The following is an 81,928-nucleotide window of genomic DNA, read 5'->3' on the forward strand; positions in this document are numbered from 1 at the left end:
GGCCGCACCCCGGCGCGCGGCCGCGGCGGCACGCGACGCACGGGCCTGCGCCAGCCGGCGCGCGGCCTCGGCGGAGATGCGCTCGGGTGTGGCGTGCGGTCGGTCCACGGTCCTGCCTCCTGTCGCCGTGCCGGCGGACGTCGCCGGCACCCCCGTCCCCGGGGTGAGCAGTGATCTGGTGCTCGGCCCCCACATGCCGGCTGCCGCGGCTCCACGCCCCAGACGGCGACGCGTGCTGCTCGCCACCGCCACGACGCGCAGCCCCGTGGAGAACCGGTCGTCGGCCCGGGCCTCCAGCAGTCGCTGCCGGTGCCGCAGGTGGTGCGGCACCAGGTACGCCGCCCACAGGCCCACGAGCGCGAGCGCTGCGGGGCCTGCGAGATCGTTCACGTCACGACGGTAGGGGGCACGGCGCCCGCGACGTCGCACCGGTGCGGCGTGTCGCGCCGACCCACCCGACCGGGGCGGTGCTAATGGGACGCGTCAGGCGTGCGCGCGCCGCCGGTGCCAGCGGGCCACGAGCCCCTCGGGCACGTCCTCCGTGGTCAGCGCGAACGTCCGGTGGTCGCGCCAGCGACCCTGGATGTGCAGGTAGCGCTCGCGGAGCCCCTCGTCGCGGAACCCGAGCTTCTCGACCACGCGCAGCGACGGCCCGTTCTCGGGCCGGATGTTGACCTCGACGCGGTGCAGGCCCAGGGCGCCGAAGCAGTGGTCGGTCGCGAGCGCGACCGCGGTGGGCGTGATGCCACGCCCGGCGACGTGCCGCGACACCCAGTAGCCGATCGCCGCGGACCGCAGCGACCCGTACTGGATCGCCGACACCGTGAGCTGCCCGACGAGCGCCCGCTCGTGCTCGACCGCGAACGGCAGCGCCTGCCCGTCGCGCGCCTGCGCGGCGAGCGCGCGCACGAACTGCCCGAACGTGGGCCGCGGGCCGCGCACCGGCTCGGGGCTCGTCGCGTCCCACGGCTCGAGCCAGCCGACGTTCTCGGCGCGCAGGCGCATCCAGGCGTCGCCGTCGCGGCGCCGCAGCGGCCGCAGCCGCACGTCACCGTCGACCAGCTCCACGGGCCACCCCACGGCCACGGCTCACGCTCCTTCCGCGCGACGACGGGCGCGGCTCACCCCTCGAGGACGAGGCAGTGCAGCACGCTCCCCGGGTGCACCGCCACGTCCCCCTCCCCCACGACGGCCAGCGCGTTGGCGTGCGCGAGCGCCGTGGTCGACGGGGCGGACGGGTCACCGATCGGGGTCGCACGGTACCCCTCGTCGGGGGATCCGAGCACGCTGGCGGGCACGAACTGCCGCAGCCCGGGCGGCGACACCCAGCCCTCGGTGGCGACGGCGGCCACCGAGGGGCGGAACAGCTCGGCGTGCCCGGCCATCGCGCGCAGCGCCGGCCGCACGAACACCTCGAACGACACCTGCGCCGCGACCGGGTGCCCCTGCAGCGCGAACAGCGGCACCGTCCGGCCGCCCGCGTCGACGACGTCGAGGCCGTGCGCACCGACCGTGCCGAATCCGTGCCGCAGGCCGGGCGTCATCGCGACCTGGTCGAGCCGGACCGTGCCGAGCGGCGCGAGGACGTCCTTCACGGTGTCGTGCGCGAGCTCGGACAGCCCACCCGTGAGGACCACGAGGTCGGCGCGCACGAGCTGGTCCTCGAGCGCCTCGCGCAGCGCTGCCAGCTCGTCGGGGACGGCGCCGACGCGCACGGGCGTCGCGCCCGCGTCCCGCACGGCCGCCTCCAGCGCGTGCCCGTCGGCCTCGAAGACCGTGCCCGGGCGGGCCGCGCTCGTCGGCTCGATCAGCTCGGACCCCACCGACAGCAGCACGACGCGCGGGCGCGGGTGCACGCGCAGCCGCCCACGCCCCAGGGCCGCCGCGAGCGCGATCTGGCGGGCCCCGAGCCGCGTGCCCGCCGTCAGCACGGTCTCGCCCGCGCGCACGTCCGCGCCGGCGACCCGCACGTGCTGCCCCGCCGTCGCGACGCGCTGGAACGCGACCCGCGCCTGCCCGCGGTCGGTCTCCTCGACGGGGACGACCGCGTCGGCGCCCAGCGGCAGCGGCGCCCCCGACGCGACGCGCACGGCCGTGCCGCCGACGTGCCGCAGGCCGGCGGGGCTGCCGGCGTGCAGGTCGTGCGCGACCGGCAGCGCGGGGCCCTGCGCCCCCGACGCGTACGTGTCGTGCGCGGCGACCGCGTAGCCGTCGCGCGCCGCGACCGCGACGGCCGGGACGTCGACCGACGCGACCACGTCGGCCGCGAGGATGCAGCCGGTCGCGTCGTGCAGCACGACGTCGAGCGGCGCCACCGGTGCGGCGGCGGCCAGCACGGCGGCGAGATGGTCCTGGACCGTCCTCATGCGCGCATTGTGCCTGCCGGGCGGCCGTGCGCCGCGACCGGCGCGCGCGACCGGGCCTCGCCGGGCACGTGCGCCGCACCACGGGCATGACCTCGGTCCGGGTCGGCGGGGCCGGACTTTGAGACACTGGTGCCATGAGCGCCGTCGCCCAGCCCCCCTCCCCTGCGGACGAGGTGGCGCGACGCGCACGACCCCGCGACCCGTCGGAGGAGAAGGACCGGCTGCGGCGCCGGATCCGCGAGCAGCGCGCGCACCGCTCGGCGCGGCAGCGCTCGGAGGTCGCGCAGCGGCTCGCGGACGTCGTGCTGACGATCCCCGAGGTGGCCGACGCGCGCTGCGTGAGCGTCTACGCGTCCCGCCCGACCGAGCCCGGCACGAGCCCCCTGGTCGAGGTGCTCGCGGCGCGCGGCGTGCGGCTCCTGCTGCCCGTGCTGGGCACGGGCCTGCAGCGCGACTGGGCCGAGTACGCGGGCCCCGACGACCTGCGCGAGCGCGCCCCCGGCCGCCCGCCCGAGCCGGGCGGCGACCCGCTGGGCGCCGCCGCGCTGGCCGACGCGGACGTGGTGCTCGTGCCCGCGCTGGCGGTCGACGCGGCGGGCGGCCGCCTGGGGCAGGGCGGCGGCTGGTACGACCGCGTGCTGGCGCACGTGCGCCCGGGCGTGCCCGTGGTCGCGCTGGTCCACGAGGACGAGGTGCTCGGGTCGGTGCCGCGCGCCCCCCACGACGTGGGTGTCACGGCCGTCGCGACGCCGACCGGCTGGCGGCGGCTCGGACCGGGCGCGGCCGACGCCTGACGGCGACGTCCCCTGACGTCAGGGCGCCGGGCGGGCGTGCCGTCCGGGGTCAGTCGCGCGCGGGCGTGAGCGTCAGGTGGGTGACCGCGTCGGCCTCGACCGCGGCCCCGGAGTAGGGCCACGCGAACTGCTCGCCCCGCGCCCACGCCTCGAGCTGGTCGGCGTAGTGCACGCTCGCGGGGTGGCCCGACGTGCCCGTGAGGTTCACCCACGTCGAGGAGTCGAGGTCGCCGAGGTCGACGACCATGCGCATCGACGGGGCCGCCGTCACGGCGTACGACCCGCTCGCGGCGTCCCAGGCCGTCGCGTCGACGATCGACGACCCGCCGCCGACGCGCTGCGCACGCGGGTTCACGAGCGCGTGCACGACGCCCGGCACGCCCTCGCCACCGAGCACCGGGTGCTCGGGCGCGGCGACGTGCAGCTTGCCCCAGGCCCAGTCGTCGGTGCGGCTGCCGAGGTGCGCGGTCAGCTCGTGGCGCGCGTTGACGAGCGCGCGCGCGAGCACGTCGTCGCGGCCCTCCACGACGCCCGACGTCGTCCGGTCGTCCCACCACGGCGACGTGGGGTCCTCGAGCATGCCGTGCACGACCTCGAGCCACCGCGAGCCGCCGTCGGGGCCGTGCCCGGCGGGCAGGTCGTCCGTGAACGTCAGCTCGAGGACCTGCGCCCACACGGCCGCGAAGTACATGGCCGCCGCCGAGTCCGGGTCCATCGACCGGTCCCACGTGCGCAGCAGCTCCTGGCCGCCCGCGTCGAACGCGTCGTCGAGCTCGACCTCGAGCAGCGCCGGCACCAGGACGTCGGCGTAGGGGCTGTGCCGGTCGGTCTGCAGCGCCGCGGTCGAGGCGACGTCGACCTTGTCGCCCGCGGCGATCTGCTGCGCGAGCAGGTCGCGGATGCGCTGGCTGCGGAAGCCGTAGTCGGTGTCCCGGGCGAGGAACGGCCCCTCGCCGGCGCGCGTGACGGCCTGGTTGGCGGCCACGACGAAGCCCTCGGCGGGGTCGAGCACGCGCGGCATGTCGGCGGGCTCGACCCACCCCTGCCAGTCGTAGCGCGAGTCCCAGCCGGGACGGGGCCAGGTGCCGTCGGACGGCACGGGTCCGTCGACGACGGCCCGCACGGGCACGCGCCCGGGCGCCTGGTAGCCGATGTGCCCGTCGGTCGTCGCGAAGACGATGTTCTGCGCGGGCACCTCGAACAGGACGGCCGCCGCGGCGACGTCGGCCGCGTCGGACGCCGTCATCATCGCGAAGACGGCGTCGCCCGTGCGGCCGGGCGTCAGGGCGGTCCACGCGAGCGCGACCTCGAAGCGTGAGCCGGGCGCGTCGTCGGGCACGGGTCCGCGCGCGACGCCGTCGAGGTCGAGCACGTCGGACACGATCGGGCCGTGCGCCGTGGCCCTGACCTCGAGCTCGACGTCGTCGCCGCCCGCGACGGAGATCGTCTCGGTGCGCACCTGCAGCGGGCGCCGCTCGCCGTCGACGAGCACGCGGTCCCCGTCGACGCGCTCGAGGAAGAAGTCGGTGACGTCGGCGCCCATGTTCGTCAGGCCCCACGCGAGGTCGCCGTTGTGGCCGATGATCACGCCGGGCAGGCCCGCGAGCGCGAACCCCGTGACGTCGAACGGGCAGTCCGCCGCGACGTCGGCGCAGCGCAGCCCGACCTGCGACCAGATGCCGGGGGCCGAGATGCCCAGGTGGGGGTCGTTGGCGAGCAGCGGCTTGCCGGACGCGGTGTGCTCGCCCGCGACGACCCACGAGTTCGAGCCGACGCCCTCGCCCCGGCCGACGAGCTGCGGCACCGCGGCGAGCGCGCGGTCCGCCGCCGCGAGCGCGTCCTGCAGCGCGTCGTCGGCGAGCGCGAGGCCGGCGCCGTCGGCGACGGTGGCCGCGCCGTCCGCGACGTCGGTCGCGGTGACGATCGGCAGGTGCTGGTCCTGCGGGTAGGCGGGGAAGAGCTCCTCGACGCGCGCGACGTCGGGCACCGCGCGGTACGTCATGGCGCGCTCGAGCTCGGCGTCGTAGTTGGAGCGCAGGTCCCACGCCATGGCCTTGAGCCACGCGAGCGAGTCGACCGGGTCCCACGGCGCGGGCGCGGTCTGCGGCACGCGCAGGCCCAGCACGGTGTACTCGACGGCGATCGCGCCCGGGTCGCGGTCGGCCAGGTAGGCGTTGACGCCGTCGGCGTACGCCTGCAGGTAGCCGCGCGTGTCGTCGGTGAGCAGGTCCCACTCCTGCTCGGCGACGCGCCGCCAGCCGAGCGTGCGGATCACCTTGTCCGCCTCGAGGGCCTGCTCGTTCGCGCCGACGAGCTCGGACAGCCGCCCGGCGGTGACGTGCCGGCGGTAGTCCATCTCGAAGAAGCGGTCCTGCGCGGTGACGTACCCCTGCGCGCGGAACAGGTCGTCGGTCGAGCCCGCGACGATGGTCGGCACGCCGCGTGCGTCGCGCGTGACCTGCACGTCGGCCGCGAGGCCGGGGACCTCGAGGGTGCCCGAGACCTCGGGCAGGGGGCGGCGCACGAGGAGGGTCGTCACGAGCGCGGTGGCCAGCAGCGCGAGCACGACGACGACGGCGACGACGACGGACGCGGTCCGCAGACGATGGCGACGGGGCACCTTCGCAGGGTACCCGCGAGGCCGCTTGACGGGAGGCGTACAGTTGGCACTCGGACCCCGAGAGTGCCAAGCCGCAGGACCCGCGAGGAGTGCTCCGGCAGCACGCCGCAGCGCACTGCGCAGCCCCGGGGATCGGATCGAGGACCGTCGGGGACGCCCGGCGACGACGAGGGAGAACCAGTGCCCACCTACGCCTACCGCTGCACGGCCTGCGAGCACGCCTTCGAGGTCCAGCAGTCCTTCACCGACGACTCGCTCACGGTCTGCCCCGAGTGCGCCGGACGCCTGCGCAAGGTGTTCTCGTCCGTCGGCGTCGTGTTCAAGGGCTCGGGCTTCTACCGCAACGACGCCCGCGCGGGCGGGTCGACGAGCGCCTCGAGCACCACGTCGTCGAGCACGTCGTCCAGCGGCGGCACGTCGTCGGGCGGCAGCACGTCGTCCGGCACGACGTCGGGCTCGTCGACGTCGACGACGGCCGGCACGACCTCCGCGGCGCCGGCGACCTCCGCGGCACCGGCCGCGTCCGCCTGACCCCCGGACGCCGCGAGCCGCCCACAGGCCTCGCTGCGTCGCCCCGGTCCCCGGTGGCGCGTCCTGCGCCACGCGGCGCACCCGACGGGTCCTAGCGTCCCGCAGGTGAGCCTCCTGCCGACGCCACCCGGCCCGGACCCCGCCGCCCGGTCCGCGTCGGGCGCGCCCCCGCCCCTGCCGGTCGCGCGCCCGACGCCGGCACGACGGTGGCGCCTGCTGCTGTGGCGGTCGCGCGCGCTCGTCGCCGCGCTGTGCCTCGGCGCGACCGCCGCGGCGGTCGTGCACGCGGTGCGCCCACCCCCGCCGGCCACGGTCCCCGTGGTCGTGCTGACCCGCGACGTGCCCGCCGGCACGACACTGACGCCGGACGACGTCACCGTGGCCCGGGTCGCGCCCGGCGCCGCACCGCAGCGCGTGGTCACCACCGTGCCGGACGCGGTCGGCGGGGTCACGGCCGTCGCGCTGCCGGCGAGCATGCCGCTCGCGCCGGCACTCCTGGTGGACGCCGCGCTGACCGGGCCGCCCGGCACCGTGGTGACGGCGGTGCGCCTCGACGACCCCGCGGTGGCCGCGCTGCTCACCCCGGGCCTGCGGGTGGACCTCGTCGCGGCGCGACCCGAGGGCGGCCACGGCCGTACCGTCGCGCGGCGCGCGCTCGTGCTCCCCGCCCCCGCCGACGGCCCGGCCGGCGCGGGCGGCGGCCTGCTCGGGGGCGTCGCCGCACCCGACGAGGCGCCGCCCGTCGTCGTCGCGCTGACGCCGGACGAGGCCCTCGCCGTGGCCGAGTCGTCCGCCTCGTCCCGACTGGTGGCGGTCGTCGTGCCATGATCGGCAGGAACCAGTCGGTGAGGGCGACCAGCGGGAGGACCCGGTGTCGGACAGCATGCGCGAAGGGCTGCGGGGGGCGGGCGACCGGCTCCGCGCCGTGGGCGGCAGCTCCCAGGTCAAGGGCATGGCCAAGGTCTTCCAGGGCTTCAAGGACTTCATCTCGCGCGGCAACGCGATCGAGCTCGCGGTCGGCGTGGTCGTCGGCGCCGCGTTCACCGCGGTGGTCGGTGCGCTGCAGGACGGGTTCATCAGCCCGCTCATCGGCTGGGTGTTCGGCAAGCCGAACCTCGCGGGCCTGTGGGACATCGGCCCCTACACGTGGCGCACCCCCGGCCCGGGCGAGGACCCGATCGCTCCCATCCAGGTGGGCGTGATCCTCAACGCGCTGCTCCAGTTCCTCATCACGGCCGCGGCGATCTACTTCCTCATCGTCGTGCCGCTCAACGCGCTCGCCGCGCGCCGCAAGAAGGGCGTCGAGGACGAGCCCGCGGCGCCGGCCGAGGACATCCTGCTGCTGCAGGAGATCCGCGACCTGCTGTCGCAGCGTCTGACGCCCGCGATCGTCAACGACACGACCACGACGCCGGGCGACCCCGCGGCCGGCACGCCACCGGTCGCACCGCCGCCCGCACCGGGCACTCCCCCGGCGCCCGGCGCACCGCCGAGCATCCCGCCGGGCACGCACCCCTGACCCGGGCGCGCCGGCCCGTCGCAGCACCAGGACGGGCGGTGCCACCTGGACGACACCGGAGCCGTCGGAGCCCCGGCGGTGGGCGACACCGGAGCCGCCGGAGCCCCGGCGCCCTGACGGGCTCACCAGTGGGGCGGCTTCTCCCGACGCAGCCGGTCGTCGTTCGACGACGGCTCCTCGCGCCCCCAGCCCCGGTCCGAGTCGTCCGCCGAGCGGGTCGCCCGCCACGGGTCGTCCACCGGGTCGGCGGGGGCGGACCCGCCCCCGCCCGGGCGGCCGGTCGCCACGTCGGCGGCGGACCCGGTGGACGGCGTCCCAGCCGACGGCGCTGCGCGGACGCCCGACGGCTCCGACACGCGACCGGACGGACCTGGCACGGACGGCGCCGACACCGCGGGAGCGGACGGCGCGGGCACCGACGCCGCGGGAGCGGGCGGCGCTGCGTGCACTGAGCGGAGGACGGACTCGTCCGTGCCGACCGTCCCCGACGGTCGCACGGCCCGGCGGGGGCGACGCGGTGCAGCACTCACCCCCCGATCCTCCCACCGCACGAGCGCACCCGGCCGGCCGCCACCCCTCCCCGGGAGCCACGCCCCGTCCCGCACGCGCGAACGCGGGGTTCGGCCGCTTCTCGGACACCACGAGCGGCCGAACCCCGCGTTCGTCGCGGGTTCGATGCCGTGGGGACCGGGCGGACCTCGATGACGGTCGGGGATGACGGGCAGCGCCCGTCGAGCGGGCTGGCGACGGCAGCCGTCGGACTGGCCGGTGACGGCAGCCGTCGGACGGGTCCGTGACCGCGGCCGTCGGACGGGCCGGTGACCGCGGCTGTCAGGTGAAGGCGCGGGTGACCGCCGCGCGGACCGCCGTGTCGACGCGGTGGCTGCGGCGCGTGATGCCGAGCTCGGCCCGCAGCGCGTCCGCCAGCTGGTCGCGCGTGCGCTCCACGCCGTCGGACCGCAGCCAGCGGGCCAGGTCGTCGAGCTGGTCGTCGCTGTAGGCGTTGATCGGCAGCCCGGCACGGACGTCGGGGCGCGGGGTCGTGCGCAGCGGCAGCACGAGCTGCTCGCCCGCGGGCGGCGTGTGCACGAACGCCTCCGTCTGCACCGGACCCGCGGGGCCCAGGTCGGTCGCGCGGCGCACGGCTGACCCGCCCGCGGCGTCGACCGCGGGGTCCGCGCCCGTGACCGACCGCGGACCGACCGTCGGCGTCACGCCGGTGGGCGTCCGCACCACGGGGACCGCACCGGTCGGGTTCGTGCCGGTCGGGTTCGCACCGGTCGGGTTCGCGCCGGTCGGCTCGCCGGTCGTGGCGGCGGCCCGGGACGCGGGCGTCGCACCGTCACGCGGCGGGGCGGGCACCGTGGGCGTCGCACCCGTCGCGGGCGCGACCACGGGGACCGCACCCGTCGCGGCGGGCGCGACCACGGGGACCGCACCCGTCGCGGCGGGCGCGACCACGGGCACAGCACCCGTCGCGGCGGGCGCGACCACGGGCTGGGCACCGGTCGCGGTGCGCACCACCGGCACGGCACCGGTCGCCGGGGCGACCACCGGCTGGGCACCCGTGGCCGATCGTCCGTCGACGTACGGCCGCACGGGCGCGTGGTCCTCGTCCTCGACCGGCACCGGCACCGCCCGCACGGGCGCGGACACCGGGGCCGCGAGCTCGGGCCGGCGCGCGACCAGCGCGGTGTGGACGGCACGCCGGATGCGGTCGACCTCGGCCTGCGGGTCGAGGAACGCGGCGGCGGACCACACGCGCACGACCGACCACCCGAGGCGCTCGAGCCGGTCCGGCACGAGGCGGTCGCGCACGCGCACGCTCGGCTCGCTCACGTACTCGTCGTCGTCGGTCAGGACCGCGACGAGCATCTCGTCGGGCAGGTCCGGGTGACCCACCACCAGCGGGATCCGCACCCCGCCGGGCACGCCGTGGTCGACGTCGACGACGAGGCCGTGCTGCCACAGCCGCTCGGCCAGGTCGAGCACGAGCCGGTCGGGGTCGGGCCCGCCCGTGGGCCGCTCCGACGCGTCCGCGCCGGGCGCCTGCGCGCCGCGCTCGACGGCGAACCGCAGCACGTCGGCGAGGAGCTGCGGGCCGGGGCCGCGCAGCCGCTCGGGGTCCAGGTCGTCACCCGTGAAGCACGCGACCACGGTCAGCCGGTGCCGCGTCGAGCCCAGCGCGTCGAGCAGCAGCGCGTCGCCGCCCGGGCGGCTCACGGGGCCGAACGTGTGCAGCACGCGGCGGTGCGGGGTGCGGCCGAGGCCGAGCGACAGGATCACGGCGTCGCGCTGCAGGCCCGCGACGTTCGCGACGTCGACGACGAGGAACGGGTCGACGCGCCCGGCGTCGAAGAACGCGCCGAGCGCGGGGTTGCCGCGGACCTCGGCCATGACGACCTCGCGCACCGCGTCGGCGTGCCGGGGCGTGAGCGTCACGACCGCGAGCGACTCGTCGGGGTGCTGGAGCACGTGCTCGACGACGAACTCGAGGACACGCTCGACCTCGGCGCGCGTCGAGTCGACCATGCTCGTGGCGGGGTCCGGCATGCCGGTGCCGTCGACGGGCTCGAACGTCACGAGCGGCGCCGAGCAGGGCAGCGGCGTCGGGACCAGGACGCCCTCGTACCCGTGCTCGGCGAGGAACCGCGTGAGGTGCGGGTCGCGGCGCGACGCGTCGGCGTGCAGCGCGACGGTCGGCAGCACGGCGGCGAGCTCGCGCACCGCGGAGCCCGACGCGCACCGGGCGTCGCCCACGACGACGACCTGCCGGCCGCGCGCGATCGCGGGCAGCGCCGCCTCGACGGGCAGGTGCGCCGCGGCGTCCACGACGACCAGGTCGACCGTGCGCGACGCGGGCAGGACCTGCGCGACGAGCATGGGCCCGGCGACGAGCACGGGTCGCAGACGACGCGCGAGGTCGGGGTACCGCGCGACGGTGTCGCGCAGCGACGTCATGCGCTCGTCGACCAGCTCCGCGAACAGCCCCTCCGCCTGGTCGCGGTGGGTGCGGACGGCCGAGGCCACGCGACCCAGCGCCGCCGCGAGGACGGGCGCGGCGCGGCTGACGACGTGCCGCCGGTCGAGCTCGGCGTACCGCGCGGACAGCGCGCCGAGCGCCGCGCCGTCGTAGCCCGCGAGGGCCGGGTCGGCGCCGAGGACCTGCTCGAACACCGTGCTCCACCACGCGAGGTCGAGCTCGGCCGCCGCGAGCGCGGGTGCCACGCGGCGGTGGGCGAGGTCGTCGACGAGGTCGCCGAGCCCCGCCGCGCGCAGCCCGTGCAGCAGCTGCGTGCGCTCGGGCAGCGTGTCGAGCGCGGACGCGCCGTCGCGCAGCCGCACGAGCCGGTCGCGCAGCTCGTCGAACGGCGTGGTGGTCAGCAGCCCGCCGCCGGGCGTCGTCGTGAGCACCAGGGCGAGCGCCTCGACGTCCTGCCGGACCGCGAGGTGCTCGGCCTCGATGACCTCGAGGCCCTCGGGCAGCCGCGGCCAGCCGCCCGCCGGGCAGTGCGCCTGCCACAGCTCGCGGCGGGCCTGCACCTCGATGAGCGCACCGTGCAGGTCGGCGACGGGGCGCCCGGGGCGCAGCATGTCCTTGGCCTGCTTGCGCAGGCGGCGACGCACCCAGAACCCCATCGGGACGCCGTGCTCCTCGCGCCACTCCTTGGTCGCGGTCGCGGCGACCAGGTCGGCGGCGGTGCGCTCGAACACGAGCGGCTGGAACACGTCGAGCGAGTCCCGCACGCCGTCGAGCATGCGCAGCTGCTCGGCCCACTGGTCGAGGGTCGTCGCGCGCGTGAGCCCCGTCTCGGCGGCCACCTGCGCCGCGCGCTCGACGAGCTGCGGGAGCGTGACGTCGAGGAGCCGGTCGAGGCGGTGCCGCACGACCTGCGCGTCGGCCGCGGTGCGCAGGTCGGCGCCGTACCAGGGGGTGTCCTGCGGGCGCAGGCGGAACGCGCCGAGCTCGCCGGCGCGCACGAGGTCGCGCGCCACGTGCGCGCGCCGCTCGGCGTCGAGAGGCCGCGCGACGTCCGTCGACAGCCGCACGGTCGTCGCGGGCGTCGGGCGTGCGGCCGTGAGCCGCGCGAGCTCCTGCAGCGCGTCGTACGCGGAGACGCCCCACGGCTCGCGCGTCGCGTGCAGCGCGTCCACGTAGGCGCGCAGCCGCTCGCGCTGCTCGACGAGCGGCACGCGGACGGCCTGCACGGCGTCGGTGTCGACGACGGGCGGCTCGAGGGTCATCGCGCCGAGCAGCCGGCGCGCGGCGGCGGTGCGCCACCCGGCGTGCGGCTCGACGTCGAGCACGATCTCGCCGACGCCGAGGCGCTGGAGCCGCTCGACGAGCGACACCGCGGCCCGCCGGTGGCCCGGGACGTACAGGACGGTGCGCCCCTCGGCGGCCGCGTCGGCGACGATCGCGGCGAGCGTGCCGGTGACGTCGGAGCCGGTGGGCGCGTCGACGAAGACGTGGGAGCCCGTCGCGACGACGTCGAGCACGTGCTGCTGCGCGGGGTCGAGGTCGCCGATGCCGCGCTCGAGCGCGGGGTCGCGGTCCCCGGGGACGGGCGCGGGCAGCGGCACGTCGAGCGCCGCGCGCGCCTCGTCGAGCCCCGCGAGCGCACGCACGACGTCGTGCCGGTCGAGCGTGCCCGCGAGCTGGTCCAGGTCGTCGACGATGATCTGCCCCGGGTGCACGAACGTGCCCACGACGACGCGCTCGACGAGCCGGAAGTCCTCGAGCACGGCCTCGCCGAGGGACGACAGCCGCTGCAGCGCGCCCCGCGGGTCGAACCCGGCACCGGTAAACGTGCCGCGCGCGACCGCACCGGGGTCGAGCAGCGCGCCGTGGCTGCGCAGCGCGCGCGCCAGGACGGGGTTGACCTCGATGGAGGGCTCGAGCTCGATCTCGTGGTCGCCCTCGCCCGTGCCGCGGGCGCGCAGCGCGACGGGGCGCAGCAGCACCGGGGCGCGCACGGTGCGCACGGGCACGTCGGGGCCGTCGTCGCCGGCTCCCCGTCCGCTGGGCGTGCGCGGGTGCCGCGTGACGTGCGCGAGCGCACCGACGTCGTCCGACGCGAGGTCGGCGGTCGACCGGTCCGTCCACGTCGCGACGCCGATCGCGAGCGACGTCGACGCGATGCCGTAGCGCTGCGTGTAGGCCGCCGCGCGCGCCGCGACGGCGCGCGCGCGGCGGCGCGCGGCGGACTGCGCCCCGGGCTCGCGCACGAGGTTGGACAGCCGCGTGGGCCGCCCGGCGAAGAGCTGCGCCATGCCGGAGGGGTGCGCGCTCGACAGGTCGAGCGCGGCCTCGCCGAGCTGGTCGACGTCGGCGAGCGTCGACGCGCCCGCCGCCTCGACGAGCGCCGCGCGCCACGTCGCGACGGCACCCTCGAGGACCTCGGCGGGTGACGGCGGCTCGACGAGCGCGACCGGCGGGCCGTCCGCGGCCTCGGGCGCCGCGGACGCGGCGACGTCGGCGTCGGGCCGGTCGCCCGGGCCGGGTGTGCGTGCGGGAGCGGTCACCCTGGCACGGTAACCGCGCGGCACGCGGATCCCGGGGCGGCCACGCCGTGCCCGCCCGGGTTGCGCGGATCCCGGGGTGCGGGCGGTGGACGGCGGGTCCGCGACCCGCGGGCGGCGGGTCGTTGCCCGGGGCGCCGCCGGCACACCCCCGGAAACGACCAACGGGACGAGCCGTGTGGCTCGTCCCGTCGGTGCGAAGCTGAAACGGTGCGCACCGCGCAGGGGGCAGGCGATGCGCACCGTCGGGATCAATGGTGCCCCTCGCGAGCCTCTCGGTCAAACGTCCAGACCCGCCCGACCCGGTGAAAAATCAATGACTCTGGAGTCATCCATGACACCGCCTCGGCGTGTCGCGGCGACGCACCACGTCAGGGGACCGGCGGGGGGCTCCACGGCCGGCCGGGCCCACGGCGGCGACGCGCCGGAGGCCTACGCTGGGCCGGGACGAGAGAGACGGAGGACGTGGGTGCGCACGCGTCGCAGCCCCACCGTGGTGTGGGCGGTCGCGGCAGCCGCGTACCTGGTGGCCGTCGTCCACCGCACGGCGCTCGGCGTCGCGGGCGTGGACGCCGTCCAGCGGTTCGGGCTCAGCGCGACCGGGCTCGCGATGTTCTCGGTGCTCCAGCTCGGCGTGTACGCCGCGCTGCAGATCCCCGCGGGCCGGGCGCTCGACCGGTTCGGCGCCCGCGTGCTGATCACGACCGGCTCGGCGGTCATGGCCGTGGGGCAGGGCCTGCTCGCCCTGGCCGACGACGTGCCGCTGGCCCTGGCGGCGCGCGTGCTCATCGGCGCGGGCGACGCCGCGATCTTCATCAGCGCGTGCCGGCTCATCGCCGAGTGGTTCCCGGCCCGTCGCGTGCCGGTCATGGTGCAGGTCACCGGGCTGGTCGGGCAGTCGGGTCAGATCGTCTCGGCCGTGGTCGTGGCGTGGGTGCTGCACGCCCGCGGCTGGGGCGTGACGTTCGGGGCCCTCGCGGCCGTCGGCGCGGCCGTCACCGTCGTCGCGGCGACCGGGCTCGCGCGCCGGCCCGACCCCGCGCCGTCGGCCGTCGAGACCGCCGCCCGCGAGCGCTTCGTGCACGCCGTGCGTGCCGCCGTGCTGCCCGCCGGCACGCGGCTGGGGTTCTGGTCCCACTTCCTCACGCCGTTCTCGTTCAACGTCGTCGCGATGCTGTGGGGCGTGCCGTTCTTCGTCACCGCGCAGGGCCGCACGCCCGCCGAGGCGAGCGTGCTGCTCACGACCATGACCGCGTCGGCCATGACCGCGGGCCCGCTGGTCGGCCGGTGGACGTCGCGGCACCCGCTGCGACGGTCGTGGGTCGTGCTCGCGTCCGCGGGCGCGACGTTCGCCGTGTGGGCGTGGCTGCTGCTGCCCGCCACGCCGCGCCCGTTCGCCCAGCTCGTGGTGTTCGCCGTGGTCATCGGCGCGGGCGGGCCCGTGTCGCTCGTGGGCATCGACTTCGCGCGGACCTTCACGACCGGCGACCGGCTCGGCACCGCGACCGGGTTCGTCAACACCGGCGGGTTCGTCTCGACGATCACGGGCGTCCTCGCGGTCGGGGTCGTGCTGCAGCTCGTCTCCCCCGCGGGCGCGACGACGTACCCCCTGGACGCGTGGCGGCTCGCGTTCGCGGTGCTGCTCGTGCCGTGGGTCGTCGGCGTGGTCGGCGTGCTGCACCACCGGCGCCGTGCGCGCGCCGACCTCAGCGCGGCCGGCACCCCCGTGCCGCCGCTGCGCGAGGCGCTGCGCCGGCGGCGCGCGTCATGACGCACCACGGAGCGCGGGGGTGCACGCTGTGCACGTGACCGTGAACGCCGCACCGGGGACGCCCCGCGCCCCGCGCCGCTCCCCGTCGTTCGCGCACGTGGCGGGGGCCGCCCGGTGAGGACCCTCGTCATCGGCACCGTGCTGCTCGGCGCCGGCCTCGTCGCGCTGGCCACGGGCGTGCTGCCCGGCGAGGCGGCGCTCGCGCTGGTCGACCGGGTCTGGCCCGTGCTGACGTTCGTCGTGGCGGTCACGGTCGTGACCGAGCTGGCCGCCGGGGCCGGCCTGTTCCGCGCGGTGGGGGCGGGCGTCGCGCGCCGCGCGCGCGGTCGCACGCTCCTGCTGTGGGGCGGGGTCGTGGCCCTCGCGGTCGTGTGCACGGTGTTCCTGTCGCTCGACACGACGGCCGTGCTGCTGACGCCGGTCGTGCTGGCCGTCGCGCTGCACGCCGGGCTCGACGCGCGGCCGTTCGCGCTGGTCACGGTGTGGCTCGCGAACGCCGCGTCGATGCTCCTGCCCGTCTCCAACCTCACCAACCTGCTGGCCGAGCACCACGTCGGCGGCATCCGCGAGTTCGTCGCGCTCACGTGGGCGCCCGCGCTCGCGTGCGTCGTCGTGCCGGTCGCGGCCGTGGCGCTGCTGCACCGCCGCGAGCTGCGGGGCCGCTACACGGTCGCGGACGACGAGCCGCCCGCCGAGGACCCGGTGCTGCTGCGCTGGAGCGCGGGCGTGGTCGTCGCGCTGCTGGTCGGGCTCGTGAGCGGCGCACCCGTGTGGATCCCGGCGACGGTCGCGGCCGTCGTCCTGCTGGTCGTCACCGCGTGGCGCCGGCCCCGCGCGCTCACGCCCGGCCTGGTGCCCTGGCCGCTCGTCGTGTTCGCCTCGGGTCTCTTCCTGGCGGCCGAGGCGCTGCAGGAGGCGGGCCTGCGGGCCCTGCTGCAGCAGGACCTCGCCGGCGGCGGCCCCTGGACCGTCGCGGCGGCGGGGGCCCTCGGCGCGAACCTCGTGAACAACCTGCCCGCATACCTCGTGCTCGAGCCGACCGCGGCGCACGACCCGCTGCTGCTGGTCGCGCTGCTGGTCGGCGTCAACGCGGGCCCGCTGGTCACGCCGTGGGCGTCGCTCGCGACGCTGCTGTGGCACCGCGCGCTCGTGCGCGCGGGCGTCGACGTGTCGTGGCGCCGGTACGTGCTGCTGGGGCTGGTCGTCGCGCCGCTGACCGTCGCCGCCGGCGTCGGAGCGCTGGTCCTGACGTCCTGACCTGCAGGACCGCGCGGCGGACGCGGGGGTCGCGCGCGCGTGAGGGCGCGGCCCTGCGTCGCCGCCCCGGGGCCGGCGTGGTCGCCCCGGAGCGGCGTCGCAGGTGTCGTCACCGTGGGAGCGCGTCCGTCACATCACCTTGCAGCACGGCGAGAGGATCGTGACGGTCGTGCCGGGCGCACCCGGCGTGACCGGCGTGCCCGACGCGACGGTGGCACCGGCCACGCCGGAGAACGCGGCGAGGGCGACGACGAGAGCGAGCGAGAGCTTCTTCATGAGGGGACCCCTTCGAACGACGCACCGGACGATCCGGTACCTCGGCATGGTCCCCACGGCGGTGTCTAGACCGCAATGACCCGCGGCCGACCGGGGTAGACGCTCCCGGCTCGGCCGTCACCCGGGCGTGTCGCGGCCGCCGCGCCGAGGCGGGGCCTCGCCCGTCGGGACGGCGTGCCCGTCACGGGCCGCCTCACCCGTCGGGGTGACGTGCTCGTCAGGCGCGGACGACGCCGACCCCCGCGGCGTCGATGGCCCGCCGGTACGCCTCGGCGACGTGCGCGCGGTCGTCGCCCGCGACGCGCAGCCGGTCGCCGATCCGGCGCCACGCGCGTGCGGTCGGCCGCCCGGCGGGTGCCAGGTCGAGCCGGTCGGCCGCCTGCCGGTAGGCCTTGATCGCGGCGGGCCGCTCGCCCGAGGCGAGCAGCGCGTCGCCGAGCGCCTCGTGCGCGGCGGCGGCGTCGCGCCGCTCACCCGTCGCGAGCATCTCGACCGCGCGCGCGGCGTGCGCGAGGGCGGCGCGGTGCTGACCGAGCAGCAGCGTGGCGCGTGACCGCGTGGTCGCCGCGCGCGCGAGCTCGACCTGCGACTCGCCGACCTCCAGCGCGGTCGCGGCCGCGTCGAGCTCCGCGAGCGCCTCGCGGGGCCGCGGCGGGTCCACCGTGAGCAGCAGCTGCGCGAGGTCGAGCCGCAGGCGGGGCACGTCACGCTCGACCTCGTCGCCCCCGGCGATCGCGAGGGCCGAGCGCAGGTGCGACAGCGCGTCGTCGTGGTCGCCGAGCGCGTCGTCGACGAACGCGAGGTTCCAGTGGACGGACCAGACGGCGCGCGCCGAACCGTGCACCAGGGCCCGCCCCAGCAGGTCCTGGCCGCGCACGCGCGCGTAGGTCACGTCCCCGCGCGCGACGTACGCCCACACGAGCGTCGACTCGAGGCGGAAGATCTCGTCGGTGCCGGCGGCGGGCTCGCGCAGCGTCGCGAGGTGCTCCTCGCCCGCGCGCACGGCGCCGTGCAGGTCGCCGGCCTCGGTGAGCGCCATGACGAGGCGGGTCGCGGCGTACGTCGCGCGTTCGGGACGGTGGCCGACGACGAGCCGGTGCGTCACGTCCGCGAGCAGCTGCGAGGAGGTCTCCAGGTCACCCGCGAGGTCGAGCGCCTCGGCGCGCGCCAGCAGCACCTTCGCCGCCTGGTCGACGTCGAGCGCCGCGAGCTCGACCTGCTCGAGCTCACGCGCCGCGTCCGGGGCCCGCCCCGCGCGCATGAGCTGCCGCGCACGGACGAGCGCGGCCTCCGACTCGAGGTACTCGGGCGAGCGGTCACCCTGTTCGAGGTACTGCGCCGTGACTCCGAGGGCACGCGCGAGCCGCTCGAGGGCCGCGTCGCCGGGACCGCGCACGCCGCGCTCGAGGTGGGACACGTAGCTGGGGTGCATCATCGCCGCACGCGCGAGGTCGGCCTGCGACAGGCCGCTGCGCTCGCGGGCGTCACGGATGCGTTCACTCACGGGGTGCACGGATCTCACGATAGGGACCGACCCCGCCGCACGGAAGAGGGGCCGGGGCGACTCGTGTCACGGCACGACTGACCGATACGGACGCAACGTACGCGGATACGACGAATCGCCACGGGACGTGTCAGATCTCACCCTCGGCAGGCGCGGCCACGACGCGCTCCCGGGCGACGCCCGCGCGCCGCGCGAGCACCTCGACGAGTCCGACGAAGACGAGGGTCTGGACCGTGGACACCGTGAGCGCGACCGGCCCGACGTCCACGAGGTCGAGGTCGGCCAGGCCCACCGCGCCGAGCGTGAACACCGCGACGTTGTTGACGACGTGCGCGGCCGCGGCGGCCTCGAGGCCGCCGGTGCGCCACGTGACCCAGCCCATCGCGAGCGCCCACAGCGCGATGTCGAGCATCGCGAGGTTCACGTACTCGTGGCCGAGCACGAACAGCGGCACGGGCAGGGCGATCGCGAACGCCGGGTGCCGCAGCCACGTGCCGACGGTCTGCAGGAGGTACCCGCGGAACACGACCTCCTCGGCGACGCACTGCGCGGGCACCAGCAGCAGGGCCAGGCCGATCAGCAGCCACGCACCCGCGTCCACGTCGGGCTGCCAGGGCCGTCCGGACGCGGCCGCCACGACCGCGTCACCCGTGTGGACCACGAGCGCGAGACCCGCCGCGAGCGCGAGGCAGCGCAGCGCCCACCCCCACCGCACGCGCCCCGTGACGGACGCGAGCAGGCCGACGGGCCGCGCGCCGAGCAGCCGGGTCGCGACGAGCACGGCGGGCAGCATCGCGATGATCGAGAGCATCGCGAGCGTGAACGCGAGGGGGTCGAGGAGGTCGGTGACGTCCAGGCCGGTGAGCGCGTCCCACGACGCCGGGCCGCCCGCGAACGCGGCGACGAGGAGCGCGCCGCCGCCGAGCGCGAGCAGCGCGACGTACAGCGCGAGCGCGACGAGCCCGACGAGCAGCGGCCGCCACCACCGGGCTCCGGGACGGGTCCGCTGGAGCCGGTGGTACGCGTAGGTCCCGGGCACCTCGCGCGCGCGCACCGCCCGGGGGGCGGACACGGTCGGGGGCGCGGCGACGGTCGGGGGCGGGGGCACGACGTGCGGGCTGCTCACCCGACCATCGTCACGGCGGTCCCGGCACGACGCATCGGCCGCGCGACCGACCACGCGGGCGTGGGCGTCGTCCGCGCGGAAGGGACGCTCGTCCCGGACCCCGGGCCGGCGGCGGGTGTCTGATGCTCGGCATGCGCCCGCACGGCCCCGTCGTCCGCACCGTCCGCCACGACCCGGCCGACCGGCCGCTGCTCGTCATCTGGGAGGCGACGCGCGCGTGCGCGCTGTCGTGCGTGCACTGCCGCGCCGAGGCGCAGCCGCGCCGGCACCCGCGCGAGCTCGACACCGACGCCGCAACCGAGCTCATGCGCCAGGTCGCGGCGTTCGGCCGGCCCTCCCCCATCTTCGTCATCACCGGCGGGGACTGCTTCGAGCGCGAGGACCTCACCGAGCTCGTGCGGCGCGGGCGCGCGCTGGGGCTCGCGGTGGCGGTCTCGCCGTCGGGTACCGAGAAGCTCGACCGGAAGGCGCTGCGCGCGCTGCAGGACGCGGGCGTGACGGCGCTGTCGTTGTCGCTGGACGGCGCGACGGCCGCCGTGCACGACGGGTTCCGGCGCGTGCCGGGCACGTTCGACCGCACCGTCGAGGCGTGGGCGACAGCCCGCGACCTCGGCATGAAGGTGCAGGTGAACTCCACGATGTCGAGCCGCACGGTGCACGAGCTGCCGGACCTCGCGGCCCTCGTGCGGGCGCAGGGCGCGATGACGTGGAGCGCGTTCATGCTGGTGCCGATCGGCCGCGGCGTCGACCTGGGGGCGCTCACGCCGCAGCAGGCCGAGGACGTCATGAACTACCTGTACGACCTGGGCCCGCACGTGCCGGTGAAGACGACCGAGGGCCACCACTTCCGGCGCGTGTCGCTGCAGCGCGCGGTGCTCGCCGCGCGCGGCGAGGACCACGTGGCCGCGCTGGGCCTGGGCGAGCTGTACGCCGAGCTGACCGAGCGCACGGCCGCGTTCGGCTGGGGCGACGGCGCGCGCGTGCGACGCCCGCCGGTCAACGTCAACGCCGGGTACGGGTTCGTGTTCGTGTCGCACGTCGGCACGGTGCACCCGTCCGGGTTCCTGCCGGTGTCGGCGGGCGACGTGCGCGAGCAGCCGCTGACCGAGATCTACCGGACGTCGGAGCTGTTCACGGGGCTGCGGGACCCCGCCCGGCTGACCGGGCGGTGCGGCGCGTGCGAGTTCGGCCGGGTGTGCGGCGGGTCGCGCTCGCGCGCGTACGCCGCGACGGGCGACCCGTTCGCGTCGGACCCGCTGTGCGGGTACGTCCCCGGGTCGTTCCCGCACCCCGAGGACGTCGCGGCGCTGCTCGCGTCCTGACACGGGCCCGCGCGGTCGCACGCAGGTCCGCGCGGGACGGCGTCGTCGTCCGGGCGGCCGACCCGGTCGTCCGCGCGACCGATCCGGGCGGGCCCGCGGGGCGCCTAGCATCACGGCGTGTCCCTGACGCCCGCCCCGCCGAGCCGCGCCCGCCGCGCGTGGTCCCACACGTGGCGGCTCATGCTCGCGCTGCCGCTGGGGTTCTTCTCGGGCACGGCGGTGTACGGCGCGGGCATCGCGCGCGCCGAGATGACGGGCAGGACGAACCTCCTCGCCGAGGTGTGGATCGCGGTCGACCTGGGCGTGCTCGTGGTGGCCGCGGTCCTGTACGTGCTGCGGCACCGTGCGCCGCTGCCGATCACGGGCGTGCTCGTCGTGCTCGGGTCGTTCTCGGTGTTCTCGGCGGGCATCGCGTCGCTCGCGGTCGTGTCGCTGGCGACGCGGCGCCGCTGGGCGGAGATCCTGTCGGTCTGCGCGCTGTGGTTCGGCGCCGGCCTGGTGGCCGACCGCGCGCTGCAGAACGTCTTCCTGCCGGACGACCTGCCCTACCCGCCGCGGTGGGTGCTGCTGCTGTCGGTGCTGGTCGGCATGGCCCTGCCCGTGGTGACGGGGCTGTTCATCGGGGGTCGGCGCGCGCTCGTCGCGTCGCTGCGCGAGCAGGCCGCGATCGCGCGCCGCGAGGCCGACGCGCGCGGCGACACGGCCCGCGCCGCCGAGCGCAACCGCATCGCGCGCGAGATGCACGACGTGCTGGCGCACCGGCTGTCGCTGGTCGCGCTGCACGCCGGCGCGCTGGAGTACCGCGCCGGGCTGGACCCCGAGCAGGTGCGCGACACCGCGGCGATCGTCCGCGAGAACGCGCACGAGGCCCTCGGCGAGCTGCGCGAGGTGCTCGGGCTGCTGCGCGACCCCGCGGCGGCCGACGAGCAGTCGCGCCCGCAGCCGACGCTCGCGCAGGTCGACGAGCTCGTCGACGGCACGCGCGCCGCCGGGTCGCCCGTGTCGTACGTGCTCGACCACGTGGCCGAGGACGACCTGGCGCGGCTGCCGCTGTCGACGAGCCGGCACCTGTACCGCGTCGTGCAGGAGACCCTGACGAACGCGCGCAAGCACGCGCCGGGCGCGCCCGTGAAGGTCCGGCTGCACGGCACGCCGGGCGACCGCGTGGGCGTCGAGGTGACCAACCGGATGCCCGACCACCCGCCGGCGACGCCGCTGCCGTCGTCCGGGTGGGGGCTCACGGGGCTCGCCGAGCGGCTGCGGCTCACGGGTGGCGAGCTCGACGTGCAACGACGCCCGGACGGCACGTTCGCGGTGCAGGCGTGGCTGCCGTGGGCGGCCGGGACGGAGGGACAGGCATGACGGGCACCACCACGGCCGACGGCCGGCCGGCGACGCGGGTCGTGCTGGTCGACGACGAGACGCTCGTGCGGGTCGGGCTGCGGCTCATCCTCGGCGCGGACCCGACCATCGAGGTCGTCGGCGAGGCGGGCGACGGGCTCGAGGCGCTCGACGTGGTGCGCGCGACGTCGCCCGACGTCGTGCTCATGGACATCCGCATGCCGCGGCTGGACGGCCTGCAGGCCACGCGGCGGCTGCTGGCCGAGCAGGCCGACGCGCGCGTCGTGATCCTCACGACGTTCGACACCGACGAGATGGTGCTGGGCGCGCTGCGCCTGGGCGCCGCGGGGTTCCTGCTGAAGGACACGCCGCCGGCCGAGATCGTGCGGCACGTGCACGACGCGGGCGCGGGCCGCACGACCCTGTCCCCGTCGGTCACCGACCGGCTCATCGCGTCGGTCACCGACCAGCCGCGCGACGAACGACGCGCGGCCGCGCGCCAGAAGCTCGACGCGCTCACCGAGCGCGAGCGCGACGTGGCCCGTGCGATCGGGCGCGGGCTGTCGAACACCGAGATCGCGTCCGAGCTGTTCATCACGGTCGCGACGGTGAAGACGCACATCAGCCGGATCCTGGAGAAGCTGCCGGCGGACAACCGCACGCACATCGCGATCTGCGTGCACGAGGCGGGCGACGTCTGACGCACCGCGTCACCGGCCGGAGCCGGCGCCGTCCGTCCGCTCGCGGCGCGCGGCGGTCGCCCTCTGCACCACGTCCCGCGCGACCTCGCGCAGCTTGACGTTGCGGTGCTGGCTCATGGCCGACAGGTGGTCGAACGCGTCGTCGGGCGTGCCGCCGCGGTGCGCCATGATCACGCCCTTGGCCTGGTCGATCGTCGCGCGCGACTCGAGGGCCTCACCGAGCTGCGCGACGAGCGCCCGCAGCTCGTCGCGCTGCCGCGACCCGGTGAGCACGGCGGCGACCGTCCCGGCCACGAGCTCGACGGCCTCGACCTGGTCGGCGGTGTGGACCTGGTCGCCGTAGCACGTCAGCACGCCCCACCGCCGGTCGCCGTACTGCACGGGGACGGCGGTGGCGGGTCCGCCCGTGGCGGTCTCGGAGTGCCGGGCCACGCGCGGCCAGCGCGGGTCGGCCGTCCACCGCGCGCTCGTGACCGTGGCCCCGTCGCGGTACGCGTCGAACGACGGCCCCTCGCCCGCCATGACCTGCCAGCCGTCGGCCCGTGCGGCGCCCGGGCTCGTGGTCGTGACGTGCGTCGGGGCGTCCGGCTCGCCCAGCGTGAGCGAGACGTCCTCGACGCCGGGCAGCGTGCGCCGCACCACGAGCAGGAGCTCGTGCAGCGACGCGAGCGAGCCGGAGTCGACGGGCTGCATGCGGGCCAGCTCGGCGAACGCCTCGGTCCGCGCCGCCTCCGCGTCGTCCTGCCCTGGCCGCACCGGGTGCCCCTTCCGCCGCGTCGCGCCGCCCCTGCGAGGCGCGCGTGGGGATGCCCCTGGGTCGACGGGGGCGGGTGCGCGCCTGCGACGTCCTCACCTTGGCACGCGTCTCGGGGCCGCTCAAGGGGACCGGCCCGGGCGGGCGCCGCACCCCCTCACCGCAGCGGCGGCAGCACCTGGTGCGCGTCGAGCACGCCGCGGAACGGGTCGCCGACGTCGGCGAGCCGGTCGAGGACCGTGCGCACCGTGAACGCGTCGGGGCGCAGCCAGTCGGCGTCGAGCTCGTCCCACGTGATCGGTGCCGACACGGGCGCGCCCGGGGCGGCGCGCGGGCTGTACGGCGCGACGAGGGTCTTGTTGACGGCGTTCTGCGTGTAGTCGAGCCGCGCGTGGCCGCCGCGCTCGCGCACCTCCCACCGCCAGCTCACGAGGTCGGGCACGACCTGGCCGACCGTCCGCGAGAGCCGCTCGACCCACGCGCGCGTGTCGTCGAACGACGGCCCCGGGGCCACCGGGACCCAGATCTGGATGCCGCGCTTCCCGGTGAGCTTGGGGTACGCGCGGACGCCCAGGTGCTCGAACGCGTCGCGGTGCAGGCGGGCCAGCAGCACGAGGTCGTCCCACGTGGTCGACGTCCCGGGGTCGAGGTCCACCAGGGCGTAGGTCGGCAGGTCGGGCGCGTCGGTGCGCGACGTCCACGCGTGCCACTCGAGCGCGCCGAAGTTCGCGGCCCACACGAGCGCCGCGGGCTCGTCGACCACGAGGTAGGTGGTGGTGTCGCCCGGGTCGACGTCGGGGCGGTCCCACCGCGGCACCCAGTCGGGTGCGTGGTCGGGGAGCTGCTTGTGCCAGAACCCCGCGGTGCCGGCGCCCTGCGGGAACCGGTGCATGTTGAGCGCGCGCCCCGCGAGGTACGGGAGCACGACGGGCCCGACGCGCGCCGCGTACCGCAGCAGGTCGCGCTTGGTGACGGGCGGCTCGCCGTCGCGGCCGCCGAACAGCTCCTTGTCGAGGTTGGTGACGCGCAGGCGTCGGCCGTGGACCTCCCACGTGCCCGACGCCCCCAGGTCGTCGAGGGCCGCGAGCGCGTCGTCGTCGGCGGGCAGGGGTGCGGGTGGTGGCGGCGACGCGTCCCGCAGGTCCACCTCGGCCTCGGCCGCGGGCACGCCCGAGCGCCACAACCGGTCCGGGTCGGCCGCGACCTCGTCGTTGGTGCGCCCCGACACGACCGACGTCGGGTGGTCCTCGGCGTCCCAGCCGTCGACCGCGTGCTCGTCGTGCTTGTGGATCAGCAGCCACTGCTCCTTGCCGTCGCCGCCGTCCCGCCCGCGCCGGTCGCTGCGCACCAGCAGGAACTTGCCGCGCAGCCGCTCGCCGTGCAGCTCGGCGTGCAGCTGGCCGTCGCGCAGCTCCGCGGCCGGGTCGTCGCTCTTGTACGGCACCCACGTGCCGCGGTCCCACACGATCACGTCGCCACCGCCGTACTCGCCGCGCGGGATCACGCCCTCGAAGCCCGCGTACTCCAGCGGGTGGTCCTCGACGTGCACGGCCATGCGCCGCACGCCCGGGTCGAGCGTCGGGCCCTTGGGCACGGCCCAGCTCAGCAGCACGCCGTCGAGCTCGAGGCGGACGTCGTAGTGCAGCCGGCGCGCGCGGTGCCGCTGCACCACGAACCGGCGCTCGACCGCGCCGTCCGTGGCGGGCGGCGCCCCGGACGGCTCGGGCGTGCGCGTGAAGTCGCGCATCGCGCGGTACGTGCCGAGCGCGTCCGATCCGCTCACGCCACCTCCCGGCCCGTCGTACCGACAGCGTGCGTCGCGTCGGGAGGGCCCGCAACCGTGCACGTCCGTCCACCAGGGTGCGGATCGTCCGGGGCGACGCGACGATCGGGGGACGGCGAGCGAAGGAGCACCCGATGAGCGAGAACCCCGGCCCCGCGGACCCCGGCGGGCACACCCACGACCACACGCACGAGCACGACCACCCGCACGACCACGACCACGCGCACGACGCCGACCAGACGCAGCCGCCGGTCGACACGGGCCCCGGCCCGGACGAGGCGGACGTCAACCACGGGCGGCGCGAGAGCGGCCGGCACGTCGCCGACTGACCCGACCGCCGAGTCCGCGCGGTGCGAGTCGGCCGCCCGGACCCGGGCGAAACCGGACGCCCGTCCTGCGGGGCGGGCGTCCGCACCGTAGAAAGGACGAGGTGAGCACGCACCTCGAGGACTACGCCCTCCTGTCCGACCTGCGCACCGGCCCGCTCGTGTCCCGCGACGGCAGCATCGACTGGCTGTGCCTGCCGCGCTTCGACTCCCCCGCGGCGTTCTCCGCGATCCTCGGCGGACCCGACGACGGGCGCTGGAAGCTGTCGGCGGTCGACGGCGAGGTCATCGAGCGGCGGTACCTGCCGCAGACGTTCGTGCTCGAGACGACGTGGCGCACGCCCACGGGCACGGCGCGCGTGACGGACTTCCTGCCCCTGACGTCGGGGCGCGACGACCTCGTGCGGCAGGTCGAGTGCCTCGAGGGCACGGTCGAGGTCGAGCACGACCTGCGCCTGCGGTTCGACTACGCGCGCGCCACGCCGTGGGTGCGGGTGGTCGACCACCACGGGCGCGAGGCGCTGCAGTCGCTCGCGGGCCCCGAGGGGATCCTCGTCACGGGTCCGCTGCTGACGCGCGTCGACGGCGACGACGGCGTCGCGCAGGACGGGACGTCCGCCGAGCCGGGCGCGTTCTCCGCGGCGGGCGGCGCGCGCACGCCGCGGCTCGGCGGCCGGTTCCGGCTCGAGGAGGGCGACGTGCTCGACTGGGACCTCGTGTGGTTCCCGTCGTACGCGGACCCGCCCGAGCCGATCGACGCCGACCAGGCGCTCGCGGCGGCCGTGAGCTTCTGGACGGACTGGTCGTCGAAGCTCGAGGTCCGCACGACGCACGACCCGCTCGTGCTGCGCTCGCTGCTGGTCCTGCGCGCGCTCACGCACGGAGAGACGGGCGGGATCGTCGCGGCGCCGACCGCGTCGCTGCCCGAGGAGCTGGGCGGCGTGCGCAACTGGGACTACCGGTTCGTGTGGCTGCGGGACGCGGCGCTGACCATCGAGGTCGCGGTCGCGCACGGCCTCACCGAGGGGGCGTGCCTGTGGCGCGACTGGCTGCTGCGCGCGGTCGCGGGCGACGCCGACGACGTCAAGATCATGTACGGCGTGGGCGGCGAGCGGGAGCTCGACGAGAAGGAGCTCGACCACCTCGACGGCTACGAGGGCTCGCGGCCCGTGCGGATCGGCAACGGCGCGGCCGACCAGTACCAGGCCGACGTCGTGGGCGAGGTGATGATCGCGCTGGGCATGCTGCGCGACGCGGGCGTCGGCGAGGACGAGTACACCTGGGGCCTGCAGAAGAGCCTGCTGCGGTACACCGAGACGCACTACGACCGGCCCGACCACGGCATCTGGGAGATGCGCGGCGACCTGCACCACTTCACGCACGGGCGCGCCATGATGTGGGCCGCGTTCGACCAGGGCGTGCGCGCGGTCGAGGAGCACGGGCTCGACGGGCCGGTCGAGCGGTGGCGCGAGCTGCGCGACCGGTTGCGCGCCGAGATCGACGAGCGCGGCTACGACCCCGAGATCGAGAGCTTCACGCAGACGTACGACAACGCCGAGGTCGACGCGTCGCTGCTGCAGCTGCCGCACACGGGGTTCCTCGCGTACGACGACCCGCGCATGCTCGGCACGGTCGCGCGCATCGAGCAGGAGCTGACCGACGAGCACGGCCTGGTGCACCGGTACCGCACCGACACGGGCATGGACGGGCTCGAGGGCGACGAGCACCCGTTCCTCATCTGCTGCTTCTGGCTGGTCGAGCAGCACGCGAACAGCGGCCGGCTGGAGGACGCCGAGAAGCTCATGGCGCAGCTCGTGGGCTACGCGAACGACCTCGGGCTGCTGAGTGAGGAGTACGACCCGGACGCCGGGCGGCTGATCGGCAACTTCCCGCAGGCGTTCAGCCACATCGGGCTGATCCGCGCGGCGGACGCGATCGCCGCGGTGCGGGCGCGCGAGGGCGGCGCGGGGTGAGGGCGGACTGAGGGCGGGGTGAGAGCGGACTGAGGCCGGACCGAGGTCGGGCCGGCCGGCCCGGCTCAGGAGACCGTCAGCACCGTGCCGGGCGGCACCTTGCCCCACAGCAGGTCGAGCACGTCGGCGGTGACGCGCACGCACCCGTTGGAGATCGCACCCGTCGCGGTGAACGGCGACGTATGGATCGCGGTCGCGGACGTGCCGGTGCGTCGGTCGTAGGCGTCCATGGTCTCGCTCTGGCTCGACAGCAGCAGGCTGCGCGGCGTGTACGTGCCGGGCTGGTCCCACTGCGACCCGGTGAGGAACTGCGCGGCCGCGGGCGTCGGGGTGCCGGGCGCACCGACCGCGAGCACGGGCACCGTGCGGGGCGTCGTGCCGTCGTCGATCGTGAGCGTGAGCGCCGCGCGGTCCAGGTGCAGGCGCCAGCTCGTGCCGCTCGCCACGGTGTCCTCCTCGCGGATCCACGCGGTGCGGCCGTTGACCTGCGCCGGGTCCTGGCTGGGCAGCGCGCTGCGGGTCGCGACCATGACACGCAGCCACCCGGCGCGGCGCTCCACCACGGGCAGCACGGTCGGCACGTCGAGCGTCGCCGTCGGCACGGTGCCGCGCGGCGTGCCGGACGGCGCGTCGTACGCGGCGGTGTCCCGCACGACCGTCGCGGTGCGCCACGTGCCGAGCGCCGGGTCGTCGGAGCGCAGCTGCTCGAGCCCGTCGTCGCCGGGCAGGCCCGGCACGACCACGCGCGGCTCGACGACCGGCAGGGCCGTGAGGTCCACGGGCGCGAGCACGGGCGGCGGCGGCACGGCCGCCTTGGCCGCGACGACGGGCGCGCGCACGACCACCGTCTCGGGCGTCGCGGCGGGTGACGACGGTGCGCACGCGGTCGCGAGCGTCACGACGGCCGCCACGAGGGCGGCGGCCGGACCGGGGCGCGGCGGGGTGCTCACACGTCCATGGTGCGCCCGGCCGGGCGAGGGCACCAGGGCGCCGGCGCCCTGGCCTTCCCGGCTCGCGGCGAGGCCGTCCCGGCGCGGGGCGGAGGCCGTCCCTGCGCGGGGCGGGCGCCGACCCGACGCGGTCCACGGCCGACGGGCGCCGCGCCCGGCAGCGGTCAGCGGGTGTCCGCGGGCACGACGAGCGGCGCACCCGTCACCGGGTCGGGCACGACCGTGGCGTCGAGCCCGAACACGTCGTGCACCCGGTCGGCCGTCACGACCTCGGCGGGGTCGCCCTGCGCGACGACGCGCCCGTCCTTCATCGCGACGAGGTGGGTCGCGTAGCGAGCCGCGTGGTGCAGGTCGTGCAGCACGGCGACGACGGTGCGGCCCTGCACGTGCAGGTGGTGCAGCAGCGTGAGCACCTCGAGCTGGTGCGTGACGTCGAGGTAGGTGGTCGGCTCGTCGAGCAGCACGAGCGGCGTGTCCTGCGCGAGGACCATCGCGATCCAGGCGCGCTGCCGCTGCCCGCCGGACAGCTCGTCGAGGCGGCGGTCGGCGATGTCGGTCGTACCGGTCGCGGCGAGCGCGCGCTCGACCGCGTCGACGTCGGCCGCCGAGTAGCGGCGCAGCACGCGCTGGTGCGCGAACCGGCCGCGCGCGGCGAGCTCGGCGACCGTGATGCCCTCGGGCGCGGTCATGGTCTGCGGCAGGAACGCCAGGCGCCGGGCCCGCTCGCGCGCCGCGTAGGAGGTCAGCGGTGCGTCGTCGAGCAGCACGCGCCCCGCGGCGGGCGTGAGCAGCCCCGACAGCGCGCGCAGCAGCGTGGACTTGCCGCACGCGTTGGGGCCGATGATCACGGTGAACGAGCCGTCGGGCACCGCGAACGTGAGGTCCTCGCTGACCGTGCGGGCGTCGTAGCGCAGCGTGACGCCCTCGGCGCGCAGCCGCGACGCGGTGCCGAGGTGGTCCGGCGACGTGGTGGCGGTCTCGGCGGTCATCGGGTCCTCGCCTCTCGGAGCAGCAGCCACAGCAGGTAGGCGCCGCCGATCACGACGGTGACGACGCCGACGGGCACGGTCAGGGGCAGCACGTGCTGCGCGACGAGGTCGGCGCCGAGCAGCACGACCGCGCCGACGCCCGCGCTCGCGGCGAGCGGGATGCCGGGCGACCCGGCGGCGCGGCGCGCGATCTGCGGGGCCGCGAGCGCGACGAACGCGACGGGCCCGGCGACGGCGGTGACGGCGCTGACGAGCCCGACCGCGGCGACCAGCAGCACGGTGCGGTCGCGGCCCGCGGCGACGCCGGTGGTCGCGGCGACGTCCTCGCCCAGCTCGAGCTGCGCGAGCGCACCGGCGCGGGTCGCGACGACCGCGAGCAGCACGACGACGCACACCGCGACGGGCCGCACGAGCTCGGCGGTCGCGGTCGTGAGCGTGCCCGCGCCCCAGGCCGACGCGAGCAGCGCGGTCTCGAGGTCGGCGCGCAGCAGCACCCACGTGTTGAACGCGCCGAGCATCGACGACACCCCGATGCCGACGACGATGAGCCGGAACCCCTGCAGGCCGCCGCGGTGCGCGAGCAGGTGCACGACCACGGCCGTGAGGACCCCGCCCACCAGGGCGCCGACCGTGCGGGACGCCCAGCCGCCGCCCAGCGACACGAGCGCGATCAGCATGCCCGTGAACGCGCCGTTCGACAGGCCGACGACGTCGGGGCTCGCGAGCGGGTTGCGCGTCACGGCCTGGAACACGCCGCCCGCGACGGCGAGCGCGGCCCCGAACAGCACGGCCGCCGCGACGCGCGGCAGCCGCCACTCGAGCACGACGGTCGCCGCGAGGCCCTGCGTGCGGCCCGTGAACGCGCCCACGACGTCGGGCCACGGCACGGGGAAGTCGCCGACCGCGAGCCCGACGACCGCGAGGACGAGCAGCACGGCGGCCAGCACGACGCACAGCACGCCCTCGCGCACGCCGACGCCCACGTGCAGCCGGTCGGTGCCGACGAGCACGCGCGGGCGCGGTCCGCGCAGCAGCCGCACGGGTGCGGCACGGCGCGCGGGTGCGGCCGCGGGGGCGGCGGTGCCGGCGGCGTCGCGCACGTCCGGGCGCGTGGCGGTCACAGCGCCGTGGCCCGTCGGCGGCGCGCGAGCGCGATCATCACGGGCGCACCGACGAACGCGGTGACGACGCCCACGGGCATCTCGCCGGGCGGCACGGCGACGCGCCCCACGACGTCGGACGCGACGACCAGCACGCACCCGCCCAGCAGCGACCCCGCGAGCACGCGGCGCTGGTCGGTGCCCAGCGTCCACCGCACGACGTGCGGGACCATCAGCCCGACGAACGCGACGGGCCCGGCGATCGCCGTCGCCCCGCCCGTGAGGACCGTGACCGCGGCGAGCACGAGCACGCGCGTGCGACGCACGTCGACGCCCTGCGCCTGCGCGACGTCGGGCCCGAGCGCGACCGCGTTGAGGCTGCGCGCCGTGAGGGCCGCGACCAGCAGGCCCAGCACGACGAGCGGCAGCACCGGAAGCACGACCTGGGGGCCGCGCTCGAGCAGGCTGCCGGCGGCCCAGCCGCGCATGCGGTCGAACGTGTCGGGGTGCGTGAGCGTGAGCCCGCTCGTGAGGCCCGCGAGCACGGCGCCGACCGCGACGCCCGTGACGACGAGCCGCGCGGGGCTCGCGCGCAGGTCAGCCGCACCGCCCAGCACGTGCACGCCGACGGCCACGACCAGCGCGCCGAGGCACGCGAGCCACATGTACCCCGCGGGCGTGGTGACGCGCAGGAACGTGATGCCCAGGGCCACCGCGAACGCCGCGCCCGCGTTGACGCCGAGCAGGCCCGGGTCGGCGAGCGGGTTGCGTGTGAAGGCCTGCATGAGCGCGCCAGCGACGCCGAGCGCGCCGCCGACCACGAGGCCCGCGAGCGTGCGCGGCAGCCGCTGGTCCCACACGACGAACCGCGCGGTGTCGGTGCCGCGGCCCAGCAGCGCGTCCAGCACGTCGCCCGGCGGCACGGGGTTGGCCCCGACCAGCACCGACAGCGCGACGGCCCCGAGCAGCACCGCGAGCGCGCCGACCACCCAGCCGGCGGCGTGCCGGCGCGGCGGGCGCGCCCGGCCCGGCGACCGGAGGGTCGCCGGGCGGGCGGTCGGTGCTGCGGTGCTCACGGGTGCGCGGGTCGGCGGGTGGGGGTCAGGACGCCGCGGAGAGGATCTTCTCGATGTCGTCGAGCACGGCCTGCCCGCCGAGCGGGCCGACGCCCGTGATCCACCACGCCTGGTCGACCAGGTGCAGCTGCGGGAACGCCGCGGCGTTGGCGCGCACGGCCTCGGGGACGCTGGACTCGTCGGTCACGTCGGTCGTCGTGACGAACACGTGGTCGGCCTTCGCGTCGAGCACGTTCTCGGGCGAGACGTCGACGGAGATCGAGTTCTCCCAGTCGCGCTCGGGGGTCGTGAAGCCGACGCACTCGAGCGTGCTGCCCGCGAACGACGTGGGCCCGTAGAGCGTGAGGATGCCGTCGCGCGGGCGGATGAGCTGCGCGGTCTGCCCGGCGGTGCCGAACTCGTCGGCGATCTCCTGGCAGCGCGCGTCGTACGCGTCGAGGAGCTTCTGCGCGTCGGCCTCGTCGCCCAGGGCGGTCGCGGTGAAGCGCACGTTGTCCTGCCACGGGTCGGTCTGCGTGGCCATGAAGACGGTGGGCGCGACGTCCGAGAGCTGGTCGTACAGCGCGGAGTGGCGCGACTCGGTGCCGATGATGAGGTCGGGCTGCAGGGCCGCGATCTTCTGCACGTTCGGCTCCTGCACGGTGCCGACGGTCTGCACGTCGGCGGCGGCGTCGCCGAGGTAGGCGGGCACGCCGAGGGCCTCGTTGAGCACGGCGGCGCCGACGGGCTCGACGCCCAGCGCGACGGCGGTGTCGAGCTGCACGGGCTCGAGGACGACGACGCGCTGCGGGTGCGCGGGGACCTCGGTCTCGCCGCGTGCGTGCTCGACGACGCGGGGCGCGTCGGACGCGTCGGCGGAGGCGGACGGCGTGGGGTCGGCGGTGCCGGCGTCCGCGTCGGCGGCGCACGCCGAGAGGCCGAGACCGAGGGCCGTGACGGCCGCGAGCACCGCGACCCGCGACCGCACCGTGGAGACTGCTGAACGCACGCCAACTCCTTCGTCCGTGACGGTCCGCCCGTCGCGAACCGGGGGTGACGTTAGCAAAGCCTTACCTCACCGCGTACGTGCGGTCCGTCACACGGCGACCGCGTAGCCAGCGGGTTCGGGTGCGGGGACGCCGCGCGGGCGGTCGTGCCAGTACCCCTGCGCGTGCACGCGGTCGGGCGCGAGGCCCGCACCGGCGAGCGCGGCGCGCGCCCCGGCCAGGCGCGTGCTCTCGGTCGCGACCCACGCGTAGAACGCGTCGCCCGCGGCCGCGGCGGCGGGCCCGTGCGCGGCGGCCCACGCCTCGACGGCAGCGACGAGCGCCTGCCCCCCGCGCCGTCCGTCGCGCAGCAGCACGTGCACGTCGTGCCCGGCCGTGACGTCGTCGAGCGTCGCGGCGTCGGCCGCGTGGCCCGCCTCCAGCAGGACCGTCGCGCGCACGCCCGCGGGCAGCGCCGCGAGGATCCCTCGCACGGCGGGGTACGCGGTCTCGTCGGCCGCGAGCAGCACCCGCTCGGTCGCGCCGCCGGGACACCACTGCACGCCGTGGTCGGGCGCGCCCGCGCGCACGTCGGGGCCCGAGACCAGCAGCGGGTCGCCGGGGCGCGCGGCGAGGGCCCACTCGCTCGCGGGGCCCGCGGGGTCGTGCACGTAGAAGTCGAGGTCGAGCTCGCGCGCGTCGGGCCGCACCTCGTAGGCGGTGTAGCTGCGCAGCACGGGCCGCCGGTGCTCGGGGACCGCGCGCCACACGCGCCGCCACTCGCGCTCGGGCAGCCCGGGCAGCAGGCCGTCGCACGGCTCGCCCAGCAGGATCTTGATGCGCTGGTCGAGCCCGTAGGGCGCGAACACGCCCAGGTCGGGCCCGGTGAGCGTCGCGCGCACGAACCCGGGCGAGAGCCGCACGACGCGCGTCACGACCGTCGCGAACAGCACGTTCGGCGACGTGCGGAAGCGGGGCTCGACGGCGGGAGGCACGGGATAAGGGTTGCCATACCTCAGCCCTCACGTCCAGTCCGCGCGGGCGCGCCCAGGAGGGAGACCGACCGCGACGACGCTTCCGGCCGGCACAGGCGGAGTGAAGGGTATGGCCGTAGGCTTCAACTCGTGACGAACCGGGGAGAAGGATGACCACCGACCACCCGTGGCCGGCGGTCGACCACGAGACGCTGCCCTGGGCGGCGACCAGCCCCTACCTCGACGCGTTCCAGCGACGGCGCGTCGCGCGGCCCTACGAGGCCGCCGTGCCACCGTCGATCGCGGCGGCGCACCCTCGCGTCAGCGCCCGGGTGGCGGCGCTCACCGAGGAGGCGACGCTCGACGTCGCACGCTTCGACAGCGCGATGGCGTCGCTCCCCGTCCCCATGCCGACGGTGCTCCTGCGGACCGAGTCGGCGTCGAGCTCGCAGATCGAGCACCTCACCACGAACGCGCGCAACCTCGCGCTCGCGTCGCTCGGCGTGCCGTCCCGGCAGAACGCCGACCTCGTCGCAGCCAACGTCCGAGCCATGACGGGCGCCCTCGCCGCGGGCGACGACGTCACCGCGGCGGGCATCCTCGCCGTCCACCGCGCGCTCCTGGCGGAGTCGGAGCCCGAGACCGCGGGACGCTGGCGCTCCGAGCAGGTGTGGGTGGGCGCTTCGCCGATCAGTCCGCACGGCGCCGACTTCGTCCCGCCGCACCACGACCGCGTTCCCCTGCTCGTCGACGACCTCGTCGCGTTCGCCGCACGGGACGACGTGCCGGCGCTCGTCCTGGCGGCCGTCGTCCACGCCCAGTTCGAGACCGTCCATCCGTTCACCGACGGCAACGGGCGCACCGGGCGCGTCCTGGTCCACACGGTCCTGCGTCGACGCGGTCTCGCGCTGCACACGACGGTCCCGGTGTCCGCCGGGCTGCTGCGCGACCCGGAGTCGTACTTCCGCGCGCTCGGCGCCTACCGGGACGGCGACCTCGACCCGATCGTCGAGCAGATCGCGTCGGCCGCGGTCGCCGCGACCGCGAACGGCCGCCAGCTCGCCGCCGAGGTCGTCGCCGCCCGCGCGCGCTGGCGCGACACGATCACGGCACGGTCGGACTCGGCAGCGTGGCCGTTGTCGGACCTGCTGTTCTCCCAACCCGTCGTGACGGCCGAGTACGCGGCCCGCGCGCTCGGGGTGTCCGACCGGGCGGCACGGAACGCGATCGAGGTGCTCCAGGAGGCCGGGGTGCTCCACTCGCCGTCGACGGGCCACCGTGCGCGGGTGTGGCAGGCCGCCGAGGTGCTCGCCGCGATGGACGCCTTCTCGGCACGGGCGGGGCGGCGACGCGCGGGACGGTGAGCCGGGCGCCGCACACTCGGGCCCGGCCCGCGCCGATTCGCCGACTCTCAGCGCCGCGGGACGAGGACCACCCGGACCTCGGGGAGGTCGCCGAACCGCGCGCGGGCGTCGCACGACGCGACCGTGCGACCGTGCTCGGCGGCGTGCGCCGCGATGATCAGGTCGTGCGCCCCCCGCGGCTGGCCCGCGCGGCGGACGTGCGCGATCAGACGCGCGTGCTCGGCGGCGGTGCGCTCGGTGTAGTCGAGCACGGTGATCGCCGACGTGATCGCGGCGAGCACCCGCGCGCGGTCGGCCGCCCGTCGCGCGGTGTCGGCGAGCTCGATGCCCGTGCGGAACTCCGCGACCGTCACCGCGGCGATCGCGAGGTCGTCGTCGTCGAACAGGTCGCGGTCGACGGTGCCGCGCTCGTAGGCGATGAGCGTCGTGGTGTCGAGGATCAGCCGGCGTGCCACGGGTCGCTCTCGTCGGTCGTGAGCAGCGCGGTCGCGCCGGCGACGTCGCCCTCGAGGTCGTCGTCGAGCGTGGGGACCCCCGCCAGCGCCGCGCGGAGCGCGCTGCCGGTCGTGGAGACCGCGGGCGCGATCTGGGCGACGACGCGCCCGCCACGCGTGATCGCGATCGTGTCGCCGTGCTCGACGGCGTCCAGCAGGTCGGAGAACCCGCGCGAGGCGCGCGTGGCGGTGACGGTGCGCATGACAGGATCGTACGCGCACATCTGAGAATCTGATAGGAGTGACCCCGTAGTTGCCGCGGGTGCGCGCCGTCGGCCCGCGGGCGACAGTGGGGCAATGACGTCGGACACCTGGCACCCGCGTACTCCCCCGCCCGGCGGTCGCGCCGCCGCCCCGCCCGGGCCCGGGCAGGAGTCGGTGTGGGACTACCCGCGCCCGCCCGCGGTCGTGCCGAGCGACGAGCACGTCGTCGTGCGGCTCGGGGACACGGTCGTCGTCGACACGCGCCGCGCGCTGCGCGTGCTGGAGACGTCGCACCCGCCGACGTACTACCTGCCGCTGGCCGACGTCGCACCGGGCGCACTCGTGCCGGTCGCAGGCGCCTCGACCGTGTGCGAGTTCAAGGGCCGTGCGACGTACTTCGACGTCGTCGGCACCGACGCGGGTACGCGCGTCGTCCGTCCGCGCGCCGCGTGGGGCTACCCCGACCCGCGGCCCGGGTACGAGGCCCTGCTCGACCACGTCGCGCTCTACCCGGCCGGGCTGGTCTGCACGGTCGACGGCGAGGTCGTCGAGGCGCAGGAGGGCGACTTCTACGGCGGGTGGCGCACGCGCCGCGTCGTCGGCCCGTTCAAGGGCGGCGCGGGCACCTGGGGCTGGTGACGCTCAGGCGGCGACGCCCTCGGCGCGCAGCGCGTCGGTGAGCAAACCGACCAGGGCGTCGAGCTGCACGTCCGTCGACGCGGCGTCCTCGTCGAGCGCGACGCCGTCGAGCGCCGCAGCCGCGAGCCCCGACTTGGCGTCGATGAGCTCGGCGATGCGTGCGTCGATGGTCTGCGCCGCGATCACGCGCCACGCCGTGACGGGCTGGTCCTGGCCGATGCGGTGCACGCGGTCGATGGCCTGCGTCTGCTCGGCGTCGGTCCACGGCAGCTCGGCGAGCACGAGGTTCGACGCGACCTGCAGGTTCAGCCCGACGCCCGCCGCCATGAGCGAGCACACGACGACCTGCACCTCGGGGTCCTCGACGAACGCCGTGACGTTCTTCTCGCGCTGGCGCGGGGTCTGGTCGCCGCGGATCGACGCGTGCTTGAGGCCGCGCTCGGTGAACAGCTGCTCGGCGGCGTCCATGACGTCGACGTGCTTGGCGAAGAACACGACCTTGCCGACGTTCCGCGCGAGCTGCGCCGCGTAGTCCGCCGCGAGCCCGGCCTTCGCCTGGCCGATGCGGCGGACCATCGTGAAGACGTTCTCGCCCTTCTTCTTCGACGACGCGTCCTTGAGCTCGGCGGCCGCGACGCGGCGCGCGAGGTCGAGGTCCACGCGGTCGACGATCTCGCCGCGGGCCGCGACGGCCGAGCGGTAGTGCTCGACCAGGCGCTGCGCGAGCGCGGCCTCGGCCGCGCGGATCGAGCGGCCGACCGCGCCGTCGAGCTCGACGGGCAGGTCCGCGACGCGGCGCGCCGGGATGTCCGCGGCCACGTCGACCTTGCGGCGCCGCACGATGCCCATGTCGATGACCGCGGACCGCGCGGCGGCGGAGAACCCGGGGTCGGCGGGCGTCAGGCCCGTCTCCTCGAGCGCCGACATGAGCGGTGCGAGCGGCTTGTCGTCGTCGATCCAGCCGAGGAACTGCCAGATCGCGCGGAAGTCCTCGATGTCGTTGATGAGGGGCGTGCCCGTCAGCGCCATGAGCAGCGGACGGGTCGCGCGCAGCCGGATCCTGTCGGCGATGCCCAGCACGTGCTGCGAGCGCAGCGACGACTTGTTCTTGATGAAGTGCGCCTCGTCGACGACCATGCCGCGGAACCCGTGCGTGCCGAGCCACCCGGCGTGCCGGTCAAGGATGTCGTAGTTGACGACCACGACGTCGGCGAACCCGTCGACGTCCTCGCCGTCGCCGTGCACCACGGTGACGTTGCGCAGCGGCAGCCACATGCCGACCTCGTGCGCCCAGTTGGTCTTGACGACGTTGGGGACGACGACGAGCAGCGGGAACGCGTCGGCGGCCTGCGCGGCGAGCAGCGCCTGCGCGGTCTTGCCGAGGCCCGGCTCGTCGGCCAGCAGGAACGTGCGGTGCCCACGCGCGGCGGCGGCCACGAGCCGCGCCTGGTGCGGCATGAGCTCGCGCCCGTGCAGGCCCGGCAGGGTGCGGACGTCGGGCAGCTCCATGCACGCGGGCGAGCCGTTGGCGGCACGCTCGAACGACCGGAACAGCGGCTCGAGCAGCTCCCACCCGTCCAGGCGGTGCGTGCGGGGCGCGGCGCGCAGGGCCGCGGCGGCCTCGAAGTCGGGTGCGAGGAACGGGTTGGCCAGGCGCGCGGCGATGACCGACTGCGGCACGACCCGCTTGTCGGCGCCCGCGGTCGGCGCGGGGGCCGGCGTGGGCTCGGGCTCGTCGGGGACGTCGAGCCCCCCGGCACGCATCACGGTCTCCTTGTAGGAGCGCGCGGCGTCGGACAGCTTCGCGTCGTCGGTGAGCAGCGTCAGCAGGGTCGTGTCGCGCGCGGCGATGCGCGCGAGCTGCGTCGCGACGCCGTCGAGCCGCTTGAGCTGCTGCGCCTTCTTCGCCTCCGACAGGTCGGCGTCGCCCATGACGCGGGCGCGCTCCTCGCGCACGAGCAGCGCGACGACCTGGAACTTGGTCCGCACGCCGGAGCGCGTGGGCGTGCGCTGCACGGCGTCGTCGACCTCACGGGCGATCCCGGCGAGGACGGGGATGATCCCCTCCTGGTCGGGGTGCGCGGCGCGACGGCGCTGGCCGCCCGCGTCGGGGCGGGCACGCCCGGGGCGTCGCTGGCCGGCTCGGGCCACAGGTCCTCCTCCAACTGCGATGCCTGCACCGCGAGCACGGTGCAGCACGACGGGCCGCGGCCCACGGCGGGGCCGCTCACGCCCGGCGGCGCACCCGAGCGGTGCGTGCGCCGACGGCGGCACGGGCCGTCCGCCCGTCGGGGGCGGGCCACGGACCTCGAGGTCCGCTCCCAGCTCTCCCGGCGCGTCGACGACGCGAGGACCCCATCTGATCACACGTGGGGCCCGATCCACGAGCGCCGGGCCGCGCGCGAGGCCGACGTCACGCGGGTGGCGGCACGTCGGGCGCAGCGCGGGGCCGCGCGGCGCGCCCGTCGACGGCCGGGGGCGGACACGGCAGACGGCAGCAGGGCGAGGCGTCGCGCCCCGCCCTGCTGCCGTCTGGACCCGCCGGCGCCGCCGCTACCGCCGCTCGAGCGCGGCGACCGCCTCGTGCAGCGCGGCCGTGGCGGCGTTGACCTTGCCCTGCGCGCCGGGCGTCGCGAGCACCGCGATCACGCGGCCCAGCACGGCCTTGACGCGCGCGATGCTCAGGCCCGTGAAGTCCTTGGCGCTGAGCTTGAGCGCCTTGACCTCGGCGATCGCGGCCTCGAGCTTCGAGGTGTCGACGACCGGGTGCCGCTGCCCGAGCCAGCGCTCGGGGTTCGCGGACGCGGCGGCGCCGAGCTTCTCGGAGAAGTCGCTGTTGAAGATCAGCGGGTTGTGCGTGAACCGCCACGACGCCTGGTCGGTCATGCCCCAGAACGTCACGCGGTTGATGTCGGTCGAGTACTTCTTGTAGACCGCGAAGTACTCGGCGAACCGCTGCGCCTGGATCTTCTCGAGCTCGGCGCGGTTGCTGATCTTGCCGACCCAGTAGTCGAACTCGCCGCGCGAGATGCGGTCGGCGACGGTCGGGTCGGTGAGGTCGCGGTACGCGGCGCGGTCCTCGCCCTCGGGCTGCCCGTTCCACGCCTCCCACACCTGCAGGTCGAGCTCGCTGATGCTGGCGGTGAAGCCGGCCTCGGTGATGAGCTGCAGCGACCGCTCGACCGACGCCTCGTTCGAGCAGGCGCCGGGCTGCCACTCGGCCGCCGCGTCCTTGACGAGCGAGCGCAGGCGCGTGCGGTCCGAGCACGCGAACGCGGGGGTCTGGTTGATGTAGTTGTGCGACTGCAGGCCGATCGACTCGACCAGCCGGCGCGGGTCCTCGGGGTGCTCGGCGGCGTACCGGGCGTTGAGGTCGGTGGCCATCGCGAGGATCGCCTGCGCCTTGCCCTCGGACTGGAAGACGTTGAAGTCGTTGTACTCCAGGCGCGCCTCGGGCCCGTACTGGCGGGCGTAGACGAACGCGTCGTACAGGAAGTCGGCGGGGTGCTCGCCGGCGGCCGTGTCGGCGCCGTTCGCGTACGCGCTGTACCAGCGGGACTGCCCGCCGTTGGGGCCGCCGCGCAGGTAGTCGCGCCAGTCCTGCGTCGCGGGGTCGAACTCCGCGAGCCCGTCGACGAACGCCTCGTTGACGACGTCCCACGACTCGGCCTTGCCGCGGTAGTGCGTGAGCACCTCGCGGATGTACTCCTCCATGTTGGCCTTGGCCTGCGCGCGCGTGCCGCCGGTGGCGCCGCTGTTGATGCGCGCGGGCGACTGCCCGTGCCACACCAGCACGTGGCCGTGGACCTTCATGCCGCGCGCGAGCGTCTGGTCGACGAACGCGTCGGCCGGCCCGAAGGTGAACGTGAACTCGCCCGTCACCGGGTCGATGTTGTTGTTGGGCAGCAGCTGGTCGGGCTTCATGTTGTTCTCGGCGGTCATCACCGAGTAGTGCCGCGCGATCGTCGACGACGCCTGCGAGCCGTCCGCGTAGGTGCCGGCGTTGGAGTAGATGTTCCCGACGTCGAAGTAGTCGCGGTACACCTCCTTGAGCGGTGCGATCTGCGGCCGGAACGACGTCTCGAGCGTGACGTCGCCCTCGGGCATCGTGAACGACAGGGCGCGCGCGCCGATCCACGCGAGGTCGGCGGACGTCCAGCCGGCCCACACCTGCCCCGCCCCGGGTGTCGCGGTGAGCTCGACGGTGTCGCCGGGCGCGTACGTGCCGCCGCCGGTGACCGTGCCAGCGCCGGTCGCGCGGATCGTGACGTCGTACGTGGCGGCGTCGACCGCGGCGTGCGCGGGTGCCACGAAGCCGACGGTCGCGAGCGCGACCGCGAGGCCCGCTCCGGCCCAACGCGCCGGGCGCTTGGCAGCGCGCCGCCGAGCGTCGTGCCGTGCCGTCTCCTCGGTCCCGCCACCTCTGGTCCGTCGGATCATCGACTGCTCCTCCCCAAGGGCTGACCCCGGGCAGGCGGGCGCCGCGGGACCACGCCGTCCCGCACGTCCGCGCTGCTCAGGGGTTCGACGCGCGGGCGACGACCGCCCGCGGCGACGCGGGTGGACCCGGCGTCGGGTCCCGGGCGGCGCCACCGTCGTCGTCGACGGCAAACGCTCGCCACACCGCGTGGGGTCAACGTAGGCGGCGGCGGAAACGGACGTCAAGACCCGACCAACCGGACGTGGCGGACTCTTGACAACCCCGGAGCGTCGCGGGCTAGGTTCGACGGCATCACGGGTGGAGAACGTTTGCCATCGTTCGCCACCATCGCCGAGCCCCGCGCAGCGTCGCGCCGGGGAGCGCCCCTGGAGGCACCCATGCCGGGTCCGGACGTCACCGCACCCCTGCGCACGCTCGTCCCCCGTCGTCGTCGTGCGGGCCGCACCGCCGCGCGCGTCGGCGCACCGCTGCTGGCCGCGGTGCTCGCGGTCGGTGCGCTCGGGCCCGCCGGCCCCGCGGCGGCCGCGCCCGAGCCGGCCGCGCTGCCGGAGCCCGGGCAGACGTTCGAGCACTACCCGCCCATGAAGGACCAGCACGCCGACCGGTTCTCGATGGGGATCTTCGGGGCGGGCGAGATCGAGGGACTGCTGTACAACTACGCGTCGTACACGCCGGGCAACGAGATGAAGCCCGAGAGCACGCAGCGCGACAAGGGCGTGTTCACGTACGACGCGGCCGAGGCGGCGTTCGCGCGGTACACGTCGCGCAACCCCGACCTGGCGCTGTACGGGCACACGCTCGCGTGGCACTCGCAGTCCCCGACGTGGATGTGGGACGCGCCGCCCGCGCGGTTCGACCAGCCGGGCACGTTCGACCGCGACACCGCGCTGGCGAACCTCAACACGCACGTCGAGAACGTGCTCGGGCACTTCGGGGACCGGCTCGTGGCCGTCGACGTGGTCAACGAGGCCGTCGGCACCGCGAACCCCGCGGACTGGCGCGGCTCGCTCGCCAAGGGCGAGGGCTGGTACCAGGCGCTGGGCGCCGACTGGGTGGAGCTCGCGTTCGTCAAGGCCGCCGAGGTGGTCGACGCGCACGGCTGGGACGTCAAGCTCACGTACAACGACTTCGGCCTGGACTCCCCCGCCAAGGCGCGCGTGGTCTACGAGATGGTCAAGGACATCAACGCGCGGCACGCGGGCGAGCGGCCGGGCGGTCGCCCGCTCATCGAGGTCATCGGCATGCAGGGCCACTACAACCTGGCCACCGACGTCACGGCCGTCGAGCAGAACATCCGGCTGTTCGCGTCGCTGGGGGACGTCGAGGTGCACGTCACCGAGATGGACGTCGCGCTGCCGCCGGGTGAGCTGACGCCCGAGGCCGAGAACAACCAGGGCATGAAGTACGCCGAGCTGTTCAAGATCTACCGGGACTACGGCGCGGGGCCCGGCAACACGACCGGCAACCCGAAGGTCGTGCACGCCGTGAAGCTCGCGGGCGTGCGTGACGTGCGGCAGGGCTGGAAGGGCGGCGAGTTCGCCATGCCGTACGACTACGACGGCAACGCCAAGCTCGCGCTGCTGGGCATCCTGTACCCCGAGGAGTTCCTGGCGACGCACGAGTACGTGGACCTGCCGGGTGGTGGCGACCGCGAGCCGGTGCCGGGCGTGCACGTGTACGACACGTCGCTGGGCGACGCGTGGAGCGGCGCGAACGTCGTGCTGGGCGACGACGCGGCGGTGTGGCCGTGGTCGACGACCGACGACGGCGAGGTCGCGTTCCGCCCCGAGGCCGGCACGACGTACCGGCTGACGGTGAACTACACCGCGAAGGGCACGACGGCGATCCGGGTGCGCTGGCTGCGGGACAACACCAACGGCGGGTACACCACGGGCGACGGCGCGGTCATCAACGACCACCAGTACGCCGCCGGGCAGGTGGCCACCCACATCCCCGCGTACTTCAACAGCGGCATGGTCAACATGGGCAGCTACGACCTGGTCACCGAGATCACGCTCGACGGCGACCAGCCCGCGGACGGCCTGATCGGCAACATCGGCATCCGCGGCGGCGGGGGCGGCAACGCGTTCTCGATCAACGCGCTGCGCGTCGAGAAGCTCGGCGCCGGTGGCGCCGCGCAGACCGTCGCGCAGTGGCCGGGTGAGGTCGCGCAGCCGCCGGCCACCGCGCCAGCCGCGCCGACGGCCGTCACCGCGACCGCGGGCAACGGCACCGCGGACGTGTCGTGGACCGCGCCGGCCGACGACGGCGGGAGCGCCGTGACGTCCTCGACCGTGACCGCGCAGCCGGGTGGGGCCACGTGCACGACGGACGCCACCGGGTGCACGGTCACGGGGCTGTCGAACGGCACGGCGTACACGTTCACGGTGACCGCGACGAACGCGGCCGGGGCCTCGGAGGCGTCGGCTCCATCGGCTCCCGTGACGCCGTTCGGGGCACCCGGGACGCGCGGGTCCGTCGCGCTGGCCGTGTCCGCCGAGGCGGTGTGCGTCGACGGCACGCCGCGCGTGACCGTGCACGTGCGGAACGCCGAGCGGGTGCCCGTGCTGGTCGCCGCGACGTCCCCGTGGCGCGGGGTCGGTGGGTGGCTGGTGTGGCCGGGGTCGACCGTGCAGAAGACGTGGACCGTGCCCGGTGCGAGCGTCGACGCCGGGGCCGTGCGGGTCACCGGGACGGGGATCGTCGCGTGGGGCGCCGGGCTCAGCGGGTACGACGCCGGGTACGCGGGGGTGAGCTGCGGGTGACGCTGTCGGCGGCGCCGCCCGCCGCCGACAGCCCTGCCGTCCGCCTCTCGGGTGGTGAGGGAAGACCAGACCCAGCGCCTGGTGATCGCCGGTCGCGCGTTGGCCGCAGACGCCTCATCTTCTGCGCGTGTCGACGTCCCCGGCGGCCGGCGGGCGGAGCACCGACAGCTCGACGTAGTCGCGGCACCGGATGGGCCAGCGCAGCAGCGCACGCTGGGGTTGCGGGATGCGGGTCATCGCCTCGGCGGGGTCCAGAACGCGCGGCGCTCCGAGCCTGAGAATCTCCCGACCCATCCGCATACGGCACCCGCCCGCGTGTCGGACGTTCGCCAACCACTGGACGTCCGAGCCGTAGGTCAGCGCGATCGTCACCACGTCGCCGCGGCGGAACGCCATGAGCGGGGTGTGCCGCACGGTCCCGGTCTTCCGGCCGACGTGCTCGAGGTCGACGACCGACCCAATCCCCGCGAGCCGCAGCATGACCGGGTTGGTGAACCGCTTGTTGAGGCGGATGATCCCGCGGGCCAACGGCATGACGTCCTCCCGGGTGCAGTGCTTCCAGTCTGCACGCCTGCGACACGCCGGGAGGGTCCGCGACAGGCGGTCCACGTCAAGTAGCCGGTCGCTCGCCCAGGACCAGCCGACTCGACGCGGGCGCGACCTCGACGACCACCCATCTCTGACCAGCGAAGACAACTCTGTGCGCCTGGGCAGATCCGAACTGCCGACACCCGCCTTAGGATCCGATCTTGGACTGTGGACAACGCGCTGACCAGCGGAACGACGCCCACGTAGTTGGGATCGTGACCGCGTTACGGGTTCCTGCTGACCACGCGCTGACCCCGGGGCGCCCGCTTCCCCTCTACCAGGCGGGCCGCGAGACGCGATGCAGCCACGGCCGGAGGGCAATGACGGGTGGGCGAGCGGCGGCGCTGCGCCACCCGGCTACCGGTTGACGACTTGAGCGCGACTAGGCGATCTTGGAGCGGTCAGCCGTGCCCCGGCACACTCAGTCCGCGCATAGCCGGGCGCGCGCACGCGAGTTGGTTCCAGACGAGCGGAAACCCATGTGGATCACCAGTGAGGTGGAACTGCCGCAGGCGGTCATCGACGCGCATTCCGCGGGGCACCTGGTCTTTTTCGTTGGTGCCGGTGCATCAATGGGTCCCCCATCCAGCCTTCCATCGTTCACCGGCCTGGCTCGCGAGTTGGCGAGCATGGCGCGGATTTCTTTCGCGGACACCACAAACCTCGACACTTTCCTTGGAGAACTACCGGCCGGATTCGCCACCCACGCACATACGCGCGCTCTGATCGGCCGAGCGGGTTCGTTGCCCAACGCGACGCACACGGCGCTCGTGCGACTGGCATCTTCCACCGGGGATTTGCGCATCGTTACCACGAATTTCGACGATCACTTACTTTCCGCGGCGACCGGTGCGGGGGTGGAGGTGCGCGACACGTGGTTCGGACCCTCACTTCCCCTCGGTGACGAATTCATCGGCCTCGTCCACCTACACGGCTCGGTGCGCCGAGATCCGCGCGAGCTTGTGCTCACCGATACCGATTTTGGACGAGCGTACTTGACTCGCGGCTGGGCCACACGGTTCTTGTTGCCAATGTTCCAGGAGTACACCGTAGTATTTGTAGGATACAGCCACGACGACCCGATCATGCGCTACCTTGCGCTCGGACTTCCGCCGCGGACGCTGCGCTTCGCCTTCACACCGCTACACCATGCGGCAGACCCAAAATGGGAGCGACTGGGCGTCGGCACGATTGGTTATCCAGTAGTTGGCGACGATCATGCCGCGCTCGTCGCGGCACTTCAGGCGTGGGACGTACGCGCCCGGATGGGTCAGACGGACCACAGATCGCGCATGAACGAAATAATCGACGCTGGCCCGGAGATGACTCCAGTCGATCGTGATTATCTTGCTGACCGGATCGCGACTACAGATGGCGCTCGCCACTTCGCCGCGGCGGTCGAAAACGCCATCCTCGCCCACAAGTTGGCCTGGCTTCGATGGGCAGAGGACCTCTCTGGGTTTAGGTCGATCTTCACCGGTGGGCGCGGTGGCGAAGCGGAGCCAACACTTGTCAACTGGTTCTGCAGCGTCTTCATCACATCGCCCGAACTACATGGTGCGGCCTTACAGACCGTGCAGCGCCTAGGACAAGCGTTCTCGGACGCACTCTTCCGGGATGCCTGCTGGGCAGCGGACCAGCTAGGCAAGAAGGACACCGACGCCGGGCGACGCTGGAAGATGCTTCTTGCGAGCTCCATCCACGGTCACTCGGCTCCAGTGGAAACGGACTGGTTGCTGGCATATTTCTCCGGAGATCACACGGAGCACGTCTCCGTGTTGAGATCTGCGCTGCGGCCACGCTTAGCGTTGAAGCGCCGGTGGTTCCTCAGCGATGCGGAATCAGCGACCGCACTTCCGGATGCCGAAGCCCGATGGAGCACCGCGGCGGAAATCCTAGCCAGCCATGTTTTGAAATTTATCGAGGCTACTGAGCCTGGCGATCCCGCGCTCGAGAGCCTTCTTGAAGACGCCCTTAGCGCCGCATACGACTTGCTTGACGCATACTTTGGACCGAGGGAGTGGGACAGCCTGAGCTTCGGGCGTTCAGCAATTGAACCGCACCCACAGGACGAGTTCCGCGACCCTGTCGACGCCGTGATTGACGGACTGCGAGCATACGGCGAGAAGGCACTGCCCGTCCTCGCCGACTTGCCCGAGCGGTGGTGGTCACTCGGTCGGGAGCTCTTCCAGCGTCTCGCACTCCACCTCCTGGCCCGAGACCAGTCTCGCGCCCCCGATGAGAAGATTTCCTGGTTGCTGGACAGGTCGCTGATCTACAAGATCGGCTTGAAGCATGAGGTATACCAAGTAATGCAGGCCGCCATCCCGTCGGCCTCTGCCTCAGCCCGCGATCGACTCCTGGCAGCCGTCCTTGCGGGCCCGTCGGCGTCCGAGGACATACCCGATCTCGACCGCTACGTCGCGTACGCGAAGTATAACGCCCTAGTCTGGCTCACCGGCGTCGCGCCGGAATGGCGGGATGCGGCCAGCGAGCTTGAGGCCACGCAAGAGGCAAACCCTGATTTTGCGCCTCGAGAGCATCCGGACTTCGACCGCTGGATGTCAAGCGGAACCTGGGGTGGGAAGTTCCCCATGGAGCCGGACGACTTTGTGCAGTCGTTCGAGAATGACCCGGCACATGCACTCGAAGACCTCGTTGGCCGCGAATACTCGGAGAGAGCCTTTGATCAGCCGAGATGGGAGGACGCTCTTTCTCTCATCAGCCGGGTAGCAGAGGCCCGTCCCGATGTGGGCGAACAGATGTGGCGTCTGATCGCTGAGCGGGCCGATAAGCAAGCGCCTGACATTCGGCGAGCCCTGGCCGGGGGCTGGGCAAAAGCGGACTTGGCTACCTACGCCGAACCGGCGGTGGCGCGAGTATCGCAGCTTGTAGGAGATGTAGATTCCGCACGCACGATCAGCCGGTTCCTCCTCGAGCAGGTGCGATCGCAGGCCGATGCCGATGAGACACCCGCGCTCGCCGCGATGCGCGACATCGCGCTCGCGCTGTGGCATGAGCACAGCACGTCCTTCACCCACGCGCAGGATCTTGATCCCGTCTCTTTTGCGCCCCTATACCTTAACTCGTGGCCGGGGGAACTCGCGCAGTATTGGATAGGCGAGATCGACCGCCGTTGGCGGCACAACCGAGACGATTGGTCGGGCCTCAACGAACAGGAACGCGCCGCTCTTGGGCTTTTGCTTGAAGGGACCGACGATGCACTCGACGCCACGCAACCGGCCGTTGCGAGCGGGCTCTTTTTCCTGTTCGCCGCCGACCCTGATTTCGCAATCGAACGCGTCATCCCCTTGTTCTTGGAAGACGCAACGGCGAGGCGCGCTTGGTCTCCGTATCTACACCACCCTCGATACAACGATAAGTTGCTGGGCGCCGGGCTGCTCGAGGGCGTGATTGCGGAATGGGATCGCCTTGGGGATCTTGACGACCGATTGCGAGATCAGTTCCTCGAGCTTGTCGCATCGATAGTCGCCGTCGCCGGGATCAGCGTCGAAGAGCGACAGGCCCTCCTAGACGGCAGCGTCCTGGCCAACGACGGCGCACACGCCGCAGACTTCGCGGAAGCAGCTGTTCGCCTGCTGCAGTCCGACCGCTTCGACGGAGCAGCAGTATGGGAACGTTGGCTCGGTGATCACGTGAGGGCCCGCCTCGCCGGGATTCCGCGAACAGCAGAACTGGAGGAACTCGCTCGTTGGGCTGACGCATTGCCGCATCTAGGGTCGGCAATACCGGAAGCGTCAGGCATGCTGGGTGGACGGGGAATTGGCTTGGGCGACCGGTTCTTCGATCCCGACTTTCCCGATGGGGTGCTGCTCGAGCACGGACCGACCCTCGTCGAGCACTACGTTGAACGAATCCGGAACTCTTCACCCACCGGCCATCTCGTTCCCCATCAGGTGCGGGATCTGATCGGCAATATGCGAGAAGTGCTCGGAAACGCCGCGGTCCAGCCCCTCGTCGCCGCGGCGACCGAGAGCGGGTTCGACAAGGACTACTGACCAAGGGGCACGTTCGTCGTCCTCTGGCACGGTGCGGACGTACGAGGTGGGCAACCGATTGAAACGAGCGGGGTACCCATGCAACCGGTGTCGCTTGCCCAGCTTCTGAGGAGTCGTGGTCATCCGGGGCATCTTCTACTCAGGGGATCGAGGTTGCGCCGCAGACCCTCGGAGCGCCCCGGCACCACCAACAGCGCATCGATGCAAGAAGAGTCAGGGTCCGTTATCGGCTCTGGAGGTGCCGAGGAGGGCGTCGCACGGTCAACAAGGTGGCACCGCGGCATCAGGCCGTCCGCCGCGGGCCGATCTTGAGACTCAGTGCCTTGCCGCCGATAGATAGGCATGACGACCACGTCCGGCAGGGACGCCGTCAACGCGGCCAAGGTGATGCGTCTGCGCTACGCGGGCACCTGCGCAGGGTGCGGCGCAGAACTCGAGTCCGGAACCCGCGCGGCGTACTGCAAGGCCACGAAGACCGTCCGCTGTCTCGCATGCACTGAGCCGGACGAACCAGTGCCTTCGGTGGCGCAGCCTGTGGACTCGACGCCGGCACCCACCCTGGCTGACATCGAGACGGGGACAGCGGGCTCCTCCGCCCGACGCGAGTACGAACGTCGGTCCGCCAAGCGCGAGGCTCGCATCCGCGAGGCGCACCCTCGGCTTGGTGGCCTCATCCTCGCGCTCTCCGAGGAGCCTCAGAGCACGACAGCCTGGGCCCGCGGCGCCCGCGGCGAGGAGCTGCTGGGCGCGCGGCTGGCCGATCTGACGGGGAACGGCGTCCGTCTTCTCCACGACCGACGCATCCCGGGGACGAGGGCAAACATCGACCACATCGCCGTGGGCCCCACAGGCGCTCACGTCATTGACGCCAAGCGCTACAAGGGCCGGCCGTCACTTCGCGTCGAGGGTGGGCTGCTCCGGCCGCGCGTGGAGAAGCTCCTCGTCGGCTCCCGCGACTGCACCCGCTTGGTCGAAGGCGTCCAGGAGCAGGTCGGTCTCGTCCGGTCCGCGCTCGACGCAGCGTCGCTCACGGACGTGCCCGCACACGGTGCGCTGTGCTTCATCGAGGCCGACTGGCCCCTCATCGGTGGATCGTTCGTCATCGCCGACGTCGCCGTCGTGTGGCCCAACAAGCTCGCCGAGCGACTCGTTGCACCGGGCCCGATGAGCGAGGCGGAGGTCGAGAGAACCCACCGTGCGCTGGGAAGGGCATTTCCGGCCGCATGAGCCGAGCGAGGCTCGTGCTACGACCGCTTCTCTAGCAGCCGCGGCGAACGAGTTCCGTCCACCGCGCGTGTAGAACGTCGAAGTAGGGACCGGCATCGAGCCCGTGATGGCCGAGAGAGAACCCGTCGTTCGCTTCGATCAGGACCACTCGGTCGGGTGCGACGACGCCGACGTCGAGCGCACAGCCGGCCGGAAGGTGCCCGCGCACCTCGTCGACGACTACCTGCACCCCACTGAGGCCGGGAGCTTTACTCGGGTCGCCGTCGTAGTGCCGGACCCCGAGGATCTCTCCGTGCCGAAGGAAGACCCTGTGCTCGCTGACGATCTCGATCACGTCGGAGCACCAGACTGGGGTGGCTGAGCTGCTGACAGGCAGCGCCCGAAGGTCCAGCGGTTGTGCAACCACGCGCCCGGCGAACCGCTTGGCGACGCCTCGGGGCTTGATGAAGACGGGCTCGCCCCGGTGCTCGAGCCCGGCGGCGACCGCGCCGAGTGTGCTCGGCCAGATCGCTCTACCGAGGGCCGTGACGGGAGCGTCGAGGTAGTCAAGCGGCTCGGGCATCGCCAGGCCGTTTCGATGCAACGCCGCCCTGATGAACGGCAACCCCCCAACGACCAGTCCCGAGCCTTCGACGGGCGCACGCCCACGCACGACCTGCCGAAGAAGCGTCTGGCGAGGCTCGAGGCCTCGCGCCATCAGGGCGTCCTCCAGACCGACGAGGTCCTCCTCAAGCCGATTCGGGGCCGTGAGCTCGAGGACTGCGTGCGCCGCAGCATCCAGCGACGTCGAACGCTCTGCCGTGGCCTCCAGCACGCCCGGAACTTAGCGTCCCGCCGGCCTCCAAGTGAGTCCGGGTGCCCGTGCGCGCTGAAGCTGTTGTCCGCCGCCGACTGTCACCCGCCCCGCGACCAGCGAGATCGCACGTTGGTAGGCCGGCTGGCACACCTCTCCCGGAAAACTGTCGCGGCGGCAGGCATCTTCTCCTCCCTGCCGCACACCTGCACGTAGCGACGGGTTCGCGAAGGGAGGTGATGCGCGTGATGTCGATGGCAACGGCGACCAGGCACCGGGCCCTCCTTGTCATGCACGCGCTCGCGGATTGGGGCGCCCCGGAGATTGCGGACTACGACGTGTTCCTCGAGAACTTGTCTCGGGATCTGCATCACGAGAGAGAACTCCGCCTGTGGGAAGCCCTCGCGTGCAGCTACTCAGTGGTATGCACCTCACACGAGTTGAGTACCGAACAGAAGCGCAGTCTCCTGCGACTACTACTCGCCGCGACCTTCGGACGAGCAGAGCACACAGCCGCGGAAGCACTCGGGGCAGAGGTGGCCGCGCGGGCGATTGATCACTTCGGCGACTGTCTGAGGCTCGCCCGCGGTGAAGTGGTGATCGGCGAGGGAGTGCTTCGGGGGCTCGTGTCGCGAGACAGCGAGGCGCCCGACCAAGCGGACGGCCAGCTCGGCGACTAGCACCTCGCTTCCCCCTGCCTCATTCCTCACTCACGGGGCAGGGACAAGCGGGCTCGAAGCGCAGAAAGGAAGTCGTCGTATGCGGCCTGCCAACGAGCCTCTGCGGCCTCCTGCCGCCCTGGGTCACTGACTGGGGCGGGTGGCGACAAGAGAGCACCGGCGAGTCGGGCAAGATCGGGGGCAAGGAGCTCTATCCGCACGCGCTCAACGAGGGCGCGTGCCCGCTCCTCCTCTCGCCGGGCGATGGACTCAACCCTTCTATCCCACGAAATCGCGGCCGCCTCCGTGTGACCCGCCTCGCGAGACGCCCTCCAGTTCTCGATCCAGTCCAGGGTGTCGGCAGCGTGACGGCGATACTCGGCAACCGCCCCGAGGTACGCGTTCGCGGTGTCAAGGAGGCGATGCTGGAGGGCCTCTCCTCGGCGTCGCGCGGCGTCCACGCGCGCGAGCTGCATACCGACGAGGTACGTGACGCCGCCGCCGACGACCACACCAAGCAGCGACGCCAGCAGCGTTCCCCAATCCATGTCAACACCGTAGGGCCTCAGCACTTGGGAGCCTCGGTCGCTCGGCTCCGCCGTCCGCCAGGGTTCGTCCACGTCGTTGACAGGTCGTCCACTCCCTGAGACCAGTCGCTGACCACACGCTGACCAATGGCGGACAAATCGAACCCGTCCACCGCAGTCGGGGCGCCGACACCGCCTCTGGCCTGCGTAACACCTCGGTGCGCCTGGGCAGATTCGAACTGCCGACACCCGCTTTAGGAGAGCGGTGCTCTATCCCCTGAGCTACAGGCGCGCGGGGCCTGCGAGAAACGTGGTCGGAAACCCGGCGAGGATCGCGACCGGCACGTCTGGGAGTGTTCTCGATGGACCCGTGCTGCGCCGGTCGGGCCGTGCGGTCCGATCGGCGCGGGTTCAGCCTACCGGTGCACGGCTCCGGGATGCGCCGATAGCCCCTCGAGGGGGCTGGTGTCGGACGGTGTGGTTCGGGGGTGTCAGGCGGCGGGCGTTAGCGCCTGGTCGCGTTGACGCCGGCGGTGATGCCAGTCAGCGACGGCGTTGTGCGTGACCGCGAAGGACAGCATGACGAGCGCTTGGCGTTCGGCTGTGAGGGCGACCATGCGTCCTCGGTAGAGCCAGTCGTCGAGCTGGGAGTGGGATGACTCGGCGTCGTTGCGCCACCCGGGGACTGCCCCCGGTTCGGTTGACTCCTGGCCTGCGAGGGACGTGTTCCTCGCTGGAAGGATCAGCATCGTGCCTGTCGCATACCCGCCGGAGTTCCGGCGAGACGTGATCGCTGTCGCCCGGCGCGGCGAGCAGTCCCGGGCGCAGGTCGCCCGCAGCTTCGGGATCTCCGAGTCCTGCCTGGCGCGCTGGTTGGCGATCGCCGACCGGGAAGACGCCCGTGCCTCAGGCCGCCGCGAGCCCGACCCGGTGCCCGGCGGCGAGGACGAGGTCCGCGAGTTGCGTCGCCGGCTCAAGCAGGTCGAGCAGGAGAACGAGATCCTACGCCGTGCAACGGCCTACTTCGCCCGCGACATCATCCCAAAATGATGTACCCGCTGGTCGGTGACCTGGCCGCGGACGGCATCCCCGTCGCGGTGACCTGCCGGGTGCTCGGGTTCTCCAAGCAGGCGTACTACGCCTGGCGTTCGCGGCCTGTGACCGACCGGGACTGGGACGACGCGCACCTGATCAACGCCGCGATCGACATCCATCACGACGACCCGGAGTTCGGGTACCGGTTCATCGCCGACGAGCTGCCCGCTCACGGCATCCGCGCCGGGCGCAACCGGGTGCACCGCCTATGCAGCACGGCATGGCTGTTGTCAGCCCACGCCAAGAAGCGCGGGAACGCCCGGCGGCCCGGCCCGCCGGTCCACGACGACCTCGTCGAGCGGGACTTCACCGCCGAGCGGCCCAACCAGCTGTGGCTCACGGACATCACCGAGCACCCCACCGCCGAGGGCAAGCTCTACCTCTGCGCGATCAAGGACGCGTGCACCAACCGGATCGTCTGATACTCGATCGACTCCCGGATGACCTCGCAGCTGGCTGTCAACGCGCTGGCCAACGCCGTCGCGCTGCGCCGACCGGCCGGCACCGTGGTCCACCCAGTTCCGCTCCCATGCCTACGTCCACGCCCTGCGCGCCGCCGGGCTGACCGGGTCCATGGGCCGGGTTGGAGCCTGCGCCGACAACGCCGCGATGGAGTCGTTCTTCGCGCTGCTGCAGAAGACCGTCCTGAACCGCCGCCGCTCGTGGGCCACCCGCCAGGACCTGCGCCTGGCGATCGTCACCTGAATCGAGAAGACTTACCACCGCCGACGCCGCCAAGACCGCCTCGGACGCCTGACGCCCATCGAGTACGAGACACTGCTCCAAGCCGCTTACGCGGCATGAACGCCCCTACCGAAACGGGTCAACCGGAGTCGGGGCAGTCCCCAGCGCCCCTTGAAGGTGAGCCCTCCCGACGGCGCTGTCGAACGGGCTTCGCTGTCGCATCTCAGGTCGATGTTGGGGCAGCGGGCTGGGGTCTCGAACCCAACCCTTGTAGAGCTCGCCCCCTCACCGACGACTTCGCGTGTGTTGAGCCAGCACCGGCGCTCCAGGGCGGGGCGTCGCGACAGCGCACCGTGTCCATAGCGCAGTGACCACCGGAGCCACGAGCGGGTCGGGGGTCCTCCCTTCCCGCGTTCGCGGAACGCCTGCGAACGGGACCGCCGCCCTGGCACCATGGCGGTCATGACGACGCCAGTCCCGACGCCAGTCCCGACGTCGCCGTGGCCCTCGCACGTGGTCTTCGAGTCGGACTCCAGTTCCATCTGCCGGACGAGCACCAACCCCGGGCCGAAGCGTCTGCAGCAAGCAGCGCTCGAGATCGTCAACGCGATCAGCAGCATCTCGATCTCCGGGCCTAGCGACGGGATCGTCTGGCGAGGTCAGGCCGACGAGGCATGGAGAGTCGAGTCGAAGGCGACGCGCCAGAAGAAGAGCTCGGCTCAGATCCGCGATCACGAGACGAACATGCTCCAGACGATCCGGACTATCGGCGCAGACCGCGCCCAGTACACCGGCGATTGGGAGCTGCTCGCCCGCCTGCGCCACCACGCCGCGGCCACGCGCCTCATCGACGTCACGACCGACCCGTTCGTCGCGCTGTGGTTCCTCTGCGACGACGACTCGACCGCGGGCGGGGTCAACGTTCGGACGCGGCCTGGACTCCTCCTCGCGTTTCAGCGGAGGGCATTTACGACGATCCGCAACCCTCACGCGGTCGACTCGTACGACCAGCTCCACTCGAGGAAGCCCGCCCGACTGATCTACTCGACGCCCACGATCGACCCCCGCATCGCAGCGCAGCGAGGACTCTTCGTGCTGCACAGCGACCCGGATACCACTGCCGGCTCGACGGTCTCCGAGCTCGGCGACTTCACGGCACCCGCCTCGTGGAACTCAACACAGATGAAGGACCTCGGGATGGCGCACGGCACGGTGGGTCGTGGGCGCAGACGGACCAACTTCCCTGAGGCGCTTGGGATCGTCGTGCCGGCCGCGGTCAAGCCCGTGCTACTGGACCGTCTTGAGACGAACTTCGGCTTCACGAGAGCGACCATCTACCCGGACTTCAGCGGGGTCGGGCAGATGTTCGCATCCTGAGCCGCGAGGAACGGGAGCCGAATGGGTGACCTGCCGCCGATCTGAGCGTCACTGCGCACGCGAAGGTGACACAGTGCAGTCATCGAGACCTTCGCGCTTGGAAAGTGGTGCCGCACGTGCGTTCGATCCCTGAGAAGACCCTTGAGCACTGGACTTCGCTCTACGCGACGTACCGGTACCGGTCGCACGCGGCGTTGTGGTGGCCAACTCGCGGCGAGGATGTTCGAGTCGGTGATATCGCCCCGGGCTTGTTCGGGAAGATGTTCAACCTCGAGATCAAGACCACGGAGGCGTCGGGAACAGACCACCACGCGTACGTCGATGTCGCACAGCTACGCAGGTATCTCGCGAGTCCGGTGCCGACCTACTACGTGTTCCCGCTACCCGGATGGGTGGGACCGATTCATCTGGCCGCGGCCGGACCGTGGCGAGGCGGTGTGCCCAAGACGGAGTTCGGGTTCATGAGGTCGCACGGCCGTTGGTTTGGGAACTGGACGATTGTGATTCCGGACTACGCGCTGTACGCGCCGATCGCTTACGCAGACGCGCACGGCGACCCCGTCAAAGACCACGAGCGGGTCTTCACGGTAGACACGACCAGCGCGGGCGCCCCGCGGCGGCAGCGAGGTCTGTACGCCGCACCGTCCTCGAGCAAGCTGACCTCGTGGAGTTGGCGCGAGTTCTGGGAACTGATGGAGGTGTGCGGCGGTTCGAGTGCGATGCCGGCGATGTTCGCCGTGTCTGGAGGGGGCGGCGACGGCCCGGTTCACCGTTCGGCGCTGGTCGCGAAGATTGCGGCGGTGGCTCGGCTCGAAGAAGCCACATCCCCGGTGTTCTACGCGCCCGCTGATCGACAAGCAGTGCCGACCCTCGACCAGGAGTACGCGCCGATCGCTGCGACAAGCGTCGCGGTGTCCGGGGAGCGGGTGAGGGACGGGGCCGACGACCGCCACGACTCGCACCTGACGTCGGTGTACTTGTCCGCAGCACAGATCGCCTCAGCCCGAGCGAGCTGACAGCGACCAACACATCGGCCTCGAGAACAGCACGAGCGCTCCAAACTCGCCACAGATGGATCAAGGAGAGCAGATGACACCCCTCGAAGCGCTGTGGGACGCCGACGTGAACACCGCGGGCTACATCGTCGAAGCCGCCGCCGGCGATGGCTGGACCGTCTCCGCCCGTGAACACGTCGAGATGCTTGCCCGGGCGAGCTTCACACCGGCACCGAAGACGCAAGAGATCCTCGACGTCCTGCGGAACGCTCAGTTCACCTTCCGCCCTGTGTGGTTCCCCACGGCCGGCGAAGTCATGCAAGGGAAGGCGCTTCAGGCAGTCGAAGTGTCGGGGTGAAGGCGGGTGATGGGTCTGCCGCGCGGACAGGTGAAAGCTGTCACCCACTCCTGCAGCAGACCCTGCGGCCGAAACGTCCGGCGGCGTGCGCTGTGGCGGGCGGTCCGAGTGCGGTGTGTGCGCGTGCGGTCGCGGCGGCGATGGCGCTGCGGGCGGGGGCGTGGCTGATCATGACGAGCTGCTGGTCGGCGAGCTTGCCGACGATCATGCGGTTGCGGTAAACGCCGGTGTGGAGGACGTCGCTGATAACGAGGACGCCTCGGCCAGTCAGGACGACTATGTCGTTTTCTGCTTCACCAAGGTTGACCAGCACTGCCAGGAGAGGGCTATGAGCAAAGAATCCGGTGAGGAAACCCGAAAGCCGATGATCAAGGTCGTGTACTTTGACGAGCAGAGCGCGTCGGACTATCTCGACATCACCGCGGGCGGAAAAGCCGAGACCACCAGCGGGGAGGTGCGCGAACGCACGCGTGACATGCACTCGAAGGTGGAGACGCAGCTCGCCGCGAAGTTTAGCTGGCTGCCGTTCGTGGGCGCGTCAGCCCAGGTGGGCGCCGGCATCGACGTGGCGAGCGTCGGGCAGAGCATCCTGAGCAAGACGCTGTCGAACACGATCTTGACCGACTACCTCGCGGAGGTGTCCAGCGACAGCCGCGTCCGCGTCCTGGAGGGCTTGAGCGTGACCGCACCGAAGGACTCGGCGGCCTACGTGAAGATGTACACGCCCTACATGATCATCGCTCGCACCGAAGACTCCGGTCTCGACATCGCACGGATGGACGAAGCGTTCGAACGAGCTAAGGGCTACTACGATCTTCTCGGCACGGACAACGAAGGTCACAAGTGTGTGCTGCGTTTCAACATCCGCGCGTTCCGCAACAACTACGGTCTGGCGGACCTCCGGCGGATGCGCCTGGTCTACCACGGTGTGCGCGTCGGCGAGACGACCGAGGCAGATCTCGCCATGAGGGCCGAGATGTCCGGGGACCACGACCCCGAGCCGACATCCGCGGTGGATATCCTGGACGGCGATTCGCCTGCGGCTCCGCCTCTGGACGTGTTTGACGTCATCCTGGCGGGTGTCTCCGGTGAGTGACCCGACCGTAACCATCTATTACGGGCCGCTCACCTGGTTCACGGACGAGATCGGTGCGACTCCTCACGAACGCCTAATGGATTTGGTGTTCGCACGCGAGGAAGATCGCCGCACAGTTCTTCACCGGCTCGAGGGCGCCCCCGATCCGGGGGAGGACCCCGAGGATGCTGAGGCTGCGCGACCGCACCGGGTGGTGGCGGAGTCCGGTGACTACGCGAGCCTGCAAGAGCACGTGATCACGAACTTTGCCGGTCTCGTCCGGCAGCTGCGCCCGCACGAGCTCCACCTTCAGAACCCGCCGGCGGCGGTCCGTGCGCAGTTGGAGCGGGTCGCGGACGTAGAGATCAAGACGTACCCATATCCGCGGGTGACGAAAGAGGTCGTGAGGGCGGTCCGTGACGGGTTCGCCGATCACCTCGTGGGCCAGGCGCACGTGAAGGAGTCCCTGCTGGCAGCACTGTACCCATTGACCCGCGAGAACCGCTCCGCACCGATCGTCCTGATGTTCTTCGGCCCATCCGGTGTGGGCAAGACCGAGACCGCCCAGTTCGTCAACGGCCTGCTGGGTGGCAGGCTGCTGCGCAAGCAGTTCTCGATGTTTCACAGTGACAAGTTCGCTTCCTATCTTTTCGGCGGTACGCACTCGGAGGCATCGCTAGCGCGGGACCTGCTCGACCGGGAGTCCGGGGTGATCCTGATCGACGAGTTCGACAAGGCCAACCCGGTCTTCCACAGCGCGTTCTACCAGTTGTTCGACGGTGGCGAGTTCGAGGACAAGAACTACAGCGTGACTGTGGGTCCGTCGTTGATCATCTGCACGTCGAACTACGAGTCGGTCACCCAAGTCCGAGATGCCCTTGGCGACGCCTTGTACTCCCGGTTCGACGCGATGATCGAATTCAAGAGCCTGTCGGCCGAGCAAATCGACGTGGTGATCGACCGGCTCGTCGCGGACCGCTTCACCAAACTCGATGCGGACGAATCGGCGCGAATCGATCCGGCGGAGGTCACGGCGCTCCTCAAGGCAGGCGCGAGCCGCACCGGCAACGTCCGGAGGCTTGGGAAGTTTGTCGACGAACTCATCTCGCTGATGCTCGTTCGCTCGTGGACGCACGAGGAGGGGTCACCCATCTAGCCATCTCGCGCCGGCCTGAGGGTCAGCCGTCGAAGCTGCGGTCGCAGATCGTCCAACCGTGCGTCAGTTCCACCGAGCACTCGGTGGCATGACGGTACCTGACTGGGAGCCGGGATCCTGCAGGCCAGCAAGAGGACCCGTTTCCGATCTGGGAATGTCCACCTTCGGCTTAGCGACTCTATGCCAGTTGACCAGCGACGACGGGTTATTTGACAAGTGCCATATCCGAGGTGGCTGGGCTCGTCGAAACCCAGCCACCGGGTTCAAGGTCGAGCCGACAAGCACCGAGTTGCAGCTTGCCTCGAGCACGAACTACGCGGCAGGGGCCCGGACCGTTCGCGCCAATGCCTTGGACGCACCGACCTCGGCGCGCCTGGGTTCCCCTACCCCAGGTTATCGAGATGAGTCTCGATAACCTCCGAAACGTCTGGTGCCTCGTCGATCGCCAGGGTCATCTCACCCTCGTATACTCTGTGGTGCCCCCTTGACGTTAGGGTCCACGTCCCGCGAACGGTCGCCATACCGGGGTCGCGGACAACGACGACGAATGTCTCATCCGGGAACGCCTCGACCTCTTCTCGGGGCCGCAGGTCTCCGATCGACCACGTGCCGTTGATGGATCCGCCGTTACTCCAGGAGAAATCGGGGGGCGTGTACGCAGAGGGCAGCGACGGTACGTACATGGACGGCCCGGGCATCGTTGCCCAAGGGCTTGGTTCGGGTCGAGGTCCCCACGCACGCGGAGGTCGAGGTGGCCAGTCGCTCCGAGAGATTGCCGCCTCGCGCGGTTCCAGACCTTCGACGTCACCTTCGAGGTGGATAGAGAGCTCCACGTCCTCGAGAAAGGTGTCCGCACGGTTCGCAACTCGAACGATCACGGGCTCAGCCGCGCGCGCGAGAAGCGCATCAAGGAAGTTCGAGATAGCGTCCTGTGCTTTCACCTCCCAGGCGCGCACGGATGCCACGTAATCCTCACGGGCGCGGTCCTCAGGGATTGCCCTGCCTACGAGAGGGTTCATCAACGGCACGTTTGAGCGGAGAGCCTCCCGCAGCGAGGAAACGGCAGCAAGCTCCGTCAGCGAGTGAACTGGTCGCTCGACGGGCGGTTCCTCGTCAGGCAGCTTGCGTAGGAGTGCCGCAGCCACCTTGGTTACATGCGCGCCCAAGAAGCCCGGGTCGACGGCTGGCCGCACTGCCGTTCCAACGAGGGTGACCTCGATGTCGACGCTTGGATGGCTGGTCTTGCCGCGCTGGATCAGAGCGGCAATCTCCTCAGCGGTCGCCGGACGTGTCGACCCTTCGGCGCGAATGTACAGCCCACCGTTACGCAACGAGTACTTCTGCTCGCTTTTCTCACTCGGCGAGAAGTCGCGCCAGCAGAGAAACGGGTCTTGTCCTGCGACGGGCGGGTCAACGAGAACCAGCAGCACGTCGCGATCCGAGGAGACAGGGACTCGGACAACATCCCACCCGGGACCGGAAGCGGTGACGAACGGGCGAACCCGTTCTTCGATCTCACCGATCTCGATGGCAGGGATTCCCGGTGCGACACCCGGAGCGACGCCGATAACCATGACGCCATAGCCGCCGAACGCCCGGTTCGCAAGTTCTACGGAACGGTTCGCAGCCCCGAGAATGAACTTTGCGACCTTGGCCGCGCCTAGCGTCCGCGTGAGGTCGATGTCCGACTTCACCTCGAGGTAGTGCCGCTCCGCCCGGTCGTCCGTGCGAACGAGCGCCTCCACCAGCCGACGGGCGGCGAGCTCGCCTGTCGGAGGGCGGGTCGTATCGATGGGCGGCGCGTCCTTATCGGCCATGTCCGGGACAGTACAGGCTCCCCACGCCGCGCGGACGACTCGAATTCCTGGGTCTCCTCATCGCCGGCGAGCCTGAAGAACGCGCGCTGTGCTGACCGTGCTGCCAGCCCCCGCTCGAGCCGCCCGGCCGGTCGCACCAGCAGCACCAGCGCACGAGTTCACTTGGGCAGAGCCACCCGTGGACACCCAGGTCAGACGCTCGCAGCGTTCCGACTTCCGTCGATGTCCGTTCTGTCCCTCAAGGTATGCCACACACCTGACGAGGCACTACGGAGTTTCCTACTGGTCCCCAGGCGCGCGGGACAGGCGAGAAACGTGGTCAAGAACCCGTCGGCGGTCTCGACCGGCACTGCTGAGCGTGGTCTCGCTGGTCCCGTGCTGCGCCGGCCGGGGCCGTGCGGTCCGATCGGCGCGGGTTCAGCCTACCGGTGCCGCGACTCGGGGTGCGCCGATCACCTCAAGGGCTGGTGTCGTCGTAGTTCAGTTGGGGGGTGGCTTCAGGCAGCGGGAGCGAGTGCCTGCGTGCGCTGCCGTTGGCGGTGATGCTAGTCGGCCACGGCGTCGTGCGTCACCGCGAAGGAGAGCATGACCAACGCTTGCCGTTCGCCTGTGAGCGCGACCATGCGACCGCGGTCGAGCCAGGCGTCGGGCTGGGAGTGGGACGACTCGGCGTCGTTGCGCCACCCGTGCGTCGACGTGTCGACGGGCGCGCACCGGTGGGTGCATGCGGAGGCGCTCAGGGCGGCTCCAGGGTCGGATTGACCGACTACAGCACGTCACCCCGGGCCGCGAGCAGATCTCGTGCCGTCGTCCCGGGGCGCAGCTCGACGAGCGTGTCCGCCCAGTCGGTCAGGACGACCGAGGAGTCACCGGCGAAGCCCGGGAGGCTGGTGATGACCGAGACGACCTGCGCGAGCGTCTCTGGCGTCCGCCAGTCGACGTCGAGCGCCTCCCCCGCCACGTCCACCTCGACGAGCGCGACCAGCTCCTCACCGTCCAGCACGGTGATCTGTCCCGCGGACACCTCCGACAGGCGACCACTCACCCCGGCGAACGTGCTGCGCGGCCAGGCCGCGCGCACGACGTCGAAGACGGCCGACGGGTCGAACCGGAAGTCACCGTCCGCGACGGCGACGACGGAGTTGGGCATCTCTCCAACCTCTCACGGGACTAGTCGGACGTAGCCGCGGAGTCCCAGAGCGATCATCCGATCCTCGAAGAACTTCGCCGCGGCTGGGCTGTTGGTGACGTACTCAATCACTCCTGTGTCTCCTAGTCGGCTCGCTGCCTCTGCCAGGCGAAGGAGCCGCTTGTCCATGACGCGTGTCGCGACCTCTTCGAGCTTGCTTCCCACGGCCGGTTCGTAGAACGAGCTCCCCGATCCCGGTGCGACGTACTTGGCATCTCCCACGGCGCCGTAGGTCGAAGTGAAACCGTCGGGAAGTGTGCGGCCCTCAGCAAGCTCGACGACACGCTCGTTGTCGCCGTAAACCCTCAACTGGTACTGCAGCTCGTCACCCTTCGCTGAGAGAGGAACGTGCGGGAGCGCCTCGTACCGTGCCACCGCCGCAGCTTCCTCAGCGGCCGACAGGGCCGGTTGCACGGTCCCGTCAGCCAGCGGCACCGGCCTCCTTCCGAAGAACCAGTCGAGGTCGATCACCCCAGCGTCGGACCCATCCGTGAGTAGCGCGCGACGCGTCGCGAGCCAGGCGGCGGGGTCCGCGGCGACGTCTTTCGCGGTGGTCCGCACGCTGCGGCCGATCGTGGCGCCGGCGAAGTTCGCTGGTGCGAAGGTGAGCGCGACACCGAGGGTGTCGGCGGCGACCTGGGCGGGGGTGGCGGTCAGGACGTAGTCGCGCGTGGCCCGCTGCGGGTCGCGCATGAACGTCGCGATGCCGCCGGACTTGTCCAGGCCCCAGGTCAGGACCCCGGAGATTCCGAACGCGAAAGCGAGGGAGCCCCCGGACAGCGTCACGAGCGCGGCGATGCCGAGTCCGATGAGCAGCTGCGTGCTCATCGGTTGGTCGTGCCACCAACGACCGAGGTCCTCGATCAGCCCGGCCAGCCAGCTCGCACCGTAGGTCTCGTGGTACCGCTGCAGGTCCCACGGGTAAGGGCCGAACCGTGCAGCGGCCGCCGGGGCCACCCCGAGCGCGAGGACGAGCAGCAACCCGAGGGCGGTCCCGGCGAGTGCCTGTGCGCGGAGGACTGCGCTTCGAGTCGGGGTGCCCGCCAGGGTGTCGTAGGCGAGCTCGCGGGCCGCACGCTGGGCCGCCGCGGCGTCCTGCCCGCGCAGCACGGCGACCCGTCGCGGCTCGTCCGGCTGCCGGGCGAACGCCGCCACCGTCTGCGTGACGTCGCGGACCACGACCCAGACCCACCACGTCACCACGGCGGCGATGCCCTCGAAAAGACGCGCTGCCCGCCCTCGGCCGCCTGCCTTCCAGCCCCGCCCCGCCCATGAAGGCGCCACGTCGTGGACCAAGCCGGGTGCACGCAGCGACCGCAACCGATGCGCGTCGAGGAGCGTGCACATGACGGCAACGAGCACGACGAGCGCCACCCGGCCGTGGCCGTGGCCGAGCACCGACCAGGGCACCCGGACCCACCACGGCACCGACGTCACCGCCGGGTCCAGCCACCGCGGTGTGCCGTCCGGTGACAACGCGCCCGCGTCGACCTGGACGTTCAGACCTCCGTGGTCCGCGATCGCCACCCACAACGCCAGCAACGGCGCGAGCAGTGCCACCGCACGAGCGATCGCGCCACCTGCGTCCCCTTGCCGACGGCTCCACCGCCATACCCCGACGCCGACTCCGACCGCGCCCGTGACCGTCGCAGTGAGCACACCGTGACCGCCGTACGCGGCGATCTCTCCATGCAGGGCGTTCGGCACCGGGACCCACCCCAGCTGCACCCAGTCCGGGGGCACCCCCTCACCGCCGGACCAGAAGCGAGTCATCATCCCCGACGTCGTGACCATCAACGCCGTGCGACGCGCGGCCTCCTCGACGGCCACGAACGCCGTGCCTGCGGCCCACCCCAGCAGCAGCCAGTCCACCGCAGCGAACCGTCGCGCACGCCGCGGCGCGAGCAAGGCGACCACGGCTACCGGGACCAGCTTCAGAGCCTCCTCGCTCAGCGAGGCGATCATCACCGTCGGTCCAGAACCGCCCGCCGTCGACGCGACACGGAGCGCCAAGACGGTGCACACAGCCGCGACCACGAACGACCACGTCACGCACCCAGCGAAGTAGCGCATGCACCCGGCCCACGTGAGGGTCCTGGTCCGTGCCAGGACCCACCAGGCGACAACCAACCACACGGCACCCACGTACCCGCGCACCGCCAACCGCAGATCTGGCACCACCACCAGCAGCGCCAGCACCCACGCCAACGTGACCCACAATCCGATCGCACGCACCCGCGCCCACCGCGCCGCCAGCACCGGACGAGCCACCCACCACTGCGCGCGACGCTGCGCCCAGACCTGCCACCACTCCCGCGGCAGCGCAGCACCCACCGGACTCTCCACGGCGGTCGCCGACACCCTGCCCCCCTGCAAATCGGACCTCACGGCCGCGCAGCACCGTAGCGGGTCACGAGTCGCCCACCGGCCGATCCTGCGCCGAGCCACCCATACGGATCAGCGACGTCCCAGCACGATCACCCCGTGAGCAAACGTCCGATCACCGGCGAGCCGCGCAACGAGCCGGCGCTGCGCCCCCGACGACGCGACCGTTGAGGTGATCGCGCCAGACGGCCCGGACTCGATAGTGGCGCTCCACGCATCCGGCGCTGCGCTGCGTCAGGCAGGTCGCTACGCGTCTTCGCTTCCTTGCCATGGTGGAGGGAAGCGTGGAGCCCCCCACCTCACCCCACCGGCGGCTCGACCACCACGGGCACGCCCCAGTCGGTGAACTGCTGCACGGTCGTCGTCTGCACGCCCCCGAACGTGCCGGTCCCCTGCGTCCCGACGACCACGTGCCCGTCGGCGAGCCACACGATGAGCTCCTGCATGTCGACGCCGGCCATGCTGAACGGTGCGTCGGACTGCAGGCGCCACGCGTGCACCTCGCCGCCGTTGACGAGGTCGATGACGTCCTGGTCGGGCTGCACCGTGTACGTGGGTGACATGGCGATCATGCCGGCGCTGACGGCCGGGTCGGCGAGCGTGCGGTACGCGGTGCCGACCGTGCCGGCGAGCACCTTCTCGGAGTCGCTGCTGGTGACGTCGCCCTCGACCCAGCGGCCGTCGATCGTGATCCACGACCGGTCCTGCGTGAGCACGAACGACGTGGTGCCGTCGGCGTCGACCATCGTGCCGGTCATGGCGGGCGCGTCGGAGAACACGAAGTCGACCTCGGCGGTGGAGTCGCCGGACTGCACGTGCTCGTGGCCGCTTCCCGCGGCCAGCGAGAACCCGATGACGCACGCGGACAGGTCCGCACCCGTCACCGTCGCACCCGGCGCGAGCGAGACCGCGTCGCACTCGGCGGGCGCCACGACCACCGGCACGTCGGGCGTCGCGGACGCGGTGGGCGACGGCGACGCGACGACCGTCGGCGCCGACGTGCTGGGCGACGCACCCGGCGCGGGCGACGTGCCGGACGAGCACGCGGCGAGGGCCGCGACCGCGGCGACGGCGAGCAGGGCGGGACGGGCCGACGGCCGGTTCAGACGCACGGTCGCGAACGTACCGACACGCGAACCCGCAGGCCAGCCCCCGCGGGCGTGACGTCCGACCCACGCCGCACCGCCCGCTGTGACACCCGCGCGCCCGTCGATCACCGCGCCCTGCGGCGCCCCGCACCTCCCGCGCGCACCGCACCCCGCGCGCCCCGCACCTCCCGCGCGCACCGCACCACGCGCGCCCCGCACCTCCCGCCCGCCCGCCCCAGGACAGCGTGAGGGGTTGCCGTCGCGTGGCGACGACAACCCCTCACCCCCGGAAGCCAGGACTCGACGTCAGCTCGTCTGCCCCAGCCCCGCGAACCCCTCGGACGGCTGCACGACCACGAAGCCCGGGCCGTGGAACTTGTACTGGAACGCCTCCCCCGTGCCGCCGCGCAGCAGCGAGCTCATGTTCATGCTCGACACGACCTCGGGCACGAGGTTCGCCGACCAGCACACAGCGGCGTTGGGGTCGACGAACGTGGGCTGCTGCGAGCAGTCGAGGATGACGGGCTGGCCGTCGGACGTCAGCGCGACGGACCCGTGGCCTTGGATGAGGGTGTTGAACAGGCCGCCGGTCATCATGCCGGCGCCGCGCGTGCGGTGCAGGTCCCACTGCAGGGTCGCGTCGAACGCGAGCAGCGACGCGCCGCCGACGCTGATCGCGTCGCCCTCGAGGTGGATGATGAACACCGTCTCGGCGAACCGTGCGAAGAACACGTCGCCCTGCCCCGAGACGGTCATGAGCGCCTGGTCGTCGGAGCTGATCGCGCGCTTGACGAACTTCGCCAGCGTGTCCGAGCCCTTGTGGTGGAACTGCACGGCCCCCTGGTGGGCGACCATCGAGCCCTTCGCGGCGAGCACGGGCTCGCCGAGGGTCACCTTGAGCATCTTGGAGTTCTGCAAGAAGAACCGCTGTCCGTTCTCGACCTCGAGGTTCGTCCGGTCGAAGATGTCGCTACGCATGGGCGTCATCCTGCACCCCCGCCGGGGCACGACGACGACGCCGCCCGGGTGAGTTCACCCGGACGGCGTCGTGCAGCGGTGGCGGCCGGCGTCGGGGGGGATGCCGGCCGCCACCGGTCCTCAGGCCCGTCGCCTCCGCAGGGCGACGAGCAGGCCACCGGCTGCCAGCAGCAGCAGGGCCCCCAGGCCGGCGCGCAGCACGTCCGCACCGGTCAGCGCGAGCGGGTCACGGTCCGCGGCGGTCGTGCCGCCGTCCGCCGGCGGCGCGTCGAACGTGTTGACCAGCTCGACCACGGCCTGCCCCGGCTCCGTGGTCCCGGCCAGCCCGACGACGGGCACGCGGGCACCCGTCGACGTCACGGGCTCGCGGCCCTCGACGCGCACGGTCGCGGCCACCTGCGCGGCCCCGCCCGTCTCCGTCTCGGTGACCGTGCAGTCCACGCCGACGGGCAGGCCCGTCCACGACGCGGTCAGCGCGGTCGGCGCCCGCAGCGTGCGCTGCGCACCGCCGGGCACGTCGAGCGGCACGTCCTGCCCGTCGACCGGCCACGCGCACACCAGCTCGACCGTGAACGGCCCGGCCGCGCCCGGCGCCGTCGTGGCGCCCGCGACCTGCTTGACGACCTCGACCGACGTGACGTCGAACGTGTTGGTCGCCGTCACCACGGCCGCCGGGACCTCGCCCTCGTCGGACGCGGGCTCGACCGTCACGACGCCGTCGGCCGGTGCGAGCACCGAGCTCGTGGCACCGCCCGCGGCCGTCTCCAGCACGCGGCACGACGTGCCCACCGGGAACGGACCGAACGTCCGCAGCCCGCCCGCGAGCAGGTCGAACGACTCGTCGAGCACCGTGCGCGCGTCGTACGTGCAGACAGCGGAGAACCCGAAGGAAGCACCCGCGCCCCACGTGGCCGCACCGGCGCCGTCGACGACCTTGCGGACCTCGAGCACACCCGCGTCGAACCCGTTGACGACCTCGACGCTTGCGCCGTCGGCGCCCACGGTCACGTCGGCCGCACCCGGACCGGTCGGCACGACGCCGTCCCCGACCAGCAGGACGCGGTCGGCGCCGCGGCTGTCGGTCTCGGTCAGCGCGCACGTCGCACCGGCGGGGATGACCTCGTCCGGGGCCGTGAACGTCTCGCCGTCGGCGAGCGTGAACGTCAGCGCGTCGGCGCCGTCGAACGTCACGGGCGCACCCGTGCCCGCCGCGGTGCAGGTCAGCGCGAACGTGAACGGCCCCTCGAGGCCCGCGGTCGCGGTCGAGTCCACGCGCTTGGTGACGCTCAGGCCGCCGAACGCGTACGTGTTGGTCAGCGTCGCGACCTGCGCGGTCGGCACGGCGCCGTCCGCACCCGCGGGCGCGTCGACCTCGAGCCGGACCGTGCCGGACCGCGTCGTCTCGCCGTGGCTGCCGGGCTCACCGGTCTCGGTGACGTCGCACCGCGCACCCACCGGCACGCCGTCGACGCGGGCCGTCCAGCCGTTGCCCTCGTCGAGCGTGAGCGTCGCGGCGGCCCCCAGGTCGAGGGTGACGCCGTCGAGCGTGCAGACCACGTCGGCGCCGAACGACGCCGGCGCGTAGCCGCCCGCCGGGCCCTCGACGACCTTGCGGACCTCGATCGGGCCGGTCAGCACCTCGACGCCCATCTTGGGCGGCGCGATCTTCGACCACGTCGGCGCACCCACGTCGTGGTACTTGACGCCGAACTGGTTCCACGCGACCACCGCGTCGGCCGCCGAGCCCGCGGGCACGCCGTCGACGACGTCGTCGCCCGCCAGCACGTTCACGGTCGAGAACGTCACGTCGACGAACTGCCCGCTCAGCAGCGCCCCCGCGGCCGACGGCCGCAGGTCCACGTGCACGCGCAGGCCCGTGACGGCCGACCAGTCGGTCGCGTCGTCGGCCACCGACCACGCCTCGCCCGACTGCTCGCAGACGGCCTGGTCCTGCAGACCCGCCCACGTGCCGGCGCACACGTCCGCCGTCGTCGTCACCTCGGTCACCACCACGGCACCCGCGGGCGCGGTGACCTGCAGCGAACCGGGCACGACCTGCGGCCGGTACACCGAGCCGCGCTCGCCGCCCGTGATGATCATGCGGTCACCGGTCGCCGCGAGCGGGTCGAAAATCGTCAGCTCGTCGACGCTCGTCGTGCCCGCGTTCTGCGCGCGCAGCACCCAGTCGTCCTGCGCACCGGCCAGCGAGCGCGCGATGCACGGCGTGCGGTGGTAGTCGCCGCCCGTCGCGGTCAGGCGCGTCGTGCACTCCTGGCCGTCGGCCGTCGCCGCACCGGGCTGCGAGCCCCGCACGCCCTTGACGGCGAACAGGTTGGACCCCGCGCGCGGCGACACGTGGTCGGCCGAGCCGCACGTGGTCGCGTCGTCCGCCCACGCACCCGTCACGGGGCGCGAGCCGTCGAGCGGCGTGCACGCCTCGAGCGTCTGCGCGGTGCGCACGGCCATAGTGTTGACCGCGCGCTGCCCCGCCGACAGACCGGGCTGCAGCTCGAGCACCAGACGCACGGCCACGCGCTCGCCCGGCGCCAGGCGGCGCGCGTCCTGCGGCCACGCGAGCACCAGGTCGTCGCCGTCCACCGACACGGTCACCTGGTCGCCCATGGCGCTGCCCGCGGGCACCGTCACGACCGGCGCGGTCTCACCCGTCCACACGAGGTGCTCGGGGAGCGTGTCGCGCAGCTCGGCGACGTCGAGGTAGCCGCTGCCCGCGTTGCGGAACGACAGGTCCCACGGCACGGCCGTGCCGACCTGCACGGTCCGGTTACCGTCGTTCGCGAGCTTGTCGACCGCGAGCCGGTGCGTGCCCTCGAAGAGGTCGACCGCGGCGGCGCTCGCGCGCTCCTGCGACGCCTCGCCGTTGAGCCGGTCGGCCTGGCCCACCACGGTGTTGGTCACCTCGTGGTGGTCGGCGTCCAGCACGATCGGGTCGCCGCCCGTGCGCGTGACGTCCCGCAGCCGCACCTGCAGCTGCGCGGTCGTCGACCAGCCCGGTGCGGGCACCGCGTCCGAGAAGAACGCGCCGTCGGCGCGCGACAGCACGAACCGGACGCCGTCGACGTCACCGGCGCGCTCCGCCGCGACCGGCAGCGTCGGGGTCGCCCCCGGCGTGCCCGTCACCCACGCGTCCGCGCCGCCGGGCCCGAACGGCCCGTGCACGTCGACCTGCACCTGGTCGGCGCCCGCGGGCAGCGTCACCGCACCCAGGCCCACCAGGTCGAACCGGTCCCAGAACTCCGGCGACGTCGTCGCGTCGTCCTGCAGGCGCACCTGCGCCGGCGCCAGCGTGCCCGCCGGGGCCGTGCCGTTGGTCGCCGTCAGGCGCACCGTCAGCGGCTCGTCGCGCGTCGGCTCGGTGACCACCGCGGGCGAGATCGTCTTGGCGACGCCCACGTTGATCTCGCCGCCCGTGAGGCGCACGTCGACGCCGTCGGTGCCGGCGGCGATCGTCGCGCCCGCCGGGTCCAGCACCGGGTCGTACGACTGGGCGTACATGTGGTTCTCGACCGTCACGGACTCGCCGGCGCGCAGCGTCTGCGCCTGGCCCGTCGACCGGACCTCGGTGCGCAGGCGCGTGTCGAGGTCGAGCCGCAGGCGGTTGCCCTGCGTGATCGTGCCGCCCGTCACCGCCGGGTCGGTGCCCTGGAACGTCGCGCTCAGCGCCACGACGTCCGCGAGCTGCGCGGGCGTCATCGCGAGCAGCGCCGCGACGGTCGTGCGCTCGCTGGTGTAGTCGCCGTCGGCGTACCGCAGCAGCCACGCGGTCGACGCCGCGAGGTCCACCTCGGCCGGACGCGTCGCGGAGAACCGCACCTTCGTCAGGTCGAACCGGTCGAACGGGCTCTCGCCGCTGCCGGGTGCGAGCCAGTCCACGGACGCCGCGAACGGGTCGGCGGTCGGGTCCGCGAGCGCGCACGCGGTGCCCTGCACGTCGACGTCGGAGCACGCCGGGTCGGTGATGCGCAGGTACGAGGCGCGGGCCACGGCGTCGTTCCACGCCGTGAGGCCGAACGTGCGCGTGGGCCACTGGTCCGCCGGGACCACGCCGGGCCGCGGCACGTACGCGACGTCACCCGTCGACACGGTCTTGTCGACGCGCACGAGCGGCGTCGAGCCCGTGATCGTGATGTCCGCGCGCTCCTGCGCGGTCACGACGCCGTCGGTGCGCTGCGCCGCGATGCCCACGGTGTTGCGCACGACGCCCGCGGCGCCCGCGTTGTAGGTCTCCTTGTCGGTGACCCAGCCACCCGTGCGGCGCACCTCACGGATCTGCCACTGCAGGTCCAGCGTGCGGTCGGTCGACGACGCCGCGACGCCCGTGCCCACGGCCGGCGCGAACGGGTCGAGGGCCGCGCCCGGCTGGCGGGCCGCGGCGCGCGCGGGGCCGTTCTCCTCCAGGACGAGCTGCACGCCCCACGCGTCGGCGCGCTGCTGCGTCGTCAGCGTGTACCCGACGAACCCGCCGCCGTTGGTCCAGCCGCCCGCGGGCGCCGTGACCGACTGCCAGGACCGGCCGCCCGCGCCGTCGGGCAGCAGCAGCCGCACGTCGGTCACGCGGTCGTACTTGAGGTACCAGCCGTTCGTGAACGGCGTCGCCGAGTAGGCGATCGGCTGCACGCGCACCAGGTCGAACGCGTCGAGCAGCGTGCCCGCCGGGTCGGCCGCGGCCGGGTCCGTCGCGGCGGCCGGGTCGGTGAGCGTCACCGACGACGCCCCCGCGGCGGTCCGCCACGCGACGCGCGTCGTGCGCTGCTGGCCCGACTGCGCGGCCACGGTCGGCTGCGTCCACGTCTTGCGGACCTCCACGGGGCCCGTGCCGGGCGGCGGCGGGGTGACCGCCGCGTCGTCGTCCGCGTCGTCGCCGTCGGACACCGGGGTGCCGCCGCCGGTCGTGCCGCTGCCGTTGACGGTCGCCGCGTTGCGCAGCGTCGTCGTGCCCTCGGGCAGGGTGCCGCCGCTGCGCAGCGTGCCGCGCGCGGTCGTCACGAGGTACGGCGTGACGGTCGTGTTCTCCTCGAAGCCGTCGGCGTCGTGCAGGCGCAGCTCGACGCCCGTGACGTCGGACAGGGCGGTGCCGCCGGGCAGCCCGGCCGCGAGCTCCGCGGCGTCGAGCTGCAGCAGCCACGCCGCGCCCTGCGCGGGCTCCGTGCGGACCGTGACCCACGTGCCGACGGACGTCTGCAGGCGCACCTCGACCGACGTCTCCGACGGCACCTGCGTCGGCGCGATCGCCGTCAGGTCGAAGCCGTCCCAGAAGCCGCGCGCGGCGCCGTCCCACGCGTCGGTGACGACGAGGTCGCGCGCCGTGACGTACGACGACGACACCGCGAGCGTCGTGCGCAGCTCGGTGACCGCGGTGTCGCCCGGGCGCAGCTGGGCGTTCGGGCGGACCGTCTTGGCCAGGCCGACCTCGATGGACGCGGGCACGACCGCGAGGCGCGCGTCGTCCGTGCCCTGCGCGGTGTTGCCGTTGGGCGCCTCGACGCGCACCGTCGCGGTGTTGTCGAGCTGCCGCACCGGGCCGGTCGCGGTCTCGGCGGTGAGCACCGTGACGCGGGCGCGCGCGGGCTCGGCAGCCGGCGCGATCGAGCCCGTGAACACGAGCTCGAACCCGGTGACGTGCACGCCGGAGCCCAGCGTGGGACCGGCCGGCACGTCGCCCGCGGCGAACGTGACGGACGGCGTCGAGCCGTCGGACAGGTGGTAGACGACCGACGCGCCCGTCGCGCCGGTCGGCCACGACGGCGCGCCGTCGAACCCGCCGAACGCGGGGTCGGCGCCGAAGAAGTCGAGGTCGCTCACGCGCAGCTCGCGGACCGGCACGTCGGACGTCTGCGACGCCACGAGGCTCAGCACGCTCGGCTCGCCGGCCGAGACGCGCGCCGGCGCGAAGTCCTTGACGACCTCGGTGCCCAGGCGCGCGGGGTCGACGCGGTACGGCGCGGTCGCCGTCGCGGACACCGGGTCCTGCCCGTCGACCTCGACGGTCGCCGCGACGGTGTTGGTGAGCGTGCTCGTGGTGACCGACAGGTCGGCGTCGGTCGTGCGGTGGGTCGCGCGCTGCGCGACGCCCAGGTCGAGGGACAGCGTGTCGCCGACGGCCACGGGGCCGTCGCACGTCACGCGCAGGCCCCCGACGGCGTCCGCGTCGACGCCGCCGGGGAGCACGAGGCCGCCGTCGCCCGCGACCCACGTCCACGTGCCCGCACGCTGCACGTACGCGTCGACGCGCACCGCGGTGCATCCGGTCGGCACCTGCACGCCGCTGAGCGACACGAGGTCGACGAGCGTGAACGGGTTCGCTGCGTCGAGGGTCGCGGCACCCTCGGGCGCGACCGCGGGCTCCTGCAGCACCAGCGCGTCGGCCGGGACGTTGGCGGCGTTGGTCGCGCCGATCGTGATGGTCGACGGCGCACCCGCGGCGAAGGCCTGCTGGGCCGGCGTCCACGACTTGGCGGGGGTGACGGCCACGGTCACCGGCACCGTGACCTCGACCTGCGCCGACGCGGTCGCGGGTGCCGAGTTCGTCGCCGTGACCGTCGCGGTGTTGACGTGCGTGGTCGTGGTGCCCGGCGGCAGGTCGGTCGGCACGCGCAGCGTCAGCTGCACCGAGAACGTCTGACCCGCCTGGATGCCCTCACCCGTCGGGCTGACGGTCGGCTGCGTGAACGCGACGTCGAGGCGCGTGTCGGCCGCGACGACCGCGGGCGCCGTCGCCGACGTCGTGCCGCCCGACGTCCACGTCGGGACGAACGTCAGACCCGGCGTCGACGGCAGCAGCTCGACGTCCAGAAGCTCGTGCCCCGCGTGCTCGCCCAGCGGGTCCGTCAGCACCGCGTCGAGGCACGACGCCTCCGAGCACGCCACCTGCACGCTGTACGTGTACGTGTCGCCCGGCGCGAGCTCGCCGCGGTCCACCGACTTGGTGATGCCGAGGTACTGGGGGTCTGCCGCAGCCGCCGGTGCCGTGAGCACGGGCAGCGCGAGCAACGCGGCGAGCGCCGCTGCGACGAACGACATGAGGCGGCGCACGGGAGCGCGACCTCGGGACTGCGTGGGCATGCGGGAGCCTCCGACGAGGGGTGGGGGTCGCCCACACCATGGAGGCCCTAGGTCCCCTCACCGGGGTGAGACTGCGCGGTACGTCACGCACGCGCGCACGAATCGTCAACGCGGTCCGGTTCGCCGCATTCGGCTCGGTCGCGGAGGTGGTCGCGGAGGTGAGGCGGCGCACACGGCCGACGGCCCCGCCGGGGCCCTGACCTGCCGCTCCGTCAGCGCGACGTCGGCAGCGGCTGGCCGCGCAGCGCCGCGGCGCGGAACTGCGTGGGCGTCAGCCCGAAACGGTCACGGAACGCCCGGCCCAGCTGGGCGGTCCCGGCGAACCCCGTCTCGCGCGCGACGCGCCGCACCGTCACGCCGTCGTCGGCACCCGCGAGCATCTCCGCGGCGTGCTCGAGCCGGATGTCCCGCAGCGTCGTCGCGAACGAGTCCCGGCTGTCCTCGAACTGCGCGAACAGGTGCCGCTTGCTGATGCGCAGCTCGCGCGCGACCACGTCCGCGTCGAGGTCCGGGTCCGCGTACCGCTCGACGAGCAGCGCCCGGACCCGGTCGCGCATCCCCGGCTCGGGCGGCGCCTGCCCGCGGTCGATGGCCGACGCGACCGTGGCCGCCACGAGCCCCTGCAGCGCCTGCGTCGCGGTGAGACGCACCACGGCATCGACGTCGTCGTCGAAGAGCACCTCCAGCAGGTGCTGCGCGGCCGGCGCCAGAGGCGCGTCGCGCAGCACGAGGTCCTCGTCGCGCAGGATCGCGTCGGGGCGCCGGCCGTAGAGGGACGTCGTCAGCAGCACGACGGTCCGCCGGCAGGGGCCCGTCTCCCACGCGACGCCGTACCGGCCGCGCGGCGGGTGCAGCAGGACGTCCCCCGGGCCGATCGGCAGCTCGTGGTCGCCGCGCAGCACGCGCCCGTGCCCCTGCTCGACGAGCTCCACCACCGCGAGGCGCGGCCCCGCGGGCACGGCGAGCGGGGCGCGGTCGGACACCGCCGTGTACCGCGAGCCGGCGTAGCGGAACAGCACCATGCGGTCGGCGACCACCGGGTGCAGAGTCGCGGACGTCGCGGCGCCGTCGGGGAACGTCAGGTCCCAGCCCATCGGCGCCATGAGCGCGCTGATCTCGCCGCGCCCCACGGCCTGCGGGCCCTGGCCGACCAGCCGCTCGACCCACTCGAGCACGGACTCGGTCGAGCGGTCCTGGCGAAGCACGACCGCCGGACGGGCCTCGTCGGCGGGGCGGGCGTCGCCCGCAGGGGCGGTGGTCGGCGGGGAGGTCGGGTCCGCCGGCGGGGGCTGCGCGTGGGACATGGCCCCGACGCTAACGGGCCGCACGGTGCCCCTCCGGGTGAAGTCGCTGCTCACGACCGCGCTGCACGACCCGCGCGGGCACGCTCACGCCGCCCGGGGCGGCCCGGGCGGCGTGCCGGCTCTCAGGCGTGCGTCAGGCGGCGAGCACGTGCGGCGGGAAGCCGGTGCGCTCGACGTGCGCGCCGTCGGCGATCCGCGCCTCGGGCTCGACGACGAGCGCCGGGTCCAGGTGCGCACCCGCACCGACCTCGACGCGCGCACCCAGGCGGGCGCCGCGGCCGACCACCGCGTCACGGCCGACGTGCACGTGCGAACCCAGTCGCGCGCGCTCGGAGACGACGGCGCCCGGTTCGATCCAGCAGAACCGGCCCACCGACGCGCCGGCCTCGACGACGGCGCCCGGGTCGACCCACGCGGAGTCGGCCACGAACGCGCTGTCGTGCACGCGCGCACCCTTGGCGACGAGGCCGCCGCCGTTCTCGTGTCGCTGGTAGCGGACGACCTTGCCGTCCTCGGTCTCGAGTTCCTCGTATCGCTTCATCCTGCTCATCGCAACGATCCGACCCCATGGTCTGTTCCCACGGGAAGGCCCGTCACACGACCTTCACGCGAGTCCCGCGACCCGGTCCCCGACGCCGTGACCTGCGCCACCGTCCCCCGTCGCCACCCCCGCCACGGGGAAGGACCGACGCCAGCACCGCCGGGCGCCTCGCCGAACGCGGGGAACGGCCGCGTCCCGGCCCGCGGAGACGGCCGTTCCCCGCGTTCGACGGCCCCGGGAGGCGGCGGGCGCGGCGTCGCGCGCTCGCCGAGAACCCCGCGCGGGTGCGTGCGAGGATCGCCCCATGACGACCGACCAGGACGCGCGCGACGTCGCCGGGACCCCGGCACCCACCGTGGCCGAGACCCCGGACCCGCTCGCCAACGCGGGCGACACCGAGCTGTGGCTCGAGCGCACCGGCAAGCGCCAGTACGTGGGCCGCAGCTCGCGCGGCGCGCAGGTGCGCATCGGGTCGGTCGGCGACCCGGAGGCCTTCTCCCCCGGCGAGCTGCTGAAGATCGCGCTCGGCGCGTGCAGCGGCCTGTCCGCCGACGCCGCGCTCGTGCACCGCTTCGGCGACGACGTCCGGGTCACCATCCGCGTGGGCGGCGCGACGCACCCCACCGAGGACCGCTACCCCGCGCTGGCCGAGGTCATGGAGGTCGACCTCTCGGGCCTCGACGACGCGACGCGCGACCGACTGCTGACGGTCGTGCACCGCGCGGTCGACCAGCACTGCACGGTCGGGCGCACGCTCGAGCACGGCGCCACGACGACGCTCACGGTGTCCGGGGAGCGCTGACGTGCCGCGGCTCGTGCAGGGCGCGCTCGACAAGGCGGTGACGATCCCGTCAGCGACGATCCACGCGCACGTCGAGAGCGTGCGGCGCCGCAACCCCGACGCGAGCCCGGCCCGGGTCGTCGAGCTCCTCGAGAAGGAGTACCTGCTGGTCGTGGCGGGCACGGGCGGCGCCGTCGGCGCCGCGGCGGCCGCGCCGATCGTCGGCACGGGCCTCGCGACCGCCCTGACCGTGAGCGACGTCGCGACGTTCTTCGGCGCGTCCGCGGCGTTCGCGCTCGCCGTCGCGTCGGTGCACGGCATCGAGGTCACCGACACCGAGCGCCGCAAGGCGCTGCTGCTGTCGACCCTGCTCGGCGAGTCGGGCGCGAAGGTCGTGAGCGACGCGACCGAGCTGACCACGTTCCGCGTGGGCCGCGTGCTGCTCACCCGCATGCCGATGGGCACGGTCAAGAAGGTCAACAACCAGCTCACGCGCAAGCTGCTGCGCACGCAGGCCGCCCGGTTCGGCGGGCTCGCGGTCGGGCGGCTCGCGCCCTACGGCCTGGGTGCCGCGATCGGCGTCGCGGGCGGGCGCGCGCTCGGGCAGGGCGTCGTCAAGGGCGCGCGCCTGGCCTTCGGCCCCGCCCCCGAGACGTTCCCGCGGGTCGTCGAGGCCGTGCCCGTGCACGCGCAGCTCGCGACCGCCCCGCACGTCGTCGGCCAGGCCGACGCGGTCGCGCCTTCGCCCACCTCCGGCCGACCCGCGCGCCGACGGGGTCTGCTGCGCCGACGTTGATCGCCGATCCGAGGCACCTGCTGCTTCCCCAGGCACGGATTCGGAGATATCCTGCGGATATCCGCAGAATATTGCTGACGAAGGTGCTTCCATGGACTGGCCCTACCCCGAACGGGTGTTCGGCCCCTCACTGGACCCGACGGTGCTCCGTACGCTCTGGCGCGCGGGCACGCCGCTGACCGGCGCCCAGGTGCACCGGCTGGCGCGCACCGGCTCGGAGCGCGGCGTGCGCTACGCACTCGCCCGGCTCGTCGCCCAGGGCATCGTCACGACGCACGCCGTCGGCGCGTCGAACGTGTACGAGCTCAACGACGCGCACCTGGCGTACCCGGCGGTCGACGCCGCCTTCCGGGCCCTCGACCCCTGGCAGGCGCTGGCCCGCCGCGTCGCCGACCTCGTCGCAGAGAGCCACCCTCCGGTCGCCGACGGCGAGACCTTGACGCCCCAGGTCACCGTGAGCGTGTTCGGGTCGGTGGCGCGAGGGACCGCGGACGAGGAGTCGGACCTCGACCTGCTCGTCGTCGTCCCCGACGGCACCGGGGGCGACCACCTCGCCGACCGGCTCGAGGTCGAGGGCAGGCGATGGACAGGGCAGGCCGTCCAGGTCTACCTGACGACACCCCGCCGCCTCGCCCTCGCGCGCGACGCGGGCGACCCCCTCGTGGAGTCCCTGCGCGCGGACGCCCGTCGTGTGCTCGGGCCCTCCGTCGACGAGCTGCTCCGCCCCGCCTCGTGACGCCGCGCAAGGAGGACCGCCATCGCGCGATGACGGCCACGGACGTGCGGATGCGCGCCCGTGTGGCACGCACGTACCTCCAGGTCGCCCAGCTCGCGGTCGAAGAGGACGAGGCGTACAGGCAGGTGGCCGCCGGTCTCGCGGCGCTCGCCGCCATCGCGGCGGCCGACGCGGTCTGCGGGCACCGCTCGGGCGAGCGGTACGCCGGTCAGGACCATGCCCGCGCGGGCGAGCTCCTCGAGCGGACGCAGCCTGACGGCGCTCAGCTCGCCCGCCACTTCCGATCCGTCATCCGGGACAAGTCCGCGGCGCACTACGGCACCGAGTACCTGACGGTCGAGAAGGTACGGACCATGCTGCGCCACGCCGAGCACCTCGTGGAGGCGCTCTCCTCGATCGACTGAAGCGCCGCGGGCGGCGTCACCAGCGTGCGTGCACGTGCTCCCGCACGTCGCGGTCGTACACGTCGGCGAGCGCCGCGAGGGTCTCGTCCGACAGGTCGGGGAACGCGTCGGCAGCCGCGTTGGCCTGCGCCTGCGCGGGCGTGCGTGCGCCGGGGATGACCACCGAGACGCCGGGCTGCTGCACGATCCAGCGCAGCGCGAGCTGCGCGGTCGTCATGCCCGACGGCGTGAGCCCGGCGACCTCGCGCGCGGCGCGGACGCCGACGTCGTAGGGCACGCCCGAGAACGTCTCGCCGACGTCGAACGCCTCGCCGTGGCGGTTGTAGGCACGGTGGTCGTCGGGCGCGAACTGCGTCTGCTCGTCGTACCTCCCCGACAGCAGGCCCGACGCGAGCGGCACGCGCGCGATGATCCCGACGCCCGCCTCGGCCGCCGCGGGCAGCACCTGCTCGAGCGGCTTGCGGCGGAAGACGTTGAGGATGATCTGCACAGACGCGACGTGCGGGCGCGCGATCGCCGCGAGCGCCTCGTCGACGGTCTCGACGGACACGCCGTAGGCGGCCGCGCGGCCGTCCTCGACGACCCGGTCGAGCGCGTCGTACACGTCGTCGCTGCGCAGCACCGCGCTGGGCGGGCAGTGCAGCTGCACGAGGTCGAGCGTGTCGGTGCGCAGGTTGACGCGGCTGCGGTCGGTCCACCGGCAGAACGCGTCGTACGTGTACGCCTCCGCGACGTGCGGGTCGGTGCGGCGGCCCATCTTGGTGGCGACCGTGACCGACCCGGCGAGGTCGGGGCGCGACGCGAGGAACGCGCCGATCGCGCGCTCGGACCGCCCGTCGCCGTACACGTCCGCCGTGTCGAGGAACGTCACGCCCGAGGCGACCGCGGCCTCGAGCACGGCGTGCGCCGTGTCGTCGCCGACCTCGCCCCAGTCGCCGCCGAGCTGCCAGCAGCCCAGCCCGATCACGCCGACCTCACGACCCGTCCGTCCCAGCACCCTGCTCCGCATGCCGACGACCGTACCCCGGTGGAGGATCGACGCATGCCGACGCCCCCTGCTGCCCCCGGTGCCGTCGCGGTCACGCGCGCGCTGCCCGTGCCCGCGGCCGCCGCGTGGGCGGCGCTGACGGACGCGCGCCGGCACGCGGCGTGGGTCCCGCTGACGCGCGTGCGCACCGACGGGCCGCCGCGCCTGGGCACCCGCGTGGAGGCGGTGTCGGGGCCGGGTGCGCGCCGCGGGCTGCCGGGGTTCGTCGACCGCATGGTCGTCACGCGGTACGACGCCCCGGGCGCCGACGCGGGCGGCGCGGCGGGTGTCGCGGTGTTCACCAAGCGGGGCCCGGTGCTGCTGGGCGAGGCGACGATCGTCGTCCTGCCGACGGGCCCGGGTGCGTGCCGCGTGACGTGGTCCGAGCGCGTGCCGCTCGCGGGGCCGCTGCCCGCGGCGCTCACGGCGCGCCTGACGGCGCCCGTGCTGGGGCTCATGCTGCGGGTGGTGCTGCACCGCGCGGCGCGCGACCTGCGCGCGGGCTGAGCCTCGCGGCACGCCGACGCGCGGGATCGGTGTCTCGCAGGCGTTTCGACGCAACGGATCGACCCTGCGTGCACCCACAGCGCAACGGATCGCGCCCGCACGCGCAACGTCACCTGTCCAGGAGGACGCCGCGACGCTCGTACCCTCGAAGGGTCGGCCGCCCCCACCCCCGCGGCGGCCCCGTCCCCCTCGAGGAGCCCGATGACCGCGCACGCACCCGGTGCCACGCCCCGCCACTACCTCATGTGCGAGCCGACCCACTACACGGTGTCCTACCGGATCAACCCGTGGATGGACCCGCAGCGCGTGACGGACACCGACCTGGCGGTGCGCCAGTGGCGCACGCTGCGCGACACGTACCTCGAGCTCGGCCACACGGTCGAGACGATCGACCCGATCCCCGGCCTGCCCGACATGGTCTACGCGGCCAACGGCGCCACCGTCGTCGACGGAGTCGTGTACTCGGCACGTTTCCGCTACCCCGAGCGCGCCGCCGAGGGCCCCGCGTACCAGAAGTGGTTCGCGGACCGCGGCTTCGTCACGCACACCGCCGAGCAGGTCAACGAGGGCGAGGGCGACCTGCTGGTCGTCGGCGACCTGATCCTGGCCGGCACCGGGTTCCGGTCCGACCGGGCGTCGCACGCCGAGCTGCAGGAGCTCGTCGGCCGCCCCGTGATCTCGCTCGAGCTCGTCGACGACCGGTACTACCACCTCGACACCGCGCTCGCCGTGCTGTCGTCCGACCCCGCGTCCCCGCAGGTCGCGTACTACCCGCCCGCGTTCTCGGCCGGGTCGCGCGCGGTCCTCGAGCGCCTCTTCCCCGACGCCGTGGTCGCGACCGACGACGACGCCGCGGCGCTCGGCCTCAACGCGGTCTCCGACGGTCTGCACGTCGTCGTGGCACCGCGCGCGACGCACCTCGCGGGCGAGCTGCGTCGCCGCGGCTACACCCCGATCCCGGTCGACACGTCCGAGCTGCTCAAGGGCGGCGGCGGCGCGAAGTGCTGCACGCTGGAGATCCGCCGGTGACCACCACGCCCGTCGTCGGGTCGGCCCTGGCGCCCAACTACCACCCGCTGCCCGTCACGCTCGCGACGGGTGAGGGCGCGTGGGTCACCGACACCGACGGTCGCCGCTACCTCGACATGCTCGCGGGGTACTCGGCGCTCAACTTCGGCCACCGGCACCCGGCGCTCGTGGCCGCCGCGCACGCGCAGCTCGACCGGCTCACGCTGACCTCCCGCGCGTTCGACCACGACCTGCTCGAGCCGTTCGCGCAGGCGCTGGCCGGGCTCGTCGGGCCGCTGCTGGCCGGCACGTCGCACCTCGTGCTGCCCATGAACACGGGCGCCGAGGCCGTCGAGACCGCGATCAAGGCGTCCCGCAAGTGGGGCTACGAGGTGCGGGGCGTGCCCGCCGACCGCGCGACGGTCGTCGTCGCCGACGGCAACTTCCACGGCCGCACGACCACGATCGTGTCGTTCTCGTCCGACCCCGACGCGCGCCGCGGGTTCGGTCCGTTCACGCCGGGCTTCGTCACCGTGCCGTACGGCGACGCGGCGGCCCTGGCGCGCGCGATCGACGAGACGACCGTCGCCGTGCTGCTGGAACCCGTGCAGGGCGAGCAGGGCGTGGTCGTGCCGCCGCTGGACTACCTCGCGGCCGTGCGGCGCGCGTGCGACGACGCGGGCGTCCTGCTGGTCGCGGACGAGATCCAGTCGGGCCTCGGCCGCACGGGGTCGACGCTCGCGTGCGAGCGGTTCGACGTGCGGCCCGACCTCGTGACGCTCGGCAAGGCGCTGGGCGGCGGGATCGTGCCCGTGTCGGCGGTGGTCGGCCGCGCCGACGTGCTCGAGGTCCTGACCGCCGGCACGCACGGCTCGACGTTCGGCGGCAACCCGCTCGCGTGCGCGGTCGCGCTCGCCGTGGTCGACCTGCTGACGCCCGGCACGCTGCAGGCCCGCGCCCGCACGCTCGGCGAGCACGTGGGCGACCGCCTCGACCCGCTGGTCGACCGCGGCCTGCTGTCCGACGTGCGGACGATCGGCCTGTGGGCCGGCGTCGACGTCGCACCGTCCGCCCCCGGGGGCCCGGCGAGCGGTCGCGAGCTGTGCGAGCGGCTGCTCGCGCGCGGCGTGCTCGCGAAGGACACGCACGGCGCGACGATCCGCCTCGCGCCGCCGCTCACGGTCGACGTCGCGGACCTCGACACCGCGCTCGACCGCCTCACGGACGCGCTCACGGCGCGCTGAGCCCGCCCGGGTGCGCACCGCGCGCGCCCGGGCGCCGGCCCGCCGCGCGTCCGGCTCAGCCCGCGGCGGTCAGCCGCAGGTGCAGCAACGGGTACGGCCGCCCGGCCTCGTCGGTCGCGCTGCGCCCCACCACCGTGAACCCGCGCCGCGCGTAGAACTCGGCGGCGGCCGCGTTCTGCTCGTTGACGTCGACGCGCGTCACTCCCTGCTCGTGCACGACGTGCGCGAGCAGCGCGCCGCCGACGCCCCTGCCCTGCCAGGAAGGGTCCACGAACAGCATCGCGAGCTCGTCGCCGCTCGTGCCGGCGAACCCGACGGGGACGCCGCCGGCCTCGGCGACCGTCAGCCGGACGCCCGGCAGGTACGCGGGCACGAGCTGCGACTCGATCTCGTCGAGGTCGGCGGGCGCCACGAAGTCGTGCGTCGCGTCGACCGCGCGCCGCCAGACGCGCGCCAGGGCCGCGTGCTCGGCGGGCCCGGCGCACGGGCGGACGGTCGCTGCGAGCACGGCGTTCTCCTCGCGTGGGCGGCGGGTGGGCGGGCGCCATCCTGCCACCCGCCCCGGCCGACCCCCGTCGCACGACCCGCCGCGCGGCCCCGTCAGCCGAACGTGATCGACGTGTACATCCACCCGTCGTGCATGACGACGCCGACGTACGCGGTCGAGTACGCGCCGAGCATCTGCGCGTTGTGGCCGCTCGAGTTGGCGTAGGCCCGGATCATGCGGGTCGCGTCGCCGGGGCTCACGCGCCCGACGATCTCGGGCCGGGCCTTCGCCGACCCCGCGCGCGTGCCCGAGTGCCAGATGCTGTCGGACGCCGCCATCTGCATCGCGTGCTCGACGCGCGCCCCCGACCGCACGATGCTCAGCTCGCCGAGCCCGTTGGCGACGCGGTGCGCGTTGAGCGCCGCTCCCACGGCCCCCGCGGAGCCCTCGGAACCGGCCACGGGCAGTCCCGCAGCGGCGGGCGCGGCGGGTGCGGCCGCGGCGGCGCCGCCGCTGCGGGCGGGAGCGGGCGCGCGACGCGTGGTCGCGGCCTTC

64 protein-coding genes, 1 tRNA gene and 1 pseudogene are annotated in these 81,928 nt (G+C 73.8%); 30 read left to right on the top strand and 36 right to left on the bottom strand.

Annotated features, from left to right (window positions below):
* The 3 genes from CS2_RS18375 to CS2_RS01365 all read right to left on the bottom strand — a co-directional run.
* Positions 1–390, bottom strand: a 390-nt coding sequence (locus CS2_RS18375; RefSeq protein WP_501161965.1) for a SepX/GlpR family protein, incomplete at its 3' end; no start/stop codon positions are given.
* Between the two features lie 93 nt (positions 391–483).
* Positions 484–1,086: a GNAT family N-acetyltransferase gene (locus tag CS2_RS01360; RefSeq protein ID WP_070318574.1), complete on the bottom strand. Its 603-nt coding sequence runs from the start codon at positions 1,084–1,086 to the stop codon at positions 484–486.
* A 35-nt stretch (positions 1,087–1,121) separates the two neighbouring features.
* Complete coding sequence (locus tag CS2_RS01365; RefSeq protein ID WP_070318575.1) at positions 1,122–2,366, bottom strand: molybdopterin molybdotransferase MoeA; 1,245 nt, start codon at positions 2,364–2,366, stop codon at positions 1,122–1,124.
* A gap of 134 nt (positions 2,367–2,500) precedes the next feature.
* Between CS2_RS01365 and CS2_RS01370 the strand changes: the two genes are divergently transcribed.
* A complete protein-coding gene (locus CS2_RS01370; protein ID WP_070318576.1) occupies positions 2,501–3,160 on the top strand; it encodes a 5-formyltetrahydrofolate cyclo-ligase in 660 nt (219 codons plus the stop codon).
* Positions 3,161–3,209: 49 nt separating this feature from the next.
* Here CS2_RS01370 and CS2_RS01375 read toward each other — a convergent pair whose 3' ends face one another.
* Positions 3,210–5,780, bottom strand: a complete 2,571-nt coding sequence (locus tag CS2_RS01375; protein ID WP_070318577.1) for a penicillin acylase family protein — start codon at positions 5,778–5,780, stop codon at positions 3,210–3,212.
* Positions 5,781–5,960: 180 nt separating this feature from the next.
* Between CS2_RS01375 and CS2_RS01380 the strand changes: the two genes are divergently transcribed.
* The 3 genes from CS2_RS01380 (at position 5,961) to mscL (ending at position 7,830) form a co-directional block, all read left to right on the top strand.
* A complete protein-coding gene (locus CS2_RS01380; protein WP_070318578.1) occupies positions 5,961–6,311 on the top strand; it encodes an FmdB family zinc ribbon protein in 351 nt (116 codons plus the stop codon).
* Positions 6,312–6,416: 105 nt separating this feature from the next.
* Positions 6,417–7,139, top strand: coding sequence for an SAF domain-containing protein (locus CS2_RS01385; RefSeq protein ID WP_070318579.1), 723 nt, complete (start codon positions 6,417–6,419; stop codon positions 7,137–7,139).
* Between the two features lie 43 nt (positions 7,140–7,182).
* On the top strand, positions 7,183–7,830 hold the full coding sequence (mscL, locus tag CS2_RS01390; RefSeq protein ID WP_070318580.1) for a large conductance mechanosensitive channel protein MscL: 648 nt from the start codon (positions 7,183–7,185) through the stop codon (positions 7,828–7,830).
* An 831-nt stretch (positions 7,831–8,661) separates the two neighbouring features.
* On the opposite strand, the gene CS2_RS01400 is transcribed toward mscL, so the two are convergent.
* A complete protein-coding gene (locus CS2_RS01400; RefSeq protein ID WP_070318582.1) occupies positions 8,662–13,356 on the bottom strand; it encodes a PDDEXK-like endonuclease domain-containing protein in 4,695 nt (1,564 codons plus the stop codon).
* A 466-nt stretch (positions 13,357–13,822) separates the two neighbouring features.
* Here CS2_RS01400 and CS2_RS01405 point away from each other — a divergent pair, with 466 nt between their 5' ends.
* Complete coding sequence (locus CS2_RS01405) at positions 13,823–15,124, top strand: MFS transporter (protein ID WP_070318583.1); 1,302 nt, start codon at positions 13,823–13,825, stop codon at positions 15,122–15,124.
* 114 nt (positions 15,125–15,238) lie between these two features.
* Positions 15,239–16,381 carry an SLC13 family permease gene (locus CS2_RS01410; RefSeq protein WP_070318584.1) on the top strand — a complete coding sequence of 381 codons (1,143 nt, stop codon included), beginning with the start codon at positions 15,239–15,241 and terminating at the stop codon, positions 16,379–16,381.
* A 129-nt stretch (positions 16,382–16,510) separates the two neighbouring features.
* On the opposite strand, the gene CS2_RS18695 is transcribed toward CS2_RS01410, so the two are convergent.
* From CS2_RS18695 to CS2_RS01420, 3 genes are all read right to left on the bottom strand, one after another.
* Entirely contained in the window at positions 16,511–16,657 is a 147-nt protein-coding gene (locus CS2_RS18695) for a hypothetical protein (protein ID WP_156441938.1), read from the bottom strand.
* 217 nt (positions 16,658–16,874) lie between these two features.
* Positions 16,875–18,170 carry a helix-turn-helix domain-containing protein gene (locus CS2_RS01415; RefSeq protein ID WP_070318585.1) on the bottom strand — a complete coding sequence of 432 codons (1,296 nt, stop codon included), beginning with the start codon at positions 18,168–18,170 and terminating at the stop codon, positions 16,875–16,877.
* A gap of 121 nt (positions 18,171–18,291) precedes the next feature.
* Positions 18,292–19,287, bottom strand: coding sequence for a CPBP family intramembrane glutamic endopeptidase (locus tag CS2_RS01420; RefSeq protein ID WP_070318586.1), 996 nt, complete (start codon positions 19,285–19,287; stop codon positions 18,292–18,294).
* Between the two features lie 122 nt (positions 19,288–19,409).
* Here CS2_RS01420 and CS2_RS01425 point away from each other — a divergent pair, with 122 nt between their 5' ends.
* From CS2_RS01425 to CS2_RS01435, 3 genes are all read left to right on the top strand, one after another.
* Positions 19,410–20,609 carry a TIGR04053 family radical SAM/SPASM domain-containing protein gene (locus tag CS2_RS01425; RefSeq protein WP_070318587.1) on the top strand — a complete coding sequence of 400 codons (1,200 nt, stop codon included), beginning with the start codon at positions 19,410–19,412 and terminating at the stop codon, positions 20,607–20,609.
* A 117-nt stretch (positions 20,610–20,726) separates the two neighbouring features.
* The gene (locus CS2_RS01430) at positions 20,727–21,971 is read left to right on the top strand and encodes a sensor histidine kinase (protein WP_226236874.1); all 1,245 of its coding nucleotides are present in this window, start codon (positions 20,727–20,729) and stop codon (positions 21,969–21,971) included.
* Positions 21,968–22,651: a response regulator gene (locus CS2_RS01435; RefSeq protein ID WP_070318588.1), complete on the top strand. Its 684-nt coding sequence runs from the start codon at positions 21,968–21,970 to the stop codon at positions 22,649–22,651. Before CS2_RS01430 ends, CS2_RS01435 begins: the two co-directional genes overlap by 4 nt.
* Before the next feature lie 9 nt (positions 22,652–22,660).
* Here CS2_RS01435 and CS2_RS01440 read toward each other — a convergent pair whose 3' ends face one another.
* Together CS2_RS01440 and CS2_RS01445 are read right to left on the bottom strand one after the other, a co-directional pair.
* The gene (locus CS2_RS01440; protein WP_070318589.1) at positions 22,661–23,407 is read right to left on the bottom strand and encodes a GAF and ANTAR domain-containing protein; all 747 of its coding nucleotides are present in this window, start codon (positions 23,405–23,407) and stop codon (positions 22,661–22,663) included.
* Positions 23,408–23,562: 155 nt separating this feature from the next.
* Positions 23,563–25,188, bottom strand: coding sequence for a non-homologous end-joining DNA ligase LigD (locus CS2_RS01445; RefSeq protein ID WP_233421027.1), 1,626 nt, complete (start codon positions 25,186–25,188; stop codon positions 23,563–23,565).
* A gap of 134 nt (positions 25,189–25,322) precedes the next feature.
* Between CS2_RS01445 and CS2_RS01450 the strand changes: the two genes are divergently transcribed.
* Both CS2_RS01450 and CS2_RS01455 read left to right on the top strand, forming a co-directional pair.
* Positions 25,323–25,517, top strand: a complete 195-nt coding sequence (locus tag CS2_RS01450) for a hypothetical protein (protein ID WP_156441939.1) — start codon at positions 25,323–25,325, stop codon at positions 25,515–25,517.
* Between the two features lie 101 nt (positions 25,518–25,618).
* Complete coding sequence (locus CS2_RS01455; protein ID WP_070318591.1) at positions 25,619–27,487, top strand: glycoside hydrolase family 15 protein; 1,869 nt, start codon at positions 25,619–25,621, stop codon at positions 27,485–27,487.
* A gap of 65 nt (positions 27,488–27,552) precedes the next feature.
* Here CS2_RS01455 and CS2_RS01460 read toward each other — a convergent pair whose 3' ends face one another.
* From CS2_RS01460 to CS2_RS01485, 6 genes are all read right to left on the bottom strand, one after another.
* The gene (locus tag CS2_RS01460) at positions 27,553–28,437 is read right to left on the bottom strand and encodes a L,D-transpeptidase (RefSeq protein WP_070318592.1); all 885 of its coding nucleotides are present in this window, start codon (positions 28,435–28,437) and stop codon (positions 27,553–27,555) included.
* Positions 28,438–28,601: 164 nt separating this feature from the next.
* Positions 28,602–29,426, bottom strand: a complete 825-nt coding sequence (locus CS2_RS01465) for an ABC transporter ATP-binding protein (protein WP_070318593.1) — start codon at positions 29,424–29,426, stop codon at positions 28,602–28,604.
* Positions 29,423–30,547: a FecCD family ABC transporter permease gene (locus CS2_RS01470; protein ID WP_233421028.1), complete on the bottom strand. Its 1,125-nt coding sequence runs from the start codon at positions 30,545–30,547 to the stop codon at positions 29,423–29,425. The genes CS2_RS01465 and CS2_RS01470 overlap by 4 nt, the downstream gene beginning before the upstream one ends.
* Positions 30,544–31,602 (bottom strand): FecCD family ABC transporter permease, encoded by a 1,059-nt coding sequence (locus tag CS2_RS01475; RefSeq protein WP_082739631.1) that lies wholly within the window; start codon positions 31,600–31,602, stop codon positions 30,544–30,546. The genes CS2_RS01470 and CS2_RS01475 overlap by 4 nt, the downstream gene beginning before the upstream one ends.
* Positions 31,603–31,627: 25 nt before the next feature.
* A complete protein-coding gene (locus CS2_RS01480) occupies positions 31,628–32,590 on the bottom strand; it encodes an ABC transporter substrate-binding protein (RefSeq protein WP_070318594.1) in 963 nt (320 codons plus the stop codon).
* A gap of 87 nt (positions 32,591–32,677) precedes the next feature.
* Positions 32,678–33,562, bottom strand: a complete 885-nt coding sequence (locus tag CS2_RS01485; protein ID WP_070318595.1) for a siderophore-interacting protein — start codon at positions 33,560–33,562, stop codon at positions 32,678–32,680.
* A gap of 149 nt (positions 33,563–33,711) precedes the next feature.
* On the opposite strand from CS2_RS01485, the gene CS2_RS01490 reads away from it, so the two are divergent.
* Entirely contained in the window at positions 33,712–34,905 is a 1,194-nt protein-coding gene (locus CS2_RS01490) for a Fic family protein (protein ID WP_070318596.1), read from the top strand.
* Positions 34,906–34,952: 47 nt separating this feature from the next.
* On the opposite strand, the gene CS2_RS01495 is transcribed toward CS2_RS01490, so the two are convergent.
* Together CS2_RS01495 and CS2_RS01500 are read right to left on the bottom strand one after the other, a co-directional pair.
* Positions 34,953–35,360 carry a PIN domain-containing protein gene (locus tag CS2_RS01495; RefSeq protein ID WP_070318597.1) on the bottom strand — a complete coding sequence of 136 codons (408 nt, stop codon included), beginning with the start codon at positions 35,358–35,360 and terminating at the stop codon, positions 34,953–34,955.
* Positions 35,345–35,602, bottom strand: coding sequence for a type II toxin-antitoxin system Phd/YefM family antitoxin (locus tag CS2_RS01500; protein WP_070318598.1), 258 nt, complete (start codon positions 35,600–35,602; stop codon positions 35,345–35,347). Before CS2_RS01500 ends, CS2_RS01495 begins: the two co-directional genes overlap by 16 nt.
* Positions 35,603–35,696: 94 nt before the next feature.
* Here CS2_RS01500 and CS2_RS01505 point away from each other — a divergent pair, with 94 nt between their 5' ends.
* A complete protein-coding gene (locus CS2_RS01505) occupies positions 35,697–36,242 on the top strand; it encodes a DUF427 domain-containing protein (RefSeq protein WP_070318599.1) in 546 nt (181 codons plus the stop codon).
* Between the two features lie 3 nt (positions 36,243–36,245).
* On the opposite strand, the gene CS2_RS01510 is transcribed toward CS2_RS01505, so the two are convergent.
* Both CS2_RS01510 and CS2_RS01515 read right to left on the bottom strand, forming a co-directional pair.
* Entirely contained in the window at positions 36,246–38,393 is a 2,148-nt protein-coding gene (locus CS2_RS01510) for a DEAD/DEAH box helicase (RefSeq protein ID WP_070318600.1), read from the bottom strand.
* A 402-nt stretch (positions 38,394–38,795) separates the two neighbouring features.
* The gene (locus CS2_RS01515; protein WP_070318601.1) at positions 38,796–40,682 is read right to left on the bottom strand and encodes an endo-1,4-beta-xylanase; all 1,887 of its coding nucleotides are present in this window, start codon (positions 40,680–40,682) and stop codon (positions 38,796–38,798) included.
* A 378-nt stretch (positions 40,683–41,060) separates the two neighbouring features.
* On the opposite strand from CS2_RS01515, the gene CS2_RS19390 reads away from it, so the two are divergent.
* Complete coding sequence (locus CS2_RS19390) at positions 41,061–43,448, top strand: endo-1,4-beta-xylanase (RefSeq protein ID WP_070318602.1); 2,388 nt, start codon at positions 41,061–41,063, stop codon at positions 43,446–43,448.
* A 114-nt stretch (positions 43,449–43,562) separates the two neighbouring features.
* On the opposite strand, the gene CS2_RS01525 is transcribed toward CS2_RS19390, so the two are convergent.
* The gene (locus CS2_RS01525) at positions 43,563–43,982 is read right to left on the bottom strand and encodes a nitroreductase family deazaflavin-dependent oxidoreductase (protein WP_070318603.1); all 420 of its coding nucleotides are present in this window, start codon (positions 43,980–43,982) and stop codon (positions 43,563–43,565) included.
* Between the two features lie 533 nt (positions 43,983–44,515).
* Between CS2_RS01525 and CS2_RS01530 the strand changes: the two genes are divergently transcribed.
* Together CS2_RS01530 and CS2_RS01535 are read left to right on the top strand one after the other, a co-directional pair.
* Positions 44,516–48,055, top strand: a complete 3,540-nt coding sequence (locus CS2_RS01530; protein WP_070318604.1) for an SIR2 family protein — start codon at positions 44,516–44,518, stop codon at positions 48,053–48,055.
* A 342-nt stretch (positions 48,056–48,397) separates the two neighbouring features.
* A complete protein-coding gene (locus CS2_RS01535; RefSeq protein WP_070318605.1) occupies positions 48,398–49,282 on the top strand; it encodes a nuclease-related domain-containing protein in 885 nt (294 codons plus the stop codon).
* A gap of 31 nt (positions 49,283–49,313) precedes the next feature.
* Here CS2_RS01535 and CS2_RS01540 read toward each other — a convergent pair whose 3' ends face one another.
* Positions 49,314–50,096: an ATP-grasp domain-containing protein gene (locus CS2_RS01540; RefSeq protein WP_070318606.1), complete on the bottom strand. Its 783-nt coding sequence runs from the start codon at positions 50,094–50,096 to the stop codon at positions 49,314–49,316.
* 224 nt (positions 50,097–50,320) lie between these two features.
* On the opposite strand from CS2_RS01540, the gene CS2_RS01545 reads away from it, so the two are divergent.
* Positions 50,321–50,755, top strand: a complete 435-nt coding sequence (locus tag CS2_RS01545; protein WP_070318607.1) for a hypothetical protein — start codon at positions 50,321–50,323, stop codon at positions 50,753–50,755.
* Between the two features lie 26 nt (positions 50,756–50,781).
* Here the strand turns inward: CS2_RS01545 and CS2_RS01550 are convergent, their stop codons facing one another.
* The 3 genes from CS2_RS01550 to CS2_RS19630 all read right to left on the bottom strand — a co-directional run bounded on the left by CS2_RS01550 (position 50,782) and on the right by CS2_RS19630 (position 51,878).
* Entirely contained in the window at positions 50,782–51,282 is a 501-nt protein-coding gene (locus tag CS2_RS01550) for a hypothetical protein (RefSeq protein ID WP_156441940.1), read from the bottom strand.
* A 198-nt stretch (positions 51,283–51,480) separates the two neighbouring features.
* Positions 51,481–51,553, bottom strand: a tRNA-Arg gene (locus tag CS2_RS01555).
* A gap of 199 nt (positions 51,554–51,752) precedes the next feature.
* Positions 51,753–51,878 (bottom strand): hypothetical protein, encoded by a 126-nt coding sequence (locus CS2_RS19630; protein ID WP_267886466.1) that lies wholly within the window; start codon positions 51,876–51,878, stop codon positions 51,753–51,755.
* Positions 51,879–52,011: 133 nt separating this feature from the next.
* Here CS2_RS19630 and CS2_RS01570 point away from each other — a divergent pair.
* The 6 genes and pseudogenes from CS2_RS01570 to CS2_RS01595 all read left to right on the top strand — a co-directional run bounded on the left by CS2_RS01570 (position 52,012) and on the right by CS2_RS01595 (position 58,001).
* Positions 52,012–53,160 (top strand): annotated as a pseudogene (locus tag CS2_RS01570) (IS3 family transposase).
* A gap of 342 nt (positions 53,161–53,502) precedes the next feature.
* Complete coding sequence (locus tag CS2_RS01575; protein ID WP_169798610.1) at positions 53,503–54,417, top strand: FRG domain-containing protein; 915 nt, start codon at positions 53,503–53,505, stop codon at positions 54,415–54,417.
* A 116-nt stretch (positions 54,418–54,533) separates the two neighbouring features.
* Positions 54,534–55,433 carry a hypothetical protein gene (locus CS2_RS01580; RefSeq protein ID WP_070318612.1) on the top strand — a complete coding sequence of 300 codons (900 nt, stop codon included), beginning with the start codon at positions 54,534–54,536 and terminating at the stop codon, positions 55,431–55,433.
* 73 nt (positions 55,434–55,506) lie between these two features.
* Positions 55,507–55,770 carry a hypothetical protein gene (locus CS2_RS01585; RefSeq protein WP_156441941.1) on the top strand — a complete coding sequence of 88 codons (264 nt, stop codon included), beginning with the start codon at positions 55,507–55,509 and terminating at the stop codon, positions 55,768–55,770.
* Between the two features lie 160 nt (positions 55,771–55,930).
* Entirely contained in the window at positions 55,931–56,866 is a 936-nt protein-coding gene (locus CS2_RS19395; RefSeq protein WP_217997346.1) for a DUF6414 family protein, read from the top strand.
* Positions 56,859–58,001, top strand: a complete 1,143-nt coding sequence (locus CS2_RS01595; protein WP_070318614.1) for an AAA family ATPase — start codon at positions 56,859–56,861, stop codon at positions 57,999–58,001. The genes CS2_RS19395 and CS2_RS01595 overlap by 8 nt, the downstream gene beginning before the upstream one ends.
* 383 nt (positions 58,002–58,384) lie before the next feature.
* Here the strand turns inward: CS2_RS01595 and CS2_RS01600 are convergent, their stop codons facing one another.
* The 8 genes from CS2_RS01600 to CS2_RS01635 all read right to left on the bottom strand — a co-directional run bounded on the left by CS2_RS01600 (position 58,385) and on the right by CS2_RS01635 (position 74,383).
* The gene (locus tag CS2_RS01600) at positions 58,385–59,818 is read right to left on the bottom strand and encodes a hypothetical protein (RefSeq protein WP_070318615.1); all 1,434 of its coding nucleotides are present in this window, start codon (positions 59,816–59,818) and stop codon (positions 58,385–58,387) included.
* Between the two features lie 766 nt (positions 59,819–60,584).
* Entirely contained in the window at positions 60,585–60,968 is a 384-nt protein-coding gene (locus tag CS2_RS01605) for a hypothetical protein (protein ID WP_070318616.1), read from the bottom strand.
* Positions 60,969–60,980: 12 nt separating this feature from the next.
* Positions 60,981–63,341 carry a restriction endonuclease fold toxin-2 domain-containing protein gene (locus CS2_RS01610; RefSeq protein WP_156441942.1) on the bottom strand — a complete coding sequence of 787 codons (2,361 nt, stop codon included), beginning with the start codon at positions 63,339–63,341 and terminating at the stop codon, positions 60,981–60,983.
* A gap of 350 nt (positions 63,342–63,691) precedes the next feature.
* Entirely contained in the window at positions 63,692–64,504 is an 813-nt protein-coding gene (locus tag CS2_RS01615; RefSeq protein ID WP_233421029.1) for a hypothetical protein, read from the bottom strand.
* Between the two features lie 282 nt (positions 64,505–64,786).
* Complete coding sequence (locus CS2_RS01620; RefSeq protein WP_070318618.1) at positions 64,787–65,458, bottom strand: AIM24 family protein; 672 nt, start codon at positions 65,456–65,458, stop codon at positions 64,787–64,789.
* A gap of 120 nt (positions 65,459–65,578) precedes the next feature.
* The gene (locus tag CS2_RS01625) at positions 65,579–72,538 is read right to left on the bottom strand and encodes a DUF5979 domain-containing protein (RefSeq protein WP_156441943.1); all 6,960 of its coding nucleotides are present in this window, start codon (positions 72,536–72,538) and stop codon (positions 65,579–65,581) included.
* A 212-nt stretch (positions 72,539–72,750) separates the two neighbouring features.
* A complete protein-coding gene (locus CS2_RS01630; protein ID WP_070318620.1) occupies positions 72,751–73,842 on the bottom strand; it encodes an AraC family transcriptional regulator in 1,092 nt (363 codons plus the stop codon).
* A 133-nt stretch (positions 73,843–73,975) separates the two neighbouring features.
* Positions 73,976–74,383 (bottom strand): transferase, encoded by a 408-nt coding sequence (locus CS2_RS01635; RefSeq protein ID WP_233421030.1) that lies wholly within the window; start codon positions 74,381–74,383, stop codon positions 73,976–73,978.
* A gap of 304 nt (positions 74,384–74,687) precedes the next feature.
* Between CS2_RS01635 and CS2_RS01640 the strand changes: the two genes are divergently transcribed.
* From CS2_RS01640 to CS2_RS01655, 4 genes are all read left to right on the top strand, one after another.
* Positions 74,688–75,185 (top strand): OsmC family protein, encoded by a 498-nt coding sequence (locus tag CS2_RS01640; RefSeq protein ID WP_082739636.1) that lies wholly within the window; start codon positions 74,688–74,690, stop codon positions 75,183–75,185.
* Position 75,186: 1 nt separating this feature from the next.
* A complete protein-coding gene (locus tag CS2_RS01645; RefSeq protein ID WP_070318622.1) occupies positions 75,187–75,960 on the top strand; it encodes a hypothetical protein in 774 nt (257 codons plus the stop codon).
* 91 nt (positions 75,961–76,051) lie between these two features.
* On the top strand, positions 76,052–76,696 hold the full coding sequence (locus CS2_RS01650) for a nucleotidyltransferase domain-containing protein (RefSeq protein WP_070318623.1): 645 nt from the start codon (positions 76,052–76,054) through the stop codon (positions 76,694–76,696).
* Between the two features lie 29 nt (positions 76,697–76,725).
* Complete coding sequence (locus tag CS2_RS01655) at positions 76,726–77,100, top strand: hypothetical protein (protein WP_143320134.1); 375 nt, start codon at positions 76,726–76,728, stop codon at positions 77,098–77,100.
* A 16-nt stretch (positions 77,101–77,116) separates the two neighbouring features.
* Here CS2_RS01655 and CS2_RS01660 read toward each other — a convergent pair whose 3' ends face one another.
* Positions 77,117–78,109, bottom strand: coding sequence for an aldo/keto reductase (locus CS2_RS01660; RefSeq protein WP_070318625.1), 993 nt, complete (start codon positions 78,107–78,109; stop codon positions 77,117–77,119).
* Positions 78,110–78,142: 33 nt separating this feature from the next.
* On the opposite strand from CS2_RS01660, the gene CS2_RS01665 reads away from it, so the two are divergent.
* From CS2_RS01665 to rocD, 3 genes are all read left to right on the top strand, one after another.
* The gene (locus CS2_RS01665) at positions 78,143–78,634 is read left to right on the top strand and encodes an SRPBCC family protein (protein ID WP_070318626.1); all 492 of its coding nucleotides are present in this window, start codon (positions 78,143–78,145) and stop codon (positions 78,632–78,634) included.
* A gap of 201 nt (positions 78,635–78,835) precedes the next feature.
* Positions 78,836–79,663 carry a dimethylargininase gene (gene ddaH / locus CS2_RS01670; protein WP_070318627.1) on the top strand — a complete coding sequence of 276 codons (828 nt, stop codon included), beginning with the start codon at positions 78,836–78,838 and terminating at the stop codon, positions 79,661–79,663.
* Positions 79,660–80,886, top strand: coding sequence for an ornithine--oxo-acid transaminase (gene rocD / locus CS2_RS01675; protein WP_070318628.1), 1,227 nt, complete (start codon positions 79,660–79,662; stop codon positions 80,884–80,886). The genes ddaH and rocD overlap by 4 nt, the downstream gene beginning before the upstream one ends.
* Positions 80,887–80,941: 55 nt before the next feature.
* Here the strand turns inward: rocD and CS2_RS01680 are convergent, their stop codons facing one another.
* Together CS2_RS01680 and CS2_RS01685 are read right to left on the bottom strand one after the other, a co-directional pair.
* On the bottom strand, positions 80,942–81,394 hold the full coding sequence (locus CS2_RS01680) for a GNAT family N-acetyltransferase (RefSeq protein WP_070318629.1): 453 nt from the start codon (positions 81,392–81,394) through the stop codon (positions 80,942–80,944).
* Between the two features lie 92 nt (positions 81,395–81,486).
* Positions 81,487–81,928 (bottom strand): CAP domain-containing protein (locus tag CS2_RS01685; protein ID WP_217997347.1); only part of this gene is annotated, 442 nt, incomplete at its 5' end.

Origin of the sequence: Cellulomonas iranensis NBRC 101100 = JCM 18110 (genome assembly GCF_001552375.1) — a bacterium.
GTDB lineage: Bacteria > Actinomycetota > Actinomycetes > Actinomycetales > Cellulomonadaceae > Cellulomonas > Cellulomonas iranensis.

Excerpts from the sequence above, each read along its gene's own strand:
- CS2_RS01450 (WP_156441939.1), top strand. The coding sequence starts at position 25,323 with ATGAGCGAGAACCCCGGCCCCGCGGACCCCGGCGGGCACACCCACGAC.
- ddaH (WP_070318627.1), top strand. The coding sequence starts at position 78,836 with ATGACCGCGCACGCACCCGGTGCCACGCCCCGCCACTACCTCATGTGC.
- CS2_RS01635 (WP_233421030.1), bottom strand. The coding sequence starts at position 74,383 with ATGAAGCGATACGAGGAACTCGAGACCGAGGACGGCAAGGTCGTCCGC.
- CS2_RS01425 (WP_070318587.1), top strand. The coding sequence starts at position 19,410 with ATGCTCGGCATGCGCCCGCACGGCCCCGTCGTCCGCACCGTCCGCCAC.
- CS2_RS01600 (WP_070318615.1), bottom strand. The coding sequence starts at position 59,818 with ATGGCCGATAAGGACGCGCCGCCCATCGATACGACCCGCCCTCCGACA.
- CS2_RS01530 (WP_070318604.1), top strand. The coding sequence starts at position 44,516 with ATGTGGATCACCAGTGAGGTGGAACTGCCGCAGGCGGTCATCGACGCG.
- CS2_RS01660 (WP_070318625.1), bottom strand. The coding sequence starts at position 78,109 with ATGCGGAGCAGGGTGCTGGGACGGACGGGTCGTGAGGTCGGCGTGATC.
- CS2_RS01630 (WP_070318620.1), bottom strand. The coding sequence starts at position 73,842 with ATGTCCCACGCGCAGCCCCCGCCGGCGGACCCGACCTCCCCGCCGACC.
- CS2_RS01640 (WP_082739636.1), top strand. The coding sequence starts at position 74,688 with ATGACGACCGACCAGGACGCGCGCGACGTCGCCGGGACCCCGGCACCC.
- CS2_RS01620 (WP_070318618.1), bottom strand. The coding sequence starts at position 65,458 with ATGCGTAGCGACATCTTCGACCGGACGAACCTCGAGGTCGAGAACGGA.
- CS2_RS01370 (WP_070318576.1), top strand. The coding sequence starts at position 2,501 with ATGAGCGCCGTCGCCCAGCCCCCCTCCCCTGCGGACGAGGTGGCGCGA.
- CS2_RS01585 (WP_156441941.1), top strand. The coding sequence starts at position 55,507 with ATGACACCCCTCGAAGCGCTGTGGGACGCCGACGTGAACACCGCGGGC.
- CS2_RS01505 (WP_070318599.1), top strand. The coding sequence starts at position 35,697 with ATGACGTCGGACACCTGGCACCCGCGTACTCCCCCGCCCGGCGGTCGC.
- CS2_RS01365 (WP_070318575.1), bottom strand. The coding sequence starts at position 2,366 with ATGAGGACGGTCCAGGACCATCTCGCCGCCGTGCTGGCCGCCGCCGCA.
- CS2_RS01665 (WP_070318626.1), top strand. The coding sequence starts at position 78,143 with ATGCCGACGCCCCCTGCTGCCCCCGGTGCCGTCGCGGTCACGCGCGCG.
- CS2_RS19630 (WP_267886466.1), bottom strand. The coding sequence starts at position 51,878 with ATGGTCGCCCTCACAGCCGAACGCCAAGCGCTCGTCATGCTGTCCTTC.
- CS2_RS01625 (WP_156441943.1), bottom strand. The coding sequence starts at position 72,538 with ATGCCCACGCAGTCCCGAGGTCGCGCTCCCGTGCGCCGCCTCATGTCG.
- CS2_RS01655 (WP_143320134.1), top strand. The coding sequence starts at position 76,726 with ATGACGGCCACGGACGTGCGGATGCGCGCCCGTGTGGCACGCACGTAC.
- CS2_RS01435 (WP_070318588.1), top strand. The coding sequence starts at position 21,968 with ATGACGGGCACCACCACGGCCGACGGCCGGCCGGCGACGCGGGTCGTG.
- CS2_RS01535 (WP_070318605.1), top strand. The coding sequence starts at position 48,398 with ATGACGACCACGTCCGGCAGGGACGCCGTCAACGCGGCCAAGGTGATG.
- CS2_RS01650 (WP_070318623.1), top strand. The coding sequence starts at position 76,052 with ATGGACTGGCCCTACCCCGAACGGGTGTTCGGCCCCTCACTGGACCCG.
- CS2_RS01550 (WP_156441940.1), bottom strand. The coding sequence starts at position 51,282 with ATGGATTGGGGAACGCTGCTGGCGTCGCTGCTTGGTGTGGTCGTCGGC.
- CS2_RS19390 (WP_070318602.1), top strand. The coding sequence starts at position 41,061 with ATGCCGGGTCCGGACGTCACCGCACCCCTGCGCACGCTCGTCCCCCGT.
- CS2_RS18695 (WP_156441938.1), bottom strand. The coding sequence starts at position 16,657 with ATGAAGAAGCTCTCGCTCGCTCTCGTCGTCGCCCTCGCCGCGTTCTCC.
- CS2_RS01500 (WP_070318598.1), bottom strand. The coding sequence starts at position 35,602 with ATGCGCACCGTCACCGCCACGCGCGCCTCGCGCGGGTTCTCCGACCTG.
- CS2_RS01575 (WP_169798610.1), top strand. The coding sequence starts at position 53,503 with ATGACGACGCCAGTCCCGACGCCAGTCCCGACGTCGCCGTGGCCCTCG.
- CS2_RS01490 (WP_070318596.1), top strand. The coding sequence starts at position 33,712 with ATGACCACCGACCACCCGTGGCCGGCGGTCGACCACGAGACGCTGCCC.
- CS2_RS01465 (WP_070318593.1), bottom strand. The coding sequence starts at position 29,426 with ATGACCGCCGAGACCGCCACCACGTCGCCGGACCACCTCGGCACCGCG.
- CS2_RS01525 (WP_070318603.1), bottom strand. The coding sequence starts at position 43,982 with ATGCCGTTGGCCCGCGGGATCATCCGCCTCAACAAGCGGTTCACCAAC.
- CS2_RS01515 (WP_070318601.1), bottom strand. The coding sequence starts at position 40,682 with ATGATCCGACGGACCAGAGGTGGCGGGACCGAGGAGACGGCACGGCAC.
- CS2_RS01605 (WP_070318616.1), bottom strand. The coding sequence starts at position 60,968 with ATGCCCAACTCCGTCGTCGCCGTCGCGGACGGTGACTTCCGGTTCGAC.